General features: G+C 66.2%; 107 protein-coding genes, 1 tRNA gene and 3 pseudogenes (1 of these 111 running past the window's edge). 47 read left to right on the top strand and 64 right to left on the bottom strand.

The genetic code is table 11. The features are described from left to right. Positions 1-118 carry the 3' portion of a guanosine monophosphate reductase gene (locus tag C489_RS08295; RefSeq protein WP_006430762.1) on the top strand. The gene continues 1,010 nt to the left of window position 1, outside the view, so only the last 118 of its 1,128 coding nucleotides appear in the window; its start codon lies beyond the left edge, outside the window; its stop codon occupies positions 116-118. Positions 119-153: 35 nt separating this feature from the next. On the opposite strand, the gene C489_RS08290 is transcribed toward C489_RS08295, so the two are convergent. Next, entirely contained in the window at positions 154-705 is a 552-nt protein-coding gene (locus tag C489_RS08290) for an XTP/dITP diphosphatase (protein WP_006430761.1), read from the bottom strand. A gap of 96 nt (positions 706-801) precedes the next feature. Between C489_RS08290 and C489_RS08285 the strand changes: the two genes are divergently transcribed. Beyond that, on the top strand, positions 802-981 hold the full coding sequence (locus C489_RS08285) for a cupin domain-containing protein (RefSeq protein WP_049890703.1): 180 nt from the start codon (positions 802-804) through the stop codon (positions 979-981). 24 nt (positions 982-1,005) lie between these two features. On the opposite strand, the gene C489_RS08280 is transcribed toward C489_RS08285, so the two are convergent. Then, positions 1,006-1,656 (bottom strand): helix-turn-helix domain-containing protein, encoded by a 651-nt coding sequence (locus C489_RS08280; protein ID WP_006430759.1) that lies wholly within the window; start codon positions 1,654-1,656, stop codon positions 1,006-1,008. A gap of 82 nt (positions 1,657-1,738) precedes the next feature. Between C489_RS08280 and C489_RS08275 the strand changes: the two genes are divergently transcribed. Next, positions 1,739-3,409: an NADH-quinone oxidoreductase subunit D gene (locus C489_RS08275; protein ID WP_006430758.1), complete on the top strand. Its 1,671-nt coding sequence runs from the start codon at positions 1,739-1,741 to the stop codon at positions 3,407-3,409. Between the two features lie 138 nt (positions 3,410-3,547). Here C489_RS08275 and C489_RS08270 read toward each other — a convergent pair whose 3' ends face one another. The 4 genes from C489_RS08270 to C489_RS08255 form a co-directional block, all read right to left on the bottom strand. Beyond that, positions 3,548-3,832, bottom strand: coding sequence for a DUF5808 domain-containing protein (locus C489_RS08270; RefSeq protein WP_006430757.1), 285 nt, complete (start codon positions 3,830-3,832; stop codon positions 3,548-3,550). 90 nt (positions 3,833-3,922) lie between these two features. Beyond that, positions 3,923-5,665, bottom strand: a complete 1,743-nt coding sequence (locus C489_RS08265) for a bifunctional N(6)-L-threonylcarbamoyladenine synthase/serine/threonine protein kinase (RefSeq protein WP_006430756.1) — start codon at positions 5,663-5,665, stop codon at positions 3,923-3,925. A gap of 121 nt (positions 5,666-5,786) precedes the next feature. Continuing rightward, positions 5,787-5,921, bottom strand: coding sequence for a 30S ribosomal protein S27ae (locus tag C489_RS08260; RefSeq protein ID WP_006430755.1), 135 nt, complete (start codon positions 5,919-5,921; stop codon positions 5,787-5,789). After that, positions 5,922-6,236: a 30S ribosomal protein S24e gene (locus C489_RS08255; RefSeq protein ID WP_006430754.1), complete on the bottom strand. Its 315-nt coding sequence runs from the start codon at positions 6,234-6,236 to the stop codon at positions 5,922-5,924. A gap of 234 nt (positions 6,237-6,470) precedes the next feature. On the opposite strand from C489_RS08255, the gene C489_RS08250 reads away from it, so the two are divergent. Beyond that, positions 6,471-7,691 carry a PQQ-binding-like beta-propeller repeat protein gene (locus C489_RS08250; RefSeq protein WP_006430753.1) on the top strand — a complete coding sequence of 407 codons (1,221 nt, stop codon included), beginning with the start codon at positions 6,471-6,473 and terminating at the stop codon, positions 7,689-7,691. A 2-nt stretch (positions 7,692-7,693) separates the two neighbouring features. After that, positions 7,694-8,485, top strand: coding sequence for a hypothetical protein (locus tag C489_RS08245; protein ID WP_006430752.1), 792 nt, complete (start codon positions 7,694-7,696; stop codon positions 8,483-8,485). Here C489_RS08245 and C489_RS08240 read toward each other — a convergent pair. Then, positions 8,482-9,504, bottom strand: a complete 1,023-nt coding sequence (locus C489_RS08240) for a WD40/YVTN/BNR-like repeat-containing protein (RefSeq protein ID WP_006430751.1) — start codon at positions 9,502-9,504, stop codon at positions 8,482-8,484. The genes C489_RS08245 and C489_RS08240 overlap by 4 nt on opposite strands. Before the next feature lie 196 nt (positions 9,505-9,700). On the opposite strand from C489_RS08240, the gene C489_RS08235 reads away from it, so the two are divergent. Then, positions 9,701-11,227, top strand: a complete 1,527-nt coding sequence (locus C489_RS08235) for an ATP-binding protein (protein ID WP_049890700.1) — start codon at positions 9,701-9,703, stop codon at positions 11,225-11,227. Between the two features lie 84 nt (positions 11,228-11,311). Here the strand turns inward: C489_RS08235 and C489_RS08230 are convergent, their stop codons facing one another. Beyond that, positions 11,312-12,424, bottom strand: coding sequence for a lipid II:glycine glycyltransferase FemX (locus tag C489_RS08230; RefSeq protein ID WP_006430749.1), 1,113 nt, complete (start codon positions 12,422-12,424; stop codon positions 11,312-11,314). 387 nt (positions 12,425-12,811) lie between these two features. On the opposite strand from C489_RS08230, the gene C489_RS08225 reads away from it, so the two are divergent. Both C489_RS08225 and C489_RS08220 read left to right on the top strand, forming a co-directional pair. Further along, positions 12,812-13,288, top strand: a complete 477-nt coding sequence (locus tag C489_RS08225; protein WP_006430748.1) for an Lrp/AsnC family transcriptional regulator — start codon at positions 12,812-12,814, stop codon at positions 13,286-13,288. Next, the gene (locus C489_RS08220; protein ID WP_006430747.1) at positions 13,281-13,601 is read left to right on the top strand and encodes a HalOD1 output domain-containing protein; all 321 of its coding nucleotides are present in this window, start codon (positions 13,281-13,283) and stop codon (positions 13,599-13,601) included. Before C489_RS08225 ends, C489_RS08220 begins: the two co-directional genes overlap by 8 nt. A gap of 64 nt (positions 13,602-13,665) precedes the next feature. Here C489_RS08220 and C489_RS08215 read toward each other — a convergent pair. The 11 genes from C489_RS08215 to C489_RS08165 all read right to left on the bottom strand — a co-directional run bounded on the left by C489_RS08215 (position 13,666) and on the right by C489_RS08165 (position 22,346). Continuing rightward, positions 13,666-13,737 (bottom strand) — tRNA-Ala (locus tag C489_RS08215). A gap of 120 nt (positions 13,738-13,857) precedes the next feature. Continuing rightward, positions 13,858-14,562, bottom strand: coding sequence for a rhomboid family intramembrane serine protease (locus C489_RS08210; protein ID WP_006430746.1), 705 nt, complete (start codon positions 14,560-14,562; stop codon positions 13,858-13,860). Between the two features lie 189 nt (positions 14,563-14,751). Beyond that, positions 14,752-15,060, bottom strand: a complete 309-nt coding sequence (rpsJ, locus tag C489_RS08205; RefSeq protein ID WP_004215311.1) for a 30S ribosomal protein S10 — start codon at positions 15,058-15,060, stop codon at positions 14,752-14,754. Continuing rightward, complete coding sequence (gene tuf, locus C489_RS08200) at positions 15,061-16,326, bottom strand: translation elongation factor EF-1 subunit alpha (RefSeq protein ID WP_006430745.1); 1,266 nt, start codon at positions 16,324-16,326, stop codon at positions 15,061-15,063. Positions 16,327-16,512: 186 nt separating this feature from the next. Then, complete coding sequence (locus tag C489_RS08195; protein WP_006430744.1) at positions 16,513-17,460, bottom strand: homoserine dehydrogenase; 948 nt, start codon at positions 17,458-17,460, stop codon at positions 16,513-16,515. After that, positions 17,460-18,029 carry a hypothetical protein gene (locus tag C489_RS08190; protein WP_006430743.1) on the bottom strand — a complete coding sequence of 190 codons (570 nt, stop codon included), beginning with the start codon at positions 18,027-18,029 and terminating at the stop codon, positions 17,460-17,462. The genes C489_RS08195 and C489_RS08190 overlap by 1 nt, the downstream gene beginning before the upstream one ends. A 157-nt stretch (positions 18,030-18,186) precedes the next feature. Beyond that, positions 18,187-18,552 (bottom strand): NifU family protein, encoded by a 366-nt coding sequence (locus C489_RS08185; protein WP_006430742.1) that lies wholly within the window; start codon positions 18,550-18,552, stop codon positions 18,187-18,189. Between the two features lie 60 nt (positions 18,553-18,612). Further along, a complete protein-coding gene (locus C489_RS08180; protein ID WP_006430741.1) occupies positions 18,613-20,061 on the bottom strand; it encodes an LVIVD repeat-containing protein in 1,449 nt (482 codons plus the stop codon). Between the two features lie 114 nt (positions 20,062-20,175). Next, the gene (locus C489_RS08175) at positions 20,176-21,153 is read right to left on the bottom strand and encodes an ROK family protein (RefSeq protein ID WP_006430740.1); all 978 of its coding nucleotides are present in this window, start codon (positions 21,151-21,153) and stop codon (positions 20,176-20,178) included. A 132-nt stretch (positions 21,154-21,285) separates the two neighbouring features. After that, on the bottom strand, positions 21,286-21,750 hold the full coding sequence (locus tag C489_RS08170) for a universal stress protein (RefSeq protein ID WP_006430739.1): 465 nt from the start codon (positions 21,748-21,750) through the stop codon (positions 21,286-21,288). A gap of 143 nt (positions 21,751-21,893) precedes the next feature. Then, complete coding sequence (locus C489_RS08165) at positions 21,894-22,346, bottom strand: universal stress protein (protein ID WP_049890699.1); 453 nt, start codon at positions 22,344-22,346, stop codon at positions 21,894-21,896. A gap of 120 nt (positions 22,347-22,466) precedes the next feature. Between C489_RS08165 and C489_RS08160 the strand changes: the two genes are divergently transcribed. The 3 genes from C489_RS08160 (at position 22,467) to C489_RS08150 (ending at position 24,299) form a co-directional block, all read left to right on the top strand. Beyond that, entirely contained in the window at positions 22,467-23,207 is a 741-nt protein-coding gene (locus tag C489_RS08160; RefSeq protein ID WP_006430737.1) for an SDR family NAD(P)-dependent oxidoreductase, read from the top strand. Positions 23,208-23,255: 48 nt separating this feature from the next. Further along, complete coding sequence (locus C489_RS08155; RefSeq protein WP_006430736.1) at positions 23,256-23,714, top strand: MOSC domain-containing protein; 459 nt, start codon at positions 23,256-23,258, stop codon at positions 23,712-23,714. A gap of 117 nt (positions 23,715-23,831) precedes the next feature. Beyond that, positions 23,832-24,299: a phosphopantetheine adenylyltransferase gene (locus C489_RS08150; protein WP_006430735.1), complete on the top strand. Its 468-nt coding sequence runs from the start codon at positions 23,832-23,834 to the stop codon at positions 24,297-24,299. Between the two features lie 30 nt (positions 24,300-24,329). Here C489_RS08150 and C489_RS08145 read toward each other — a convergent pair whose 3' ends face one another. Further along, positions 24,330-25,127, bottom strand: a complete 798-nt coding sequence (locus C489_RS08145) for a ZIP family metal transporter (protein WP_006430734.1) — start codon at positions 25,125-25,127, stop codon at positions 24,330-24,332. A gap of 158 nt (positions 25,128-25,285) precedes the next feature. Between C489_RS08145 and C489_RS08140 the strand changes: the two genes are divergently transcribed. Continuing rightward, positions 25,286-26,926: a potassium channel family protein gene (locus C489_RS08140; protein WP_006430733.1), complete on the top strand. Its 1,641-nt coding sequence runs from the start codon at positions 25,286-25,288 to the stop codon at positions 26,924-26,926. A gap of 93 nt (positions 26,927-27,019) precedes the next feature. On the opposite strand, the gene C489_RS08135 is transcribed toward C489_RS08140, so the two are convergent. From C489_RS08135 to C489_RS22125, 3 genes are all read right to left on the bottom strand, one after another. Then, positions 27,020-28,264 (bottom strand): digeranylgeranylglycerophospholipid reductase, encoded by a 1,245-nt coding sequence (locus C489_RS08135; protein WP_006430732.1) that lies wholly within the window; start codon positions 28,262-28,264, stop codon positions 27,020-27,022. Positions 28,265-28,439: 175 nt separating this feature from the next. Continuing rightward, on the bottom strand, positions 28,440-28,856 hold the full coding sequence (locus tag C489_RS08130) for a universal stress protein (RefSeq protein WP_006430731.1): 417 nt from the start codon (positions 28,854-28,856) through the stop codon (positions 28,440-28,442). Positions 28,857-28,976: 120 nt separating this feature from the next. Further along, a complete protein-coding gene (locus C489_RS22125) occupies positions 28,977-29,126 on the bottom strand; it encodes a DUF7557 family protein (protein WP_006430730.1) in 150 nt (49 codons plus the stop codon). Positions 29,127-29,320: 194 nt separating this feature from the next. Here C489_RS22125 and C489_RS08125 point away from each other — a divergent pair, with 194 nt between their 5' ends. Further along, positions 29,321-29,560 carry a hypothetical protein gene (locus C489_RS08125; protein WP_006430729.1) on the top strand — a complete coding sequence of 80 codons (240 nt, stop codon included), beginning with the start codon at positions 29,321-29,323 and terminating at the stop codon, positions 29,558-29,560. A 24-nt stretch (positions 29,561-29,584) separates the two neighbouring features. Here C489_RS08125 and C489_RS08120 read toward each other — a convergent pair whose 3' ends face one another. Continuing rightward, the gene (locus tag C489_RS08120; RefSeq protein WP_006430728.1) at positions 29,585-30,376 is read right to left on the bottom strand and encodes a hypothetical protein; all 792 of its coding nucleotides are present in this window, start codon (positions 30,374-30,376) and stop codon (positions 29,585-29,587) included. Positions 30,377-30,674: 298 nt separating this feature from the next. Beyond that, positions 30,675-31,699 (bottom strand): annotated as a pseudogene (locus C489_RS23025) (hypothetical protein); the annotation flags it as partial. A gap of 673 nt (positions 31,700-32,372) precedes the next feature. Here C489_RS23025 and C489_RS08105 point away from each other — a divergent pair. Beyond that, positions 32,373-33,491 carry an aminotransferase class V-fold PLP-dependent enzyme gene (locus C489_RS08105; RefSeq protein ID WP_006430727.1) on the top strand — a complete coding sequence of 373 codons (1,119 nt, stop codon included), beginning with the start codon at positions 32,373-32,375 and terminating at the stop codon, positions 33,489-33,491. Positions 33,492-33,502: 11 nt separating this feature from the next. Here C489_RS08105 and C489_RS08100 read toward each other — a convergent pair. After that, a pseudogene (locus C489_RS08100) lies at positions 33,503-34,023 on the bottom strand (hypothetical protein). A 271-nt stretch (positions 34,024-34,294) separates the two neighbouring features. Here C489_RS08100 and uvrA point away from each other — a divergent pair. Then, the gene (gene uvrA, locus C489_RS08095; protein ID WP_006430725.1) at positions 34,295-37,258 is read left to right on the top strand and encodes an excinuclease ABC subunit UvrA; all 2,964 of its coding nucleotides are present in this window, start codon (positions 34,295-34,297) and stop codon (positions 37,256-37,258) included. 272 nt (positions 37,259-37,530) lie between these two features. On the opposite strand, the gene C489_RS08090 is transcribed toward uvrA, so the two are convergent. After that, the gene (locus tag C489_RS08090) at positions 37,531-37,935 is read right to left on the bottom strand and encodes a CBS domain-containing protein (RefSeq protein ID WP_006430724.1); all 405 of its coding nucleotides are present in this window, start codon (positions 37,933-37,935) and stop codon (positions 37,531-37,533) included. Positions 37,936-38,113: 178 nt separating this feature from the next. Between C489_RS08090 and C489_RS08085 the strand changes: the two genes are divergently transcribed. From C489_RS08085 to C489_RS08075, 3 genes are read left to right on the top strand one after another with little or no spacing between them, the layout of a single operon-like run. Beyond that, positions 38,114-40,396, top strand: a complete 2,283-nt coding sequence (locus C489_RS08085) for a PD-(D/E)XK nuclease family protein (RefSeq protein ID WP_049890698.1) — start codon at positions 38,114-38,116, stop codon at positions 40,394-40,396. Further along, positions 40,389-41,438 (top strand): PD-(D/E)XK nuclease family protein, encoded by a 1,050-nt coding sequence (locus C489_RS08080; RefSeq protein WP_006430722.1) that lies wholly within the window; start codon positions 40,389-40,391, stop codon positions 41,436-41,438. Before C489_RS08085 ends, C489_RS08080 begins: the two co-directional genes overlap by 8 nt. Further along, positions 41,431-45,192, top strand: a complete 3,762-nt coding sequence (locus C489_RS08075) for a UvrD-helicase domain-containing protein (RefSeq protein WP_006430721.1) — start codon at positions 41,431-41,433, stop codon at positions 45,190-45,192. The genes C489_RS08080 and C489_RS08075 overlap by 8 nt, the downstream gene beginning before the upstream one ends. A gap of 48 nt (positions 45,193-45,240) precedes the next feature. Here the strand turns inward: C489_RS08075 and C489_RS08070 are convergent, their stop codons facing one another. Both C489_RS08070 and folP read right to left on the bottom strand, forming a co-directional pair. Continuing rightward, positions 45,241-48,264, bottom strand: a complete 3,024-nt coding sequence (locus C489_RS08070; RefSeq protein ID WP_006430720.1) for a PAS domain-containing sensor histidine kinase — start codon at positions 48,262-48,264, stop codon at positions 45,241-45,243. Positions 48,265-48,424: 160 nt separating this feature from the next. Continuing rightward, on the bottom strand, positions 48,425-51,049 hold the full coding sequence (gene folP, locus C489_RS08065) for a dihydropteroate synthase (protein WP_006430719.1): 2,625 nt from the start codon (positions 51,047-51,049) through the stop codon (positions 48,425-48,427). A 193-nt stretch (positions 51,050-51,242) separates the two neighbouring features. On the opposite strand from folP, the gene C489_RS08060 reads away from it, so the two are divergent. Then, a complete protein-coding gene (locus C489_RS08060; protein ID WP_049890726.1) occupies positions 51,243-51,614 on the top strand; it encodes a cupin domain-containing protein in 372 nt (123 codons plus the stop codon). 142 nt (positions 51,615-51,756) lie between these two features. On the opposite strand, the gene C489_RS08055 is transcribed toward C489_RS08060, so the two are convergent. Then, a complete protein-coding gene (locus C489_RS08055) occupies positions 51,757-51,999 on the bottom strand; it encodes a hypothetical protein (protein ID WP_006430717.1) in 243 nt (80 codons plus the stop codon). 169 nt (positions 52,000-52,168) lie between these two features. Continuing rightward, on the bottom strand, positions 52,169-52,951 hold the full coding sequence (locus tag C489_RS08050; RefSeq protein WP_006430716.1) for an ABC transporter ATP-binding protein: 783 nt from the start codon (positions 52,949-52,951) through the stop codon (positions 52,169-52,171). Positions 52,952-53,153: 202 nt separating this feature from the next. Between C489_RS08050 and C489_RS08045 the strand changes: the two genes are divergently transcribed. Continuing rightward, entirely contained in the window at positions 53,154-54,821 is a 1,668-nt protein-coding gene (locus C489_RS08045) for a hypothetical protein (protein WP_006430715.1), read from the top strand. Between the two features lie 292 nt (positions 54,822-55,113). Here the strand turns inward: C489_RS08045 and C489_RS21545 are convergent, their stop codons facing one another. Further along, positions 55,114-55,893 (bottom strand): hypothetical protein, encoded by a 780-nt coding sequence (locus tag C489_RS21545; protein ID WP_152423127.1) that lies wholly within the window; start codon positions 55,891-55,893, stop codon positions 55,114-55,116. A gap of 532 nt (positions 55,894-56,425) precedes the next feature. Between C489_RS21545 and C489_RS08040 the strand changes: the two are divergent. The 6 genes and pseudogenes from C489_RS08040 to C489_RS08015 all read left to right on the top strand — a co-directional run. Further along, positions 56,426-56,830, top strand: a pseudogene (locus C489_RS08040) (hypothetical protein); the annotation flags it as partial. Positions 56,831-56,964: 134 nt separating this feature from the next. Continuing rightward, entirely contained in the window at positions 56,965-57,717 is a 753-nt protein-coding gene (locus C489_RS08035; RefSeq protein ID WP_006430713.1) for an SDR family NAD(P)-dependent oxidoreductase, read from the top strand. 115 nt (positions 57,718-57,832) lie between these two features. Further along, positions 57,833-58,399 carry a GNAT family N-acetyltransferase gene (locus C489_RS08030; protein ID WP_006430712.1) on the top strand — a complete coding sequence of 189 codons (567 nt, stop codon included), beginning with the start codon at positions 57,833-57,835 and terminating at the stop codon, positions 58,397-58,399. A 115-nt stretch (positions 58,400-58,514) separates the two neighbouring features. Next, entirely contained in the window at positions 58,515-59,213 is a 699-nt protein-coding gene (locus C489_RS08025) for a CDP-alcohol phosphatidyltransferase family protein (RefSeq protein WP_006430711.1), read from the top strand. Further along, the gene (locus C489_RS08020) at positions 59,210-59,917 is read left to right on the top strand and encodes a CehA/McbA family metallohydrolase (RefSeq protein ID WP_006430710.1); all 708 of its coding nucleotides are present in this window, start codon (positions 59,210-59,212) and stop codon (positions 59,915-59,917) included. The genes C489_RS08025 and C489_RS08020 overlap by 4 nt, the downstream gene beginning before the upstream one ends. A gap of 160 nt (positions 59,918-60,077) precedes the next feature. Beyond that, entirely contained in the window at positions 60,078-60,734 is a 657-nt protein-coding gene (locus C489_RS08015) for a metal-dependent hydrolase (RefSeq protein WP_239642042.1), read from the top strand. Between the two features lie 158 nt (positions 60,735-60,892). Here the strand turns inward: C489_RS08015 and carB are convergent, their stop codons facing one another. Continuing rightward, on the bottom strand, positions 60,893-64,069 hold the full coding sequence (gene carB / locus C489_RS08010; RefSeq protein WP_006430708.1) for a carbamoyl-phosphate synthase large subunit: 3,177 nt from the start codon (positions 64,067-64,069) through the stop codon (positions 60,893-60,895). 265 nt (positions 64,070-64,334) lie between these two features. Between carB and C489_RS08005 the strand changes: the two genes are divergently transcribed. Then, the gene (locus C489_RS08005) at positions 64,335-66,731 is read left to right on the top strand and encodes a hybrid sensor histidine kinase/response regulator (RefSeq protein WP_006430707.1); all 2,397 of its coding nucleotides are present in this window, start codon (positions 64,335-64,337) and stop codon (positions 66,729-66,731) included. A gap of 69 nt (positions 66,732-66,800) precedes the next feature. Here the strand turns inward: C489_RS08005 and C489_RS08000 are convergent, their stop codons facing one another. The 6 genes from C489_RS08000 to C489_RS07975 form a co-directional block, all read right to left on the bottom strand. Then, on the bottom strand, positions 66,801-67,337 hold the full coding sequence (locus C489_RS08000; RefSeq protein ID WP_006430706.1) for a DUF5815 family protein: 537 nt from the start codon (positions 67,335-67,337) through the stop codon (positions 66,801-66,803). A gap of 115 nt (positions 67,338-67,452) precedes the next feature. Beyond that, on the bottom strand, positions 67,453-68,214 hold the full coding sequence (locus C489_RS07995) for a class I SAM-dependent methyltransferase (protein ID WP_006430705.1): 762 nt from the start codon (positions 68,212-68,214) through the stop codon (positions 67,453-67,455). Between the two features lie 36 nt (positions 68,215-68,250). Beyond that, entirely contained in the window at positions 68,251-69,135 is an 885-nt protein-coding gene (locus tag C489_RS07990) for an aldo/keto reductase (protein ID WP_006430704.1), read from the bottom strand. Positions 69,136-69,320: 185 nt separating this feature from the next. Beyond that, entirely contained in the window at positions 69,321-69,731 is a 411-nt protein-coding gene (locus C489_RS07985) for a DUF7124 domain-containing protein (RefSeq protein WP_006430703.1), read from the bottom strand. An 86-nt stretch (positions 69,732-69,817) separates the two neighbouring features. Beyond that, the gene (locus tag C489_RS07980; RefSeq protein WP_049890696.1) at positions 69,818-70,045 is read right to left on the bottom strand and encodes a hypothetical protein; all 228 of its coding nucleotides are present in this window, start codon (positions 70,043-70,045) and stop codon (positions 69,818-69,820) included. A 154-nt stretch (positions 70,046-70,199) separates the two neighbouring features. Continuing rightward, positions 70,200-71,438 (bottom strand): NAD(P)/FAD-dependent oxidoreductase, encoded by a 1,239-nt coding sequence (locus tag C489_RS07975; protein WP_006430701.1) that lies wholly within the window; start codon positions 71,436-71,438, stop codon positions 70,200-70,202. Between the two features lie 298 nt (positions 71,439-71,736). On the opposite strand from C489_RS07975, the gene C489_RS07970 reads away from it, so the two are divergent. The 3 genes from C489_RS07970 to C489_RS07960 all read left to right on the top strand — a co-directional run bounded on the left by C489_RS07970 (position 71,737) and on the right by C489_RS07960 (position 75,067). Continuing rightward, entirely contained in the window at positions 71,737-72,324 is a 588-nt protein-coding gene (locus C489_RS07970) for a DUF6149 family protein (protein WP_006430700.1), read from the top strand. 115 nt (positions 72,325-72,439) lie between these two features. Continuing rightward, positions 72,440-73,714 carry a polysaccharide deacetylase family protein gene (locus C489_RS07965; RefSeq protein ID WP_006430699.1) on the top strand — a complete coding sequence of 425 codons (1,275 nt, stop codon included), beginning with the start codon at positions 72,440-72,442 and terminating at the stop codon, positions 73,712-73,714. A 75-nt stretch (positions 73,715-73,789) separates the two neighbouring features. Continuing rightward, positions 73,790-75,067: an MFS transporter gene (locus tag C489_RS07960; protein ID WP_006430698.1), complete on the top strand. Its 1,278-nt coding sequence runs from the start codon at positions 73,790-73,792 to the stop codon at positions 75,065-75,067. Between the two features lie 84 nt (positions 75,068-75,151). Here C489_RS07960 and C489_RS07955 read toward each other — a convergent pair whose 3' ends face one another. Continuing rightward, positions 75,152-76,489, bottom strand: coding sequence for an ABC transporter substrate-binding protein (locus tag C489_RS07955; protein ID WP_006430697.1), 1,338 nt, complete (start codon positions 76,487-76,489; stop codon positions 75,152-75,154). A gap of 274 nt (positions 76,490-76,763) precedes the next feature. Between C489_RS07955 and C489_RS07950 the strand changes: the two genes are divergently transcribed. The 3 genes from C489_RS07950 (at position 76,764) to C489_RS07940 (ending at position 81,314) form a co-directional block, all read left to right on the top strand. After that, on the top strand, positions 76,764-79,928 hold the full coding sequence (locus tag C489_RS07950) for a methyl-accepting chemotaxis protein (RefSeq protein WP_006430696.1): 3,165 nt from the start codon (positions 76,764-76,766) through the stop codon (positions 79,926-79,928). Positions 79,929-80,056: 128 nt separating this feature from the next. Then, complete coding sequence (locus C489_RS07945) at positions 80,057-80,944, top strand: homoserine kinase (RefSeq protein WP_006430695.1); 888 nt, start codon at positions 80,057-80,059, stop codon at positions 80,942-80,944. Between the two features lie 7 nt (positions 80,945-80,951). Beyond that, the gene (locus C489_RS07940) at positions 80,952-81,314 is read left to right on the top strand and encodes a hypothetical protein (protein WP_006430694.1); all 363 of its coding nucleotides are present in this window, start codon (positions 80,952-80,954) and stop codon (positions 81,312-81,314) included. Positions 81,315-81,421: 107 nt separating this feature from the next. Here the strand turns inward: C489_RS07940 and pdxS are convergent, their stop codons facing one another. Beyond that, a complete protein-coding gene (gene pdxS / locus C489_RS07935) occupies positions 81,422-82,330 on the bottom strand; it encodes a pyridoxal 5'-phosphate synthase lyase subunit PdxS (protein ID WP_006430693.1) in 909 nt (302 codons plus the stop codon). A gap of 118 nt (positions 82,331-82,448) precedes the next feature. Then, positions 82,449-83,216: an acetoacetate decarboxylase family protein gene (locus C489_RS07930; RefSeq protein WP_006430692.1), complete on the bottom strand. Its 768-nt coding sequence runs from the start codon at positions 83,214-83,216 to the stop codon at positions 82,449-82,451. A 94-nt stretch (positions 83,217-83,310) separates the two neighbouring features. On the opposite strand from C489_RS07930, the gene C489_RS07925 reads away from it, so the two are divergent. Next, a complete protein-coding gene (locus tag C489_RS07925) occupies positions 83,311-84,015 on the top strand; it encodes a DUF1405 domain-containing protein (protein WP_006430691.1) in 705 nt (234 codons plus the stop codon). A gap of 23 nt (positions 84,016-84,038) precedes the next feature. On the opposite strand, the gene C489_RS07920 is transcribed toward C489_RS07925, so the two are convergent. From C489_RS07920 to C489_RS07910, 3 genes are all read right to left on the bottom strand, one after another. Beyond that, the gene (locus tag C489_RS07920; RefSeq protein WP_006430690.1) at positions 84,039-84,392 is read right to left on the bottom strand and encodes a DUF7344 domain-containing protein; all 354 of its coding nucleotides are present in this window, start codon (positions 84,390-84,392) and stop codon (positions 84,039-84,041) included. A 206-nt stretch (positions 84,393-84,598) separates the two neighbouring features. Then, on the bottom strand, positions 84,599-87,259 hold the full coding sequence (locus C489_RS07915; RefSeq protein WP_049890725.1) for a valine--tRNA ligase: 2,661 nt from the start codon (positions 87,257-87,259) through the stop codon (positions 84,599-84,601). A gap of 294 nt (positions 87,260-87,553) precedes the next feature. Further along, on the bottom strand, positions 87,554-88,459 hold the full coding sequence (locus C489_RS07910) for an HFX_2341 family transcriptional regulator (RefSeq protein ID WP_006430688.1): 906 nt from the start codon (positions 88,457-88,459) through the stop codon (positions 87,554-87,556). A 79-nt stretch (positions 88,460-88,538) separates the two neighbouring features. Between C489_RS07910 and C489_RS21540 the strand changes: the two genes are divergently transcribed. Beyond that, on the top strand, positions 88,539-88,955 hold the full coding sequence (locus C489_RS21540; RefSeq protein WP_152423126.1) for a hypothetical protein: 417 nt from the start codon (positions 88,539-88,541) through the stop codon (positions 88,953-88,955). Positions 88,956-89,008: 53 nt separating this feature from the next. Here C489_RS21540 and C489_RS07905 read toward each other — a convergent pair whose 3' ends face one another. From C489_RS07905 to C489_RS07890, 4 genes are all read right to left on the bottom strand, one after another. Beyond that, positions 89,009-89,236 carry a DUF7860 family protein gene (locus C489_RS07905; protein WP_006430687.1) on the bottom strand — a complete coding sequence of 76 codons (228 nt, stop codon included), beginning with the start codon at positions 89,234-89,236 and terminating at the stop codon, positions 89,009-89,011. 67 nt (positions 89,237-89,303) lie between these two features. Continuing rightward, entirely contained in the window at positions 89,304-89,954 is a 651-nt protein-coding gene (locus C489_RS07900) for a hypothetical protein (RefSeq protein ID WP_006430686.1), read from the bottom strand. 128 nt (positions 89,955-90,082) lie between these two features. Beyond that, the gene (locus C489_RS07895) at positions 90,083-91,570 is read right to left on the bottom strand and encodes a sodium:solute symporter family protein (RefSeq protein WP_006430685.1); all 1,488 of its coding nucleotides are present in this window, start codon (positions 91,568-91,570) and stop codon (positions 90,083-90,085) included. Further along, positions 91,567-91,854, bottom strand: coding sequence for a DUF3311 domain-containing protein (locus C489_RS07890; protein ID WP_006430684.1), 288 nt, complete (start codon positions 91,852-91,854; stop codon positions 91,567-91,569). Before C489_RS07890 ends, C489_RS07895 begins: the two co-directional genes overlap by 4 nt. A gap of 176 nt (positions 91,855-92,030) precedes the next feature. On the opposite strand from C489_RS07890, the gene C489_RS07885 reads away from it, so the two are divergent. The 3 genes from C489_RS07885 (at position 92,031) to C489_RS07875 (ending at position 94,985) form a co-directional block, all read left to right on the top strand. Beyond that, a complete protein-coding gene (locus C489_RS07885; protein WP_006430683.1) occupies positions 92,031-92,888 on the top strand; it encodes an ArsR/SmtB family transcription factor in 858 nt (285 codons plus the stop codon). Between the two features lie 252 nt (positions 92,889-93,140). Beyond that, positions 93,141-94,628, top strand: a complete 1,488-nt coding sequence (gene dnaG, locus C489_RS07880; RefSeq protein ID WP_006430682.1) for a DNA primase DnaG — start codon at positions 93,141-93,143, stop codon at positions 94,626-94,628. A 153-nt stretch (positions 94,629-94,781) separates the two neighbouring features. Continuing rightward, positions 94,782-94,985 (top strand): hypothetical protein, encoded by a 204-nt coding sequence (locus tag C489_RS07875; protein WP_086009367.1) that lies wholly within the window; start codon positions 94,782-94,784, stop codon positions 94,983-94,985. Positions 94,986-95,060: 75 nt separating this feature from the next. Here the strand turns inward: C489_RS07875 and C489_RS07870 are convergent, their stop codons facing one another. After that, entirely contained in the window at positions 95,061-96,386 is a 1,326-nt protein-coding gene (locus C489_RS07870) for a DUF92 domain-containing protein (RefSeq protein ID WP_049890695.1), read from the bottom strand. Positions 96,387-96,546: 160 nt separating this feature from the next. Between C489_RS07870 and C489_RS07865 the strand changes: the two genes are divergently transcribed. Beyond that, on the top strand, positions 96,547-97,152 hold the full coding sequence (locus C489_RS07865) for an undecaprenyl diphosphate synthase family protein (protein ID WP_006430679.1): 606 nt from the start codon (positions 96,547-96,549) through the stop codon (positions 97,150-97,152). Here the strand turns inward: C489_RS07865 and C489_RS07860 are convergent. Further along, positions 97,149-97,538, bottom strand: coding sequence for a DUF7344 domain-containing protein (locus C489_RS07860; RefSeq protein WP_006430678.1), 390 nt, complete (start codon positions 97,536-97,538; stop codon positions 97,149-97,151). The genes C489_RS07865 and C489_RS07860 overlap by 4 nt on opposite strands. A 90-nt stretch (positions 97,539-97,628) precedes the next feature. Then, the gene (gene uppS / locus C489_RS07855; protein ID WP_006430677.1) at positions 97,629-98,561 is read right to left on the bottom strand and encodes a polyprenyl diphosphate synthase; all 933 of its coding nucleotides are present in this window, start codon (positions 98,559-98,561) and stop codon (positions 97,629-97,631) included. A gap of 136 nt (positions 98,562-98,697) precedes the next feature. On the opposite strand from uppS, the gene C489_RS07850 reads away from it, so the two are divergent. The 4 genes from C489_RS07850 (at position 98,698) to hemA (ending at position 102,421) form a co-directional block, all read left to right on the top strand. Continuing rightward, entirely contained in the window at positions 98,698-99,102 is a 405-nt protein-coding gene (locus C489_RS07850; RefSeq protein WP_006430676.1) for a DUF5778 family protein, read from the top strand. Between the two features lie 200 nt (positions 99,103-99,302). After that, on the top strand, positions 99,303-100,385 hold the full coding sequence (gene ahbB, locus C489_RS07845) for a siroheme decarboxylase subunit beta (RefSeq protein WP_006430675.1): 1,083 nt from the start codon (positions 99,303-99,305) through the stop codon (positions 100,383-100,385). Positions 100,386-100,412: 27 nt separating this feature from the next. Continuing rightward, the gene (locus C489_RS07840) at positions 100,413-101,069 is read left to right on the top strand and encodes a precorrin-2 dehydrogenase/sirohydrochlorin ferrochelatase family protein (protein WP_006430674.1); all 657 of its coding nucleotides are present in this window, start codon (positions 100,413-100,415) and stop codon (positions 101,067-101,069) included. Beyond that, on the top strand, positions 101,069-102,421 hold the full coding sequence (gene hemA / locus C489_RS07835; protein WP_006430673.1) for a glutamyl-tRNA reductase: 1,353 nt from the start codon (positions 101,069-101,071) through the stop codon (positions 102,419-102,421). Before C489_RS07840 ends, hemA begins: the two co-directional genes overlap by 1 nt. 156 nt (positions 102,422-102,577) lie before the next feature. Here the strand turns inward: hemA and C489_RS07830 are convergent, their stop codons facing one another. Further along, positions 102,578-102,910, bottom strand: coding sequence for a hypothetical protein (locus tag C489_RS07830; protein ID WP_049890694.1), 333 nt, complete (start codon positions 102,908-102,910; stop codon positions 102,578-102,580). Between the two features lie 145 nt (positions 102,911-103,055). Between C489_RS07830 and C489_RS07825 the strand changes: the two genes are divergently transcribed. After that, a complete protein-coding gene (locus C489_RS07825) occupies positions 103,056-103,319 on the top strand; it encodes a glutathione S-transferase N-terminal domain-containing protein (protein WP_049890724.1) in 264 nt (87 codons plus the stop codon). 37 nt (positions 103,320-103,356) lie between these two features. Here C489_RS07825 and C489_RS07820 read toward each other — a convergent pair whose 3' ends face one another. From C489_RS07820 to C489_RS07795, 8 genes are all read right to left on the bottom strand, one after another. Further along, entirely contained in the window at positions 103,357-103,554 is a 198-nt protein-coding gene (locus tag C489_RS07820) for a hypothetical protein (protein ID WP_006430670.1), read from the bottom strand. Further along, the gene (locus C489_RS07815; RefSeq protein ID WP_006430669.1) at positions 103,551-103,859 is read right to left on the bottom strand and encodes a HalOD1 output domain-containing protein; all 309 of its coding nucleotides are present in this window, start codon (positions 103,857-103,859) and stop codon (positions 103,551-103,553) included. The genes C489_RS07820 and C489_RS07815 overlap by 4 nt, the downstream gene beginning before the upstream one ends. Positions 103,860-104,005: 146 nt before the next feature. Further along, on the bottom strand, positions 104,006-104,152 hold the full coding sequence (locus C489_RS21880) for a hypothetical protein (RefSeq protein ID WP_006430668.1): 147 nt from the start codon (positions 104,150-104,152) through the stop codon (positions 104,006-104,008). A 164-nt stretch (positions 104,153-104,316) separates the two neighbouring features. Then, the gene (locus C489_RS21875; RefSeq protein WP_006430667.1) at positions 104,317-104,487 is read right to left on the bottom strand and encodes an Lrp/AsnC family transcriptional regulator; all 171 of its coding nucleotides are present in this window, start codon (positions 104,485-104,487) and stop codon (positions 104,317-104,319) included. A 112-nt stretch (positions 104,488-104,599) separates the two neighbouring features. Further along, positions 104,600-105,235: an HAD family hydrolase gene (locus C489_RS07810; RefSeq protein WP_006430666.1), complete on the bottom strand. Its 636-nt coding sequence runs from the start codon at positions 105,233-105,235 to the stop codon at positions 104,600-104,602. A gap of 102 nt (positions 105,236-105,337) precedes the next feature. After that, complete coding sequence (locus C489_RS07805; protein WP_006430665.1) at positions 105,338-106,318, bottom strand: ABC transporter substrate-binding protein; 981 nt, start codon at positions 106,316-106,318, stop codon at positions 105,338-105,340. Continuing rightward, the gene (locus C489_RS07800) at positions 106,315-107,331 is read right to left on the bottom strand and encodes an ABC transporter substrate-binding protein (RefSeq protein WP_006430664.1); all 1,017 of its coding nucleotides are present in this window, start codon (positions 107,329-107,331) and stop codon (positions 106,315-106,317) included. The genes C489_RS07805 and C489_RS07800 overlap by 4 nt, the downstream gene beginning before the upstream one ends. Before the next feature lie 44 nt (positions 107,332-107,375). Further along, on the bottom strand, positions 107,376-108,269 hold the full coding sequence (locus C489_RS07795; RefSeq protein ID WP_006430663.1) for an ABC transporter substrate-binding protein: 894 nt from the start codon (positions 108,267-108,269) through the stop codon (positions 107,376-107,378). 83 nt (positions 108,270-108,352) lie between these two features. Between C489_RS07795 and C489_RS07790 the strand changes: the two genes are divergently transcribed. Beyond that, positions 108,353-108,715 carry a cupin domain-containing protein gene (locus C489_RS07790; RefSeq protein ID WP_006430662.1) on the top strand — a complete coding sequence of 121 codons (363 nt, stop codon included), beginning with the start codon at positions 108,353-108,355 and terminating at the stop codon, positions 108,713-108,715. A gap of 120 nt (positions 108,716-108,835) precedes the next feature. Continuing rightward, the gene (locus C489_RS07785) at positions 108,836-109,264 is read left to right on the top strand and encodes a VOC family protein (protein ID WP_006430661.1); all 429 of its coding nucleotides are present in this window, start codon (positions 108,836-108,838) and stop codon (positions 109,262-109,264) included. Between the two features lie 345 nt (positions 109,265-109,609). Here the strand turns inward: C489_RS07785 and lwrS are convergent, their stop codons facing one another. From lwrS to C489_RS07770, 3 genes are all read right to left on the bottom strand, one after another. After that, positions 109,610-110,002, bottom strand: coding sequence for an LWR-salt protein (gene lwrS / locus C489_RS07780; RefSeq protein ID WP_006430660.1), 393 nt, complete (start codon positions 110,000-110,002; stop codon positions 109,610-109,612). A 56-nt stretch (positions 110,003-110,058) separates the two neighbouring features. Next, positions 110,059-110,340: a 4a-hydroxytetrahydrobiopterin dehydratase gene (locus tag C489_RS07775; protein WP_006430659.1), complete on the bottom strand. Its 282-nt coding sequence runs from the start codon at positions 110,338-110,340 to the stop codon at positions 110,059-110,061. Positions 110,341-110,421: 81 nt separating this feature from the next. After that, on the bottom strand, positions 110,422-111,081 hold the full coding sequence (locus C489_RS07770) for a helix-turn-helix domain-containing protein (protein WP_006430658.1): 660 nt from the start codon (positions 111,079-111,081) through the stop codon (positions 110,422-110,424). Between the two features lie 134 nt (positions 111,082-111,215). Here C489_RS07770 and C489_RS07765 point away from each other — a divergent pair, with 134 nt between their 5' ends. Beyond that, entirely contained in the window at positions 111,216-111,623 is a 408-nt protein-coding gene (locus C489_RS07765; protein WP_006430657.1) for a hypothetical protein, read from the top strand. Positions 111,624-111,767 lie beyond the last annotated feature (144 nt).

Genomic DNA, 111,767 nt, shown 5'->3' with positions numbered 1-111,767 from the left:
CTATCACACGGACCAGGACTGGGAGGGCGTCAGCGTCGATAGCGAGGCGAAAACGGGTACCGACTCACAGGTAGCCGAGGACGAGACCACGACGACCGCCGTCGAGAGCGACGACTGAGTTCCGCTCGAGTCGGCCGCCCTCCTCTCTACTCTCTACTCGTCGCAGCCGGCGTACCACTCCGCGAAGTCGGCCAGCGCGCGCCCGCGGTGGGAAATCGCGTTCTTTGCTTCCGTACTCATTTCGGCCATCGTCTGGCCGTTGTACTCGAAAATCGGGTCGTAGCCGAAGCCGCCCTCGCCGCGGGGCGCGACGAGCGTGCCGGCGACCGCACCCGCGAACGTCTCCGTGCCGGTTTCGTCCGCGTAGGCGAGGACGGTCCGGAACCGTGCCCGGCGGTTTTCCTCCTCGCTCGCGAGCCGCCAGAGTCGCTCGACGCCGACGGTGTCCTCGACGTACGCCGAGTACGGGCCCGGAAAGCCGCCCAGCGCGTCGACGAACAGCCCGGCGTCGTCGACCAGCACCGGTTCGTCGCTCCCCAGTTCCGCGTAGGCCTCGCGCGCCCCGTGGGCCGCGATTTCCTCGAGCGAGTCGCTCTGAATCTCGGTGTAGTCGTACTCGATCTGCTCGACGGGTTCGATGCCCTCGAGGTAGTCCCGCGCCTCGCGGACCTTCCCCTCGTTGCCGGTGACGAATCGAACGGTCATACTCGAGCGGGGGGCCGCGGGCGGAAAATAGGCGTCGGTTGCCCCCTCGACGGTTCGGGACCGGTCTTTCGGCCCCTAAAGAGCCATCATATTCTCATGATGACAAGAACGATGGGCATCACCGAGTGGGACGACTCCGAACGGATCGACGGCTTCGAGGGCGGACAGCGGCGCGTACTGGCGGCGACCGACGACCTCATGCTGGTTCACTACGCCCTCGAGCCGTGTCGCGTCATCGACGCGTTCACACCGCCGCTCGAGGCGTACACGGAGTAAGGATCGGGGCCGCGACGGGTCCGGCTACAGATCGAGGGCGTCCATCACGGTCGCCTCGGCCTTCCGGAGGTGTTCGGCGGCCGTCCCGGGCGCGCAGTCGAGTTCGGCGGCGACGTCCTCGACGCTCGCCGAGCGCGGGACCGCGAAGTAGCCCGCCTCGCGAGCGACCCGCAACGCCTCCCGCTGGCGGGCGGTCAGCGCGCCGACCGCCGCGTCGGCCCCGTCGTACTCGCCGACGCGGTCGACGGTCGCCTCGACCCCGTCGGGCACCCCCTCGAGCGCCCGCTGGAGGTCCGCCGACTCACCGACGACGGAGAACCGGACCGTCCAGTCCGACCGGTACTCGAGCGGCGGCAACACGACGAGGCTGCCCCCGGTGAAGGTCTCGAGGAGCCTCGTATCGACATCGGCCGGCAGATCGCGAACGTAGACGGTGAACGTCCGGTCGCCGGTCCGCACGAGGTCGTAGTCGTCGACCCGGTCGGTGTCCGCGAGCGCGGCCTCGTAGATATCGGGATCGCCCACGACGTGGAAGACGAAGGCGTTGTCGTCGCCGCCGGCGAAGTTGCCGTGGACCAGCCGATAGGACTCGAACGCGTCGCTCTCCGCGACGAACCGGTGCATCGGATGGATCGTCTCGGCGTCGTGCCGGAGCGTGAGTCGAACGGTCTTCACGGCCGACAGTCCGCGCCGCGTATATAAATAGCCTAGTCAGTGACGCAGAACCGACTCGGCTCGCGTCGCCGAACGATCGGCCATGACAGCGGAGTCGACGCTCGAGTCGCGAGGGAGCGAGAGCGGCGGTTCGGATGGGGACGAGGGGCTCGAGGACCTGCTCGGCGATGCGGTCCTCGGACGGGACGACCACGAGAACGCGGTGGCGGTCGTGATCCGGCCCGACGAGGTCCGGGCGGTGCTGTCGACGCTGCGGGACGACGCGGGGTTCGATCACTGTTCCTGCGTCACCGCCCAACAGTATCCGGATCGGTTCGAGACGATCTATCACCTGAAGTCCTACGCGGACCCGACCCGGGAGGTGAGCGTGGTGGTCCCGACGCCGGTCGACGACCCGAAAAGCGAGTCGGCCGCGCCGGTCTTCGAGACGGCCGACTGGCACGAGCGGGAGGCCTACGACCTCGTCGGGATCGAGTACGATGACCACCCGGACCTGCGACGGATACTGCTTCCCGAGACGTGGCAGGGCCATCCCCTCTCGCTGGGCTACGATCAGGAGCAATCACAGATCGTCACCCTCTCGGAACACGCGAACCCGATCGCGGGAAGCGAACGCGACGCTGCCTCGGAGACGATGTTCCTCAACATCGGCCCTCACCACCCCTCGACCCACGGCGTCCTCCACGTGAAGGCCGTGCTGGACGGCGAGACGGTCGTCGACGTCGATCCGGACATCGGTTACATCCACCGGTGCGAGGAGCAGATGTGCCAGGGGAGTACGTACCGCCATCAGATCATGCCGTACCCGGACCGCTGGGACTGGGTGTCCGCGGGCCTGTGCAACGAGTGGGCCTACGCCCGCGCGATCGAGGCCCTCGCGGATATCGACGTGCCGGAGTACGCACAAGTGATCCGGACGATGGGGGCCGAACTCTCGCGGCTGGCCTCCCACTTCATCGCCGTCGCGACCTACGCGCTGGACATCGTCGGCGAGTTCTGTGCCGCCTTCCAGTACGGCATCCGCGACCGCGAACTCATACTGGACTGTCTCGAGGCGCTGACCGGCCAGCGGATGATGTTCAACTACTTCCGGGTGGGCGGGGTCGCCTGGGACCTGCCCGAACCCCGCGAGGAGTTCGTCGCGGACGTTCGGGACGTCCTCGACGGCCTCCCGGCGAAACTCGAGGAGTACTACGACCTGCTCGTGACCAACGAGATCTTCCAGCGCCGCTGTGTCGACACCGGCGTTCTGGAACCCGAGGTAGCCAAAGAGTACGGCTGTACGGGGCCCGTCGCCCGCGGCTCCGGCATCGAGTACGACCTCCGTCGTGACGACCCCTACGGCTACTACGACAACCTCGAGTGGAACGTGGTCACCGAACCCGACGGCGACAACTTCGCTCGGCTGCTCGTCCGGCTAGGCGAGATCGAGGAGTCGGCCAAGATCGTCGATCAGTGTCTCGACCTGCTCGAGGAGTGGCCTGAGGACGACCGGACGGTCCAGGCGAACGTCCCGAGAACGCTCAAACCCGAGGCGGACGCCGAGAGCTACCGCGCCGTCGAAGGTGCGAAGGGCGAACTGGGGATCTACATCCGTTCGGACGGCACCGAGACGCCGGCGCGGTTCAAGATCCGCAGCCCGTGTTTCTCGAACCTCTCGGCGCTGCCCGAGATCGCCCGCGGCGAGTACGTCGCCGACCTCATCGCGGCGATCGGGAGCCTCGACTGCATCATGGGCGAAGTCGATCGCTAAAGGCGGCGCAGCGGCTCGTCGCTCACGGCGGCCGCGAAAAGGTGGTTTGCACCGGTCATACGGTCTGCTATACGTCATTTCCGGTGCGACCGCAGACCGTGTCGCGGTCGCACCGGTAAATCGGTACAGCAAACCGTATCAGTCGTCGCCGTCGTCGACGATGACCTCGACCGGTTCGTCGACTGCTTCCTCGTCGCCGTCGGACGCGCCCTGTTCTTGCTGCCAGAGCAACGCGCCGGCGACGGCGACGACGATCCACGAGCGCCAGTTGGCGAGATTCAGGGTGTAGCCGACCCCGAAGGGCTTCTCGACGAGCATCCCTTCACCGGGCTGCCAGTACGACGAGAGCATGCGACTGATGCTCGGTCGTTCGAAGTTGTACGGTACCCCGAGGATCTCACCGGACGTCGACTTGTCTGCCATGCTCGGTGATACGTCGTCCCCCGATAAAGGGATTGTGTGCCGGCGCTGTCACCGAGACCGACCGACGGCGTCGGACTCGCCGATCGACCGCTACGAATCCGACTGGTACCGGCCCCGGCCCTCGACGTCCTGCAACCGCTCGAGCACCCGTTCTTCGCCGACCTCGCGGTACCCCTCGCGGACCGCCTCGCGGAGCGGGGCGGGATCGTCGGCGGTCCCGACGAGACTCTGATCGAAGACGTGCAGATCCATCGCGTAGTCCTCGACGTGGTCGGTGTGATAGCCGAGGCCGAAGTCGATGAGGTAGGTTCGATCAGAGCCTTGCTCACGGACATCGTCCGTTCGCTCGTTCGGCGACGCTGCGCGCCGCTCGCGGTCGTCGACCGCTCGCTCGGGCTGGGACGCGTCGCGTCCCACACGCCCGACCCTGACGTTTCTGGTCGTCGGATCGCCGTGGACGAACCCGGCCCGGTGGAGCCGCGCGAGGTGTCGCCCGACATCGCGGACACCCGCGGGCGTCAGCCCGTTCCGGAGGTCCCGCTCGCCGACGTACTCGAGTTCGAGTCGCGACTCGTGGGGATCGACGTCTGAGAGTACGGGCGTCGGCACCCCCTCGCGGCGGGCCAGACTGGTCAGTCGCGCCTCGAGGGTCGTCCGCTCCTTGCGGAGCCGGTCGTCGAGAGCGGGGTGGCGGTAGGTCTTTTCCTCGCGGCGCTTGGTGACGCGGCCCGCCTCGGGCTCGAGGGAGACCAGCGCCTCGGCTCCGCGGACCTGCCGGTCACCCGTGTCAGCCGCGCCGTGACCGGCCGCGAGGTCCGGTTCGTCCGTCCTCCAGGATACCGACACCTGATCCGGACGGAAGTCCGGATCGACCCGCGAGTCCTCGAGCGCGAGGGTATCGCCCGCCGCGTACATCTTCGCGCCCAAGACGGCGATCATGCCGGCGTTGTCCCGCAGGAATCGCGGCTCGGGCGCGTGGAACTCGGCCCCGCGCTGTTCGCACATTTCGGTGAGCATCTCGCGCAGGCGGTCGTTCTGGCCGACGCCGCCGCCGAGGACGAGTTCGTCGCTGCCGGTCAGCGATAGGGCGCGCTCCGAGACCTCGGTGAGCATTCCGAAGATATTCTCCTGCAGGGAGTAGCAGATGTCCTCGACTGGCGTCCCATCGTCGTACGCTTGCTTCGCGGCGCTCATGATCCCCGAAAACGAGAAGTCCATCCCCTTGACGACGTAGGGGAGATCGACGTACTCGCCGTCCTCGGCAGCCGCCTCGACTTTCGGCCCGCCGGGATGCGACCAGCCGACGTGGCGGGTGAACTTGTCGATCGCGTTGCCGACCCCGGTGTCCATCGTCTCCCCGAGCACGCGGTAGCGCCCGTTGCGGTAGGCCAGTAAGTGCGCGTTCGCGCCGCTGGCGTTCAGACAGACCGGCGAGTCGAACCCGGAGGAGTGGCGGCCGATCTCGAGATGAGCCACCATGTGGTTGACGCCGACCAGCGGCACCGAAAGCGCCTGACTCAGCGCTCGAGCGGCCGTGCCGACGGTTCGGAGGCAGGGACCGAGCCCGGGCCCGCGCGAGAAGGCGACGGCGTCAACGGGCGGCTCCGTCGCCGGCCCGTCGTGGGTCTCCCGGGCGTGCTCGAGTGCGCGTTCGACGACGCGCGGGATCGCGTCGTGCATGTGTTCGGCCGCCTCGCGGGGGTGGATACCGCCGCTTTCGGGCTGGTAGGCGTCGCTCTCGATGAAGACGCCGTCGGTCTCGGCGTCGAAGACGGCTGCGCTGGCGGCCCACGCGGTGCCTTCGATCCCGAGGATACGTACGGTGTTACTCACGGGTAGAACGAATCTGCGGTGTTCGATACATCGCGTTAGGCCGGATGTATCGCCCGGTCTCGGGTCGGTTCAGGACCCGGTCGCGGTTCGGTGCGACTCGTCGCTGGTCGCCACATCGCGCCTACTCCCACTCGGTGTAGCTGCACTTCCCGCAGTGTTTGCGGTCGCCGTGGTCGGCGAGGAAGGCGTCGCCACAACGGGGGCACAGTTCGCCCTCGGTGCTGCCGTCGTCGCCGTAGAGTTCGTGTCGCGCCATTTAGGCTTCCTCCGGTTCCGCTTCGGCGTCTTCCTCTGCGCCGATCTTGTTTCGCTCGAGCATGTGGTCTTGCTCGACGTCGCGGGCGTAGTCGGCGGTGTCGTAGACCTTGGCCTGGCCGACGGTCTTGCGCATCCCGAACTTGGTGTCGAGCGTGCGGATGACGACCTCGTCGGCGTCCTTGTTCAGCTTCGCCGCGAGGCTGTCACGAACCTGCAGACGGGAAGGCGTGGCGTCCTCGTGGACGAGTTCGAAGGTCACGTCCGTTCGATGCAACATGGGGTTCTCCGTTTCGGAGATGATGTCGACGTCCATGATATCACTCAGTTACCTTACTATCCCCGTGTAGCGCCTAAAAGGATTTCGAAGCGACCGATGGACACACCTCGGCGAAACGCGACCTGGGCCTCGGATCCGAACGGCGGTCTCGTCTTCGGTTTGGCGCTCTCGAGGGCTGTTTACGAGTGGCTGGATGCACCGGCGTTCGGTTCCTACCCTACTGAGCGGTGGAAAAACATATGGGTCGACTGCCGAAACCGAACGATGGTAATGCCCTCCAGAAGACGCCTCCTCGTCGGCCTCAGTGGGACGGCCGTCGCCCTGACTGGGACTTACGCGACGCTCGGCGCGACGAACGCCGAGCGCCTCGAGTGGCCGATGGTGCGGTACGATCCGGCAGGAACCGGCTCCAACCCCGACGCGGCGGGACCGAAAGACGGTGTCGAGGTTGCGTGGCAGCGAGATACGGACTCGAGCATGTACGGGCAGACGGCACCGATCCTCGTCGGGGAGACGCTGTATGCCGTCGGCCAACAGTCACTGGTCGCGTTCGATCGCGAGACCGGTGAGATCCGATTCGTCCGAGACGGTCAGTACTGGTCGTCGCCGGCTCGAGCGGCGGCGAAAGCCTACCGGCGCGACACGCTCGCCGTCAACGGGCGGGAAGGCATCTACGGGCTGAGCGCCGGCGGCGGCTACGAGGTGTTCGGCCGGTCGATCGGCACCGAGCGCTGGCACAGCCACGGTCGGGAGAGTCAGCGGTGGACCAGTTCGTCACCGCGGGAGCCGTCGCCCGTCGCGGCCAACGGGTCGGTGTACGCGGTCGTCCCCGACAGCGACCGCGTCGTCGCGCTGGACGCGAGCAGCGGCCGGATCCGGTGGGAGCAGACGGTCGGCGAACCGCGGTCGATCGGGTCGAATCGACCGGCGGTCCGCGACGGGACCGTCTACGTCTCGAGTCGGCCCGGAGACGTCGTCGCGTTCGACGCCGAGACAGGCGACCGTCGATGGAGCGTCAGGCCCGAGCCCCACGCGGACAGCGCCTTGGAGTACCGCAATTTCAGTCCGCCGACGGTGACGGACGCGGGGCTCGTCGTTCCCGATCGGGAAGGCGTCGTCCTGCTCGATCGGACCGACGGCAGCGTTCGCTGGGAGTACGTCCACGACGGGAACGCTCCCGACGGCAGCGCCGCCGTCGCCGACGGGACGGTGTTCGTCACCGACGGTGAGGAGTCACTGCACGCGATAGACCTCGAGAACGGCACGCGGGAGTGGACCGCCGAGTACAGCCCCGATACAGACCCGGTCGTCGCCGACGGCGTCGTTTACCTCGGGTACCAGATCTCGGAACTGGTCGCGATCGACGCCGAGACGGGTGATCGTCGGTGGACCTACGAGGGGTCGACTTACTTCACACAGCCGATCGTCGGCGATGGCGTGATGTACGTCCTCGCCGACGAGGGACTGCTAGCCCTCGAGGAGGCGAGCTGACCGTGGCACGCGACCGAAGCGACGCGTACGACCGTCGAGCGTGGTCAGTCGTGCCTGTCCTCTCGGCGGCCATCGGCCGACTCCGTCGCAACCCCAGCCTGTTCGCCCCCTTCGCCGTCGCGGGGCTCGTCCTCGCCGTCGTCGACGCGCTCCGACTGCGCGATCCGATCCCCGCCCTCGAGTACGCCGGGATCGACAAAGCGACGCTCTCCCTCGAGTACGCCGGCTACCCGACCGCCGTGAATCGGACGGTGTTGCCACTCGAGTCGCTCGTCGGACTCGAGGTGCCGTCCCTCGCCTGGGCGCTCGGACTACACGTCCTCTCGTTGCTCGCGGTCGCGCTCGCGGGCGTCCTCACGCTGACCTGGCTGCTGGACGGCGAGGCGCACTTCGATCCGTTCCCGTCGTACCTCGGGTTCGTGGTCGCGATCGATCTCGTCACCCGGTTTCTCGACTGGATCGCACCCCACGACATGGGGCTGTTCGGGCTCGGTCCGCTGGCAGTACTGCTCGCCGCGATGGTGTGGCTCTTTCCCGCACCCGGACTCATCGCCGCCGGCGTGTCGCCTTGGACGGCGATTCGGGACGGCGGTGCCTGGATTCGCGGCGACAGCTGGTCGGCGTTCGGCCTGCTCGTCGTCCTCGGGGCCAGTGCGTGGCTCCTCGCCAGCGTTCCCATTGCAGGTGCGCTCCTGACCGGCGCGTTCGTCGCCCCGGTTCACGCCGTCGCGATCGTCTCGTTGTTCGAACACCGGCGTCGCGACGGCCCGTTCCAGTCGCCGATCGACCATTAGGTGTCGAGGACGGCCAGTCCTCGAGGTGCCTGCGTCTCGAGGCTCTCGTCCCAGTCGATATCGAGTCGCTCCCAGCGGCTCCCGAAGTCCTCGGAGACGAACAGTCCCCGATTGGTCACCGCGTAGACGACGCCGGCCTCGTCGGTCGTATCGAAGACGGCGCGAACGACGCCGTCTCCCATCGGGAGCCCCGGTGCCTCGAGTCGCTCCCACGCCCCGTCGCCCTCGCGCCGGTAGACGTACGACTCCGCGCGACTGCCCGTATGGGCCGTCGACGCACCGCTCGCACTCGAGACGAGTACCCGCTCCGGATCGCCGGGATCGGGGACGACGCTCCAGCAATAGGTGTGATCGAGGCCCTCCTGTGGCCGCCGCCACGACTGTCCGCCGTCGTCGCTCTCGGCGTAACCGTCGCTGGCCGCGGCGTAGAGTCGCCCCTTCCGATCCGGGTGGGTCGCCAGACTGTGGTTGTCCCGGCGCGATCCCGGCGGCCGTTCGTGCCAGGTCTCGCCGCCGTCGGAGGTGTAGACGAACGCGCCCGCTTCGATCCCGACGGACAGTCGCTCGGGATCGAACGGGTCCACCGCGAGCCAGCGGACGTGGTGGGTATGCGGGCGCGGGGGGAAGTACCACTCGTCCGCGGAGGGGAGGCCCGCGAGCCCCTCGAGGTGGGTCCAGGAATCGCCGCCGTCCCGCGACTGGTAGATCCGGCTGGGTTCGGTGCCGGCGTAGACGACCTGCGGATCGTGCGGGCTGATCGTCGCCGCCATCACGGCACCGCTCTCGAGGGCGTCGAACTCGGTCTCGATGGGAGCGAACGTCTCGCCGCCGTCGGTGCTTCGGAACAGGCCGTTATCGAACGTGCCGACGAAATACCGCTCGGGCGCGTCGGGAGCCGCCGCGACGCACTCGAGGGCGGCCCCCTCGAGTCGCGCCGTCGTCGTCCAGCCGTCGGCCGCGGGGCCGTCGCCCGTACAGACGAGCAATCGGTCGCGGAGCGCGACGAGTACCGTTACCATACGTGAGAGATGAGCCGAGCGGATATATCGTCCGACGACCGTCGACTGCCGACGGATCGGCCGGAAAGCCGGACCAACCGTCGACCTGATCGCTCGGTATTCTCGCGGCCCTCGAGGACCGAGTCGATCGGCCGGTCATGTCAGGGCCTGTGCCAATTCATTAATGAGACCCGTGAATAGATCCCTTACTAGTTCGATGGGGGCCCTCACCCGCTGCACGATCGACGGCGTTCGAGTGCGTGCAGTGTCACTGGTCGGCCTCGGCTTGCTCGCCATCGTCGCGGCCTACACACTGACCTTCGGCGGCCCCGCACTATTGCTCGGACTCGAGATGCTGGTCCCGACGGCAATCGGCGTCGGCCTCGTCGGGTACGGCCTGCGAACCGACGCCGCGACCGGAGCCGAGCAGGCGGCGATCGTCACCATCACCTCGTGTACCTGCGGCGCGTTGGTCGCGCTCTTCTGTCTCTGTAGCCTCGTTCTCCTCTCGGTCCGGACGGCGTTTTCCGGCGGGTTCGCCCAGCCGGTGATCAACGCCTCGAGTACCGGGCTCGCTTTCGGGGCAGCCATCGGACACGTCTACGCCGAGTTCTCGCAGCAGTATCGCGAGAACGAGCGCCTTTCGCGGGCCGTCGACGCCTCGATGGACGGTATCGCCGTCATCGTCGACGACCGCCACGTCTACGCCAACGAGGCCTACGCCGGGCTCTACGGGCTGTCGGACGGGGACGCCCTCGACGGTCAACAGTGGTGTACGCTGTACACGACCGAGTCACAGCGCCGAATCGAGCGGGAGGTCATCCCGGCACTGTCCGATCGGAACTACTGGCGTGGCACGCTGACCGGCACGCGGACGGACGGGACGACGTTTCCACAGGACGTGACAGTGAGCACTCTCGAGGACGGCTACGTCGTCGTCGCCCGCGACATCAGCGACCAGCGGGACCGCGAACAGCGGATTCAGGTCCTTAACCGAGTGCTCCGGCACAACCTCCGGAACGCCTTTACCGTTATCCGGGGCCACGCCAACATGATCGGCGAACGGAATCCCGAACTCAAGGCCCGACACATCCAGCCGATCCGTGCGGAGATCGACGACCTGCTCGCGACGGCCGACAAGGCCCGCGGCGTCGAGCGGACGCTCGACCGACACAGCAACGCCGAGCGGATCACCGCGACCGAGGCGGTCCGGCGGGTCACGGACCGGGCACTGTCGACTTATCCGGACGCCGACATCGTCTCGCGAGTGGAAGACGGCGGCGCGGAATCGTCGACGCCCACCGTCGACGACACGGTGGTCGACGCCTTGAACGAACTCGTCGATAACGCGATCGAACACAACACCGCGACTCGCTCGGGCGAAGCCGTGGCTACCGACGGGAACGGGCGACCCGACGCGTCCGCCCGGTCCGGCGAGCGACCGAGCGTCGAAATCGGCGCAACCACCGTCGAATCCGAGTTTCACACCCGACTTGAGTTTACGATCACCGACGACGGGCCGGGGATTCCGGCGACCGAACGCCGGGCGGTGCTCTCGGGCCACGAGACGGCGCTGGACCACGGCTCCGGGCTCGGGCTGTGGTTCGTCAACTGGATCGTCCAAACGACCGGCGGCGAACTCTCCTTTATCGACCGCCACGAGGGCGGAACGACCGTGCGGCTGTCGTTTCCGGACACGTCCGACGTGGCGGGGCACGATACCGATGCGGTGAGCGGGCACTAACGGTCCAATCGGCCGGCCGGTCACGCGCTGTGGCTCGTCGCGAGTCGACAGGCTGTCGCGGCTGCAATGGCCCGGCAAGCCGAATTACGTGTAATAGGGCCAGTACAGATCGCGGCCGGCTTTCACCAGCGGCCAGAGCGGGCTACACCCCCGCTCCCAGACGAGGACCGGGACGGCGCGCCCGCCGAAGCCTTCCTTGAACCGGAAGACGCCGTCCTCGAAGTCCGTGTTCGTACTGCCGAAATCGTAGGTCTCGTACCCGTGGTCGATCCCCCACTGGAAGACGTGATCGTAGAGGAGTTCCGACGCGTGATCGTCGAAGTACTCCCGAGGAACGGCGGCGAAAAAGCCGTGAATCGAATCGCGCTCATCGTCGAGCAACTCGAGCATCCCGCCGGCGTACTCGCCGTCGATCCGAATCGTCAGCAAGAGCAGACGGTCGTCCATCGACTGCAGCTGCTCGAAGAAAGAGAACGGATACACCTCCCCGTCGACGCGGTCCATGACGCGCTCGTAGCTCCGGTAGAAACGCCGCAGCGTCTCCCGCGAAATCTCTTCCTCGACGATCTCGTAGTCGACGTCTCGACCGCGTTCGATCCCCCGCCGCCGGGTCCGGCTCATGTCCGCGAGGATCCCGTCGTGACCCTTGGTGAGATCGAGCAGGAACCGACACTCCCGTCGGTAGGGCTGGTAGCCCTGTGACTGCAACGCGTCGTTGTACCGCAGGTAGCTCATATCGAGCCCGCGGATCTGGTGGACGATCGTCTTCCCCCGGCAGAGACGCGGAACGGCCGCGAGGACCTGCTCGAGCGACGCTTGCGTATCCGTCGGCAGCAACGGCCCGCCAAAGCCCGGATAGAGCGACGAGAGCCGATTGAACGGCGTCTTCTCGATTCCCACCACGAAGTTCGGCATTCCGCCGATCGTGTTTCCGTCCTTGGTGATCTCAAGGTGTTTGGGTGTGTATCCCAACCCCTGCTCGATCGCGTCGAGCCACTCGTAGCGGTGAAAGACGCTGCCGCGACTCGAGCGCTCGACGATGTCGTTCCACTGGGCTTTCCCCACGTCCTGGATGGAATCGACGACGCTCACCTCGAGATCCGACTCCTCAGTGGCGGATCGCCCGTACCGGTTCGAGAACAGCGACCCGAGTTGACTGACCCTCGATCGGGCGTTGCCGCCGGTCTTTTGTGCCATTGCCCGATGTCAAGAGGGGTTCCCTATTTGGTAGTCCGTCCATTCCGTCCCGGACCCGTGACGGTAACGGCCGCCAACCGGTCTCGACGCGCGGCTGTTGCAGGGGTAGGGGGCGGCTACCCGCCCTCGAATCACGGCTGTGGTCGGCCAGTTGGCCACTACGACTCGAGTACCCCGATCGCGAACGCGACGGCCAATGGAGTTGTGGCCGACAATTCGGGGACCACTTCGGTTCCCGGCCGGAACAGATCGCTCGCCATTGCTTATTCCACAACGCTGATGTCGAAACGTTACTTGTTTCGTAGTACAATGTGCGATATTTGTAGAAAAATATAGTTATGGTACGAAAAGGACAAGGGAGACGCAGACATCTGCGAAACCACGCAAATGGATCTCGATGAGACGAACAAGGCCGTCCTCTATCTGCTCCAACGCGACGCGCGGCGACTCACGACCAAAGAAATGGCCGACGAGATCGGCGTCTCGGCGAGTACGGTACAGAACCGAATCGACCAACTCGAGGCGGAGGGCATCATCCGCGGCTATCATCCGATCGTCGACTACGACAAAGCGGGCCTGCAGTTGCACGTTCTCTTCATCTGTACCGCACCGAACCCTGAACGCGAGCAGTTGGCAAAGGCGGCCCGCGAGGTAAGCGGCGTCGTCACGATTCAGGAGGTCCTCAACGGCCAGCAGAACATCCAGATCGAGGCCGTCGGCACCGAGACCGACGATATCGCTCGGATCAGCGACGAACTCACCGATCTCGGGCTCGAGGTGATCAACTCGAAGATCCTCAAGAGTTTCCACAAGCAGCCGTTCGACCACTTCGGTCAACAGCTCGTCGACGACACGGATGACTGACCCCGGCCCGATCGAATACGACATCGAGACGAACAGCTATCGCGCGCAGTTCGACTTCACCTCGATCGAACCCAGCGTCGCGGTGATCGACGCGCTCGAGGCGATCACCGACCGCGAGTCGACGGCGCTGCCCCCGCTCTACGAGGCCATCGATCCCGAGGGCCTCGATGCGGTCATCGAGAGCACACAGCGCACGCCTCACCCGGACCAGTCGTCGGTCTCCTTTCCCTATCAAGGGTTCCTCGTTACTGTATTTGGAGACGGCACGCTCGAAGTGGCGGTTGGTGGGGACGAAGGCTCGAGTGATAAGTGACGTTTCCAGTAGGGTTTCGATATTCGACGAGTCTACGACTGAACGAGCGAACGACGTGAAGAAGTGGACTCGCTGGGATTTGAACCCAGGGCCTCTTCCTTGCGAAGGAAGCGATCTACCACTGATCTACGAGCCCTCGCCCGTTTCTAACCCGGGTTTCTATTTGTAGCTTGTGTTTCGAGGACGGGTCGTGACCGACCACCACGGGAACGCTCCACTCGAGTACGCCCCCTCGAGCGAAGAGCCAAACAGACCCTCAGCGCCTCGCGGCGTCCGATTGAGTGCTCGAGTCGACCTGTAACACGCGAGCGCGGCCGGCGACCGCTCCGACGAGGAAGCCGGTGAAGTGGGCGATTAGGGCGACGCCGGGCGAGGCGGTGGCGAACGTGACCGCGATCGCGAGCCCGACGAAGACGAGGAGCGACAGCCACTGCGGGACCGCGACGAACGAGGCCAGCCCCGTCGCGAGCCGGTTCGAGGCGACGAGATAGCCAAGCAGGGCGAAGACGGCACCGCTGGCACCGAGCACGCCCGGGGTGGGCGCGACGGGGACGAAGGGCAGCGCCGCGAGCACGCCCGTGAGGACGATTTGGGAGACGCCCGCGATCGCACCCGTAATCGCGAAGAAGGTATGAAAGCGGAGTCGCGTCGTGGCCCGCGCGACCGGCCAGCCGAAGACCAGCAGCGCGATGGTGTTCGAGACGAGGTGGCCGAGCCCGCTGTGGGCGTAGACGCTCGTCACGATCGTCCACGGATCCGTCGTCAGCGGCGGCGCGAGGATGAAAAACGTCCCCATGAGGCCCGCGACCGTCGTGATTCCCTGCGCGACGAAGACGACGGCGAACACGACGAGCACCTCGAGGATCGGGCTGCTCGAGCCCGACGCCGACCCGTCGGTCCCGCCGGAGTCGGACCGCAGGTAGGTGGTTGACTGCGACCGTGACCGCGAGCGACTCGCCATACGGGGGGATGCGACGGCGAGCGACAAAAGTCCCATCGCTTAGGGTGAGCCGAGACGGGAGCAAGCTAGCGCGTCGATGCTCCTCGTGTCTCACTCACGAACGATTCGAATCGTATAGCCACGGCTGGAACCAGTGCTCGAGGCGCGTAAAAACGGTAAATAACGCCACTTCGAGTCGCGATCGGACCGTCAGTCTTCGAGGACGATCTCGATCGAAACGTCGTTTGGCACCTGAATGCGCATGAGCTGTCGGAGTGCGCGTTCGTCGGCGTCCAGGTCAATCAGGCGCTTGTGGACGCGCATCTCCCAGTGCTCCCACGTCGCAGTGCCCTCGCCGTCGGGCGACTTCCGGGTCGGCACCTCGAGCGTTTTCGTCGGCAGCGGGATCGGACCGCTCAGGTTGACGCCGGTGTTGTTCGCGATCTCGCGGACGTCGTCACAGATGTCGTCGAGGTCGTCTGGACTCGTGCCCGCGAGTCGAACGCGTGCTTGCTGCATTTATTCTTTCTCGTGAACTTCGAGGACCTTGCCGGCGGCGATGGTCTGACCCATGTCGCGGATGGCGAAGCTCCCGAGTTCCGGGATCTCGCTGGACGGCTCGATGCTGAGGGGCTTTTGCGGTCGGATGGTGACCACAGCAGCGTCGCCCGACTGGATGAAGTCGGGGTTCTCCTCGGCGACCTCGCCGCTCGAGGGGTCCATCTTCTTGTCGATGGACTCGATCGTACAGGCAACCTGTGCGGTGTGAGCGTGGAAGACCGGCGTGTAGCCGGCCGTGATCACGCTGGGGTGTTGCATGACGACGATCTGGGCCTGGAACGTCTCGGCGACGCTCGGCGGGTCGTCGGCGGGGCCACAGACGTCACCGCGTCGGATGTCGTCCTTGCCGATACCGCGGACGTTGAATCCGACGTTGTCACCGGGCTCTGCTTTGGGCACCTCTTCGTGGTGCATCTCGATCGTCTTCACTTCGCCGCCCACGTCGCTGGGCTGGAAGGAGACGTTGTCGCCGGTGTTGAGGAGACCGGTCTCGATACGTCCGACGGGGACGGTACCGATACCGGAGATGGTGTAGACGTCCTGAATCGGGAGTCGGAGTGGCGCGTCCGTCGGTGGCTCCGGCTCCGGCAGGCTGTTCAGGGCCTCGAGCAGGATTTCGCCGTCGTACCACGGCGTGTTGTCGGACTCCTCGGCGATGTTGTCGCCCTCGAAGGCCGAAATCGGGATGAACGAGGCGTCCTCGGTGTTGAACTGAACCTGCTTGAGCAGCTGGTTCACTTCCTCGACGACCTCGTCGTACGTCGACTCTTCGTAGTCGACGATGTCCATCTTGTTGATGCCGATGATGAGCTCGTCGATACCGAGGGTTCGAGCCAGGAAGACGTGCTCCTGGGTCTGGGGCGCGACACCGTCGTCAGCGGCGACGACGAGGACGGCGTTGTCCGCCTGGGATGCGCCCGTGATCATGTTCTTCACGAAGTCGCGGTGACCAGGACAGTCGACGATGGTGAAGTCGTACTCGTCGGTGGAGAACTCCTGGTGGGCGATGTCGATGGTGACACCACGCTCTCGCTCTTCTGCGAGGTTGTCCATGACGTAGGCGAACTCGAAGCCGCCCTTGCCCTTCTCTTCTGCTTCTTCGCGGTGCTGTTCGATGACGTGCTCGGGTACGCTCCCCGTCTCGTAGAGGAGTCGTCCCACGAGCGTACTCTTCCCGTGGTCAACGTGACCGATGATGGCCAGGTTCTGGTGTTGGTCGCTCATTGTTGTAGCTCACGCGCAGAGGCGCTTATATTGGTCTCTTTGGCTCGTTGCGGTTAAAACCATTTCGAAAGCGTATTCGGACTACCCCGACGCCTTCTTGCGGTTTGGCTAGCATTCACATGCCTGGGACGGTCCCAGCAGCCGACTCGAGTCGCGAATCGATCGGGGAGAAACGACAGTCGCGGATTACAGTGGCGGGAGTCGGCCGACGTCGGAGAGCACTGCCGTGGCCGTTTCCGGTCCGCCGGCACCGCGGCCGCTCGAGTGCAAGGAGCCGGCGTTACGCGTTTCGATCTGGACGATGTTGCGCGTGCCCGTGACTGCGAGGGCCCCGTTCTCGGGGACGAGTCGCGGGCCGACGCGGATTCCCTCGCGGGTCGCCTCGCCGATGAGCCGGATCGTCCGGCCGTCCTCGGCGGCGAGGTCGAGCGCGCTGCCGGGAATCGACTGAATGCCCTCGACGGTGGCGTCCTCGAGAGAGAACCCGCCGTCTCCCAGCACGTTCGCGAGGATGACGAACTTGAGCGCGGCGTCGGTGCCGTCGACATCGAAGGTGGGGTCGGCCTCGGCGACGCCCAGATCCTGGGCCTCCGCGAGGACGTGTTCGTAGTCTAGTCCCTCGGCGGCCATCCGGGTGAGGATGAAGTTCGCCGTGCCGTTGAGCACGCCCCGGACCGCGGTGACGGCCTGTGGCGTGCAGTCTTCGATCGTCGAGAGCACCGGAATCGCGCCGCCGACGGTCGCCTCGAACCGGATCGAGCCCGCGCTGTCGGCCTCGAGCGCGCGGAGTTCCTCGTAGCGTTCGGCCACCGGGCCCTTGTTCGCGAGGACGACGTGGCGGTCGGCCTCGAGCGCGCGTTTCACGTGCGAGAAGCCGGGTTCGGCGTCGCCGAGCGTCGTCGGCGTGGCCTCGACCAGCACGTCGTACTCCGTCTCGAAGACGTCCTCGGGATCGCTGGTACCGAGCGCTTCGTCGCCGACCTTCCGCTCGAGGGCGTCGGCGACGGCGATTCCGCTCGGATCGACTGTGGCCGACATCGAGTCGGCGAGCGCGACGACATCGTGATCGTATTCGGCGGCGAGATCGGCCACCGAGCGGCCGACGTCGCCGGCACCGAGGATTGCGAGTTTCATCAGGCGTCACCTCCGAGCAGGGGTTCGACGACGGTCAGGTCCTTGTCGGTCCCGATCGAGCGGATCGCTGCGAGCGCCTCGGACGATCGGCCGGAGTCGATCGCGAGCCGGGCGCGGGCGCTCGAGATCCCGTCGGTTCCTTCGGGCGCGGCAAGGGAGAGATCAAGCACGACGGCGTCGGCCTCGTCCTCGATGCGCGAGAGCGTATTCGAGAGATCGGTTTCGACGAGGTGGCCGACCAGTACGACGTTTACCTCCTCGCCGTAGTGTTCCGCGCCGGCCTGAATGACGTTGACGCCGGCTCCGCGGAGCCCTTCGACGACGTCGTCGAACCGGTCGGGGGGACACTCCAGATCGACCTCGACGGGGATGTGACCGCGCGGCGTGATGTTGCCGCGTTCGTGGTGGATACTCAACAGATTGCCGCCGTTGTCGGCGATCGGGGCGAGCGCGCGGAGCAACTCGCCGGGTTCGTCGACGAGCTCGAGCCGAACGGTATAGGCGCGGAGGCCGCCGTCGGTTTCGGCGTCGGGGTCGTCCTCGTCGCCGCCCTCGGGCGGGTTAGCCATCATCGACACCTCCGTGCTGCGGGCATCTACTCGTCATCATGATATCTGATGTCCGTAACGGGCGCGTAAAAGGATATAGGACTTGCCAAAACTCTCCGACCCTGTCAACGAGGGCCACGCGGCGTCCAACTGCGAACGGCGGATTCACAGCGGAGTCTCAGAGGTGGTCCTTTCCGGGGTTCGACGAGCCCCAGTCGCCGCGGCCGCCCTCGGTCCGGTCGACGCCCATGATGGACTCGGGCTGGTCGGGGCCGCCGAGGCTGTCGCGCGCGTCGGGCACGCGGACGGTGACTTCGTCGATCTCCGGCCACGTGATGAGTTCGGCCTCGATGTTGCCCGTGGTCACATCGCTGACCGAACAGCCCTTGCAGCCGCCGCCGAGTTCGATGATGACCTCGCCGGTCTCGGGGTCGGCCGCCCGCACCGCGCTGGTCCCGCCGTGCATCTGGATGATCGGCATCTCCCGAGCCATCCACTGCTCGACGCGTTCTTGCAGCGACGCCTCGTCCTCGGAGTCAGTCATGCCCCGTGCTAGGCACTCGAACGGTGTATAAGTTCGGTCATGCCGCCGAAATTCCGCGAATTAATCCTGAACGTTTCCGTGCCGGCGCAGCCACTCGAGTCCCATCCCACCGACGGCGAGGCCGGTAAGGCCGGTAAACCCGGGAATCGAGTCGTCGCCCCCGTCGGCTTCGGTTTCGTTGGCAGCCCCGGTCGTCTCGTTCGACCCGTTACTGTCGGCCCCCCAGCCGTCGGGCTCCTGCAGCGACGGCGGATCGGCCTGCTCGCCCGCTTCGATCGGGAAGGTATAGAGCGCCCCGTCGATCGACGTGTTCGGAATCGCCTCCGTGCTCGTCGCGACGAACGTTTCGCCGGGCTCGAGGACGCGGGCCGTCCAGAAGCCGGTCTCGGCGGGGTCGCGCCACCACGCGAGTTGCTCTGGGTCCGCGGGATCGCTCACGTCGTGGATCTTCACGCCGGCGCGATACCACGACGAGTAGAGTTGCCCGTCCCGCAGTTCGAAGTTATGCGATGTCGTCCACGCGCCCCCACCGTGTGACTCGTCGGTCGTCCGCGGGGGATCGATCGACCCACGGTGGACCGGCTCCGCGGGATCGCTCACGTCGTAGAGGTCGATCCCGCCCGGCCGGTCGGGAGCCTCACCGCCGGTCGCCCACGCCTCCCGCCCGACTGCCATGAGATCGCCGGTGTCGTCGACCGCGGCGTAGTGATCGTTACCCGGTAGCCCGTAGACGGCCTCCTTCCGGTTGTCGATCTCGCGTTGCTCCGCGAGCGTGGTGTCCGCGACGTGGGAGATGTACTCGGGCTCGGTCGGATCGCTCACGTCGACCAGATAGGTCCCCGCGTTCCAGTGAGCGAGGTAGGCGATCCCGTCTTGAACGTAGACGTCGTGAAGATAGCGGGCGAGCATGCCGATATCACGCCAGCCGGGCTCGCGATCCAGCAGCGACCATGTGCCGACGTGGGTGATCTCGTCACCGCCCAGATCGTAGATGGCGAGCGGGTTCTCCTGTTGGGTGTTCGCGGCCACGAACAGCAGTTCGTCCTCGAGGTAGCAGTTGTGGATGTGGTATCCGGTCTCGTACGCGCCGATCGAGACGGGGTCGGCGGGCTCGCTCACGTCGTAGCAGCGAAATCCCATGACCCCGAGGCCCGGGTTGGCCGGACCCGCGACGACCAGCCGGTCGCCGTCGACGGTCACGTCGAGGATCTCGGACAAGGTCTCGCCCTGGAGTTCGATGTCGCGTTCCTCCGCGAGGATCGTCGGCTCGGCGGGGTCGCTCACGTCGACAGTCACGAACCCGGTGGCGACGGCGATGGCAACCGTTTCGCCGTCGTCGGCGACGACGCCTTCCGCAGCGCCGGAGACGGGGATTCGACCGAGCGGGTCGTACCCACCTTCCTGCCGGACGGCGGGACTCGATCGAGACGACGCACCTGCTCCCGCGCTCGAGAGAGGCAGGGCGAGCCCGGCGGCACCACTCCTCGCGAGAAACGCTCTCCGCTCCATACCCACAGCAGAGGGCCGCAGGTACATAGAAGGTGGCTGCTCGCGGCCGTCCGTCCCGGGACTGGGCCCCGATCCGCGACTGCGATTCGAACTGAGTCGGCCTGCTCGAGCGGGTCAGCTCCGCAGCCGTCGCCGATCGCCGGTTCCCTGGGTCAGCGCACTCGCCAGCGCGCCCTCAACGACGACGTCGTCGCCGAGATCGGTGACCCGGATCTCGGGGACGTTCGTCATGACCATCTCGGAGACGCGCTCGCGGATGGGATCGACGACGAGTTCCTCGTTGTGCAAGGCGACCGCGCCGCCGAAGGAGACGACGATCGGCGCGAACGCGTGGACCACGTTGGTCACGCCGATCGCGTTCCAGTGGGCGAGCTGTTCGATGACGTAGTCGGCCAACTCGTCGTCGCCCGCCAGATCGAAGACGTCCTTCGCCGTAAACTCCGCCCCCTCGAGCGGGAGGGACGTCGAGATCGTCGGGTCGTCCTCGGCGAGCAGCCGGGCGTAGTCCGGGATGGCGTTGCCAGAACAGTAGGCCTCCCAGTGACCGTCGCGGCCGCAGCCACACGTCAGGCGGCCGCGGGGGTCGACGACGTAGTGGCCGACCTCGCCGACGTTGCCGTCCCAGCCGCTCATCACAGACCCGTCACAGCAGACGCCGGCACCGATCCCCGAGGAAATAGTGATGTAGGCCATGTCGTCCGGGTTACTGGCGGCGTGAAAGCGCTCGCCGATGACGCCCGCAGCGGTGTCGTTGTGGAGGTAGACGTCCTCGCTGTCGATCAGTTTCGCGATCGGTCCCGTCAGCGGGATCCGGTCGATCGAGCTCGGGAGGTTCGCGGGGTCGATCACCGCGCCCTCCGCGAGATCGAACGGCCCGATAGAGCCGATCCCGGCGGCGGCGATCCGCTCGGGATCGACCCCGGCGTCGCCACACGCCTCGCGAAGCGTTCGAAGCACACCTTCGGTCACGTCGATACCCGTCGGCCCGCGTGGTGTCGATCGGCGACTCACGCCGATCGTCGTCCCGTCGGCCTCGGCGACGATGGCCCGGACGTTGGTCGCGCCGAGATCGACGCCCGCATAGTAGACCATGTTGTCCTAACGACGACCGTCGCCGTACTTAACTACCCAGATTATACTCGGCGACGAGTAGCAATCTCGATACGTTACGGAGTCGATAGCGAGGCGGTAGCGAGCGGGATCGACGACAGTTCGCGAGAGGGGCTATTCCATTACGTCGAGATCTCGGAAGTAGGTAACCGGACAGGGGGCCTGCAGGATGATTTCCTGTGAGACGGAGCCGAGAACCGCCTTTTCGGCCGGCGAGCGCCGCCGTCCGCCGACGACCATTCGGTCCGCGCCGACATCGATCGCCATATCGACGACTTTCGTACTGACCTCCCCGAGCGCGCCCTTGATCTCGTAGTCGACGCCGGCCTCCTCGAACCGTTCGGCGAGTTCCGGCACCGGCGCGCGCTCAGCGGCGACCGCGTCGGGGTCGACATCGTCGACGCGGGCGTCGAAGCCGAGATCGTCGTGGACGTCTTCGTACTCGTCTGCCGTGAACGCGTGCCCGATCACGACGGTCGCATCGAGGGGGGCCGCGATCTCGAGGACCGTTTCGGCGAGTTCCGGCGCGCGCACTGTGTCCATGGGACCGACCGCGAGAAGCACCGTATCGATTGCCATACGCTGACAATGGTCTGGCCACCCGCTTAAGTATTCTCTTCGGGGCGGTATTACAGCATGGTCGTCATGTCGACGGCGTGACCACTACCCGAAACGGCGGCCCACTATCGGGCCGTCGTCGCCGCGGTTCGACGACCGGTCGGCTACTCGTCGTGGCGAACGAACGTGACCGGGCAGGGAGCCGACAGCATAACCTCCTGTGCCGTCGAGCCGAAGACGGCCTTCCCGGTCGGCGAGCGCCGGCGGCCGCCGACGATGACGCGATTGGCTGCGGTACTGTCCGCCAGATCGACGATCGTCGGCCCGTGTTCCCCGACGGCTCCCCGGACCTCGTAGTCGACGCCGTGTTCCTCGAGGATCGACTCCATGTCGTGGATCGTCGAGTGCCGGGCCGCGACGGCGTTGGGATCGACCGTGTCGAGGTCGGTATCGAAGTCGAGGCGATCGAGTACCTCGTCGTACTCGTTGCTCGTGAACACGTGTGCGAGGACGACGGTTGCGTCGGCGGGCTTCGCTACTTCGAGGACCGCTTCGGCAAGTTGGTCGCTGCGGTCGGCGTCGCCGGGACCGACTGCAAGCAATACTGTATCTAGCATAGCAGACGATTTCCCCGCGCACCGCCGTAAATCCGGGGGGTGCGATCCGGACGCCTCGAAACTGGACACGCACGCGTGGGTTCCGGGCGATTTTTCCACGCCGTCGCCGAGGACCGAGACATGGACGGACCGGATCTCGACGGGCAGACGGTACTCGTCACGGGCGCAGCGACCGGCGTCGGCCGCGAACTCCTGCTTTCGACGGCCGACTGCGGCGCGCAAACGGCGGTTCACTACCACACGAGCGCCGACGCCGCCCGCGAGGTAGCCGCGGAGGCCCGCGACCGCGGCGCGGCCGACGCGATGACGATCCAAGGGGACGTGACCGATCCCGAGAGCGTCGACGGCCTCTTCGCGGGCGTCGAGGCCGAGCTCGGGAGCGTCGACGTGCTGGTGAACAACGTCGGTGACTTCGCGCCCGCCCACTGGGCCGACCTCGAGTTCGGGACGTGGAACCGGGTCCTCGAGACGAACCTCAACGGGACCTACCTCTGTTCGAAGCGGGCACTGCCGGCGATGCGCGAAAACGGCTACGGCCGAATCGTCAACGTCGGCTACGCCTCGAGCGAGCAGGGCCTCGTCAGCCCGAAGAACTTCCCCTATTTCGTCGCCAAGAAGGGGGTCCTGATGTTTACGCGCATGCTCGCGGCCGACACGCAAGACGACGAGGTGACGGTCAACGCCATCTCGCCGTACGTCGTCGAGAACTCCGACGAGTTCCCCGACGACCTCCCGCGGGACCGGCCCGCGAGTTTCGACGACCTGATCGCGCCGCTGTACTTCTTCCTCGATCCGGACAGCGAGTACGTCAGCGGCGAAAACATCGAGGTCGACGGCGGCTGGTTGCCCGAGGACGTTTGATCGTCTCGGACCGACCGATATACCTCGGTCCCCGTCGTCGCTCGAGCCATGCCGGGAACGGTTCGAGCGATTCACGTCGCGCCGACACAGGGCGCACCGATGGAACGAGTCGACCGCGTCGAGGCGGTCGCTGGGCGGGGTCTCGAGGGGGACCGCTACTTCGCCAGCGAGGGCACGTTCGCCGACCGCGAGGGATGCGATCTGACCCTGATCGAATCGGAAGCGCTCGAGGCCGTCGAGCGCGACTACGATATCTCGCTCGAGCCGGGGGTTCATCGGCGAAATCTCACGACCGAGGGCGTCGCGCTGAACCGACTGGTCGGCGAACAGTTTCGGATCGGGGCGGTCGTCTGCGAGGGCACGGAACTCTGCGAGCCCTGCTCGTACCTCGAGTCCCACCTCAAGAAGCAGGGCGTCCGCGAGGCGCTGGTTCACCGCGGCGGACTTCGGGCGCGGATTCTCGAAGGCGGCGCGGTGACGGACGGAACGCCTGTCGAACGGCTCTAAGGCGGCGCGTTCGGTCCGGGAGTGCCAGTCTGCCGCGACCAACGACTGTGTCGGCAGTCGGCTCGCCGCCGGCCGAGTCGCACCACAGTTATGGGGGCTCTCGTACTCGGTTCGCCCATGCGAGTCGCAGTCGCCGGCACGTTCGGGCCGCTCCACGACGGCCATCGAACCCTCTTCGAGCACGCGCTCCGCTTCGGCGACGACGGCGTCGTCGTCGCGATCACGGGCGACGAACTAGCGGTCGAGACCCGCCACGAATCCCGACCGATTCCGTCGCTCGAGGAGCGCACCCGAGCCGTGACTGCGGAACTCGCCGCCCTCGACGAGTGGGATCGGGACATCGACCTGCGCACGCTCGAATCCGAGTACGGAATCGCGACCGACGAGCCGTCGATCGACGCGCTGGTGGTCTCCCCCGAGACGGCCCCCGAACTCGAGGCGATCAACGACCGCCGACGCGAGCGCGGGTTCGAGCCGCTGTCGGGGATCGTCGCACCGTACGTCTACGCTGCCGACGGCGAGCGGATCTCCTCGACGCGGATCGTCACGGGGGAAATCGACGAGCACGGGCGGGTGCTCGAGTGAAACGCAGTATCGAATTTTCCTGCGAGAAGCTCACACGAACGCGAGCGGCACCATCACGAGCACCCCGACGGCGATGCCGCCCGCGAGTTCGGGCTTCCCGCCGCGGGGCAGCCGCTCGCCGATCTCGAGGGCTTCGGGGAGGAACTCCGTGAGCACGAGGTAGATCATCGCGCCGGCGGCGAACCCGAAGCCGTAGGGAAGGAACTCGCGGGCGTAGCGGACGAAGCCGTACGCGAGGACGGCCCCGACCGGTTGCGGGAGACTCGAGAAGACGGCCCACCAGACTAGCTTCCAGTTGGCAACGTCCATCGAGCGCAGCGGGATCGAAATCGCCGTTCCCTCGGGCACGTTGTGAATCGAAATCGCGACCGTCATGAAGATCGCCAGCACCGGGACGGTAAAGCCGAGGAGTTCGGTGCCGCCCTCGAGCCCGAGGTCGGCGAAGGAGACGCCGACGGCGACCCCCTCGGGGAAGCTGTGAACGGTCAGAACGCCGAGGATGAGGACGAGTTTCTTGAAGTCCGCTTCCTCGTACTGCCGGGGATCGATGTCGGTGTCCATCAACACCTCGTGTGCGAGGACGACGAGCGCGACCCCGGCCGCCATCCCGATGCCGATCTCGAGGGGAGTCCCCTCGGCCAGCCCTTCCTCGACGAGGCCGAACAGCGACGCCGAGACCATGATCCCCGAGGAGAGCCCCCAGAGGATGACGTTTCGGCGGTCGCTGAGCCCCTCGAAGAAGAAAAACGGGAGCGCGCCGAGACCGGTCGCAAGCGCCGTGATCAGACCGGCGACGAACACCAACACGAGGTTCTCGAGAAGCGCCATTCGTCCGAACGTGGGACCGGAGGCATAAATCGGCGGCGGAGGCGGCCTCTCTGGCCGTTTCGATGGCGATTCATCCCTCGTATGGGGGGTCGTGGTCGAACGGTACGTCGACCGCATCAACCGGTACCGTCAACAGCCGTCCGTCGAATGGGACGCGTATGGCTCTGTGGAGGTCCCGCCGCGCCGGCTACTACCTCGCGCTCGTGGCCGCGACGACCGTCGTCTCCACGCTACTGTACAACTACGGGATGGCGACGTGGGAGAACGATCCCCAGCCGCTCTACCGGTCGCTCGAGATCGTCTTCCAGACGTACACGACGACCGGCTACGGCGAGGACGCGGGGTGGGCGACGCCCCAGATGAACCTGCTAATGATCGGACTGCAGCTCACCGGGATCGGGCTGATCCTGACCGGGGTCGACATCTTCGCCGTCCCGTGGCTGCGGGATGCGCTCGCGACGACGCCGCCAGCGGCCGTCCCCGATCTCGAGGACCACGTGATCATCTGCGCGTACACCTCCCGCGTCGAGGCGTTCATCGACGAACTCGAGTCCCGCGGGCAGGAGTACGTCGTCATCGAGCCCGACGAGGGGACGGCGACCGAACTGCACGAAACGGATCGGCGGGTCGTCCACGGCGACCCGGAGTCGACCGACGTCCTCGAGAACGCCGGCATCGAGCGGGCAACGGCGGTCGTGGCCGATTCGGCCGACGACACGAACGCGAGCATCGTCCTCTCGGCGCGCGAGGCGAACCCCGACGTGCGGATCGTGACGCTGGTCGAGGACCAGCGGCTGGGCGAGTACCACCGGATCGCGGGCGCGGACGAGGTGCTCTCGCCGCGCCAGTTGCTCGGCGAGAGCCTCGCCCACCGGGTGCCGACGGCCGTGACGACTGCGGTCGACGAGGGCGTCGAAATCGGAAACGGGCTGGAACTGGTCGAACTCTCGATCGCGGAGGGAAGCAATCTCTGTCAGCGGACCGCCGAGGAGATCCGGCTCCCCGAGCGGTTCGGCGTCGACGGCATCGGCGCGTGGCTCGACGGCGAGTTCGAGAGCCCGATTCCGCCGGACCGCGAACTCGATACGGGCACACGGCTCCTCGTCGCGGGCGAAGCGGACCGAATCGACGCCCTGCGATCCGAGGCGGCGTCGACGATCCAGCCCTTCTCGGCCCAACACGTCGTGATCGCCGGCTACGGCGAAGCGGGGGCGGCGGCGGGGGCAGCCCTCGCCGAGACGAACTCTCGCGTGACCGTTCTCGACAGCGCCGACAAGGAGGATGTCGACGTGATCGGCGATGCCCGCGATCCGGCGGCGATCCGCGAGGCCGGTATTGACGACGCGTCCGCGGTGATCGTCACCCTCGACGACGACACGACGGCGATCTTCGCGACGCTCGTCGCGCGGGATCTGAACCCGTCGGTCGACATCGTCGTGCGGGCGAACGACGCGGAAAGCGAGCAGAAACTGTACCGGGCCGGTGCCGACTACGTGCAGTCGCTAGCGACCGTCAGCGGGCGGATGCTCGCCTCGACCGTCTTCGAGGACGAGGACGTGCTCGCCGTCGACAGGCAGATCGACGTCGTGAAACTCCCCGCAGGCCGGCTGGCGGGACGGACCGTCACCGACGCTGATGTCCGCTCGCGGACGGGCTGTACCGTCCTCGCCGTCGTCCGGGACGGCGAGACGATCGTCGAGTTCGATCCCGCCTCGTTCGTCCTCGAGGACGACGACGCGGTCGTTCTCGCGGGCACGGACGAGAGCGTGCAGTCCTTCGAGTCACAGTTTCTCGCCTGACCGGCCGCCGGCGGCTCTCCGACGCTATCGCTACGTTTTCGGTTACAATCGTCCCGACGAGAAACGGCCGGCAACCGAGTTCGCTGCGACGGCTTACAGCAGAGAGCCGAGGTCCAGTCGCTGTTTCGCGAGGTCGACGAGCAGCGGCGCGTCCTCGAGTTCGAGCAGGCGTGCGATGGCGAGGGGGTCGCCATTGTTCGCCTTGGCCAGCGTGTCGTCGTCGAGTCGCTGGAGGTCCCGCATGAGCCTGTCGTAGCGGTCGTTCGGCGCGAGGTAGAGGAGTTGGGTCATCAGCAGTCTGTTCTTGGCGTTGGGCGCGACGTCGCGGTGCCAGAGGGTGTCGTAGACCTCGAGGTTCTCGGCGGTCGGCTCGACGCCGTCGTGTTTGAGGACGCTATCGGCGGTGGCGGCGGCCGCGCGACCCGACTGCATGCACTTGTTGATCCCCTCGCCCCAGAGCGGGTCGAGGCTCGGAACGGTGTCGCCGATCGCCATGAACCGATCGGTGTGGAGTTGTGTCGGTTCCTGAATATGGGCCGAGCCGCGGTGTTGTTTGCCCTCGATCCGCGTTGCGTCCTGGAACCGCGGATCGGTGTCGAGCCAGTGGGACATGTAGTCGTCGATAGTGAAATCGTCCCGGCTGTATTGGCTGTGGCTGCCGTTCTGAATGTAACAGAGGCCGACCTTGGCGGTGTCTTCGCCCGTGTGGAAGATCCAGGAGTAGCCGCCGGGCGCGATCTCGTGGTCGAGTCGCAACATCATGGCGTCGCGCAGGTCCGCGAAGCCGGGCCGATCGATATCGATCCCCTCGAACTCGTACTCGATGCCGATGGCCTGGTTCTCGCGTTCGAGGTCGACGACGCCGAGTTCCTTCGCGAGGGGCGCGTTCGGTCCCGTCGCGTCGATGACGATGTCGCCGTAGACCTCCTCGTCGCCGTTGTAGGTGACGCCGGCGATCTCGCCGTTCTCCATGATCGGCGCGGTGACGCGGGCGTCAAAGCGGTACTCGGCACCCTTCTCGCGGCTGTCGCGGACGAGGTAGCGCTTGAAGTCGGCGAACTCCAGGACCGCGCCGGTCTGGTCGCGGACGAAGTGTTCGGTCGGCGACTCGAGGACGACGCTGTCGGTGTACTGCATCACGACGTCGTCCGGGATGCCGAAGGCGGCCATCATGGAGTGGAACGTCCCCGCGGTGGACTTGTTACTCTGGCGGGGGAACCCGTCCTCGGCCTCGGTCTCGAGGACGACGACGTCGTACCCTCTGGCGGCGAGATCGCGGGCACACTGTGCGCCGGCGGGACCGGCACCGGCGATGACTACGTCGTAGCGGTCGTTCATGTAATCGAGACTGTGGTGGGCCTTAATTAGTCTGTCCTGTTGTGATCGTTTCGACGCCGCCGACTCGCTCGCGTGTCGGTCCGGCACCGACGAGCACGCGATTCCGGGCAGTTCCGGGCCGCTCGAGACGGGTACGGAGCCGAACGACCCCTGTTCGCAACAGCAGTCGAAACTGCTACCGGACGATCGTCACCGGAACGGGTGCCTGCCGGGCGATTTGCTCGGCGACGCTGCCGAGCAACACCCTCGAGAACCCGGTCCGGCCGTGGCTCCCGACGACGATCCGGTCGACGGCGTTGGCCGCGGCGTAGTCGACGATCGCGTCGGCTGGTTGGCCGATCACCAACTCCGTCTCGATCGGACAGCCGTCGTCGGCCGCGCGGTCCTCGGCCGTCGCGAGCAGTTCCTGGCCGGCCTCCTGCTGGCGCTCCATCAGGACATCGGGCCCGAGGTGTGCGACCTCGCCGTAGCCGCTATCGGTCGGGTCGACGGCGTGGACCGCCGTGACCTCGTCATCGGCGTGTTCATCACACGCAAACTCGAGGGCCGCCCACCCCGGCTCCGAGTCGTCGAGCGCGACCAGCAGGTGCATACGCCACCCTACGGGGACTACCTACTTGAGTGTCATCATCACTCACACCTGCCTGATCGGCGTCGATCATCCCGTCGGCAGTCTCGAAAGAACGAGGGGGCAGACTGCGAGACCCATCCGCTACTCCGAGTAGCCTTCCTGCAGGAACGCCCCTTCCGTCTCGTACATCGTCACCAGTTCCTCGATGAGCTCCTCGGGCGTCTCGCCCTCCTCGCAGTGGCTGTCGAGTCGATCCATCAGGTCGTCGCTGATCTCGAGTGTCTGTGTCATGGTGTGGAAACGGTCGCGGCAAATGGGGGTCCGCGCGGTCGGACGCCACCGCTAGCATCGAGTGCCATCGTCAAATAGCCACGGGGACAACCGGGTACGCACGCTCCTCGTTCCAGCTAACGCGGTCCCACGGAGTCCTGAACCGGCACGGGACGGCCGTTCGTTTACCCCGCTGGTCGTCGTAGCGACCGTCTATGACAGCCCCATTGACCGACGACGCGGTCGGGAAAACCGTCGTCGATGTCGACGGCAAGGAACTCGGAATCGTCGCGAAAGTCGAGGGTCAGCGGGCCTACGTCGACCCCGATCCGAGCGTCGCAGAACAGGTGCTTGCCTCCGTCGGCTGGGAGGGCGAAGACGACGAAGACTACGTCGTCACCGAAGACATGCTCCAGCGGGTCGACAACGAGGTCGTCCTGCGGGGCGAACTCTGAGCCCGGCTCGAGCCGGTCGATCGCTCAGTCGAACGACTGGTCGTCGAACGATTGCTCGCGCCACGTCGTCCAGTCGTAGAGCCGCTCGAGTTCGCCGCCCTGCTGGCGGATCGCCACGGCGGTGTCGAACAGGAACGCGGCGACGAGCGTCGTCCCGACAAGCCACGCGGCGTCGGCGAGCGCGCCGTAGCCGTTCAGATGGTTCGTGATCAGGTCGACGAAGACGACCGCGGTAACGCAGACGATCGCCGGCAGCAGGTGGCGGGTCAGCGCGGCGAACGTCGTCCCTTCGTGGACGCGAACGGCGCGGACGGCATAGAGCACCGCCCAGGCCGACGTGACGACCCAGCCGACCGCGACGACCAGCCGGCTCGAGGAGGTCTGAACCAAGAACGTGCCCCACCACGCGGCGATAAATCCGACGACGACGACGTAGTCCGCCCACGCGGGCAACAGCCGAGAGCGATCGTCCGCACCCGGCTGGTCGTGGTACATCGCGCGGATCGCCAGCGCGAGAAAGAGGATGAAAAAGAGGATCGCACCGTCGACAAAGCGGCCGATCCACGCGGGCTCGAGCAACAGCGAGCCGACGCCGGCGACGGCGTAGACGATCGCCGCACCGATGCCGAGCAGGAGGAACCACTGCTCGGTACCGGCGTCGACGGCGAGGACCTCTCGGACGTAGATCGTCGCGTAGTAGAGCAACACCGTCGCTGCGACACCCATCGCGAGATACGCGAACAGCCGTCCGATCGCAACCGTCGCGGCCGGATCGCCGGCATCGAACGTAATCGCCGAAATCGGGGCGAACACCATCGGGTGACAATGGCGGTCGAACTGCTATAAGTATACATCCCTGTTTCCGGCGATCGGGAAGCCGGTCTTCGCCATCGACCCCCAACGGACGGGCTGCGGAGACGCGATTAGCTCCCCGAACGAACTTGGCGGTACGGACTGATCTCTCTCACTCGCTCGCTCGAGGCAGGACCAAGACGGACTGAAAAGGAGCGGCTGTGTGCGGGCGGTGCCCGCTCACGGATCTTCGTCGTAGACGTCTCGAGTGGGTTCGCCGTCGACGCTGACGACGCCGAGTGCGCCGCGGCGGGCGGCGNGCTCACGGATCTTCGTCGTAGACGTCTCGAGTGGGTTCGCCGTCGACGCTGACGACGCCGAGTGCGCCGCGGCGGGCGGCGCGGGTCAGTGCGTGGTCGACGATTTTGACCGGGCCGGGGACGGGGAACTCCATCTCGGCCGCGGCGGTGGTGCCGGGTGCGACGGGCGCGGTTTCGATGTTCAGGTCGGGGTCGGTCAGGAGGTCGCCGTCGCGGTAGAAGCGACTCCAGACGTTGCCGATGGGGTGCCACGAGCTCAGCAGGTTCGGGCCGCCGTTGGCGAAGTACACCCGGGCGGTTTCGCCAGTGTTCGCCTGCATGGGCTGGCCGCCATCGGGGGCGAAACCGTAGGCCTGGCCGTTGAAGACCACGTAGGTGGGCTCTTCCTTGAGCATCGCGTCGAAGTCGAACTTGTGGTGGCCCTCCTCGCCGAGGTCGCCGTCCGTGTAGATCTCGTGCTGGCCGAGGTAGTACTCGGTGTCGACCTCGGGGAGGCCGTCCTCGGGTTCGACGAGGATCGAGCCGAACATCCCGCTGCTGATGTGCTGATCCATGTTCGGGATCGNGCGTCGAAGTCGAACTTGTGGTGGCCCTCCTCGCCGAGGTCGCCGTCCGTGTAGATCTCGTGCTGGCCGAGGTAGTACTCGGTGTCGACCTCGGGGAGACCGTCCTCGGGTTCGACGAGGATCGAGCCGAACATCCCGCTGCTGATGTGCTGATCCATGTTCGGGATCGCACAGTGGTAGATGAACACGCCCGCGTAGTCGGCGGTGAAGCTGATCTGGGTCGGGTCGTCGCCGGGCGTGATCGTCGTCGCGTCGGCCCCGCCACCGGGGCCGTAGACCGCGTGGAAGTCCATGTTNAAGCTGATCTGGGTCGGGTCGTCGCCGGGCGTGATCGTCGTCGCGTCGGCCCCGCCACCGGGGCCGTAGACCGCGTGGAAGTCCATGTTGTGCGCGGCCGTGTTCAGGTCCTCGGGCACGTCGAAGGTCAGGTTCACCCGGTCGCCCCGGCGGACCCGGACCATCGGCCCCGGCACCTGCCCCTCGAAAGTCATGTACTCGAACGTGACTCCCGGTTCGATCTCCGCCGTGACTCGTTCCGTTTGGATCGTGATGTCGTGTTCCCGGGGCTCGTTCCAATCGACCGGGTCCGGAATGTCCGTCGGATCCCGCGCGATCCGGTCGACATCGACGTCTTTCGCCGCCGGCAGCCCNGTCCGGAATGTCCGTCGGATCCCGCGCGATCCGGTCGACATCGACGTCTTTCGCCGCCGGCAGCCCCTCCTCGCTCGCCGACTGATCGCCTTCCGCGCCGTTCCCCTCCGCCTCGCCGCCGAGACAACCGGCCACCGCAGCGACGCCGGTCGCCCCAAGCGCTTGCACCATCTGCCGTCGGTTGAGTCGAGTATTGGTCATCGGTCTTCCTCCTCACTTGGTCGTAGGGAGGACATACATTCAGGTGTATCGACGATTCTCGAGAGATAGTAAGCGAGTTGACTGTTCCCGCTATATCGAGGGTGTTTAAATACTGTTTCCAAATAGCGGCGCAATTCGCTCGCGATAGCGGCCAATACGGGCTTTGTCGGAGAGGTAAGCGGCTCGGATACTGTCGAACTCTCTGGTTCTCGAGATGAAGACGACCGACCGACAGCGGAGTAACCGTCAGAACGAACACCGGTCGACGCGAACGACCGTCCGATGGATCCGATCGAGCTACGCGAGTCGATGCCGGCCCTCGAGTCGACCGTCTACTGCAACTGGGGTGCCGGGGGGCCGAGCCCGCGCCGCGTCGTCGACGCGGCCGAATCGGCCCTCGAGTACCACGAGTACGAGGCCCCCGCGGCCGAGGGGATGTACCCCGCAGCGTTCGACGCCTACGACGAGGCGCGAGCGGCCGTCGCCGACCTGCTCGGAGCCGCGGAGAGCGAGATCGCGCTCACCCAGAGCACGACCGACGGGATCAACCGGATCGCGAGCGCGTTCGACTGGGACGAGGACGACGTCGTCGTCCGCACCGACCTCGAGCACTCCGCGGGCATCCTGCCGTGGCAGCGTCTCAAGCGCGAGTACGGCGTCGAGGTGCGGGTGCTCGAAACAGAGGGCGGCCGGCTCGACCTCGAGGACGTGACAGCGGCGGCCGAAGAGGCGACGCTGTTCTGTATCAGTTCGCTCACGTGGACCCACGGGACGCGACTGCCGATCTCGGAGATCGTCGACATCACCCACGACGCCGGGGCATTGGTGCTGGTCGACGCCGTCCAGTCGCCCGGGCAGGTGCCCGTCGACGTGCGAGAGTGGGGTGCCGACTTCGTCGTCGCGGCGGGCCACAAGTGGCTGCTCGGTCCCTTCGGTGCCGGCTTCCTCTTCGTCCGCGACGGCGTCGAAACGGACCTCGTCCCCGCCGCGATCGGCTACCGAAGCGTCGCGGACGAGAACGCCGGGGACTACCAATACGCGGCGGGCGCGCGGCGGCTTGAGGTCGGCACTGAGAGCCCTGCGCCCTACGCCGGGCTGACGGAAGCGATCGGGGTGCTCGAGGCGGTCGGGATCGAGACGATCCAGCAGCGGATTGAGATGCTTACCGACCGTCTCAAAGCGGGCGTTCCGGACGAGCGCCTGTTGAGTCCCCGCGAGTACGAGTCCGGACTGGTGACCATCGATGTCGACGAGCCGGAGACGACAGTCGATCGCCTCGCCGATCGGGGGATCGTCGTCCGACCGTTACCGACGCCGGACGCGATCCGCACGTCGGTCCACGCGTTCAACAGCGAGGAGGACGTAGATGCGGTGCTCGAGGCGCTCGAGGACGAGTACTGACGCGGGACCGATTACTCGGACTGCGATTCCGATTCGGGTTCCGGTTCCGACTCGGCGTCCGCGGACGCGGCCGCGGCCTCGACCATCGTCTCCCGCTCGTCGAAGTACGCCGGCGCGTCGGCGTCGGCCTCGAACTCGATGATCCGGGTCAGCGCCTCCTGTTCGTCATCGATAGTTGACGACAACTCTTCTGCGAGTTCGGTGTAGCTAGCGGCGAGATCCTGAAACGCCTGCATGCGGGCCTGTTTCGCCTCGACGAGCAGCTGTTTCTCCTCGAGTTCCTGCTGTAGCTCCTCGATCGCCGCGACGTCGACCTCGCTCGCGTCCGGCACGTCCGCGGTCGACGGGGACTCGGTCGCCTCCACCTCGTCGGGTAGGGCCTCGAGGCGTGACCGGATCTCGNGATCTCGTCGAGCAGCTCGTCGGCTTCCTCGCCCATCGTCGTGACGCTGCCCGAGAGGAGCCCGGCCTGCGTGCGGCAGTACTCGACGAATTCGTCGACCGCGAGGTCGTCCGCGGCGTCGTCGCTCATACGCGTCCTTTGGGCTGCCGGCCGAAGTTACTTTGGTCCGGCCGCCGACCCGCGGCTGGCGGACCGAGATCGAGCGTGAAGACGGTCGCTATACTCCAGTCGCGTGCGTGTGACGGCCACCGAACCGCACTCTCGGCCTCGAGTGATCTTTGCTGACAAACACCACGACAGTGGCCTTTCAGACTCGTTAAGTCCTTGCAGCCACTGACACAGATACAATGAATCTGGAACTGCGTCGACAGAATGGACTGTCTCTCCGCGCGACCGAACGATGAGCAAGGACTTCATCGAAGTGCGCGGTGCGGAAGAGCACAACCTCAAGGACATCGACGTGACGATCCCCCGCGAGGCGTTTACCGTCGTCACCGGCCTCTCGGGGTCGGGGAAATCATCGCTCGCGTTCGAGACGGTCTACGCGGAAGGCCAGCGCCGGTACATCGAGAGCCTCTCGGCGTACGCCCGGAACTTCCTCGGCCAGATGGACAAACCGCAGGTCGAGACCGTCGAGGGTCTCTCGCCGGCGATCTCGATCGACCAGAAAAACGCCGCGAACAACCCCCGATCGACGGTCGGGACGGTCACGGAACTGCACGACTACCTGCGGCTGCTCTACGCCCGCGTCGGCACGCCACACTGTCCCGAGTGCGGTCGCGAGGTCGGCGAGCAGTCGGCCCAGAACATGGTCGAGCGCATCCTCGAGTTGCCCGAGGGAACCAAGGCCAAACTCGCGGCACCGGTCGTCCGCGACCAGAAGGGTGCCTTCGAGGACCTCTTCGAGGAACTCGTCTCCGAGGGGTACGCCCGCGTTGAGATCGACGGCGAGGAGTACGACCTCACGATGGACGACCCCGATCTCGACGAGAACTTCGATCACACCGTCGACGTGATCGTCGACCGCGTGAAGGTCTCGGCCGAGGCTCGCCCGCGGATCATCGACAGCGTCGAGACGGCGCTCGACGAGGCCGAGGGCGTCATGAAGGTCATCCTCCCGGACGCCTCCGAGGAGGTCGCCGCGGACCTCGGCGACGAGGCCCGCAGAACGGGCGCGCTCGGCGACGAGACCGAAGCCGATGACCGATTCGTCGTCGAGTTCTCGAAGGACCTCGCGTGTACCCACTGCGGGATCGACGTGCCCGAGATCGAGACCCGCTCCTTTTCCTTTAACTCGCCCCACGGTGCCTGTCCCGAGTGCGAGGGACTGGGCGAAACTAAGGAAGTCGACGAGGACCTCGTCCTGCAGGACGAGTCCAAGCCGCTCAAACACGTCTTCGAGCCCTGGAGCTACAACCGGTCGTACTACCAGACCCGGCTCGATGCCGTCGCGGAACACTTCGACGTGCCGCTCTCGACGCCGTTCGAGGAGCTAGACGAGGACATTCAGCAGGCGTTCCTCTACGGCACGGACGGCGAAGTGGTGTTCAAGCGCAGCACCAAGAACGGCACCCGTCGAAAGAAAAAACACTTCGAGGGCGTCATTCCGAACTTAGAGCGCCGGTACCTCGAGACCGACTCCGATTCGACCCGAGAACACATCGAGGACTACATGTCGGTCACGGAGTGCCCGGCCTGTGACGGCACCCGGCTCAAGCCCGCGAGCCGCGCCGTGCTCGTCGACGACAGTTCGATCACCGAGATCAACGCGATGAGCATCGGCGACGCCCGCGAGCACTTCGAGTCGATGGAAGCCGACCTCACCGAGCGCGAGAAGGTCATCGCCGAGGAGATCCTCAAGGAGATCCGGGCGCGACTCGGGTTCATGTGCGAGGTCGGCCTCGACTACATCACGCTCGACCGCGAGGCCTCGACGCTTTCCGGCGGCGAGAGCCAGCGCATCCGCCTCGCGACCCAAATCGGGTCCGGCCTCGTCGGGGTTCTCTACGTGCTCGACGAGCCCTCGATCGGGCTCCACCAGCGGGACAACGACCGGCTGCTCGACACGCTCGAGGAACTGCGCGATCTGGGCAACACCCTCCTCGTGGTCGAACACGACGAGGAGACCATGCGCCGCGCGGACAACGTCATCGACATGGGGCCCGGCCCCGGCAAGCGCGGCGGCGAAGTCGTCGCCAACGGCTCCGTCGAGGAGGTCAAAGCCACCGAGGGGTCCGTCACCGGCGACTACCTCTCGGGCCAGCGCCAGATTCCGGTGCCCGACGAGCGACGCGACCCCGACGGCGCGATAACGATCCGCGGGGCGCGCCAGCACAACCTCAAGGATCTCGACGTGGACATCCCGCTCGGCTGCTTCACCGCTATTACGGGCGTCTCCGGCTCCGGGAAGTCCACGCTGATGCACGAGGTGTTCTACAAGGGCCTCGCTCGCGAGATGAACGACAACACGAGCGTCATCCCCGGCGATCACGACGCCATCGAGGGCTTAGACCAGATCGAGACGGTCCGCCTGATCGACCAGTCGCCGATCGGCCGCACGCCGCGGTCGAACCCCGCGACCTACACCAGCGTCTTCGACTACATCCGGGAGCTGTTCGCCTCGACGAAGCTCGCGAAACAGCGCGGCTACGAGAAGGGGCGGTTCTCCTTTAACGTCAAAGAGGGCCGCTGCGAGGAGTGTGGCGGCCAGGGCACGGTGAAAATCGAGATGAACTTCCTCTCGGACGTGTACGTCCCCTGTGAGGAGTGTGGCGGCGATCGCTACAACGACGCCACGCTCGATGTCACCTACAAGGACAAGACCATCGCCGACGTCCTCGAGATGTCAGTCGAGGAGGCCTACGACTTCTTCGAGTCCTCGAGCCAGATCCGCCGCCGGCTCGAGCTGCTCAAAGACGTCGGACTCGATTACATGAAACTCGGCCAGCCCTCGACCACGCTGTCGGGCGGCGAGGCCCAGCGAATCAAGCTCGCCGAGGAACTGGGCAAGAAGGACTCGGGCGAGACGCTGTACCTGCTCGACGAGCCCACCACGGGGCTCCACAGCGAGGACGAGCGCAAACTCATCGACGTGCTCCACCGGCTGACCGACAACGGCAACACCATCGCCGTCATCGAGCACGAACTCGACCTCGTCAAGAACGCCGACCACGTCATCGACCTCGGCCCCGAGGGCGGCGAGAACGGCGGCGAAATCGTCGCCACAGGGACGCCGGAGGACGTCGCGCGACTCGAGGACTCACACACCGGCCGTTACCTGCGGGACCTGCTCCCCAAGATCGATCTCGAGGGCCCGCGCGGCGAGCGCGTCGAGCCCGTGAGCGCGCCGATGGACGACGACTGACCGCGGTGCGAGCGGGAGTGAGAACGCCTAACCGTGCGCCCAGCGAACCGGCCGAGCGATGAGCGGACTGAAGGTCGTCGTTCGGCGTGGATTCGCCGGCGAGTGCTGGACCGGCGGCCGCCGGTTGGACGAGGAACTATTCGCCGTCGAGTAAGGTGTCAGCGGCCGCGTTCAACTCCTTCGTTCCGCGGGCCTCGGGCTACTCGAACGACGTGGCCGCTCCGCATGTCACTGGACACGGCCTCGAGAGCCCGCATCCGAGCGAAACTCGATTACTCGGGGCTCGGCGACTGGACGCGAGAAAGGTAGCCCGCCAGATCCGACGTGGTGACCATCCCGATGACGCCCTCGTCCTCGTCGATGACGGGGATGTGGTGGAAGCCCCGTTCGACCATCGTGTCCGCGGCGTCGCGGATACTGTCCTGGGCCGTGACCGTCACGACATCGGCACTCATGTACTTCGAGACCGGCGTCTGGTCTTTCGGCTTCTGTTCGGCGACGATCTTGACGAAGTCCGTCGTCGTCAGGATCCCCTCGAGCCGGTTGTCGTCGTCGACGACGACGACCGACCCGATCTCGTTGGCGAGCATTTCCTGTGCGGCGTCCTCGACGAGCGTGTCCGGCGTCACCGTGTGCAGCGACGAGGACATGACTCGAGCGACGAAAATATCCTCCATACTGTACCGTATTCGGTATACAATATAAGGATTGTCGGACTGGAGTCGCTCCGGACGAGCGCGGGACGGGTCCCACGGGCGGCGATCGGCGGTCGATCGAGTACCGGAATGACAGCCGGCGAGCAGGTCGTGCCCACATTTAAGTATGGATTCGGCCATACACGGTGACGTACAACCGATGGCGTCCCCGCCGCCCACGCTCGACGGAACCTGCAAGCTCCTCCCGGGCCCCGCACCCGGTAGCGACGTGTTCGCGACCGTCGCCGCCGAATACGCCGCCCTCGCGGCGGAACACGGGCCGCGAAACGTTCTGGTCCTGAAACGGCATCCGACGGGCCTCGAGTCACTGACCGATGCGCTGGCCGCGATCGACCGCGAACAGGCTGCCGGTGATCCTCGCTCGCCCCGGGTCGAATCGCTACCGGAACACGCCTCGAAGACCATCGAGGAGTACGATCCGACACTCTCCCGCCTCGAGTACGAGGAACGTATCGAACTCATCTCGCTGGTAATCGACGGCGCGAGTCGCGCGGTGCCCGACTACCTCGAGCGCGCGGCCGCCCACGAGAGTTTCTCGCGCGACGTGGGACAACTGCTGCTGGCAGCGACCCGCCAGCGGCTCCGGCTCGACGACCTCGAGAGCGACGACCCCCACGACTGTCTCGCCTTCCTGTACGCGATGAATGACCGGTTCCACGCGGAACTCGACGACCGGGACTACGTCGAGCGGGCCGACGTGATCCCGCAGGCGGTCAACCTGCTCGAGGCGGACGCCGACGGCCTGCGTACTCGAGTCACCGACTCGTTCGACGCCGTCCTCGCCGTCGAATTCGAGGAGTACCGCCGGCTCGACCGCCGGTACCTCGCGGCGCTTACCCGCGACGCCGACCTCGTCTGTCTCGGCGAGCGCCACGCCAGCGTCGAGCGCACGCGGGTCGAACCGGGCCGCGTCGCGACCATCGCGGCCGAGGCCGGCCTCGAGGTCGAGTCGCTCGAGCCCGCGACCGCCGACGGAGACGGGACTGAGGGCTCACCCTCTCCCCCGCATCGCGCTATCACGCGATTCCTCGCGACCGGCGAACCGCCGGATCGAAGCCCACCCGACGCGGCGGCCAGAGCCGAACCCGAAGACGCCGACCCGGCCGGCGTCGCACGACGCGTTCGGACCGAGACGGCCCGCGAAGAGGTGCGGGCGGTCGCGACCGAAATCGAATCGCTGCGCGACCGGCACGGCTGGTCACACGACGAGTTCGCCGTCGCCGTCCCGCGGATCGAGCGCGTGCCGGAGACGAGACGACGGCTCCGAGACGCCGGCGTACCGACAGCGACGATCGGCACCCCCTCGCTGGTGGACGACCCCGCGGTGAACGAACTCTACGCGGTCGTCACGCTCCAGTGTGAACGCGAACGAGACGGCGATGGCGACCGATTCGCTCGAGCCGAGTCACCCGACCGCCGGCGGGACTCGAGCGACCCGCGAGACGTCTCGCTGGATCGACTCCGCGCCCGCGTCCCCGGGTTCTCGCCGGAGCTGCTGTCGACGACCGCCGGGGCGAGCGTGCGCCGCTCGCTCGAGCGCTGGATCCGGGAGACTGACCTGAAGGGGCGGATCGCCCGCGAGGAAGACTGGATCGATGCCCGCGAGCAGTACGAGGGCGTCCGGCGCGTCCTCGAGATCGCCCGGTTCGTCGAGGAGACGGACCTGGTGGGGCCGGACTGGCAGGGCCTGCGCCGGATGCTCCGCCGGACGATCCAGTACGACGCGCCGTACGTCCACGCGGTCGAGACGCGGCCACCGACCGGCGGCGTGACCGTCTGCGCCGTCGACGACCTCAAATACGACTCGCGGAAGGCAGTCTTCCTGCTGGATCTGATCGACGAGACCTATCCGGGCGAACAGTTCCTCACCCAACTGTTCCCGACGGCGTGGCTCCGGAACATGCCGGCCTATCCCGCGGTCACGGCCCCCTCGGACGCGGACATCGCGGAGACCTTCGAAACGGTCGACGCGGCTGATATCGGCGACCCCTTCGAGGCGTACCACGCCCAGCGGTCCCGCAGGCGACTCGCGCTCGGGGCTCGCGCCGCCGAACGCGCGCTCTACTGCTGTTCCTACGAGCGGGGTTCGGGAAGCCTGCAGCGGACCTACGACGAATCGCGCTACCTGAAACTGATCGAGTCGACGCCCGGCCTCGCCTTCGAGGAGATCGACGCCGCCGCGGACGCGGCGATCCACGGCGAGACGAACGCGCTCGAGGCGCTGCTGGCCCAGCCGCGGGGTGAACTCGAGCGGGTGCTCCGGGAGGCCAGCACCGGCGGCGAAGCGGATCTCGGCGAGACAGAGGCCCTATTCGAGGAGATCGCGGTCGTGCTCGAGGAGGGCGACATCGACGACGACCTCGCCGAGGCGGTCCGCTCGCAGTTCGAGTTCGCCGCGGGCGAGGTGGTCCGCGATGAGTGACGTCGACTCGAGCGCCGCCTCGCTCTCGGTCGACGGGCTCCGCACCGCGCTGCACTGCCCCCGCCGGTACGAGTTCGCCCACGTCCACGGACTCGAGGGAGGCGACGACGACGCCGTCGACGACCGCGTCGCCCTCCTGCGGACCGCCATCTGCGACGCGCTCCGGAGCGGCGAGACCGACCGCGAGGGACTCGAGGCCGTCGCCCGCGACCGGCTCTCGGCGCTGTGGGCAGACCACGACGAGCCGTTCCACTCCGTCGCCCAGCGCCGCCACGAACGGCGGGTGCTCGAGGCGACGCTTTCGGCGTACCTCGAGCGCGTCGGCGTCGACCACGCCGCGGGGCTCGAGGCCCTCGACGCCGAGGCGGCCCGCGGCGAACTGATCGGACCAGCGCTACCGCTCTCGAGTACGGTCGCGCTCCCCGACGCGCCGGGCGGCTCCGACCCGCCCGCGGCCGACGCAGTGACGATCGACGCGGCGGTCGATTACGTCTACGGCGACGGCTCGTCGATCGTCGGCGTCCGCTTTGTCCCGACGCTCGCGCCGCTCGGCCGCCTGCGCTACCGGTCGGACTGGGAGGGCGACGTGGCCGACCTGTTCACCGACCACTTCGACGACGAGCAGGACGCGTTCGACCCGGACCCGGTCGGCTCGCTCTTCGAGACCGCCGTCGTCATCGACGGGCTCCGCGCCCTCCGCGACCGGCTCGAGCTGGGCGATCGGACCTGCCGATACGTCCAGATTCCGCTGGCCGACCGATCGGGCACGGCGGTCAACTGGGTCCGGGATACCGTCGAGACGAGCCTCGAGGTCGTCGACCTCACCGACGTCTACGTCGATCACCACACCTACGGCATGACCCACGACCACCGAAACGAAACCGTCGATACTCGACTCGCGACCGTCGCATCGAACCTCGTTTCCGGACCGTTCGATCCGTCCGACCGCTGGGCCCAGATCGAGGAACACGCCTGTCCCGACTGCGAGTACACCGTCTGCTGTCAGGAATACATCGGTCAGGAGGTGCGCTTCGATGGGTGAGACGCCACAGCGGGATCGAGCGGACGATCGGAGCCTCGAGTCAGAGACCGACCGAGCCGTCAACGAATCCGGCGCGTCCGAGAGGGCCAGCACGCTCGATATCGCGGCCGAGGACATCCAGCCGAAGGGCAATCAGGAGGCGGTCATCGACAGCCGCGCGGCCTGTACCTCCGTCGACGCGGGCGCAGGCACCGGGAAGACGACGACGATGCTCGTCCGGATCGAGCGCGCCGTCGAGCGGGGCGATGTCGACCCCGACGACGTGCTCGTGTTGACCTTCGCCAACGAGGCGGCCGCGAGCATCCGCACGGCGGTCGCCGAGCGGCTCGATCCCGACGCCGCGGCGGCGATCGACGTCTACACCTACCACTCCTTCTGTTACCGGCTGGTCCGCGAATACGCCTACTACCTGGGCTACTCCCCCGAGTTCGATGTCGTCACCGAGCGCACGCGACGGCGGCTCATCGGCCGCCTGCTCGCGACCAACGACTACGATTTCGCGGCCGCGTCGACCCGCAACGACGGCTCGCCGGCCGATCTCGTCGACTCCGTCGACCGGTTCATCCAATCGATGAGTCAGGAGGACATCACGCCCGACGACCTGCAGTCGGGACTGCCGCCGGTTCGCACCCTCGAGCTGTGCAACGAGTTCGTCCTCTGGCTCGAGCGAACGGCCGGCGAGGACCTCTCGTTCGACAACGAGGCGTTCCGGTTCTTCAACGAGGAGGCGTACCTCGAGACGGCTCGGGAGTCGCTGGTCGACTACGGCAAACTCGTCTCCTACTGCCGGGAGAAGATCGCGGAAGCGCCCGACCCGTTCCGCGAGGACGACGTGGTTCGGGACATCGATCGCTATCTCCGAACGCTCCAGACGTGCGTGACGAACACGATCGAGACCCTGTCGCTCGACGACCGGACGACGAAACACCTGCCCCGGTCGCTGTTCGGCAACCGGATCTGGGGGCAGGCGACGAGCCGGATCGAACAGACTCCCTTCGGCCGCCTGAAACACTACGTCGAGTTCCTCCGGCTGGCCCGCCACTACGCCGACATCTACGCGGATTACCACGACGCGCTCGAGGCCGAGCGGACGATGGATTTCGACGAGCTGGTGCGGACGGCGACGGGGCTGCTGGATGATCCGGCAATCGCCAACGAGATCACCGGCCAGTGGACGCAGGTCTACTGCGACGAGTTCCAGGACACCGACGAGACTCAGTTCTCGCTGGTCACCGAACTCACGGACGGCCCCGACCGGCCGGACCTGCTCGCGATCGGCGACAAGGATCAGGCGATCTACGGCTGGCGCGGCACCGACCGCGAGGGCCTCGACCGGCTGGCCGACGCCTACGACGACCACGAGGCGATCGAACTCGAGCTCAACTTCCGCTCGAGACAGGAGATCCTGGACCTGACCAACGGCTGTGACTACGGCCCGCAGTCCTCGAAGACGCTGCGGGAGGACGGCCGAACGCGCGGGAGCTACGACGAGGCGGAGCCGCCGGACCGGGTCGTCAAGGTCGAGAGCGACGCGGTGCCCCAGTCGACGCCCGAACAGGTCGCGACGACGGTCTCGCGGCTGCTCAACGGCGAGGCCGCGAACGTCCCCCAGCGCTCGCTGGGCGATCTCGCGGTTATCGTCCGGACGAACCACCACGCACAGGCCGTCGCGGACGCACTGCGGGACCTGCAGATCCCCTACGAGATCTCCGGCTCGCCCCGCGGGGAGATCTCGCCCGGGATCCGGACGGTGCTCTCGTACCTGCGCGTCCTCGTCGAACCGGACGCGGACGCCCACCTCCGGCGCGTGCTGCTCTACCGGTACCGGCTCCCCGAGGGGGATCTCGCGGCGTTGCAACGGCAGGACGGCTCGCTGTATGACGCGGTGACGGCGGCCGATCCGGGGGCGCTCGACCTCGAGCACCCCGACGGACTCGCGACGGCGCGGGACCACCTCGCGGAACTCGAGCGGGTCCGGGACGTCTACCCCCTCTCGGGATTCGTCCGCCGGTTCCGGGAACTGACGCGGATCGAGTGGTTCTGTACGAGCGAGGAGCGGGCCCAGTTCGACCGCCTCGAGCGGTTCGTCGAGGCCTACGACGCCGACGGCGTCGTCCAGTCGCTCTCGACCGAGTTCGTGGACGCGCTCGCCCAGACCCTGCGAAGCGGCGGGAGCGACCGGACCCGCGGGACCCGATCCGACGACTGCGTCGACGTGATGACGGTCCATCAGGCGAAGGGCCTTGAGTTCGATACCGTCCTCGTGCCCTACCTCTCGGACGAGGAGTGGTGCGTCGACGGGGATTACGTCGAGCGAGCGCGATACCGGCTGCTGGCCGCGACGCTCGACGACGACGTCGACTCCCCGCTGCACGCCGATCTCGCCGCGGAGCGGGTCGGCGAGGAGTGGCGGGTGCTCCACGTCGCGCTCACGCGGGCCGAGAACCACCTGTTCGTGTTCGGCTCCGACTACGAGTACGACGGCGACGAGGACGAACTCGCCGCGTCGACGGCCGACGCCTGCCTCGCGACCGACATCGAGTGGTCCGTGACCGGCCAGCGAATGGATCTCTGGTCGTCGCTGACCGAGAGCTTCGAGCGGGTGCGCGAGGTCTACCCCGAAACGGTCGTCGACCGCACCGACGAAATCGCCGCCTCGGCCGGCGAGAGCCCGGGAACGATCACCTACTACGCCGACTACGGGGACCGCCCCGTCGAGCCCCTCGAGACCCGCGAGGCGGTCGAGACCGTCCACCGGTTGGGCCGGCAGCTTCGCGACGGGACCCTGCTGTCGGCCGCCGACGCCGCGGGTTACGGTCCGCTCGAGGCGGCGTCGGCCGACGCCACGGAGCCGACTGCTCGCGTTCCCAGCGGCCGCCGGCTCTCCGCGCTGACGACCGACACCGTCCGCTTCCCGGTCGAGACGCTGGCGACGGCGACCGACCTCCCGGTCGCGATGCGGCACAGCTACTCCGCGATGGACACCCACGAGACCTGTGCGCGGAAACACTACCTCGATCATGTCGTCCGAGCGATCGACGACCCCGATCCGCTCGAGGGGGCGGAACGGGCCGGAACCGGGACCGCGGCGGCCGCCGACCCGTCGGCGCGGATCGTCGGCACCGTCTTCCACGATGTCGCGGAGGAGGCCTTCCACCGCGAGTACCACAGCCCCGAGGCCTGGCGCGAGGCCGCCGTGAGACAGCTCACCGCGCGCGACCTGCTCGCACACCGCGAGGGCGTCCTCGCTTGTGTCGATCGCTACTTCGAGGCGACCGCGCCCGCGTACGACCAACCGGTCGCCGACTGGGAGCCGCTGGCCGCGGAGCTCCCCTTCTCGCTCGAGGACATCGACGGCGTGACCGGCGACGTAGTCGGCTACGTGGACTCGGTTCGGCGGCTGCCCGACGGCGGGCTCGCCATCCTCGACTACAAGGCCACCGCCGAGCGGCTCTCCCCTGACGAGGCCGTCCAGTTAGCGCTCTACCTGCGGGCCTGCGAGGAACGGTTCGACGAGCCGATTTCGGCCGTCGGCTACGTCTACGTCGGCGACGTCGACGGCCCCCGCGTCGACTGCTTCGAACCCGACGCACTGCCGGCATGGGACTCCGTCCTCGAGACGCTCGAGGCGGTCGATGAGCCCTCGTTCCGGGAGACGACGCCGGGCGAGCACTGCCGGCACTGTCCGCACCGGTCGCTGGGCTGCGGGCCCGACGAGTATTCGCCCGAAACCGACACGGTGGACGGCGACTGACGGTGCTCGCGGCGTTCGACGGACGCGATCGGTGCTCGAGGCGGCCGATTACGCCTCGTCCCCGCTCGCGGCGGGGAGCGTAAACGAGAACGTCGTCCCCTCGCCGGGCGTCGAGTCGACCCGGATCTCGCCGCCGTGGCGCTCGACGATGCGCTCGCACAGCGCGAGGCCGATCCCCGTGCCGTCGTGTTCCTCGCGGGTGTGAAGCCGCTGGAACACCTCGAAGATGCGCTCTCGGTCGTCGGGATCGATCCCGATCCCCTCGTCGCTGACCGAGATCTCCCAGTTCTCGCCGTCGCGCTCGGCACTGATCTGTACTCGGGGCCGCTCGCCGCCGCTGTACTCGATCCCGTTCGACAGCAGGTTCTGGAACACTTGCCGCAGCTGGTTCGCGTCGCCCTCGACGACGGGTAACGGCTCGGTCGTGATCTCGGCGTCGGTCTCGTCGATCCGGAGCTGGAGGTCGGTGCGCACGTCGGCGACCACCGTGTCCAGATCGACCGGTTCCAGCGGATCGCCCCGCGTCTCGATTCGCGAGTACTCGAGCAGCGCGTCGATCATCTCGCGCATGCGCTCGGCCCCGTCGACGGCGAACTCGAGGAACTCCTCGCTGTCCTCGTCGAAGGCGTCGCCGTACCGGTCCGCGAGGAGGTGGAGATAGCTCGTGACCATCCGCAGGGGCTCTTTGAGGTCGTGGGAGACAGCGTAGGCGAACTGCTCTAAGCGCTCGTTGGACTCCTCGAGCTTTCGCTGGTACTCCCGGCGTTCCGTGATGTCCTGAACCATGACCATGCCGGCGAACGCGTCGCCGCCGTCGTCCGTGACCGGCAGCGTGTACGCGATCCAGTGGCGGCCGTGGAAGTCGATCTCGAAGGCGTTGGTGTCGCCGTCGAGCGCGGCTCGAAAGTTCGGCTCGAGTTGCGCGGCCAGCGCGTCCGGGTACCGCTCCCAGAGGGTCTTCCCGACGATCTCGTCCTCCGAGGTGCCGACCGCCGCCAGAATCGCCCCGCCGGCGGCCGTATACCGAAGGTCCTCGTCGAACAACCCGACCGCACCGTTGGGGAAGTTCTCTACGATCGTCCGATAGCGCTGTTCTGACTCGGCGAGCTGTCGCTGGGCGTCTCTGCGCTCGGTGACGTCGCTCAGCGTGATCACCCCGCGGCTCACCTCGCCGGCCTCGTCGCGGATCGGCATGCCCGCCGCCTCGATGGTCCGGCGCTCGCCGTCGGCGGCGTCGATCTCGAAGACGTCCGGGTCCCGCACCTCCTCGCCGCGGAGCACCCGGGCCAGCGTCATCTCCTCGGGGTCGGCCCGCTCGCCCGAGTCGGCCCACCGCAGCGAATACCGCTCGTACTCGTCGACGGACTCGACGTCGAACACGTCCCCGCCCCAGATCTCGTGTGCGATGTCGTTGGCCGCGACGATCGCCCCGTCGGCCTCCGCGACGATGACTCCGACCGGCAGCACCTCGAACAGGGTCTCGAGTTGCTCCTTGTTCCGCTCGAGCCGGTGCTCGCGTTCGACGCGGTCCGTAACGTCGCGGACGACGCCGACGCGACCGACCTCGTCGTCCGTCTCGAAGGGGGTAAACCGAGTCACGACCGGGATCTCGCCGTCGGCAGTGGTGACGTGCTCGTCCAGTTCCGCGATGTCGGTCTCGCCCGCGATCATCTCCCGCTGGAGCCGCTCGGCTCGGTCGACCTTCGATTCCGGAAAGACCATCGACGCGTGCTCCCCGACCAGCGACGCGCGGTCGCGGCCCAGCATATCGGCGAAGGCCTCGTTCACCGTGAGGAACCGGCCGTCGCCGTCGAGCACGTAGACGCCGTCGTCGATCGTCTCAATGATCCGTTCGTACCGCCGTAGCTCCCGCTCGCGCTCCCTGCGATCGGTGACGTCGCGGTCCGAGACAATGATCGAGACCACCTCGCCGTCGTCGTTCGTCACCGGCCGGAAGTACCCGCTGATGGAGTACTGCTGGCCGTCCGGACCGACGAGGTCCGTCTCGAAGTCTACGTACTCGCCCCGCGCCGCCCGCTCGATCCACTCCCTGACGTCGTCCCGGACGCCGCCGCTCTCGCCCCACCACGGGGTCTCCCAGAACGGCTCACCGGTCACGTCCGCGAGGTCGGCGTCGACGTACTCCATCGCCGTCCGGTTGATGTCGATGACCGTCCCGTCAGGCTCGAGCAGGCCGACGAGGATGTTCGGGTCCTCGAAGACGGCCTCGTATCGCCGCTCCTTGCGCTCGAGTTCGCGCTCTCGCTCCCGGCGCTCGGTGACGTCCCGCGAGACCGCGAGGACGTACTCCCGGTCGAGTTCGACGGCGGCGGCGTTGACCTCCACGGGATAGGTCGTGCCGTCCTTCCGTCGGTGACGGCCCTCGAACGTGAGCGACCCCTCGGTCCGCAGATCGGCGACGAAGGAGTCCCACGCGTCTCGGTCCGAGAGTCCGGTCTCGACGTCGGGAACCGTCAGCGACAGCAGTTCCTCGCGAGTGTATCCGCGGCGTCGACAGGCGGTTTCGTTGACGTCCAGATACCGTCCCGTCTCCGGATCGATGACGAGCACGCTGTCGGTAGAGTGATCGAGGAGGGTTCGGAACAGTTGGAGTTCCTCCTCGAGTTCTCGGCGTTCGATGATGGCCTCGGCGCGTTTTCGCTCGGTGATGTCGCGAACGATACCGACGGTGCCCCGGAACTCGCCGTCGTCGGTCAGGAGACTCAACCGGAGTTCACAGGGAACCGTCTCTCCGTCGGCGGTCTGGGCCGCCAGTTCGAACGTTTGTCGCCGCCGGTCGCCCGTCGAGAGTCGCGTCGAAATCCCCCGTTCGATTCGGCGGTGATCGTCCTCGCCGAGGACGAGCGAGATGTGCTCGCCGAGGAGGTCGTCGCGTGCGTAGCCCGTCAGCTCGACGATGCGATCGTTGACCGCGACGAACCGTCCGTCGGGATCGAGCTGGTAGATGCCGTCGTCGACGATGTCGACGAGCGTTCGATATCGCTGGAGCGCCTCGGATTCGTCCGCGTCCGCCCAGAAGTCCCGCTCCGAGGCCGCCGCCCGTTCGCACATACCTGCGCACGTGGTCTTCGAGCGGGATAAGTCCAGTCCCGGACGGCTCGCGCCGCTCATCAGTGCGGGTACGCCTCGAGCGACGTCTCGCGTCGATCGTCGAACGGCTGCTGGCTAGCGGCTGTCGGGGACGGATGGAACCGGACCGCGGGAGCGGCGACTACGGCTCCCAGTCGAACTGCGCCGGATCGCGCGCGGCGAGCGCCGTGCGGACCGCGGCGACGTTCTCGGGAACGTCGTGGACGCGGATCAGGTCGGCCCCGCGGTCGGCCGCCAGCGCGCTCGCCGCGACGGTCGCCTCGAGTCGCTCGCCGGACTCGCGGCCGACCTGTGCGAACATGGATTTGTGGGAGTGGCCGAACAGCACCGGGCAGCCGAGCGCGTGGAACTCGTCGATCCGATCGAGGAGTTCGAAGTTCTCGGCGGCGGACTTGCCGAAGCCGATGCCGGGATCGACGATGATCTGACTGCGATCGAGTCCGGCCTTCTCGGCCAGCAGGATGCGTTCGGAGAGCTGGTCGATCACGTCCGCGACGACGTCGTCGTACTCGATGTCGCGGTCCGGCACGACCGGTGCGTCGATGCTGTGCATGACGACAAGTCCCGCGTCGTGATCTGCCGCCACGAAGCGCATCTCGGGGTCCTCGAGCCCCGAAACGTCGTTGATGATGTCCGCGCCGGCCTCGAGCGCGGCGTCGGCGACGGCGGCCCGGCGCGTGTCGACCGAGATCAGGGCGTCGAGGTCTGCGATCCGTTCGATCACGGGGACGACCCGCTCGAGTTCCTCCGCGACCGAGACGGGGGCCGCACCCGGCCGGGTGGATTCCCCGCCGATATCGATCACGTCGACATCGGCCTCGATCATCGCCTCGGCGCGAGCCACGGCGTCCTCGAGCGCGTCGTACTCGCCGCCGTCGTGGAAGCTGTCGGGCGTGACGTTCAGGATCCCCATCACGGCGGTTCGGTCCGCCCACGGGTAGTCCGGGCCGCTCGAGCCGTCGGTCGCCCAGCCGGGAGCGCGGACTCGACCCGTCCGGCGATCCGCCTCCGACGCGTCGGTCTCGACGGCTGTGGCGTCGCGTCCTTCGTCACCGACACCCGCACCCGTTTCGCCTTCGGCCCCGACGCCAGCACCGGTATCGGCGTCGATCTCGAGGGTCGCCCGCAACTCGCGGGCGACGTCGGCCAACCCGTGGGGGCGGGATCGGGTCTCGAGCGCCTCGACGAGCGCCTCGAACTGGGCGAGCGTGCCCATCAGCACGGCGTCGACGACCTCGTCGTCGCGCTCGAGGCCGGAGAGGGCGCACTCGCCCCCGACCCGGAGCAGTTCCTCCTTGAGGACGGTCGCCTGCCGGTCCCGCAGCGCCGTCCTGACGACCCGGTGGACGGCGTCGCCGTCCAGCCGTTCCACGTCGCCCCCGGCGACGTTCGCGGCTTCGAGCGCGTCGCGGGCGTCCGAGCGGTCGCGGACCCGCTTCGAAACGTCGGTTCGGGTCCACCGCGAGCGGGCCTCGGCGACCGCGAACAGCGAGCCGGTGACGAGCACGCAGTCGCCGCGCTCGGCGTCGGCGAGGGCGCTTGCGAGCGCGTCCGGCACCGCCGTCTCGGTGCGGACGGTGCCGGCACCGGCGTCCGCGAAGACGTCCGCGAGGACGGCCGAGTCCTCGGCGCGGTCGAGTGAGGGTTCGGCCACGGTGACGGTATCCGGCGTCGGCAGGAGGGCGGCCATCTCGCGGTGGTCTTTGTCGTGCATCGCGCCGAAGACGAGGTGGAGGTCGTCGTAGTCGTAGGTCCCGAGCGTCTCGGCGAGCCCCTCGCAGGCACCCGGATTGTGCGCGCCGTCGAGGACGACCAGCGGCTCGGTGTCGAGCACCTCGAACCGGCCCGGCCAGTGGGCGCTCCGCAGGCCGCGTGCGAGGTCCGTCGCCGAAACGTCGCCGACCTGCCGGGCGAGGGTCACGGCGATACCCGCGTTCTCGGCCTGATGTGCGCCCAGCAGCGGAATCCGCGTCTCGAGGTCCCAGTCGTCGGCGTCGATCGAGACGGCGGCTTCGGTGTGGTTGGTCCGCCCGCCGTAGGCGACGCGGACGGCCGGTCGCGAGCCCTCGTCGTCGCCATCGGTCTCGTCGGGTTCCGATCCGACAGTCACTACGTCGCCGGCGACCTCGCGGATCGCCTCGAGCGGGCTCCCGGTGACGCCCGTCACGAGCGGCGTGTTTGCCGGCGCGACGTGGGCCTTGTCGCGGGCGATCTCCTCGACAGTGTCGCCGAGGATGCCCGTGTGCTCCAAGGTCACGCTCGTCACCGCGCTCGCGACCGGGTTGACGACGCTCGTGGCGTCGTACTTGCCGCCGATACCGACCTCGAGGACGGCGATGTCGACATCCTCGCGGCCGAACTGCCACAGCGCCATCGCGGTCATCGTCTCGAAAAAGGTCGGCGAATCGCCGTCGGCACCGCGTGCCGTGATGTAGTCGTGGATGGTGTCGACGTACTCACAGACCGCGGCGCGGGGGATCTTCCGGCCGTCGATGCGGACGCGCTCGCGGAGGTCTTCGAGGTGGGGTGAGGTGTAGAGACCGACGGAATAGCCGGCCTCCCGCAGGGTCCGCTCGAGCATTCGGGCCGTGCTCCCCTTCCCGTTGGAGCCGGCGATCTGGACGAAGTCGACGTCGTCGTGTGGGTCCTCGAGGTGGGACAGCAGCCGGGCCGTCGACTCCGTGCCCGGCTTCGGGCGGAACCGCCGCAGATCGAAGAGGAAGTCCGCCGCCTCGTGATACTCCATGTGGATACCAGAGAGCCCGATCGTTTTAGAACATTCCGTTCGGGAACCGTCTGCCGTCCGCCGACCACTGACTCGGCGGCGGTCTCGAGCGACGGCGGTCCCCGAGATGTTCGGGAGAAAACCGACCCGGGTCGGGTGCGTCGACTCGAACGACGAGACAGGCGGGTCCCGATCGCCCGTCGGACACTCAGCTATGCCAGCGACAGATTTCGACACCGAACGAACGTACGACGAGCACCGATTCAGCACCCGCCCGGTCTTTCGGAGCGACCGGATGAAAACCGTCCTCGGCTACTTCGAGCCGGGACAGTTCATCCCGGTCCACGCGCCCGGCAGCGACGTGACGATCTGTGTCCGGTCGGGTACCGGCGTCGTCCGCGAGGGGGAGACCGAACACGTCGTCGGTCCCGGCGACGTGGTCGCCGTCGGAGCCGACGTCGATCGCGGCGTTCGAGCCGACGAGGACGGCCGACTCGAGGCCCTGCTCGTGACGAGTCCGCCGCCGACGGACGCCGAGCACGAGCCCGTCCGTGAGGGCCTCGAGCGCGGGGTCTTCAATCCCTAATCCGAGCGGCCGAATGGCCGCTCGTCGCTCGTCGCCGAATCGGCCCACAGCGCTGCTGAGGCGACCGACGTATCGACTCGAGAAACGACTTCGATGCTCGTATTCGTACTCGTGAGACTGCGACGCTACCGGCGAGCGAGAGTCACACGTCTCGTGGCCGCGACGGCGGCCGGACGAACAACCCGTCGACCAGCGCGATGGCGGCGACGGCGACGCCCCAGAGAAGGGTCGTTTCGACGGGGAGATCGAGGAGGCGACCGGCGAGGACAGCAGTCACGAAGCCCGTCGGAATCAGGCCGAGCAGGAGATCGTATCGGTCGATCGTCGCGACGTAGTCGGCGAGTCGGGACTCGAGATCGATGCCGGTGATATCTCTCTGCACCATGCCTTCTCACCACCGGGCGGTAGTACGGGAGCCGAATACTAAAATCATATGAGAATCTAACGTCACAGCAGACAGCTACGACCCGATTCGGGGTTCTCTGTCCGTCTCGTGAGTGGCTATCCGCCGACCGAACCCGACTCGAGGCGTCATCGCTCGAATTGGGCTCGTCTCACTCGAACGACGGCTCTGCCGCCATACCCTCCTGTCCGTGCTCGCGGGTGATCTCGAGGAAGGCGTCCTCCAAGCTGCGGGCATCGCCGGTCTCGGCACGGGACTTGAGCGTCTCGGGGTCGCCCTCCGCGACGAGTTCGCCATCGTGGAGCACGCCGATCTCGTCGGCCAGTTCGTCGACGACGGGGAGGATGTGCGTCGAGAGGAAGATCGTCATCTCCCGATCGGCCAGGTCGGCGATGGTATCCCGCATCGTCCGCGCGGCGCGGGGATCGAGCCCGCTCGTCGGCTCGTCGAGGAAGGCCACGTCCGGTTCGTGGAGGACCGCCTGAATGACGCCGACCTTCTGGCGCATCCCCTTCGAGTAGTCCTCGATGCGTTTGTTCGCGTCTTCGAGCAGGTCAAAGCGCTCGAGTAGCGACTCGATGCGCTCTGCGGCGTCGGCCTCGGGGATGTCCCGCAGTCCGGCAGCGTACTCGAGTTGCTCGCGGCCGGAGAGTTCGTCGTAGACCGGCGGCTCCTCGGGGAGGTACCCGATGTGTGGCGTGACTGACTCCCGATCCGCGATCGAGTGGCCGGCGACGCGGGCGGTCCCGTCGGTCGGCTTCGTCAGCGTCGTCAGCATCCGCATCGTGGTCGTCTTCCCCGCACCGTTGGGGCCGAGAAAGCCGTAGACGGTCCCGCGATCGACGTCCATCGTCAGCTCCGAGACGGCGGTCGTCTCGCCGTAGCGCTTGGTCAGTCCGTCGGTTTCGATAGCGAGGGCGTCGACAGGGCTCATAGGATTCCTTTCACCGCGGTATAATTAAATGTGTGTCATAGCTTGCAGCGATGCGAGCGCCGCCAGGTCGATCGGCACTCGAGAACGGGATCGGAACAAGCGGAATGACAAACATCCAAACAGTTTACTAAGCGCGCAACGGAGCATCGGTTGTGATTCACGCACGCCCGTACCCCGTCCACTCGAGCCGAGGTGGGAGCTGATGGGACGCGCCCCGATTTCGATGACCGTCGCCGAAACGGAAGTGCGGCGCACCGTGCGAGCGATGGTCGGTAATCGAACGAAACTGCTCATGATGGCGGCAGTCGCGCTGTTCGTCCTCGGGCCGGTTACGGCCCTTGGCTTGTTATTCCTCCCGGAACTCGGGGAACAGGCCGCCGCCGGAACGGTGTCGACGGAGGTCGCGACGACGGTCACAGAGATCGTGACCGGCGGTGTTGCAGTCCTGTGGGTGTCTCTGGTAGTGATGTCAATCCTACGTACCGTGACGACAGTTGCTAACGTCGACGAACCGGCTTTTCTCCTGTTGTCAACGACGGTCCGGAACATCATCATCGGTATCGTTGCCGCCGAAACTGCACTCTATGCGAGCGTTCTGATACCCCTCGCTGTGCTTTTCGCCGCCGCGTTCGCATACGGAACGGGGACGGTACTTCCAGTACTCGTCGCACCGTTGCTGGTCGCCCTTCTCCTGCTCACCGCCATCCCCGTCGGATTCGTCATCGGCGTCTGGGTTCGGCACCTGATCACCGTCTACGAGCCGGTCGCTCGGTATCGAACACTGCTGTTCGCCGCGTTCTGGCTCGTCTACTTCAGCGCGATTGCGACCGGCGGACTAAACGTAGTCATGTGGTCACTGTTCACGACGTTACAGACCAGCCCGCTCGGATGGCCCGGCCACCTGCTGCTGGTCGGAGTCCCCGGTATCGACCCGTCGATGGTCGGCATCGCCGGTGCGGTCGCCGGATCCTCTCTCCTCGTCGGGGTCGCCTTCATCGCCGGTATCCCCTCTGCACAGCGCCACTGGTTCGCTGATTCGGCCCGAACTGACGACGAGGAGATCGACGAAAAGACATCATCCGACCAACTCTCCGGCCTCCTCCCGGGAAGCGTCTCGCGACCGGTCCGGACGGTGGCGGTGACAGCGGTCCGTCGGACGAAGCGAGCGCCGATCCGCTTGGCGTACGCCGGCTATCCGCTGCTCGGCGTGCTCGGTTTCATCCAGCAGATTATTGAGACCGGCACAGTGCCGTCGTTCATGGCTGTCGTGTTCTGTCTGTACGTGGTCTGGACGACCGGGGTCCTGTTTACGCTCAACCCGCTCGGCGACCTCGGCCCGGCGCTGCCCGCCGTCGTCACGTCGACGCTCACCGGCCGGCAGGCGATCCGCGGCCGCATGCTCGCCGGTGCGCTCGTTGCCGTTCCGCTTGCCCTCCTCGTGTCGCTCGCATTCGGAATCGTCAGCCCGCTCTCGCTCAAGCAGGCCACTGCCCTAGCTGCCGGCACCGTCGTTGGAGCGGTCGTCACGCCGGCACTGGCATCGGGAATCGGGTCGGCATTTCCTCGCTTCGGCAGCGTCAATGTGACGAACAACCGCGAGGCCGTAATGCCGAGCAAGACGGCCTTCGTCGTCTACACGCTCGCGATCGTCCTCCCCACAATCGCCGCGCTCGTGATCTATCTTGAGGCTCCCGAGACGATCGCCGGGCTGATCGCGTCGGTCGCCGCATGGACGCCGGTTCCCGATATCTCAATCTCCGCACGCGCCATCACCGTCGGGGCGTGGATCGTGCTGATCGGCGGCCTGATCGCACCGGTCGTCTCCTACCGGTACGCGATCGAGCGCTTCGACTGGTACGCACTCGAATGAATCGATATTGAAAGACTGGACTCGAGTTCAGATTGGTGACCAAAGTCGATACCACGGGTCCCGATCTTATCATTCAATCGATCTCGGCGATCCAATACCTATCTAGAAGCTGAGAAGCTGTCGTCCACAGAGATCGACGAAAAACAAGTGATCCTTGTCTCAGAAAATGTCGTCCAGACCAGACCCAATAACTTTATTACCACAAAATAGCTACACTATTTGGTTGATATTCTCAACCAATCCCAGCAATTTAATCAGAGTAGAGAATAATAATGGCAGTCGTTACGGATCGTTAGCAGTATCCTAAATCATCACAGGCTTCCTCTGCTCCTAAATCACATGCATCTGAGTCATCTCCAATAAAATCACACATATCTTTTGTTATCTCCTTGCATGCACGCCGGGCAATTAAGCTTCCGGTGCATAGTACTCCGAAATAGACATCACAGCCTTTGTTACAGGCTAGATTAAATACTGATTTACATGTACTGCACTCAGCATCAGGTAACCAATCTTGTGCTGTAGCCCTTTGTTCACGTGTCGAAGGACTTCTTTCGTGTGACGACACTACATCTGTCTTAATTCGCCCGTTATTGACTGTAGCAGTGACAATAGTATCAGAACCACTTTTTGGTTCAACCACCCACGTTCCTTCAAGGAAGGTCTCGGCGTCCTCCCTAAATGTGGCGACGATTGTGGCTTTTTCAATTGGTTCATCGTCTATTTCAGCAGGGATCCCAAGAACACGACGATCCTTCTGGTTTGGCCCGGATATTTCCCATCCTCTGATGTCGTCAGAGTTAATGCGGAACCCTTCTTCGTTCATGTATCCAGCTAGAGTGTCAAATCCCGTTAATTCTTGAGCTTTTTCACGAATTTGGTTCACTTGTTTACTCTGTAATTCCCTAATAGCCGCGTTACTGCCATCATCTGAGCCACCCTCTGCCGCAGCAACCGAGCCAGTCGCCCCAATCATACCTACGGCACTAGTTTTTCCAACCGACTTTAATACAGATCTCCTATTAATTGATTCATTATCCCTATCATTATTATCGTCTGTGGTATCAACCATTATTCCAATAATGTTATTTATATTCCAATTATTTATATCTATCCCGGTTTATCTCGTATTGAAGTCAAATATAGTGGGCTGGTTATCTAATTATTAGGTAGATCGATCACCGAGAGCTGTAATCTACTCCTATATCTTAGAGAATCATACCTTCAAGATTTGAGTGCGCCAACTATGGCTGGTCGGGTTGTAGGGTATTATGACTATCAAAAGCATCTATCGGCGATTAGCGCGGCGCAGTGGCCTCGTGCCGACGAGACTGCGCGCTATCCCCTCTTCAATTCAGATTACCGAAACCGAGACCGACGAAATAATGGTAAACATCCGATTCAGACACAAATTCTGGCACTGAACAAACATAGTAACGCCAGGATAGCGGTCAACTTATACTGTCGGGATCGTGTTCGGTCACCATTCGCACGACATTATCCGCGTACCGTTCCCGGACGCCTGTTTTGTCGACGATCTCAGGAACCCGGAGAGATTTCCGTGCCAGCAATCGTCGGCGTCTTGAGCGCCTTCAGAATTGCTGCCTCTCTCACTCGAGCGAACCGCGGCTCTGGTCGCCGGGACCGCCGTCGGCGCGGTCGTCACGCCGGCGCTGGCGTCGGGAATCGGGTCGGCGTTCCCCCGCTTTGGCAGCGTCAACGTGACAAACAACCGTGAGGCCGTGATGCCGAGCAAGACCGCCTTCGTCGTCTACACCCTCGCGATCATCCTCCCAACGGTCGCTGCGCTCGTGCTCTATCTCGAGGCCCCCGAGACGATTGCCGGGCTGATCACGTCGGTCGCCGCGTGGACGCCGGCTCCGGACCTCTCGATCTCCGCACACGGCATCACCGTCGGGGCGTGGATCGTGCTGATCGGCGGCCTGCTCGCGCCGGTCGTCTCCTACCGGTACGCGGTCGAGCGCTTCGACTGGTACGCACTCGAGTAGGTGCCGTGGCGTTCTCTGAGAACCGCCATCGTGCGCTCGAACGCGGGGAAAGAGCGGGCGTCGACCCACTGCGTTTGCCCACGATCTGAGACTGCTCCCATCGTTTTTGCCAGGGGCCGGCCACAGTGGTGGGTATGGAAACCGACGAGCAGACGGCGGTCATCACGGGCGGCGGATCGGGGATCGGACGGGCGACCGCACTCGAGTTCGCGGACAGAGGGGCGAACGTCGTCGTCGCCGATCTCGACGTCGATGGCGGCGAGGCGACCGTCGACGAGATCGAAGACGCCGGCGGCGACGCGCTGTTCGTCGAGACGGACGTGTCCGATCCGGACGCCGCAGGTGCGATGATCGATACCGCGGTCGAGGAATACGGACGCCTCGACTGTGCGTTCAACAACGCCGGAATCGGCGGCGAACAGGCACCCATCGACGAGTACCCTGCCGAGAGCTGGCAGGGAGTCATCGACGTGAACCTGGTCGGCGTCTTCAACTCCATGAAAGCAGAACTCGAGTGCATGCAAGAACAGGAGTCGGGCGGCGTCATCGTGAACAACGCCTCGGTACTCGGTAAAGTCGGCTTCGCGACCTCGTCGGCGTACTCCGCGGCCAAGCACGGGGTCCTCGGGCTCACGAAAAGCGCCGCCCTCGAGAACGGTGAAACGGGCGTCCGCATCAACAGCGTCTGTCCCGGCTTCATCGAAACGCCGCTTCTCGAGGGTTCGATGGACGACGAGACGCGCACGCAGATCGAGAGCATGCACGCGATGAACCGCCTCGGAACGCCCGATGAGGTCGCCGGTGCGGTCGTCTGGCTCTGCAGCGACGAGGCGTCGTTCGTCACTGGGGAAGCGCTCGGCGTCGACGGCGGCTATCTCAGCCAGTAGCTGGCCGTCGACGCGGTCGCTTCGCTCGAATCGGTCTCCGTTTCGATCCGGAGCCGCGGGCCTGCCGTGTAGCGACCCCGAAACTTATTCGAGCGGCGACGAAATCACCCGCTCGATGCCACAGCTCTGGCGGCTGACCCGCAATCGGTACGGCCGAGCGGTCTACGATGCGCTCGCCCGAATCGGCGTCACGGCGACGGTGATGTACGAGTACGTCGCGACGCTCGAGGACGCCGCCGTCGAGGCGACCGATGGGTCGTACGAGGTCGCCGTCTGCGACCCGGAGCGGGTGACAGGGCTCGACGCCCCGGTGGGAGAGCTTCAGTCCGACGAAATGGTCGTCGCGGCCCTCGAGGACGGGACGCCGCGGGGCTACCTCTTTTGCTCCGTCGACGCGACCCACGAGATCCATCCCTTAGAGCAAACGCTCGCGTTCGAGGGAGCCTATCTCAGACGCGTCTTCGTCGATCCGGATCACCGAAACCGCGGCATCGCGACCGCGATGCTCGCCGAGGCGTGCCGGCAGGCCCGCGAGCGGGGTGCCCGACGGGCCACCGCGCTCGTCGCCCTCGATAACGCGCCCTCGCGTGCCCTGTTCGAGCGCCACGGCTTCGTCCCCCGCCGGACCCGACGCTACGTTCGAATCGGCCCGTTCACCCACCGGACGACGCGAGCTGCGTGACCTCCCTACCGGTCTCGAGCGGAACGTAGGCCTACAAACCTATATAGAATTCTCGTAAGTAAATAGTTCCCAGAGCAGATTTATACCGATTGCGGTGGACTCTCCACTCGAGTGGATGCCCAACGAACTGCGCGAGGCGATACGAGGGGTCTGGAACCGGTTCGATCTCGCCGATCGACGGGTCGGAAACGCGGCGGACAGAACGAACGTCCTCGAGCGACTCACGGGTGCCGACTACATCAGCCTCGGTGCGCTCTTCGTCGGATGGGCCAGCGCGCTCCTGTTCGCACGCGGGGAGCCGAACTGGGCGCTGCTGGCCATGTTTGGGGCCTTCCTGCTTGACAAAGCTGACGGGTGGTACGCCCGCCGAACGGGGACCTCGTCGCCCTTCGGTCGGCAGGTGGATTCGTTCATCGATATCTTCGCGTATCTGGTCCCGTCGGTGCTCCTGTATCACTTCGTCCTCGCGCCGAACGTATACGCGAGCCTCGTCGTGGGCTTTCTCGTCCTCGCGTTCGGCGGTCTGCGGTTGGTTCGGCACAACAGCGAGGGGTTCGGGTCCGACGGCGCTGCGAGCTTCTACCACGGGACGACCGTCGTCCACACGAACCTCGTCGTCGTCGCGAACTACTTCCTCGCCGTGCTCGTCGGGAGTTGGAACGGCTGGCTCGCGGGACTCACCATCGGCGTCGTCTGCCCACTGATGGTCTCGGATTACAAGGCCTACAAGACCGACACGACCCACGTACTGGCCGGGATCGCCGCGGTGGCCGCGATCGGACTGGCGATCGGCCTCGAGTTCGGCTACCTATGACCGGGCGCGCGGTGAGCGGGGACGAGCGGCGGCCGCGGACGGTGCGCATCGATCCCCACGTCCACACCGACGCCTCCTACGACGGTCGGACGACGCCGGCGGAACTGGTCCGAACGGCGCGGACCGTCGGCCTCGACGGGGTCGTCGTCACCGACCACGACACGATCGAGGGTGCGACGCGGGCCGCGGCGTTGGCACCGGACAATCTCGCCGTCATCGTCGGTTGTGAAGTCTCGACCGCCGACGGCCACCTGCTCGCGATCGGCATCGACGCCGCGCCGGCCCCCGATCGGCCCCTCGTCGAGACGGCGCGGTCGATCCGCGACGCGGGCGGTATCGCGGTCGTCCCCCACCCCTTCCAGCGATCCCGACACGGGGCCCGCGAGGCGGCGATCGACGGCGTCGACGGCATCGAAGTCTACAACGCCCACGCGGTCACGAACGTCCGCAACCGTCAGTCCGAACGCTTCGCGAGGCGCAACGACTATCCGCAGTTCGGCGGGAGCGACGCCCACCGGGCCGACCGCGTCGGCCGCGCCGTTACCGAGGTCCGACTGCCCGCAGCGACATCGCCAACCCCGGCGACGATCCTCGAGTCGATGCGAGCCGGGCGGACCGCCGCGGTCGGCGAGCGAACGACGGCGTGGCAGTACCTGACTAAGGAACTCCGGAACGCTAGACGAAAGACGCCGTCGCTGCGCTGAGGGAGCCGTATTCTCGAGCGGTGGCGTTCGAAACCGAGTGGCGACGCTGGTATCGACTCGAGCAGTGGTCGGTCTGTGATGCTCGAGCGCGGCGACACCTGTGGTCGAAGCCTCGTTGTTTATCGGCAGTGAGCACTATGTAGCGAACAGTATCGCTATGATGGCGCTCACACACGGATTTATGGCCCTCGCCGCCGCCGTCGTCGTCCTGCCGGTTCTGGGCGACCACGTCGGGGTGGCCCTCCTGCTCGCGGCCGCGTTCGTCGGCGGACTCGCGCCCGACGCCGACCTGCTCGCGAGCCACCGGAAGACGCTGCACTATCCGGTCGGCTATTCGGTCCTCGCCGCCGTTTTGCTCGGCGCGTTTCTCCTGACATCGTCGCCCGGAGTGTTGGTCCTGACAGTCGCAGTCGGTGCCGCCGCCCTGCACTCCGTCTCCGACGTGCTCGGCGGCAGCGCGGAGCGGGAACCGTGGAACCCGGTGACCGAGAACGGCGTCTACAACCACGCACTCGGACGGTGGCACCGCCCGCGCCGGTACGTCCGGTACTCGGGCGCACCGGAGGACTTCCTCGTCTGCGTCGCGTTCGCGGCCGTGGCGATACCGGCGGGAGCCACGTCGGCAACGGTCGACGCGGCGCTTCTCGGACTCGTCGCGTTCGCGGGCCTCTACTCGCTGTGTCGGAAGCGACTCGCAGGGATCGCGGCGACGCTCGGCCGCCTCGTCCCGAGGCGACTCCGCGCGGTCGTCCCCACAGTGCGAGTCACGGAGACCGAAACCGACGGCACGACGATCGATATCCGCTTCGGGCGCTAATCGGCCGTGGTCTCGAGTTCGAAGATCAGACACGGATGAGGACCACGTTTTCGACGCTCGACTCTCGACGGAGTTAGCACCGGTAGCCGACGCTTATCCACGAATAAAGAACGGAAACCGCGGGTAGAATTCACTCGAGCGAGCAGTCGCCGATACCGTTACTCCGACTTGCCCCAGCCGGACACCTGCTTCGGGCGGCTGGAGACCGACGAGACGTCCAATTCGCCGTCGAAGCCGTCGAGGGCTTCGACGTAGGCCTCGGCGCTGGCGACCGTCGAGAGGTACGGAATCTCTTCTTCGACGGCCATCTCCAGCGAGTCGCGGTCGCGGCTGACGACGAAGTCGACCTTGCCCTCACGGATGGCTTGGGGCACGTCGTCGAACTCCGCGAGATCGAAGTGGTTCTCGAAGCCGTCGACGTCGAGGTCGACGACGGCGGTCCCCTCGCTGACGGCGTTGTCGGCGGCCTGCTGGGCCTTCCAGTAGGCAGTGCCGAAGTCGCTTGCCGTCCCCATGACCTCGCCGGTGGACTTCATCTCCGGGCCGAGACGCGGGTCCGACCCCGGCAGGCGGTCGAACGGCAGGACGACCTCCTTGATCGAGGTCTGGTCGGGGATCTGCTCGTCGGCATCGAGGCTCTCGAGGGTCTCGCCGGCCATGACCTGCGCGGCGAGTTTGGCGATCGGGACGCCGGTCGCCTTCGAGACGAAGGGGACGGTACGCGAGGAACGCGGATTCGCCTCGAGCACGTAGACTTCGCCGTCGCGGACGGCCAGCTGGACGTTCAGCAGCCCCTTCGTCTTCAGGGCTGCGGCGATGTCCTCGGTGACCTCGCGGACGCGCTCGAGGGTGTCTTCCTCGAGCGAGCGGGGTGGGATCATACACGCGGAGTCGCCGGAGTGGACGCCGGCGCTCTCGACGTGTTCCATGATGCCGCCGATGAGCACGTTGCGGCCGTCCGAAACCGCGTCCACGTCGAGTTCGACCGCGTCCTCGAGGAAGTCGTCCACGAGGATCGGCTTATCGGGCGCGACGCGGACCGCTTCCTCGATGTAGGTCTGGAGTTCCTCGTCGGTGTAGACGACATCCATCGCGCGGCCGCCGAGCACGTAGGAGGGACGCACGAGGACGGGGTAGCCGATGTCGTGGGCCAGCTCCAGTGCCTCCTCCTCGGAGAAGGCGGTGCCGCCCTCGGGCTGGGCGATGCCCAGTTCGTCCATCAGGGCGTTGAAGCGGTCGCGGTCCTCGGCGAGGTCCATCGCCTCGACGGAGGTACCCATGACCTCGCAGTCGAGGTCGCGGCGCTGCAGTTCGTCCTCGAGGGGCTCGCCGATGTTGACGGAGGTCTGGCCGCCGAACTGGACCATCACGCCGTCGGCACCGGTCGCCTCGGCGACGTCGGCGACCTCCTCGGCCGTGATCGGCTCGAAGAAGAGGCCGTCGGAGGTGTCGTAGTCCGTCGAGACCGTCTCGGGGTTGTTGTTCACGACGTAGGCGTCGATGCCGAGTTCGCGCAGCGCGCGAACCGCGTGGACCGAACAGTAGTCGAACTCGACGCCCTGGCCGATGCGGATCGGGCCGCCGCCGACGACGATCACGCTCTCGATATCGCGGTCGACCTCGAGTTCGCCCGCGGCGGCGTTGCCCTTCAGCGGCCCGGTCTCGAACTCGTTCTTGCGCGCGGAGTAGTAGTACGGCGTCTCGGCTTCGAACTCGCCCGCACAGGTGTCGACCTGTTTGTAGGTGCGGCCGGGGACGTCCGTCTCGACAGTGTCGACGTCCGCGCCCGCGGTCGCTGCGATGCTGGCGTTGGTGTGGCCGGCGATCGCGGCCTCGGTAAAGTCGCCCGCTTGGGCGGCGAGCGTCGAGTCTGCGATGCGCTTGAAGCGCTCGGTGTACCACTCGAAGATGCCGGTGAGTTCCTGGACCTCGTCGACGGTGTACCCGCGTTCGAACGCCTCGAACATCGCGTAGGGACGGTCCGGCGATGGGCGCTCTAAGTACTGCTCCTCGAGTTCCGCGTCCGAGAGGTCGTCCCAGTCGACGTCGGGTTCGTATTCGCTCGAGCGAAGCGCCTTGAGCAGGGACTCCTCGAAGGAGCGGCCGATGGCCATCGCCTCGCCGGTCGACTTCATGGCCGTGGTCAGTTCGAAGTCGACATCGTCGAACTTGTCTTTGGGCCAGCGCGGGACCTTCGTGACCACGTAGTCGATCGCGGGCTCGAAGGCGGCCGTGGTTTCGCCCGTGATCTCGTTGGTGATCTCGTGGAGGCGCTTGCCGAGCGCGACCTTCGCGGTTACGCGGGCGATCGGGTAGCCGGTCGCCTTGGAGGCCAGCGCGGAAGAGCGGGAGACGCGGGGGTTGACCTCGACGACGCGGTACTCGCCGCCGGGGGTGCCGTCGTCGCGCCACGCGAACTGGATGTTACAGCCGCCCTGAATGCCGAGTTCGCGGATGACGTCGAGCGCGGCGGTGCGCATCTCCTGGTGGCCCTCGTCGGGGACGATCTGGGAGGGCGTGACGACCGTCGACTCGCCCGTGTGGATGCCCATCGGGTCGATGTTCTCCATGTTGCAGATGATGATGCACGAGTCGTCGGCGTCGCGCATCACTTCGTACTCGTACTCGACCCAGCCGGCGATGGACTCGGTGATGAGGACCTCGCTGTTTCGGGAGAGGCGCAGCCCCTTGCGGACGCGGCGCAGCAGTTCGTCCATCTCGTGGACGACGCCCGACCCCGAGCCGCCAAGCGTGTAGGTCGTGCGGGCGATGACCGGCAGCCCGCCGACCTCGTCGACGGCGGCCTGCACACGCTCTCTCAAGCTCTCCTCGGTCATCTCCGAAACCTCCTCGCCCTCGTCGAGCGAGATGGTCGTCGAGGCGGGAACCGGCTGGCCGATCTTCTCCATGCGCTGGCGGAACAGGTCGCGGTCTTCCGTCGCGTAGATCGTGTCCAGGGGCGTCCCCATGATCTCGACGTCGTACTCCTCGAGAACGCCTTCCTCGGCCAGTTCGGCCGTGACGTTCAGTCCGGTCTGGCCGCCCAGTCCGGCGATGACGCCGTCGGGTCGCTCCTTGCGGATGATCTCGGCGATGGCGTCGGTCGTGATCGGCTCGATGTAGACCTCGTCGGCCATCTCCGGGTCCGTCATGATCGTCGCCGGGTTCGAGTTCACGAGGACGACGCGAGCCCCCTCCTCCTGCAGCGCTCGGCAGGCCTGTGCGCCCGAATAGTCGAATTCGGCGGCCTGTCCGATCTGGATCGGGCCGCTGCCGATCAGTAAGATCGTGCGACCGTCACCCGTCTCGGCGTCCGTGGCGGTGTCCGTACTCATTTGTCTTGTCGAATTGGAGTTCGCACATCGTAATAAGCCCCACGATACAATACGATTCTCGAAACGCTTTTTCGAATTTCGAACTCGGGCCGGGAGCGGTGGGCCGAATCGGCCCGGTTACCACGATAGCACCCACTCTTTACCGGGTGGGTGGGAAGCCCACGCACGATCCCACACGAACGCGCTCGAACTCGAGCGATCGGTTATCACCGGATTCGGGCCGTACACCTTATCACGGCTCGTTCCGTCCGTCTGGACGAACTAGATGGCCACGTTCGGTCCCACCCGGTTCGAGCGACCCACCACCGTCGTCTACGCCGATCCGGCTCCCGACGATCGTCGTCGGGTCGCCGACGGACTCGAGTCGATCGCCGACGGGCTCACAGTGGTGCCAGTTGCCACGCTGGCCGAACTCCGCGACGCGGTTGCGGACGCGAGCGGGCGTACGTGTGTCGTGACCGAATATCAGTTCGCAGAGACCGACGCGCTGTCGCTGTACGACCGCATCCGAGCCGATGGCATCGGCGACGTGCCGATCGTCCTCTACACGGCAGACGGCGACGAACGGCTCGCCAGCGACGCCGTGACGGCCGGGTTTTCGGGGTACGTCCCGAAGGGGCTCGAAGACTCGCTCGAGCGGCTGGTCGCACAGCTTCGGGCGATCGTCAACCAGCCGGTGGCACCCAACGGCGGGCAAACGGCGGGGAGCCGGCTCCGACCGGATACGGAGCGAGGGTCGCTCCGGGCCGAGCGCGATCAGTTCGCCGCGCTGTTCGAGCACAGTCCGGACGCGGTCATCGTGACCCGCCGGGACGACCCGAATCGAATCATCGATGTCAACCCCGCCTTCGAGGCCATCTTCGGCCACGACCGCGGGGACATCGCCGGCGGCGCACTCGACGATATCCTCGTCCCGAACGACGCCGAACCGGTATCCATGGCTGATACGGTCGGACTCGGAACGATAGTCACGGAACCCGTCGAGCGGCTCACCGTCGACGGCCGCAGGGACTTCTTCCTGCGCGGGTTCGCGGCCGAAGTCGCCGGCGAGGTCTACGAGTACGCGATCTACACCGACATCTCCGACCAGAAACGCCGGGAACGCGAACTAGAGCGGTACCGCACGCTCGTCGATGCGGTCGGCGATTCGATGTACGTCCTCGACGAGACGGGACGAATCGAGATGGTCAACGACGCGATGGCAGACGCTCTCGGGACGACGCGTGCCGACCTCGTCGGACAGCCCCCCTCGCGGTACATGCCGGCCGAAGACGTCGAACGGGCCACGGAGTTGCTGCTCGACATCCTCGCGGACGACGACCGAACGTGGGGCACCTTCGAGATGGAGTTCCAGCCCGTCGACGGCGAGCCGTTCGTGGTCGAGAACAACGTCGCTCCGATAGTCGCCGAAGACGGCTCGCTCGCCGGCAGCGTCGGCGCGATCCGGGACATCAGCGATCGAATCGAACGCGAGCGCCAGATCCGCAAACTCCACGAGGGAACCCGCCGGCTGATGGCCGCAGAACGCACCGCGGAGGTCGCCCGCGTCGCGAGCGAGATCGCCCGCGACGCGCTGTCCCTCGAGATCAACTCGGTTCACCTGTACGAGGAACGAACGGCGTCTCGAACCGTGAGCGCCGACGGGCCGCCCGTCGCGGCCGACCCGAGTCTCGAGTCGCGCCGGGAGCGAGGCATCCTCGTCCCCGCCGCGGCGACCGATCGCACCGAAGCGCTGTTCGGCTCCGTGCCCGCTATCGGCCCGGGCGACGGGATCTCGTGGGACGCGTTCGAGGCCGGCGAGACCATCGTTCACGGCGACGTTCGCCGGGCCGAGAACGTGCGCAACCCCGAGACGGCGATCCGTAGCGAGGCCCACATTCCGCTCGGAACGATGGGGATTTTCATCGTCAGTTCGACGACGCCGAACGACTTCGATCCCGAGACGATCACGCTCGCACGCATCCTCGCGGCCAACGTCGAGGCCGCCCTCGAGCAGGCCCGCCGCGAGGCCGAACTCGCCGAACGCACGGCCGAGCTCGAGCGACAGAACGACCGACTGGAGGCCTTCGCCAGCACCGTCTCCCACGATCTGCGGAACCCGCTGACCCTCGCTGCGGGCCATCTCGAGAACCTCGAGGCCCACGTCGACGAGGAGGGCGAGCGCTACCGCAAGGAGATCGACTGGGCACTCGAACGGATGGACGACCTCATCGAGAACGTCCTCACGCTCGCCCGGAGCGGCCAGCGGCTGACGGCGACGGAGCCGGTCGCCCTCGACGAGGTCGTCGATCAGGCACGCAGAACCGTCGATCCGGACCTCGATCTCGTTCGGGAGGAGCCGCTACCGACGGTCGAAGCCGACGCGGACCGCCTGCTGGTCTGCTTCGAGAACGTGTTCCGCAACGCCCGAGACCACGTCGGCGATGACGTGACGATCACGATCGAGACCACCGACGACGGGTTCGCCATCGCCGACGACGGCCCCGGCGTTCCGCCCGGCGAGCGCGGCGACATCCTCGAGTCGGGGTACAGCACGTCCCCCGACGGCACCGGCTTCGGGCTGGCCATCGTCTCCGAAGTCGTCGAGGCCCACGGCTGGTCGGTCACCGTCGGCGAGAGCGACGCCGGCGGGCTTCGGCTGGCGGTCTCGCTCGAGGAGTAGGATCGTAGAACCGATTATTGCGCACTGGTTCTGAAAACAGCGGGCGACTCGTCGACGCTGAAAGTTGAGCTACAGCGGCTGGTCGTGTTCGGTCTCGAACTCGCGCTGTCGGCGGTACTGCTCGACGAACTCCGCGACATCGAACTCGAGCATCTGGGACTCGAACTCGCTGACGGCGGTGTCGTTCTCGGCGTGGCTGATCGCGTGTTCCATGAGTTCGACGACGAGTTCGACGACGACCTCGTGGAGCCGTCGGGCGTCGAAATCGGTCATCCACAGCATCGTGTAGCCGACCGCGCCGTCGTCGCTCGCGTCGTGGATGGCGACCGCCTCGGGGAACTCCTCCAAGACGACGCCCATCAGGTGGGGCGTGCCGAACTCCTCGAACTCGTCGTCGGTGTCGATCGTCTCCTGTAGTACAGCCACGAGCGATTCCGGGAAGAAACGCGACGGCGGGTGCACGTCGGTCACGACCGCGTGGGTCTCGCCGCAGGGACAGTTGTACTCGCGCATCCCCAGATCGATCTCGTGGGGATCGACGGACTCCCCGCAGGGAAGCTCGAGGTGATCGCCGTCGTCGGAACCCGGAACGCTGGGTCCTGGCATTGCCAGCGCTACGGCTGGGCCGGGCATAAGGGCGACGACTCGGGGTGATCGACGACGGCAGCGGTCGCCAACGGAGACGCGCGGACGACTGCGGTCATCGAGAGCCGCCGATGGCTTACTCCGGCCGGCGAAACGCGATGCTGTACATCTCGCCGGCCGACTCCGAGCCGATCGCGGCGACGAGGGCCTCGGCCCGCTCGAGCAACGCACCACCCAGTTCCGAGTCCGCGGGGAGTGCATCGATTTTCGAGCGGACCACATCGGCGTGGGCCTCGAGGTGGCTCTCGGTCCACGGGACCGGGTCCAACAGCGTTCGAGATCTATCGACCGTCCACCCGTGGCCGGCGAACAGCCAGGCGAGGGTCGCCGACGGGTAAAACGTCAACATCGGCTTTGCGTCGACTAACTGTGCGGCCGCGTTCTCGAGGGCGAAGAGGTCGCGAACAGCGGCGGTCTCGGGCAGCGGCTCGTAGTCGTCGACAACGAGGTGACAGCCCGACGCGGCGACGCGGGTCAGTTCGCCGATGATCGCGTCGAGATCGGCGGGCGGCACCACGTTGAACAGCCCGTGTGCGGTGATGACTTCGACGGTATCGTTGGGCAGCGGGACCCGGCGCAGGTCTGCCTCGAGGACGGCGAGATGCCGTTCGATCTGCTCTCCATCTCGGTTTCGATCGGCGAGGTTGTGGTTCGCCAGAACGCGCTCGAGCGTGGTCTCCGCGTGGGTCCGGTCGTCGGTTACGGCGTAGACGCATGCCGCGCCGTTCGCGAGCAGGCCAGCCGTCGTATTGCCGACGCCAGCCCCGGCTTCGAGACAGATCGCACCGTCGACGGGGCGGTCCTCGAGGGCGGTCGTGACGGTGCGTGGAACGTCCATGTAGTCTCGCGGGTTGGTGCTCGCTGTCGCAGGTCTTCAGTGGTGGAGCTGTTCGGGGACCGGACTGTCGTCGTGGCGCGCTTCCTCGATGAGCGAGCGCTGTTCGTGCTCGCTCATCCCGTCGTACCGGGTGGCCGCGTCGAGGACCATCGCGACGAGTTTCGGATCGCCGGGCGAGACGACTGTCGAGAGCCCCTGCGACGCGGCGAAGTCGAACCGCTCGCGGATCGCCTCGGGCGTCTCCACCGGCTCGTACCAGTTGGCGTACGGCCGGTCGGCTTCCGGCAACTCCTCGGTCGGGGGCCACGATCCCTTCGCGAAGGCCTTGATCCCGAGCGTGCCGATTCCAGCCTCTTCGGCGCGCTCGAGGACCGCCTCGTAATCGTGGCCGTCGTCACCCTTCGCGGCGACGACCGGATTCAGGGGAAACATCAGCGTCGCGAGGTCGTCGATCCGATCCATCGCGTCGAGGATGAGCTGCGGGTTGCCGTGGCTCGTCAGCCCGATGTCGCCGATCAGCCCCTCCGCCTTGGCGTCGCGAAACGCCGCGAGCGCGCCGTCCTCGCCCGTGATCGCTTCGAGTTCGTCCTCGTACTCGAGGCCGTGGACCTGATAGAGGTCGATGTGATCGACGCCGAGCCGATCGAGCGACCGCTCGAGTTTCCGGCGCGCGCCGTCGTAGTCCCGTTCCTGGGTCTTGCAGCCGAGGTAGATCTCCTCGCGGTGCTGGCGAAGTTTGGGCCCGAGTTTGAGTTCGGCGTCGCCGTAGGTCGGCGCGACATCGAAGTGGTTGACCCCGCGATCGAGGACGAGTTCGACCAGTTGATTCGCACCCTCCTGCTCGAGCCAGTTGAGCGCGATCGCACCGAAGGTCACGACAGTGCTTTCGTGGCCGGTCGAGCCCAAGTCACGCGTTTCCATACCGGCCCATCGGCGAGACCCTACATAAGTCACGGGCCACCGGCAGCCCGAGCGGTCGATCGGGTCCGAGGTGTCTGACTGACCGGGCGGAGCGGGCTGGCGTACAGCAGTCAGCACAATTGCGACTACGCATCTCGAGACGAGAGACAAAACGACCGTCGCTAACAGGTGTGGAGACGGTCAGCTCAGGGCCAGTCGTCGCGGACCTGCTCCGCGTCGTCATCCTCGTCATCGACCGAGGTCGCCAGAACCCAGTCGGCCGCCTCGGCGGCGTCCTCGACGGCGAGGTACTCCCAGCCGACCTCGTCGGCCAATTGCTCGTCTTCCTCGCTGGCACCGATGTAGACGTAGCGTTCGGTCTCGAACTGGTCTTTGACGCCCTCGAGGCTCTCGGCTTTCCCGCGGGGACCGGAGAAGAAGTCCTGTCGAATGCGGTTTTTCCGCGTGAAGTTGGTCACGACGTAGGTCGGTTTCTCGGAGACAACGCCGATGTACTCGGTCCAGCCTCTGGCGTCTTCGAACACGCGCTCGGGCGAGGCTACCTCTTTGAGCGCCTCGAGTTCGAACGCCAGGGTCATGTCGCTTTCGCCGTTCATGGGTCATCGAAGGCGCGCACGCGGGAAAACGACTTCGATACCACACACTCACGGCGGGTATCGACAGGCCGGACCGGCGGACCGACTCAGACGCGTTCGACGCGGTAGTAGTCCGTGAAGACGATCACCTCGCCCGGCTCGAGGTCGGTCTCGGCGGTCGTGACGGGTCGGCCGCCCGAAACGGCGCGATAAACGGCCCCCAGTGTCTCCGAATCGAGCTGATCGATGTGGCGAACGGTCGCGTCCGTCGCGACCGAGTCGACGCGCTCGAGGCGTAGCGACCGACGGCGGAGTGTACTGGCAGCCATGGTCATTGATACCAAATGACGTGGTATAACTTAACACTTATGCCGGGTGACCGACCGGTTGGTCCGGCACAGGTGGCCCTCGAAATCGGATCCGACGCTACGGGACAGAACGAAGGTCGAGTACCGGAAAAACAGCGTGAGCGACTACAAACGACTGCGACTACTGCTCTTGTGGCGGTGCGAGTTCGTCCAGATCGACGGACTGCTCGAGCAACACGTCGGCCTGATCGGCGACGACGCGCTGTTCGCGCATCAGCTGTTTGAACTTGCTCTGGGGCGAGAGGTCGCCGATGAGGACGCCGCCGACGATCTTGCCGTCCTTGAAGGCGATGCGTCGCCACTCGGTGTCGCTGTACTTTCGCTCGGCGTGTTCGTCGCCCAGTGTCGGGTGACCGAACGAGAGGAACGGGAAGTCGAAGTGGGTGATGGAGTACGAGGAGACCCACTGGAACCCTTCGGCTTCCTCGTCGGCGGCCATGTTGACTGCGGCGACGCGGCCCTGTTCCTTGGCCGAGCCCCACGAGCCGTTCTGGCCCCGCTCGCCGAGCAGGACGTCGTAGAACTGGGTGAGGTCGCCCGCGGCGTAGACGTCGTCGACGTTCGTCCGCATGTACTCGTCGACGACGATGCCGTTGTCCTGTTCGATGCCGGCACCGCGGAGGAACTCGGTGTTGAAGGTGAGTCCGATGGCGGCTCCGACGAAGTCACACTCGTAGCGGTCGCCGTTGGGGTCGACCGCGGCGGTGACGTGCCCGTCGTCGTCGGTCTCGAAGTGATCGACGCCGCTGTCGAAGACCGGTTCGACGCCGACCTCGCGCATGCCTTCGTGCATGATCTCCGCGCCGTCAGCCGAGAGGGCGTAGCGCCACCAGCGGTCGCCGCGCATCAGGTAGTCGGCTTCGATGCCCTGTGCGCCACAGACGGCCGCGAAGTCGATGCCGAGCAGGCCGGCACCGACGATGACGCCCTTATCGGCGTTTTCGGCGTGCTCGCGGATGCCACGGGCATCTTCGAACGTCCAGAAGTGGTGGACGCCGTCCGCGTCGCTGTTCTCGACGGGCAGCTGTGTCGGTGTGCCGCCGGTGGCAACGAGCAGTTTGTCGTACGGAATTTCGCCGCTCTCGTGGGTGTTGACCACCTTCGCGTCGGTGTCGACGCTCGTCACGTAGGTGTTCAACGAGAGCTCGATATCTCGTTCCGCGTACCAGTCCTCGTCGTGGATCGAAATGGGGGCTTCGGGGAGCTTTCCCTTCGCGTGTTCCTTGATGAGAATCCGGTTATACAGTGGCTCCCCCTCATCGGTGATGACGGTAATCTTCGCGTCCGGGTCTTCCTCCCGGAGGGTCTCGGCGGCCGAACTACCCGAGATCCCGTCACCGATGATGACGTACTGAGTCATATCCGGAACGTTCGTAATGAGGGTTAAAGTGGGTTGCTATCTCGTCTATTTTACCGGACCGGCCCGGCTGACACAACGATCGTAAACTGAACGCCGAATATGTTCACCCGAGTGGTATCGGGTCCGCCGGTTCGAGCCGCCCCTCGAGTGAGCAAGGCTTGCTGCCATCTCTGACAAGCGGCCCTGAACCGGCGACTGCCGGCCCGCGAGCACAGACCGGCGGCTGGGCCACCCGATCCGTCGGAAGCTAACATTGTTGTCCGAACCGTTCTTGAGGGCGTGCACCCAAAGCAGGACCATGAAACTCCGACAGAACGCGAAACACTTCGCCTATCGAAAGGCCCTCGAGACCCCCGGCGTCCGGTCGGTCGCCAACTCGGGACTGGTCCGTCTCCACACGAAGATCTTCACCGGGAAGGCCGATCCCGCCCACGCCGAGGAACGGAAGGACCACCTCGACGGCCTCTTCGACGCGACGATGGACGCCTACCTGCGGGCGCTCCAAGAGGGCTATTCCGAGGCCGAGGCCCGCGAAATCACCCACATCCAGTCCAACTTCGACTTCTACAACCACGGCTGGACCGAGATGATGGAGTTCCCCGCCGACGAACTCGAGGCCCACTACGATCGCTACCGGGAGTTCTTCGAGCGCTGGGACGTGACGATCGACGAGCCACTCGGCCAGTTCGCGCCGCCGGAGGGGATCCCCGAGGCCCCGTCGACGCCCGAGCGACTCGAGGACCCCGAACACCCCCACGCCGAGGGCGGCTTCGCCGACGACGTGTACATCGAAACGGACGACGGCGAACTCGTGATCGGCGGACAGGAGGAACCCGACGACGACGATATCTCGGAGGCAGTCAGCGTCGAGGACGGCGACGACTGAGTCACGCACGGGACGAATAACCGGTCCTCCAGTTCGGTATAGGACCCAATTACGTCCGAATAAGTGACGGTAACGAGATCGTAACAATAGCCGCGAGTGACGTGTCCGTCGGTAAATGCAACGGCGGCACTACCTCGCGCTGACATCGTCGCTCTGTCTGGCCGGCTGCCTCGCCGCGAGAGACGACTCGACGCCGGCGGAACCGGATTCGAACACGACCGCGGATCCCGGGCCGTCACCGAAGCCCGAATCCGACGACCGACCGCCGAACGGCCACCCGATGGCCGGCACGATCGACGATTTCGAAACCCTCGATTCGTGGGAGACCTTCGGCGGCACGCTGTCGCCCGACTCGAGCCGATCGGTCGTCGGCACGCAGAGCGCCCGCTTCGAGATACCGGCGAGCGAACGGACCGGCGGAATCGCGACCGCGTTCGCGGAGCCGCGGGATCTCACCGACGTCGTGCCCGGCCTCGCCGTCGCGTCGGACGGCCTCGTCGTCCCGTGGCTCCGGCTGGTCGACGACGCCGGCAACGAGATCGATTACCGCCGCGGGATCAAGGCCGACCTTCCCCTCGTGCGGTACAACTTCGGCGTCGAGGAGATCGCGGACGGCTTCGACCCCACCGCCGTTCGGGAGGTGTACGTCCTCGTCAGAACGGACGACGGCGAGTCACGAACGGTCTGGGTCGACGACCTCCACCTCGTCCCGCGGCCCGAGACCGGGGCGGTGATGATCCAGTTCGACGACGCCCACGTCACCGACTACACGCGCGCGCTGCCGATCCTCGAGGAGTACGGCTATCCCGCGATCGCCTTCGTCAACCCCGGCCGGATCGAAGCCGAGACCCGCGGTGCCGACGACCCTGGCGGCTTCCCCAGACTCACCGTCGATCAGGTCCACGAACTCGACGAGGCCGGCTGGGTCATCGCCAATCACTGCTACTCCCACCCGCACCTGTCGGAACTCGAGCGCGAGGCCCAACGAACCGAAATCGAACGGGGGAAGGCCTGGCTCGAGAAGGAAGGGTTCGAGGACGGAGCGCAGTACTTCGCCTATCCCCACGGGGATTACGACGAGCGGACGCTCAACCTCGTCGAACAGTGCCACGATATCGGCTTCGCTGGCGGCCGCCCCGTCCAAGGCTACGCCGTGAACCCGCGACAGACCTCCCGGATCGGCGAGCCCAGTGCCGAGAAAGCCCGTACCGCCATCGAGCGCACGGCGTCGATGCGGGGCATCACCTCGCTGTTCTTCCACCGGCTCGAGGGCGACCTGCTCGCCGACTTCGAGGCGACGATAGAAGCGATTCACGAGTACGAATCGGCCGGCGAACTCGAGGTGATCCTCCCGGCGGATCTCGAGCGCGAGTACTGGTACGACGTCTAGCGTTCGCGGACAGGCGACGCCGGTTTCCAAGCCGCTAAGTGGACGGGGCGTGCCGATTGAGACACTGACCCCCACATGGCCCTGAACGCGAACGATCGGTCGATCGCGGGTTTTACGATGGCCGGGCACGCTCTCGTTCACTGGTTCGAGACCTCGATTCCGATCTTTCTGGTCGTCTGGTTGGCCGAGTTCGACGTGGGCACGACGCTGTTGGGCCTCATCGTCGCGCTCGGCTACGCCCCGTTCGGGCTGGGTGCGCTCCCCGGCGGAATCCTCGCGGACCGGTACGGCACCAAGCGGCTCATCCTGTGTTGTCTCACCGGGATGAGCCTCTCCTTTCTCGTCCTCTCGCTTGCGACCTCGATCTACGCCATCGCCGTCGGATTGATCCTGTGGGGGATCGCCGCCAGCGTCTACCATCCCGCCGGACTCGCGCTCATCAGCACCGGCGTTGAGGATCGCGGCACGGTCTTTGCCTGGCACGGGATCGCCGGCAACGCCGGCATCGCGCTAGGGCCGTTCGTCGCCGCGACCCTCCTGATCTCCCTCGACTGGTCGCTGGTCGCCGCGTTGCTCGCCGTTCCCGGCGTCCTCGCCGTCATCTACGGGCTCAGCGTCGGGTTCGAACCGACCGCAGCTGTCGCGGACGAGGCCGACGCCGGCCCCGACGAGGCGCTGTCGGCGTCGGAACTCCTCGGGAACACGCGGACCCTGTTCGCGAGCGCCTTCGCCGTCGTCTTCGTCCTCGTCACGTTCGAGGGACTCTACTACCGGGGCACCCTGACCTACCTCCCCGAGATCCTCCACGGGCTCCCGGCGATGAACGGCCTCCCGTTGCCGGCCGGCCTCGAGGGGATCGAGCCCGCCGACTACATCTACGTCGGCCTGCTGGTCGTCGGGATCGGCGGCCAGTACGCCGGGGGGAAACTGACGGATCGCGTGACGCCGGCCCGCGGCCTGACGGGCATCTTCGCCGTCCTCGCGGTCCTCGCGCTCCTGTTTATCCCGGCGACAGCGGCGGGCATCGGGCTCGTCCCGGTCATCGTCCTCTGTGGCGTTCTCGGGTTCTTCCTCTTTGCCATCCAGCCGTTCTACCAGAACGCCGTCGCGATCTACACGCCCCCGGACGCCCGCGGGCTCTCCTACGGCTTTACCTACCTCGCGGAGTTCGGCTTCGGAGCGGCGAGCATCGCGCTCGGCGGCTTCGTGCTCGACGCGTTCTCCCGGACGGCGTTTTTCGCGCTGATCGCCGGATTCGCGGCCGTCGGCGGGCTCGTCGCGGGCGTGCTGCTGCTCGGCAGCGGTCGATTCACGGAGACACAGTCCGTCGCGGAGACGAACGCTGACGATTGATCTAAGTGGACTGTGAACGCGACACTGCAACGAATACCATCGCAAGAACAGATCCCGAACGCGGTCGCGGTCCGCTTGAGCGGCCTACAGCCAGTCGGGGGTCTCGTATTCGGCACCGTCGGCCGCGTGTTGGTCCGGCCAGATGACGGTCTGCTCGCCCTCGCCGGCGTCGTTTTCCTGCCACTGGAAGTAGACCGGATGGACCTTGTCCTCGCCGTAGATGACGTCGTGGGGGTGGTCGTCGTTCTGCCCGTGGAACTCGATGTTCCCGGTCGTCCCTTCGAAGGAGGTCTCCTCGAGGGGGGTGACTAACTGCTCGGACTCGAGGGTCTCGCCGCGCTCGGCCGCATCGGCGAATACATTGACCGCGTCGAAGGCGATATAGCCGGTATAAACCGGGCTGGTCCCATCGTATTCGTTCCGGTAGTCGGTGACGAATCCCGGTGTCTCGGTCGTGATTTCGGCGGTCGCCGTCGCGCTGGCGTAGCCGGCGGCGTACTCGCAGGCCCCGTCAGTCGCCTCGTAGTACCCCGGGTCCTGCATCGGGACGTGAATGCCGCCGAACTCGAACTCCCGCTCTTCCGGCCGCCAGTCCTGCAGCGCGGCGGTGCCGGTGTGGGCCGTCGAAATGAACGCCGCGTCCGCACCCGACTGCTCGATCTCGGTGTAGATATCGGAGAAGTCGTCGGTCGCCGGTGGATACCGCTCCCACATCTCGACATCGATGTCGGTTTCGGGGAACTGACTCTGGTAGAACGACCACAACCCGTCGGTCCACGCGTAGTCCTCGGCGAGGACGGCGATTGAATCCCACCCCATGTCCTCGCTCTTGTCGGTGAGAAAGTCGATTTGGGCCTGCGCGAGATTGGTTCCGTTGACCGGGCCGACGCGGAAGTGATACTTGTACTTCTCGTAGTCGTCGGCGACCCGCTGGCTCGCCGTCGTCGTCGCAGAGCCGGCCGTGAGATGGATCGTCTCCTGTTCGGCGATGTCGTCCATCAATGGAACGAGCGCCTCGGTCGTGGAGATGCCGACGGTGACGTCGGCACCCTCCTCGAGGACGAGTCGCTGGTACTGGCGGCGGGCCTCGAGCGGACTCGCGTTCGTGTCGCCCACGACCATCTCGACGTCGCGGCCGAGGATGCCGTCGTTCTCGTTGAGTTGGTTGACGGCGAGCCGTGCGCCCCGCACGATCGAGCGGCCGGTCGAATCGCTCCCCGGATCGGGCGCGAGCACGCCGATTGTGACCGGTTCGACCTCGTCGCTGCTGACCATCGAGCCGGCGGTTTCGAGACAGCCCGCTACCGAGAGTCCGGCCGCGCTCCCCGCCGTCGTTTTGAGTAGCTGACGGCGATCGAAACCGCGCTGCTGGTCGTCACTGGCGGGAGAGCCCACGTTCCCGCGTCCGTGATCATCATCCATATTGGACAGTCGTTTCGACCTATGTTTCTTAACGTTTGCGAATAATATCAGCTATAGGTCATGATACGATGACGAGCGGATTCGTGCTCGGTAATCCCACATATTTATCTAAAAATGCGTGAGAAGTTTTGTTTTTACAATATATTTCTATATAGTTTGTCTGTGCGAGGGAAATTCCATCCCGAGGACGACAGACGGGACCACGATCCAATTATCACCTCCGATAACCGTGGCTGACAATTTATGTAGTGACGAAATCACGCGTTCTCTATCCATGGATTTCGCTCGACGGTTGGTGCCGAAAGCTATCCGACGCAGGTACGCGGTCAAGTTCGGGATCGCGCTGCTCATACTCGGGCTGTCGGTCGGCCTGATCGGATACGGCGCAACGGGAGCAATCACGACGCAGATGGAGGATCGGGTTCAGGACGATCACGCATCCGCGGCCGGGCAAGAAGCCCAGAGCCTGCAGATGTGGAACGAACAGAACGAACATACGGTCGGGACGATCGCCCGGTCGGACGTCGTCGCCAGCGACGATCCGGCGGCGATCCAACATCGATTCCTCGACTGGGAGGAACACTTAGACGCTGATACGTTCGATATTACCTACGTCGATCTCAGCAATGAAACGGTGACCGCGAGTACCAACGAGGACGTTCGCGGCGCGTCGATCGACGACATCAGTAACGTCCCTCGAAGCGCGTACGACGACGCATCCGAGACCGTTCCGTGGGTCTCCGACGCCTATCTCGCCGACGGCGAGTTCGGACAGAACACGACCGTGATCACGTACGTCCAGCTCTCGCCCGAAAACAACGATCGAGCGGTCGTCTACACCGCCGATCTCGAGGCGTACGCGAATCAGCTACAGGACGAGGAGGGTGTCACGACGGTGGTCCTCAACGGCGAGAACAGGATCATGCTCGACAACGCCGGCTACGGCGAGAACCACGAGACGCTCGGCTACACCTACAGCGACGAGTCCGGCCTCGCCCAATCCGCGCGAACCGAGGGCGCGACCACCCGACAGCTCGCCGGTTCGGACCTCTCGTTCGATAACTACGCCTACGGCCTCGGTGAGGACAACGAAAACGACTACGTCGCCAGTTCCGCCCGCGTGTTCGGGACCGACTGGGTCGTCCTGACCGTCGAACCCGCCGATCAGGCGCTCGGGTTCGTCACCACGATCAACGAGTGGGGTATCTACGCGACGCTGCTCGGCGTGCTCATGATCGGCGTCGTCGGGGCCGTCCTCGGCCGGAACACGGCGGTCTCGATCGACCGGCTCACCGATAAGGCAAACCAGATGGAGGAAGGCAACCTCGATGTCGACCTCGAGACCCGGCGGATCGACAACATCGGCCGGCTCTACGACGGGTTCGACTCGATGCGGGTCGCCCTGCGCGAGCAGATCAAGCAGGCGGAAGCCGCCCGCGAGGACGCCGAGCGCGAACGCAAGCGCGTCCAGGAGATCAACGACGAACTCGAAAAGACGGCCGCCGATTACAGCGACGTGATGGAAGCGGCCGCCGATGGCAATCTGACGGCCCGGATGGAGGCCGACGGCGACAACGAGGCAATGGCCGAGATCGCCGAGGACTTCAACGAGATGCTCGACGAGATCGAGCAGACTATCGCGGAACTCAACCGGTTCGCGACTGATGTCGCGACCGCCTCCGAGCAGGTGACGGCCTCGAGCGAGGAGGTTCGCTCGGCCTCCCAGCAGGTCACCGAGTCGATTCAGGAGATTTCCGACGGCGCGGACCGACAGAACGAGTCGCTGCAGTCGGTCAACCAAGAGATGAGCGGCCTCTCGACGACGACCGAGGAGATCGCCGCCTCCTCGAACGAGGTGGCCGATATCGCCGAACGAACCGTCGACACCGGGAAGGAAGGGCAGGAAGCCGCCCAAGCGGCGATCACTGCCATGGACGAAATCGAGGACGAGGCCGGCAGCGCCGTCAGCGAGATCCGCCGGCTCGAGGAAGAGGTCCAACAGATCGACGAACTGATCAACACGATTTCCGAGATCGCCCGCCAGACCAACATGCTGGCGCTGAACGCCAACATCGAGGCCTCCCGCTCCGCGGGTGGCAGCAGCGACGACGAAGGGTTCTCCGTCGTCGCAAAGGAGGTCAAGGCCCTCTCCGAGGACGTCGCCGAGGCGGCCGACGAGGCCGAAGACCGGCTCGAGGCGATCCGCGAGCGAACCGAGGAGTCCGCCGTCGAGGTCGAGGGGACGAGCGCCGACATCGAAGACGCCAGCGAACAGGTTGAGGAAGCGGCCAACGCACTCGAGGAGATTGCCACCCTCGCACAGGAGACGAACGTGGGCGTCCAGGAGATTTCCGCGGCGACCGAAGAGCAAGCGGCCTCCACGCAGGAGGTCGTCGCGATGGTCGACGACGCGGCGACGATTTCCGACGAGACGACGGCCGAAGCCGAGAACGTCGCCGCCGCGGCCGAAGAGCAGACCACCGCACTGACCGAGGTTACGAAGTCCGCCTCGAGCCTCTCCGAACAGGCCTCGCAGCTCTCGGAGGCGCTCGACCGGTTCGACACCGATATCGACCGCGCCGAGGTCGACCTCGAGTCGACGTTCGACGTCGACGCGGACCTCGACGCAGCCGAGCAGAACTTCGACGTTGACGATGCCGGCGAGACGGACGACACGGAGCAGGGAATCACGTTCGATGCGGATGCCGATAGCGAGCAGACCGAGCCGGACGATACCCTCACGTTCGACGAGGGCGCGGACGACGACGCGATCGAGTTCGAAGCTGGGGACGACACGGACGCCGCCGACCAGTCCGAAACCGACGTCGAACTCGAGGGCGAACCGGCCGCCGAAGCGTTCGACGCCGACCAGTCGACCGAACCCAAGATCGACCTCGACGACGAATCAGCCGCCGAACTGTTCGACACCGACCAGTCGGCCGACGGCGATGCGGTTCCCGACGCCGGCAACACGTCGGCGACCGAGGAGCCCGCTGAGACGACCGAGATGGGTGCAGAGGAGATCCTTGGAATCGAGGAGAGCGACGGCGACGGGTTCGACCCGGCGACCACAGCGGAGTCGACCGATCCGCTCGCGGACCCTGATCTCGAGACGGCAACCGACGCCGAGGACGCCGACATCGACGCGGCCGAGGACGCGGCACACGCGGTTGAACCGGTGACCGAGTCCGACAACGAAACCGATGCGACGGCCGGCCAGCCGCTCGAGCCGGTCGACGACGGACTCGGCGATGCGGCTGGCGACGCCGAGTCGAACGCGGTGGACGACGACAGCGTTGACAGTGACGACTCGACGGCCGGAGACACCCTCGCGAGCGATGAGGAAAGCGAGGACAACGACACCGAAGCCGATGACGACGACAGCGAGGCCGAAAGCGACGACGTGTTCACCTTCGGCACCGCAGACGACGACGAGTAACGCCGCGACCGGTCTCGCGTAGACCGGCCGCTGCGGCGTCGATCCGATTCGGGTCGCCACCGCTCGTTTTTGCGCTATTGTCGGCGTCGTTCGCTACCTTTTTGACTGCCGTCTCGGAAGGAATCGGCATGCTCACCGTGCGGGCACCCGCGACGAGTGCGAACCTCGGGAGTGGCTTCGATGTCTTCGGTGTCGCTCTCGGAACGCCCGCCGACGTGATCCGGGTCGAACGCGCCCCAGAGACGACGATTTCGATCACCGGTGCCGGCAGCGAGTACATCCCGGAAGACCCCGCCAAGAACACCGTCGGCGCGGTCGCCGACGCGCTCGACGCGCCGGCCCGCATCCGGATCGACAAGGGCGTCAGACCGTCCTCGGGACTGGGGTCGTCGGCCGCAAGCGCGGCCGCCGCCGCTGTCGCGTTGAACGCGCTTTACGACCGCGGCCGGTCCCGGGAAGAACTCGTTCCCGTCGCGGCCGAGGGCGAGGCGCTCGTCTCCGGCGAGGCCCACGCGGACAACGTCGCACCCGCCCTACTCGGCGGCTTTACCGTCGTCACCGAGGACGGCGTCACACAGGTCGACGCGTCGGTCCCCGTCGTCGCCTGCCTGCCCGACATCTCCGTATCGACCCGCGACGCGCGCGGCGTCGTCCCCGACTCGGCCCTGATGGACGACGTCGTCACCACCGTCGGCAACGCCGCCACGCTGACCGTCGGCATGACGCGAGACGATCCGGACCTCGTCGGCAGCGGCATGAACGACGATATCGTCACGCCCGAACGCACCAAACTGATTACCGGTTACGACCAGGTCCGTGAGGCCGCCCTCGAGGCGGGAGCGACCGGCGTCACGGTCAGCGGGGCCGGGCCGGGGATCCTCGCGGTCTGTCGCCGGCGGGATCGGCGGGCCATCGCGTCGGCGATGGTCGACGCCTTCGACGCGGTCGGCGTCGAGAGCCGGGCCTACCAGACCGCGATCGGGCAGGGCGCGACGCTGTACCCGGACGACTCGTAGCTCGGCGATGGGAACGCGAACCGACGGCGTCCTCGCACTGATCGCGCTCGCCGCGTTCCTCGGCCTCGTTTTTCTCATCGATGCATCGCTCTCGATTTACTTCCTGCTCGTCGGCGGAGTGGCGACGATTACGTTCGAACTGCTCGCCGCTCGAGACCCGGCGCTCGTTCGGGACTACTGGGAACGGCGGCCGGTCCAGATTGCGTCGCTCGCGGTGGCGATCGGCGGAGCCGCCGTCGGCGCTCGAGTCGTGCCGGTGCCGATACTGTCACTGTGCTGTGGTGCGACGCTAACCTATCTGGTCTTTCTCGCGCTCCTCCGAACGGGCGTCATTCCGCCGCTCGAGACGTGGTGGGAGTCGGACGCGTAACGGTCGGATTCACACACTACGGACGGGAGAGCCACAAAACGAGCGTGCGTGCCGATCGATCGGCGGTTCGGAGTCAGCGAACGGGTCGGCATTCGGTCGGTCGCCGATCAGACGCCCCGACCCTGCAGCTTCTCCTCTTCGGGGAGGTCGACGTTCGCGTCACCTTTCATGCTCTTGCCGAGGTTCTTCGAGATCTCGGCGAGGGTTTCGGATTCGTCCCAGTTGTTGGTCGCCTCGACGATCGCTTCGGCCATCTCCGGCGGGTTCTCCGCACCGAAGATGCCGCTGCCGACGAAGATACCGTCGCACTCGTGGTGCATCATGAGCGCGGCGTCGGCGGGCGTCGCGATCCCGCCGGCGGCGAAGTTGACGACCGGGAGCCGGCCCATCTCGGCGGTCTCGTGGACCAGTTCCGCGGGCGCTTCGATCTCTCGAGCGTAGGCATCTCGCTCCTCGTGTTTCATGCCCTCGAGTTCGCGGATCGCGCCCTTGATCGTCCGCTGGTGGTGGACCGCCTGGTTCACGTCGCCGGTGCCGGCCTCGCCCTTGGTACGGATCATCGCCGCACCCTCGTCGATCCGGCGCAGCGCCTCGCCGAGGTTGCGCGCGCCGCAGACGAACGGGGCGGTGAAGTCGCGCTTGTCGATGTGGTATGCGTCGTCCGCCGGGGTGAGGACCTCGGACTCGTCGATCATGTCGACGCCGACGGCCTCGAGGATCTGGGCTTCCTTCGTGTGACCGATTCGGGATTTGCCCATGACGGGGATCGAGACCGACTCGACGATTTCCTCGACGTCGGCGGGGTCGGCCATCCGAGCGACGCCGCCGCGTTTGCGAATGTCGGCGGGGACGGCTTCCAGCGCCATCACGGCAACCGCGCCGGCTTCTTCGGCGATGCGGGCCTGCTCGGGGTCGACGACATCCATGATGACGCCGCCTTTCTGCATCCGTGCGAAGCCGCGCTTGACGAGATCGGTCCCGCGTCTGAGTTCCTCGAGATCGGTATTCTCGGCCATACGCCGCGGTTAGGAGCCCCGGCACTTACGCGTGTTCTTTGGGGATGATTCGGCCGCAGGAACCGAAATCGTCGGTAGCCGCTCGGTCTCGAATCGCGCTCAACCGGACAATCGCCGGTTAGCCTTCCACCCGTTCACCCTCGGACAGCCGCGCTCGCACCGTCGAGCCGTACAGTCGGGTAAGCGGCCGTTGCCACAGTCCGAGTTCCGCAGCCAGTTCCGGCGCGACCTCGAGTCGCGTGCCGACCGACGGGCCGGGAGCGATCGCGACCTCGCCCCGAATCTGGGCCGCCGTCCGCAAGAGCGCGCCGTCGTTCCGCGTGTAGCTGGCCATGGACCAGTCCCGCGCCCGAGCACCGGTCCGGGGGTGAGCAACCTCGAGTCGGACGGTCTCGCCGCCGCCGTAGCGGTCCCCGTCAGCATCGACGACGGTTCGAATAGCGTTCGGCCCGTCGCTCACCGTGATAGCGGCCCGCTCCTTGGGGAAACCCCAGAGTTCACGGCCGAGCGCGATCGACGGGTCGGTCGTCACCGGCAGCCAGTGGACGTAGCCGCCGATCTCGCTGTCGACGAGCTGTGCGCCGGGGAGGCTCGTCCGGCTCCCGCGGACCGCCGGGACGATGACGGCGAACTCGTCGTAGGGCTCGAGTCCGGTCCCGCCCCGATCGCCGCCGCCGACGCGATGGTACCGGATCCCGACGAGCGCGACGCAGCCGATACCGGGCGCGATCGCGAGCGACGAGAGTCCCTCGGGCAGGACCGCCTCGAGCCGGCTGCGTCGAGCGGGAACGGTAACGCCGCCCATCGCGAACGAGAGTTCGAGCGGGAGCGCGACCTCGTGGCCGGTCGAGAGTCGTTTTCGCGTTCGTTCGTCGACCGTGGTCATGGGCGAGGCTACGGCGGGGCCGGTCGTAGTAGTACGGGACCGTGCGCAGCGATAACCGCTACTGTTTTGCGGGTTCCGTCCGTCGCGCCGGACAATGACCGCGTCGACGCTGACGGCGGACCGCGAGCGGCCCGACGACGAGTCGCTGCCAGCGTATCTCGCGCCGGTCCCGACGACGCTCGAGGACCTGGGCCTGCGCTTTGCGTGGCTCGTGGTCGCGATCAACCTCGCGGGGACGGCCTTCGGCTTCTGGTACTACTCGGGGCAGTTCACCCAAACCGCGACCGCGCTGTGGCCGTGGGTGCCCGACAGCCCGCTCGCGACGCTGTTCGTCGCGCTGGCGATCGCCGCGTGGAAACTGGGCCGCGAGCAGCCGTGGCTCACCGCGCTGGCGTTTTTCGGTAACCTCGTACTCGGGCTGTGGACGCCGATGACGTTGCTCGCCTTCGCCGACTCCTACGCGTATCTCTCGCCGGTGATGTTTCACTTCCTCTTCTGGAGCCACCTCGCGATGGTCGTCCAGGCGCTTGTCCTTCACCGGATCTCCGACTTTCCGGTGTGGGCCGTCGGCGTCGCCGCCGTCTGGTACTGGAGTAATCTCATCGTCGACTACTTCGTTCCGATCGTGGGCGAGCCACACCACACGATCATCCCCGTGGCCCGGGACACCGCCATGTTCCTCGAGGCCGACGCGCTCGGCGTGATCGCTGCGGGCGAAGTCTCTTTCGTACTCCTCGCACTCTTTCTCGCGCTCGCGATCCGAGTCAAAAAGTGCGAAGCCGTCAGCCGTCGGGCGTAACCGACGGCGAACGGGGCCGGTGTCTACAGGTCATTGACGAACGCGAGTTCGAGGTACGGGTCGAGCGCGCTGGCGGCGGCCCGGCGCTCGACCGTGCCGGCGTCCGCGTCGTACCGCAGGACGTCCGCGTCGATCAGCTTCTGCAAGTGGTTGTGGTGGAACTCGGCGGTGATCCGCTCGATCCGCTCCCGGGTCGACCGTCCCTCCCGGTCGGCGATCCGCTCGACGAGATCCGCGAGGCTGACTGCCCCCAGGTTCCCGGAGAGGTAGTACAGCGCGTACCGGCGCTGCTCCTCGAGCAAGAGCTCGAAGATCGTATCCGAGGTGATCGAGGAGTCGGTTTCGGCGGTGGTGGCGTCTGAGATGTCTGTCTTCATGCGGTGCTCTGTACTCGGCTTACGCGACGGCCAGCGACGTATCGGCTCTTTCCAACGTCAGCAGAGCACGGGTACTGATTGAGCGAACCCGTCATAGCCTTTCTGCTACCGTACGTTATTCTGAACAATGCGGTGTCTTCTCCCGCGATCGTCCAAAGGAACGGGTTACACGAGGCCGAACCGATTGCGGGCGGATGAGGCCGGTTCTACTCGAGGATGACGACCGCCGACTCGGTCTCGACCATCTCGCCGTCGCCCGAGTAGGTCCGCTCGAGTTCGACCTCGAACAGTTCGTCCTCGAGTTCCTCGCCGGCGACTCGCAGCACGCCGGCGTCGTCGTCGATTTCGTACTCGCCGCTCTCGATGCCGGCGTCGATGTCGCCGACCTTCGAGCCGAACTTCGGCCCGAGCGTGGAGTAGTCGAGGTCGATCTCGGCGACCTCGGTCGTGATCTCCGGGGGCTCCGCGAGCACGTCGAGTTCCTGCACGTGCATCACGTGCTGGATCGCGTCTTCGAAGCCCTCGATGGGGCCGTAGACGGCGACCGACTCGAGGTCGGCGTTCAACGGGAGCTGGTGCTCGCTCTTGTAGCGACGCAGCGCCGAGATGACCTCCATGGCGGTCTCACCGGCCTCGAGGTCCGCGTCGTAACCCTGTGGGCTGGGCCAGTCGCGGGTGTGGATGCTCTCGAGGTCGCCGTCAGCGTCTGCATAGACGGCCTGCCAAATCTCCTCGGTCGCATGGGGCAGGAACGGGGCCCACAGCTCGAGAAAGGTCCGGTGAGCGGTCCGCAGCGCGTACTGCGTCGAGGGGTTGTCCTCGCGGGTCTTGGCAATCTCGAGGTAGTCGTCACAGAACGTGTTCCAGAAGAAGGTCCGCAGGCGGTCGCGGGCCTTCGCGAACTCGTAGTCCTCGAGGTGGGCGGTGAGATCCGCGACGGCGTCGTCTAGCTCGGCGAGGAGCCAGCGGTCGATCGCCTCGAGGTCGGCGGGCTCGTCGGGATGGGCGGGCGCGAGCGTGTCGGTGAGCTTCGAGGCGTTCCAGAGCTTGCGCAGGAGTTTCTCGCCGGCGCGGAGGTCTTTCTCCTGGTAGGGGAAGTCGTCGCCGACCGCGGCGCTTGCGGCCCAGAACCGGACGGCGTCCACGGGGTAGTCGGCGAGCACCTCATCGGGTTCGACCACGTTGCCCCGCGATTTGGACATCTTCTCGCGGTTCTCGTCTAACACGTGGCCGTTGATCATCGTCGCGTCGAAGGGCACCTCGCCGGTGTGCTCGTAGCACTTGACGATGGTGTGGAACAGCCAAAAGGAGATGATGTCGTGGCCCTGCGGGCGGAGATCGAACGGGTAGAGTTCGGGATTGTCCATCGTGAACGCCTCGCTCTCGGCGTCCCAGTCCCAGCCGGCGTTGATCAGCGGCGTCAGCGAGGAGGTCGCCCACGTGTCGAAGACGTCCTCTTCGGCCTCGAACTCGTCGTGGCCACACTCCGGACAGGCCGAGACGGGGGGCTCGTCCGAGAGCGGATCGACCGGCAGGTCCTCCCGGTCGGCCATGATCGGGTGATCGCAGTCCGCGCAGTACCAGACCGGGAACGGAATCCCCGAGTCGCGCTGGCGGGAAATGAGCCAGTCCCACTCGAGGCCCTCGATCCAGTGCTCGTAGCGGGCGAACATCTTCTCGGGGTACCAGTCCATCTCCCGGCCGGCCTCGAGGTACTCTTCCTTGTGATCGAGGATTTCGACGTACCACTGCTTGGAGACGCGGTACTCGACGGCGGTGTCACAGCGTTCGTGGACCTGCACGGCGTGGGTGATCTCCCACCGATCGCGCAGGGAGCCCTCCTCCTCTAAGTCCTCGACGATAGCCTCACGGGCTTCCTCGGTGGACATCCCCTCGTAGTCGCCGGCGAGGTCGGTCATCGTCGCGGACTCGTCGATGGCGACCCGCAGCGGGAGGTCGTGGGCCTGGTACCACTCGATGTCGTTCTGGTCGCCGAAGGTACAGCACATCACGACGCCGCTGCCTTTCTCCATGTCGACGCGCTCGTCTTCGATGATCGGCACCTCGTGGCCGAAGATCGGGATGCGAGCGGTCTCGCCGACGAGGTCCTGATTCTCCTCGTCGTCCGGGTGGACGAAGACGGAGACACAGGCCGGGATGAGTTCCGGTCGCGTCGTCGAGATGACGAACTCGTCCCGAGGGGCGTCCTCGCCGACGAGGTCGAACGCGATGTCGTTGAAGTGCGAGCCGCGCTCGTCGTCTTCCATCTCGACCTGCGAGATGGCCGTCTCGCAGTCGGGACACCAGATCGCGGGTGCCTTCTTCCGATATTCGCGTCCCTTCTCGTGGAGGTCGAGGAAGGAGAGCTGGGAGATCCGCTGGACGCGGGGTTCGATCGTCTTGTACGTGTTATTCCAGTCGATCGAGGTCCCGAGGTTCTGCATCTTCTCCGTGAACTCGGCCTCGTACTCCGTACAGACTTCGCGGCAGAGTTCCTGGAATTCCCGGCGCTCGTAGTCCTGATGGCGGATGTCCAGTTCCGACTCGGTCAGGCGCTCGCTGGCGATCCCGTTGTCGTCGTAGCCGAAGGGAAAGAGCACGTCGCCGTCGTGCATCCGCTGGAATCGCGCGGCGAAGTCCTGCAGGGTCGAGCCGTAGAGGTGGCCCATGTGCAGGCTGCCCGAGACCGTCGGCGGCGGCGTGTCGATCGAGTAGACGGTGTTCGGGTCCTCCTTTTCGTCGCCCTCGTAGGCGTAGACGTCCTCGTCGATCCAGCGCTGTTGCCAGCGGGATTCGACGGCGTCGGGGTCGTAGCCGCCCTCGAGGCTGGGCTCGTCGTCGGCGTGTTCTGGCGTGTCCGTGCTCATGTTCTCACTGCCCGTCGCGGGCGTCGTCGGTACGTCGATCGCCGAAAGTGCGGTTGACTGTCGTCCATAGAGCGGTCGTTGCTCGGTAAATACCGGTCGCCGACAATACATCCGTCGAAACGGGGTGGGGAATGCGGGGCTATCGGGCCCCTACGAAAACGCCATCGCGTGGGCCGTGGGCCGAATCGAAGGTGGCCGTGCCGGGCGTGGCCATATATCCGGTATTGGGTACCGACGTGTTAGGTATTTCGCGTCGCAGAACCCACAGCAGGCGGGCCGACGACTCGAGGGCAGTCACTCGTCGGTATCGTCGTCGGAGTGGGCTCGCACCCACAACTCGCCGATCCGGGAGAGCCGCGTTCGATAGGACTTGCCGTGTTCCTCGCGCTCGATGTAGCCCTTGCCGCCCGGGCCCAGCCGATCGACGTTGTAGATGACCTTCGACCGGAAGCTGTCGGTGTACTCCTCGTTCAACTCGCGGGCCAGCGATTCGGCGAGTTCGGAAACGGAGTCGAACTCGCCGTCCTCGCCGAGTTTGTACAGAATGAGTTCCTCGAACGGTTTGACGTTCGAGAATGAGGCGACGGGCAACTCGACGATGTGCTTGCCGTCGATTTCTTTCGCGCCGATCGTCGTCCCGCGCTCGTCGAACTCGGCTAAGAGGTCGCGGGCGCTCTCGAGTCGGGTCCCGACCCGGTCGTTCTCGATCCCCTCCTCCGTTGCCCGGAGATCCTCGAGCAGTGCGATTTGCTCTCTGAGTTCCTCGGCGAGTTCGGTCTCGAGGTACTTCTCGGGGGCGGTGTAGTAAGTGTGGATCCCCTCGCGGTCCTCCTGGCGTTCGACCATCAGGGAGTGGGCGGCGTTGGCGAAGGCGAAGCTCACGGTTCGGGGCATCGCGGCGACGTTGACCCAGACCTCGTTGCCCGAGTCGAGTTCCGCGGTGATGAGTTCGTAGGCCTGCTCGAAGGCGTCGTCGTAGTCGTAGACGTCCTCGAGGACAAACCGCTCGGTCTCGGCCCCCAGCAGGTTCTCGAAGTCCGTCTCGAGTTTCTTCGAGAGATGGCGAGAGTACTCGACGTTTGCCTCGCTGCCGACCGCCCCCTCGAGCAAGATGACGCTGTCGACGTCGATCTGATCGCGCACGAGCGGCGCGATCAGCCGGTCGTAGTCGAAGCCGACCGGAACGATGTGAGTTTGCATATGGAATGCGTGGGGTCGGTGTTTATAAAAAACACCAGTTCTTGTACCGTTCAATCAACAATCAACACTACGACATGTGATGGTAATTCGCAAAAATAATGGGAGAGCACTTCGGCTGTCATACATGGTGAATATTGATAAGTCAGATACAGTTAGAAAAGCAGATAATTTTCTCAATAGTGTCATTTCTGGTGTAGTGGGTGGAAGCATAGTAGCAGTTTATTCAGAGAACGGGATAAGGTCCTTTGCCGTCAATCATCCTATCGCAATTACAATATTTCTTATCATGTTAGGTTCTTCAGGCATATTTGCAATTAAAATGATAACAAAAGCGTCCCTAAGCGACGGAAGAGTTGAGGATACCAATAGCCGCCGTGGTGGTATTAATTCTGCAAATATAACTTGGCACGCTACTTCGAGTGATAATTCTAATTTGAAAGTACTATCCAACGATAGTGAGGAAGAAGTCAGCGTATATATAGAGATGAATGAATAGGAGGTGCTTTAGCCGTGTGAAGGATGCCAGAAAACCTCCGAGTCGTCGACCGGCTACTCCGTCAGCGGCATGATGATGCCGAAGACGAACGGCGAGGCGAAGCCGATGGCGAACCCGATCATCGTCATCGCGTAAAACAGCGTGTTCTCCCACTGGGGGAGCGATCCGAAGACGGCGTGTCCGACTAACTCGCTGCCCGCACCGATGACGAAGAGAGCGAGTCCGAGGAAGAACCCCCGCTTTGCGAGCCGCGAGTAATCTGGGCCACTGTAGTATCCCATACGTGGTGGTACACGGCCGTTCCATTAATTATTTCGACATTCCGACGCCGGTTGAAAGTCGAGCCCGTTACTCCTCGGTCGCACCGTCGTCCGCAGCCTCGAGGTCGAGCCCTCGGAACAGGTCGACGATCGCCTCTCGGTCGCGGGCCGGATCGACGTCGAGGGCGGCCCCGAGCAGGTCCGCGCCGTCGGGTGCCTCGATCGGGAGCACCCCGCCGGCCATCACGTACACGTCGGCGGCGGGCCAGACGGCGATGTGCGCTTCGGCATCGATCGTCGCGCTCCCGTCGCCGCCGTCGCCGTCGGCCGTGTTCTCGGCGTCGATCGGATACGCAGCTTCGAGCACGGTGAGGTGCCCGACAGCCCCGTCCGGCCGATCGATGTACTCGCTTGCGCGTTCCCCGGCGACGGCGATGGCGTCGTCCTCGAGGGTCTCGACGAACTGGTCGCGGACCGTCGGCGCGGCCGTCTCGAGCGCGTCGGCGGCGTCGAGGCCGATAGTAGACAGCGACGGTGACACGCTGAGATCGACGGTAAACAGCGACCGAGCCGGGATGTTGCCGCCGCTCCGGAGCGACTCGAGCGCGTCGGCGGTCGAGCGATGTTCGAAGATCGTCGTCTCGGCGGTCACCGTCGCGAGCGAGATGCTGGTCTGATCGGTTCGGGCTCCGAGACGGTCCCACGCGTCGGCGACCGCGGGCGGCAGATCGATGGCCATCGTCGGTGCGTACGCGGCCGGGGCCTTTCGGCGTGGCGGTTGCGACAGTGGCATACGGTTGCTGTGAGTCATTGCCAGCGCGCCCCCAACGGTCGAGGTTGCGCCGAGAAATCGTCACAGTAACCGTCTCAGTCCGCGCCCAGCCGATCGAAGTAGATCGCCCGCCGTTCGGCGGCCGCCGGCGAGGTCAGCAGCGAAACGACGACGGTGACGACGAGGCCGAGCCCCATCCCGACGAGGCCGGCCGACCAGCCGGCGTAGGAGCCGGGAACGACGGCGAAGAAGAGACTCGAGACGTAGAAACACTGGCTGGCCACGACGCCGGCGGTGATGCCGGCCCGCGTGATGCGTCGCCAGTAGAGCGCGAGCAGAATCGGCAACGCGAGCTGGGCGAAACCGCTGAAGGCCGCGTTGCCGATTTCGAACAGCGTCGCGGGCTGGAACAGGCTGACGACGAACGCAGCGGTGGCGAAGATCACGACGCCGGTGCGCGCGATCAAATCCTCGCCTCGCTCGGAGAGCGTCCAGCCGAGGAACGCGGCGATCGGCCGGAAGAGGTCCCGCGTGAAGTACGACGAGCCCGAGAGCAACATCGAGTCCGAGGAGGACATCATCGCGGCCATCGCGCCGGCGATGACGAGCGCGGCGAACCACGTCGGCGTGTACTCCGCGAGGACCAGCGGCAGGACGTTCGCGCCCTCGGGAACCGCAACCTCGAGCCCGGCGGCCCACGCGCCGAGCATGAACGAGGGAACAAAGAGGAGGACACACAGGATCGGCCAGAGGGCGAACGAGCGCTTGAGCACGGTTTCCGACCCGGCGGCGAAGAACCGCTGGTTGACCTGCGGGAACATCGCGACGCCGAAGCCGATCGTGATCGCCGTCGAGAGCATCCACGGGACCGTGTAGTAGTCGCCGCCGAGGGAGAGAAAGTCGGACGTGTCGGGGTTCGACGCGAGCGCGTCAGTCGCAGCCCCGGGACCGCCGACGGCCGCGAGCACCCACAGCACGGCGACCCACGTCATGACGAGCATGAACGCCCCCTGTAGCGTGTCGGTCCAGGCGATCCCGCGCATCCCCGCGATGACGACGTAGAGGATCATGAACGCGGTGATCAGTCCCGCACCGGCGGCGTAGGGGACCGCGCCCTCGGTAAGGGCCTCGAGTGCGGTGCCGGCCCCGACCTGCTGGAGCATGACGTAGGGGAAGAGCCACAGCAGGCTGACGCCGGCGACGAGACCGCGGAGCCACGGCGAGCCGAAGCGGTCGCCCAGCATCTCGCCGAGCGTGACGTAGCCGAACTGTCGGCCGAGCAGCCACTGCTTGTAGCCGACGACGTACCAGAGGATCGCGAAGATAATGCCGTCCATCAGGCCCATGACGAGCACCCATTCGGGACCCTGCGCGTAGGCGATGTTCGGCCCGGCGAAGAAGGTAAACGCCGATAACAGCGTCGCGAAGGTGGTAAACAGCAGGACGACCGTGCCGAGCGTTCGACTCGCGAGGTAGAAGTCCTCGGCGGTGCGGTCGGTCAGCCGGTAGGCGACCAGCCCGACAGCGAGGGCGATCAGCAGGTAGCCCACGATGATCGAGAGCTGGAGCGTAACCGCGTTCACGGCGAATCACCGCCGGGTCGGCCGTCTCGAGCGCGCTCTGTTCGGGTCCCGTTCCCGCCGATCGAGTCGTCACCGCGTCTACCGGTTTCGATGCCGATCCCCCACGCGCGCTGGGTGAATAGCCAGAAGACGAGCGATGCGAGCCCCATCCAGCCGACGTGCCACCAGAGCCAGATCGGGAGCCCGGCGACGATAGTCGCCGACCCCCAGAGGAACCACGGAATCGCGAGCGCGGCGAGGGCGATTCCGACGGCGATCCAGCCTCCCAGTTCGGTCCGACGCATGTGCGATGGTACGTCCCGACGTGGGTAATTCTTACTATTCGAACGGCGCTATCGAAGAGATATATTCATCGAATCGCCATCCCGGCTTCGTCGCGCGGTTTCCGGTAGCTGAAATCGCTCTTTCACCGAGGAAAAAGAGTATATGTGTTTGTCATCGAATAGGAATCGAACCTCGTATGGCCCGTCTCTTCCCCTTTCGCTCCGATACGGCCGCCGAAGAGGGCCAACCGCGCGTCGTCGACCTCGAGGGCGAGGACGGCGACGCGGTGTTCGGCGCGCTCTCCTCGACGACGGCCCGGCGGATCTACTCACAGCTCGACGACGAACCCGGCACCCCGAGCGACATCGCCGACGCGGTCGACTCCTCGATTCAGAACGTCCGCTACCACCTCGAGAACCTCGAGGACGCGGGGCTCGTCGAGGTCGTCGACACGTGGTACTCCTCCCGGGGCAACGAAATGAGCGTCTACGCGACGACCGACGGGCCGCTGATCGTGACCAGCGACGAGTCGCGAGCGTCGCAGCTAAAGGAGGCGCTGTCCCGGTTTATCGGCGGTGTCGGCGCGCTGGCGGGCGGTAGCCTGTTGGTCCAGTATGCGATGACCCAGTGGCTCGCCCCGTCCGGAACGAGGTCGACCGCGGACGGGGGGACACAGCCAGCCGGGACGACCGACGACTCGAGCGGTGAGAGGACGACCGACGAGACGGCGGGCGACGCTGGTACCGAGACGACGGATGGGGGCGATGCTGGTGCCGGAGCAGCGGACGAAGGCGACGGTCTCAGCGCCGCGGATGTCGGTACGTCCGATCAGAACGGGTCCGAAAGCGCCAGCAACGGCGACGCCGGGGGCGGGGGCGCAGATCCCGGCTTCGACGCCGACAACGAGACGCTCCAGAACGCGACCGACGGCGGCGCGGAGGCGATCGATACGGTATTCGGCTCCGTCCCGCCGGGGCTGCTCTTCTTCCTCGGCGGGTTAGTCGTTCTGCTCGCGATCACGGCGTACTGGTACTGGTACCGGCCGTCGTACTAACCTCGAGCGGCGGTTCGATTCAGGGTGGCCGAACGAAGCATCTGGGGATGTGCATGGCGCGTTTCTGTCGTCACGAGAGCGGGCCATTCGCTCGTCGCGGCACCCCGCCTCTCGAGGGTTGCCGGCAGCGGAACCACACTCGACAAACACCTGCGGAGGTCAACAGCTATTTGCACCCCACGGCCGAAATCGTATATAAATCGGTCTCTGTACGCTATCCGCGTCACCGCCCCTCCCGGGGACAGATCTCCAATGGAAGACACGTCGAAATACCTCATTCACGCCTCCGTCACGGCTGACGGGATCGTCGAGCGGAGCGATGTCGTCGGTGCGATCTTCGGTCAGACCGAAGGCCTGCTCGGCGACGACCTCGATCTCCGCGACCTCCGCCAGTCCGGTAAAGTCGGCCGCATAGACGTCGAAATCGCAAGCACCGGTGGCCAGTCCCACGGCCACGTCACGATCGCGACCAGCCTCGATAAAGTCGAAACGGCGACCCTCGCCGCCTCCCTCGAGACGATCACCCGGGTCGGTCCCTGCCGGGCCGACCTCGAGGTCGACGAGATCGAGGACGTCCGAGCGGCCAAACGCAAGGAAGTCGTCGACCGCGCGAAGGAACTCCTCCGGACGGGGTTCGACGACACGATCATGTCCTCGGACGAGATCCTCGCGGAGGTCCGCCAACAGGTCCGCGTCGAGGATATCACCGAATACGAAGGGCTGCCCGCAGGTCCCCGCGTCACCGACAGCGACGCCATCATCGTCGTCGAGGGGCGGTCCGACGTGCTCACGCTGCTGAAATACGGCATCAAAAACGCCATCGCCGTCGAGGGGACGAACGTCCCCGACGCGGTCGCCGAACTCACCCGCCACCGCACCGTCACGGCCTTCCTCGACGGCGATCGGGGCGGGGACCTGATTCTCGAGGAACTCGCCCAAGTCGGGGACATCGATTACGTCGCGTTCGCCCCCGCCGACAGCTCCGTCGAGGACTTAGACCACCACGAACTGTTCGCCGCGCTCCGGAACAAGGTCCCCTACGAGACCGTCTCGGAGCTGAACGAACCCCGGGAGGCCGTCGCCGCCACGGACGGCAGTACGACGCCGGCACCGCGGCCGTCGGAAGGCGAACCCGCCCCGCCGGCGATCGGCGACGAGGCGGACGGCGACCGCGACGACCGTTCGGCGTCCGCGGCCGCCTCGAGTGAAGCGAGTGACGCGGTGGCCGACTCGAGCGAGGCCGCGACGGGTCCCGATGCCGCCGACGGAACGCCGGCGAGAGCGAAGACCGAACGAACGGACGCGGAGCCGACGGGAACCTCGGCGCAGTCCACCGACGGGCGCGAAACGGGAGCCAGCGAGGCTGAGGATACCGGTGCAAGGGCTCAGGCCGAATCCGCATCCGTGGCCGACGAAGCGACCGAACCCGAAACCGTCTACGGCCACGCGACTGCGATCATCCGGTCGGAGACCGGCCGCGTTCGGTTCCTCGACGCCGACGGCGAGGCGATCGGTGAAGCCGACGCGGCCGATGTCTACGACGAGCTCGAGGGGCTCGAGGCGGTGCCGACGACGATCGTGCTCGATACGGTTCTCGACCAGCGGCTGCTGGATCTGGCCGCCGACCGCGGCGTCGAACGGATCGTCGCGCGCTCGCTCGGGCAGTTCACCAAGCGCCCGACCGGGGTTCAGATCCACGCGATCGACGACATCGCGAAACGGCCGCCGAACGGGCACTGATCGCGACATCCTCTCATACGGTCTACTGTACGTCATTGCCGATGGGACCGCGACTGCCCTGCGGCCCCACCGGTAAATCGGTACAGGAAACCGTCTCAGTCGCTGGGCCCGGTCCGAGGAGTTGATATACCGGCGGTCCCGAGCGACGCCACGATGACACCACCGCCGATGGCTGCGGTCGCGCTCCTCGGTGTCTGGGCGCTCATGACCCTTTGGGCGACCGGCACCGCCGCGGCCGGCCAGTCACGAATCGACGAGCAGTTCGGTCCGCCCGATCCCGACACGCGACGCGGGCGACCCGACGGAACACCGGATGACCGCTCCTCGGAGCCGTCGTTTTCCGCCGCCGACGACTGAGCCAGATTGCGGTCCCGAGTTCCCGGCACGACCGCTCGAGTTCGATTTTTGTGCCGTTCGCTCGTCGGGCCCTACTCAACCGAGCATCGCAAACGAGAGCACCAGCAGCGCACAGGCCAGCGCCCCGGACAGCGTCGCAAGGAAGTTCACGCTCTGGTTGCCGAGCAGTGACCCCTCGAGGGTCGCGCCGAGCAGGCTATCGACGGTCATGCCGACGATACCGGCGGCGACGATGACCACCGCGCCGAGCGGGCCGATCTCGGGGAAGAGCCCGTAGGTGATGCCGGCGACGACGCCCGCGCCGACGATACCGGCGAGTTCGCCCTGCCACGTGACGCCGCCGTCGGTGCCGGGGTCGACCGGCTCGAGGGTGGTGATCAGCCGCGGCGTCTCGAAGACGCTACCGATCTCGCTCGAGAGGGTGTCGCTCATCGCGGTCGCGATGGAGCCGGCAAAGGCGAAGAGGAACAGTTCGGGCTCGCGGGGCAGGAAGCCGGCGTCGCTGGCGGCGTAGCCGAGGACCGCCGCGAGCGCGACGGCGGCGTTGCCGAGGACGTTGCCGCTGCCCCGGGCCCCGTTGTTGTCCTCGGCGACGCCGAGGGCTTCCTTGCGGTCGTAGCGGAACTTCGTCGAGAGGCCGCCGATGGCGAAAAAGGAGATGAGGACGGCGAACCAGCCGTAGCCGCCGAGGACGACCGTCAGCAGCCCCAGCAACACGCCGGTGAGCATCCCCGCGATGGAGGCCGTCTCGAGGGCGTAGGAGGCGTAGCCGAACGCGACCGTGACCGCGAGCGCGACGGCGATTTCGCCGGTCCCGATCGCCGGCTCGAGTTCCGCGAGCAGCCAGAGCAGGAGGCCGACCGAGAGGACGACGATCGGATCGTCGGAGCGCAACAGGACGTCGCGCAGGAGGGCGGCGAGCAGAGCACCGCTGGCGGCCAGAAAGACGATCACCGGCAGCGCCGACGCGGCGGCGTTCGCGGTGACCGAGTGGGTGACGGTCTGGCCGACGACGGCGGCACCGGTCGCCGCGAGACAGAAGGTGGCGACGCGGGCGACCGCGTCGTCGGTCCGGAGGCGGACGAGTTGCTCGCCGAGGTTGCCGTAGCCGACGAGCAGGATCGTCCCGATGAAGACGGCGATCGGCATCGACGCTGCGGTCGCCATGAGGCCAAGCGCGACCCCCGCGAGGACGAACGTGATGAGGCCGTAGAGACGCGAATCATTGTAATCGCCCGGATACGCGAGGAGGTCGAACAGCGGTCCGTCGGTGATCACGTAGGCACCCAGCAAAACGACGCCGGCGACCGCGGCCCCGGGGCGAGGACCGAAGAGCGGAACGGCGAGCGAGAGCGTACAGAGGGCCGCGAACACGCCGGCTCGCCGAACGGGTGCTGTCACGATATCGGTCCCTTTCTGTGGCGTTCACTTGAAGCTTCGTGAACCCGGCTCGAGTCGGGTAGGACCCGCTCAGATGCGCGAAACGGGGAGAAGACTTCCCCGCCGGGATCGACGGCGACGACCCGTAACCCGTATGGCACCGGCCGGGAAAGTCACTGGCGTGGGACTGTACGAACGGTATCTGGCCCTTCGGATCCGCCGCCACGAGGCCGACCCGCCCGACCACGTCGCGCTCGTGATCACCGAACGCGACCTGTTAGAGCGGGGTGCCTACGAGACGCTCACCGACTTCTTCGAGTGGGCGATCGAGTACGCCTCGCAGATCACCGTCTACGTGAGCGTCCTCGACGCGGCGGCGGTGCCGGCCTTACAGCGCGAACTCGAGACGATCGACGCGCCGCGGCCGGTCGCCGTCCGCGGCCCGGAGGACAAAGCGCGAGCCGACGCGCCGATCCGGATCGGGATCGGGCTCGGCGGCAAACACGAGTTCACCAGCGCGGTCCGGACCCTCGCCGAGCGCGTCGACGCGGGCGACTTAGCGCCCGCCGAGATCGACGACGAGCGCGTCGAGGACCACCTCGTCTTTCCGTCGGAACCGGATCTGGTGATCAAGACCGGCGCGGAGCGACTCTCGGATTTCATGATCTGGCAGTCGGTCTACTCGGAGCTGTACTTCACGGACGTGAATTGGCGTGACTTCCGCAAGCGGGACTTTCTGCGGGCGGTCCGGGAGTACTGCAATCGGTCGCGGCGCTTCGGTCGCTAATCGGCCGAATCACGCGGCGGGTCGTTCGAACTCGAGTTGGGAACCCCAGCGAGCTCCGCGACCGGATCGGCGGCGGCGACGACCGGCTTGTCGAGTCGGACGGTATCTCCCTCACAGTCGTACTCGAGAACATCGTGAGACTCGAGTTTCGGGAGGACGACGTGGCTGAGCGAAACGCGAACGGCGTGTTCGTCGGCGTCGTCTCGACAGGCGACGGCGTTGGTGAGTCCGCCGAGCGAAAGCGGTGGTTCACACGCCGAGAGGACGTGGAGCGTGAGGCGGGTTCGGGGGTTCGCGAGAAGCGCGTACGCCTCGTCGAGCGGGACATCTGTGAACTGAACGAACCGCTCGACGTCGATGGCTGGGGCGCTGGTCGGTGCCGACATCGTACGTATCGTTGCTCGAATGACAGATAAAGCTCTTTGGGTGGGGTGGGAAAAAGTGATGGCGACGATAGCGGCGATGGTGCGGTCCGGTCAGTCCGCGATCCGACTGTTCGAGTCGTTGGCCTCGAGGTCCCCCGCGTCGGGTCGTTCCGAGGAGGGGAGCGAGTCGCGAAACCGGTCGACGACCGAGCGGGCCTCGGCGAGTTCGGGTTCGCTGACGGCCCCGAGCAGGGCTAGCGCGCGTCGAGCGCGGGTCCGTCGCCACGACTCCTGTCGGTGTTCGTAGGTCCGAATGCCCCGGAGGAAGTCGGCTTTCGAGAACTCCGGCCAGTAGGGCGTACAGAAGAAGACGGCGGCCTCGTTGCCGTTGGCGTGCCACGGCAGGAAATTCGAGGTCCGCTCTTCGCCGGCGGGCCGGATGATCAGGTCGACATCCCGGAGCGGCCGGTCGTACAGCCGGCGTTCGATGTCCTCGACGTCGATTTCGTCGGGCTCGAGGTCGCCGTTCTCGACGTCCGCAGCGACCCCGCGGGTGGCCTCGAGCAGTCGCGAGCGACCGCCGTAGGCGAGCGCGATGTTGAGGACGAACCGGTCGTAGTCCTGCGTGCGGCGTTCGGCGTAGTCGACGGCGTCTTGGACCCGATCGGGGAGCAGGTCCGTCTCGCCGATCGCGCGAATGCAGACCTCGTTGTCGTGGACGCGGTCGGCGTCCGCGAAGTCGTGGAGTTTCTCACAGAGCAGGTCGAACAGCGCCTCGTTTTGCTCGTCGGGGCGGTCGAAGTTCTCCGTCGAGAACGTATACAGCGTCAGTTCCTCGACGCCGATGTCCTGGCACCACTCGAGGACCCGTTCGGTCGTTTCGGCACCCGCACGGTGGCCCTCGTGGGCGTCGTCGCCCTGACTGCGGGCGTACCGTCGGTTCCCGTCCTGAATCACCGCGACATGGGTCGGCGCACCGGAGATTTCTCGAGAGAGCAGCCGCTCGTAGGCCGAGTCGACGCGCTGACGGAGCCACCGCTTCATTGCTCGTCAAAAGGTCATTGATCACTATGTGTCTTGCGTGTGACCCGTCCACAGTGAGAACCGATCCCGTCGTATGTCGGGACTGACGGACGGGGAATCGTGACGGCTATCCGTTCGGACTGCGAACGGCCGCCCAATGCCAGACGCGATCGACGACGACCTCTACCGGCGGACCAAGGCGCTGCTCGAGCCCGGGGACATCGCCCTCAACGGGGCGGTCGTCCGAACGGAGTACGACGGGCAGGAAGACGTCAAGATGATGCAGGCGACGATCGACGTCGGCGACATCATCGCCGAACACTCCGGGTACGATCCGAAAGACTGCTTCGTCCACTCGGGCAACGACGATCCCGACTTCTCCTCGAACCAGCATCAGGGACTGACCCTCGAGGACGAGGAGTTCGTCTGGGAGTGCCAGCAACTGCTGCGGGAGGGCAGTTTCGACATCGTCATCTACTACAAGGCAAGCGCCGACCACGAGGCGATCCTCGAGGACGTTCGCGAGCTGGGCTTCGACGTGATCGGCGTCGAAGGCGAGTGAACGCCCGTCGCTCTCGAAGCGATCGACACACCGATCGCAACGCTGTCCTGCGATCGGGTCTGCAGTGACGTTCAAGAGCGACGATAACGGGTCGAACGGGCGAGTGTTTTCTGGGGTGCGTGCGACTGGCGCGGACAGCACGGAGCCCCGGCGAGTACGGTTCCAATTCGCTTATACACCGTCAGTCCCGAGGATTTCGTATGAGTACGGACGTCGACCTCACCGAACGCGAACGGGCGGTCGTCAACGCCTTTCAGGGTGGATTCCCCGTCGTGGAACGGCCCTTCGAGGACGCCGCGGCGGCCATGCGTGACCACGGGGTCGACATCGATGCGACGGCACTGCTCGAGACGATTCGCGACCTTGACGAGCGCGGCGTGCTCTCGCGGTTCGGGGCCCTCGTCAACGCCCAGGAGATCGGCGGCGCGGCGACGCTGGTCGCCATGCACGCCCCCGAGGACCGGTTCGACGAGATCGTCGAGGCCGTCAACGACCGCCGCGAGGTGGCTCACAACTACGAGCGCGAGCACCCGCATCTGAACGTCTGGTTCGTCGTCTCGGTGGCCGAGGAAGACCGCGTCGCGGAGGTCCTGGCCGAGATCGAGGACGAAACTGGCCAAGAAACGTACAACCTACCGAAACGACGCGAGTTTCGCGTCGAAGCCAAGTTCTACGTCGACGGCCCGCTCGACGGCGGGGGCGATATCGAGGCCGCCGGTGTCGACTGTTCGGTGCTCGGTCCCGATGTCGAGCCGACCGACGCCACGACGCTGTCCCCGGCCGAGCGAGATCTCGTCCTCGAGATTCAGGACGGCTTTCCCCCGACCGAAACGCCGTATGCGGACATCGCAGACGCGATCGGACGGGAGGTCGAGTGGGTGCTCGAGACGGTCAAACGGTTCGAGCGCGAGGGGAAGATCCGCCGGATCGGCGTCGTGCCGAACCACTACGCGCTGGGGTATACGGAAAACGGGATGACGGTCTGGAACGTCCCGGACGAGGTCGTCCCCGAGGTGGGCCCCGAGATCGCCGCGTTGCCGTTCGTCACCCACTGTTACCAGCGGCCGCGCCACGAGGGGGTCTGGCCGTACAACTTCTTCGCGATGACCCACGGCCGCAGCGAGGAAGAGAGCCGCCAGCGGGTCGAACAAGTTCGGGAACGGATGGAGGAATACTGGAACGTAACTCCCGATGACTGGGACACCTTGCACTCGACGCAAATACTGAAGAAGACCGGCATCCGGATGGCAGCGCGAGCGGACGCGAACACCAGAGAGCAGTAGCGACGCCGTACGGACATACTATCTCCAATGATTCCACTTCTGCACGATTTCACGAACGAGACGGTGCTGATCTTCGGCGGCGGGCCCGTCGGGGCGCGGAAGGCCCGACGCTTCGCCCGCGAGGCGCGGGTGATCGTCGTCAGTCCGGCCTTCGCCGATCGGGGCTTCGGCGACGCCGACCTGATCCGAGCCGCGCCCGCCGCCGCCGACGTTCCGGCGTGGCTCGAGCGGACCGCGCCCGCCCTGGTCGTCGCCGCGACGGACGACGCGACAGTCAACGGGGCCGTCGCGGACGCGGCCCGTGATCGAGGGACGCTCGTCAACCGGGCGGACCGATCGGGAGACCGCGAGGTAGATAGCGTCGTCGTTCCCGCGACCGTACGCGAGGACCCCGTTACCGTCGCGGTCGCGACCGGCGGCACGGCACCCGCCCTAAGCAAGTATCTGCGACAGGAACTCGAGGAGACGGTCGACGGGGCCGGCGAGATGGCCCGCGCCTGCGCGGGACTGCGCGAGGAACTCAAATCGCGGGACGTGCCGGCCGCTCGACGACGAGAGATCGTTACAGATGTCGTCAATTCTCCGGATGTTTGGACAGCTTTACGTACGGGTGCTTCTAACTACCGTCAAGTGATCGAGGACGTGCTCGGCGAGGAACTATCGACTGGGGGTGATGGGGAGTGATGTCGACCGGAGTCGTCACTGCCGCGCGAGTGACCCACGAGAGCGGCAGCGTCGACCACCTGGCCGACGCCAGCCCGGAGAGTCAGGAAGCCGCCGTAGAGGAACTCCTGACCGTCCCCGCTATCGAGGAGGCGTACGTCCTCTCGACGTGTAACCGCGTCGAGGCGTACGTCGTCGCCGCCGACCACGCCGTCGGTCGGGCCGCCCTCGAGGAGTTTTTCGCCGGGATCGACGACGATGCCGTCGTCACGACAGACCACGACGCGAGCGTACAGCACCTGCTGCGGGTGGCCACCGGCCTCGAGTCGGTGATCCTCGGCGAGGACCAGGTCATCGGGCAGGTCCGAACCGCCTACGAGGACGCCCGCGACGCCGGCGGCATCGGCTCGATGCTCGAGGCCGCCGTCACGAAGGCGATCCACGTCGGCGAGCGCGCCCGCACCGAAACGGCGATCAACGAGGGCGTCGTCTCGCTGGGCTCGGCCGCGACGCGGCGGGCCGCCGCCGAAATCGGCCTCGAGGGGGCGACCGCGCTGGTCGTCGGTGCCGGCGAGATGGGACAGGTCGCCGCCCGCAGCCTCGCCTCGGCCGGCGTCGGCGAACTCGTCGTCGCCAACCGGACCGTCGCCCACGCCGAACATCTCGTCAGCGACATCGAAGACGAGACGGAGGAGACGGACGCGACGGCCACGCCGCTCGAGGCGCTCGATACCGTCGCGCCCCGTGCCGATGTCGTCGTCACGGCGACCGGCAGCGAGGAGCCGATCCTCGGCCCCCGGCAGCTCGAGGACGAAGCCGATGCGGCGACGCCCTCCGAGACCGAGCGGGTGGTCATCGACCTCGGCCAGCCGCGGGACGTCTCCCCGGCGGCCGACGCACTGCCGTCGGTTCGGGTCTTCGATCTGGACGACCTCGAGTCGATCACCGAGGAGACCCGCGAGCAGCGGGCTGACGCGGCCCGCGAGGTCGAGGCGATGATCGACGCGGAGTTCGACCTGTTGACCGAGCAGTACAAACGGGCCCGCGCCGACGAGGCGATCGCGGCGATGTACGAGTCCGCCGAGCGGATCAAGGAACGAGAGGTCGAGACCGCGCTCTCGAACCTCGGAGAGGACGTCTCCGACGAGCAACGTGAGGTCGTCGAAGCGATGGCCGACGCGCTGGTCAACCAGTTGCTCGCCCCGCCGACCAAGAGTCTGCGCGAGGCAGCGGCTGAGGACGACTGGAGCACCATCCACACTGCCCTCCAACTGTTCAATCCGGAGTTCGACGCCGACGACGGCCCGCTCGCGCCGCCGTCGGCCATCACCGCCAACGCTGACGCGGGGATCGGCGCGACCGACGACGACTGATCGGTCGGTGGGCGACCGCTCCGGCGAGCCGATTTTCGAATCGTCGTGACTCGAGCGCGCTACTCTCTACAGCGGTCGCACTGCTGGCGCTCTGGAGTGTGTAATCGAACTGTACGGAGCCGCAGAAACCCCTCCCCGGAGTCGACCGCTTCGAAGTTACCGATTCGGCGCGCCGTACTCGACGTGGACCGTCGGGACGCTCGCGGAGTCGGGCGCTTCGTTGCCGTTCCAGTCGACGAGTCGGACGTTCGCCATCTGGCCCGAAAAGCGGAAGCGCTGGACGCCGACGTCGATTGCACCCTCGGCGACGCTGCCAGCGATGACGGTGCCCTCGGCGATGGGATCGTCGGCGAGCATCTCGAGGTCGCCATCGACGGCGATCTCGTAGTTCGAAGGGACACCCCGTCCGACGATCGTCACGAGATTTGGAAGTGTACTGTCAGTTGCAGCCGCGGCGGTCCGGTTCTGTACCGGTTGATCGCGTGCCATGCTCCGATAACCCGAGTATCCCGGCATAAGCTTTCCTGTCGATAGAATGGTAAGAATGGGTGAATACCGCGAATCGGTTACCAATCGTGATCGCCGGACGGTGCGCGGCCAACGGTTATACGACCCGGCGTGGTCGGAAGCCCTGATGCTCGAACTCTATCAGGCCGAGGGCTGTCCACACAGCAGTACGGTCCGCGAGAAACTGACGGATCTCGGCGTCTCGTACGTGATTCACAACCCCCGGCGGCCCGGCCACGAGGGCGGCGACGTGCTCAACGAGTGGGCCCAGCGGGCGATGACGGACCTCGGCGGCGAGGACGCGATCCCGTTCCTCGTCGATACCGACCGCGGAGAACAACTCTACGAGAGCGAGGATATCGTCGACTACCTCGAGGAACACTACGAGTAGCGCGGCCGCGCGGGTCTGTTCTGGGACGATCGACCGCTCAGTCGCTCGAGGGGACCAGATCGCGAACGAGAACCGACCCGGGGACGTCGGGCGCGGTCGGGCGGACGATCGATTCGCTCGAGTCGATCGTGTGTCCCGTCTCGACGTGGTGATCGATGGCCGCCTGTGAGCGGTCGCGCTGGGACGGTTCGTCGGCCGCGTTCAGACTCCAGTCGCAGTCGAGGCAGTACTTCATCGTGACTCTGTCTCCGACCGAACTCCTGAATCCCTTTCGGTCTCGGAGTCGAACTCGATCCGGCCATCGCTCTCGACGCGAACGCCGTGTCCGCGATAGGTGAACGACACGGAGCCGGCGTCACGCGTCCCGGAGCGGGTCGGCGCGAAGAGATTATCGAGCGCGGTCGAATCGATCGCGTCGTGAAGCGGCGGCGAGACCTCGAGCGGGTCGATTCCGTCTCGTTTCGCGACCGCTTCGACGACGCGAATCGACACTGGCGTCTGTGCATCGTCGGCGACTCGATTGGAGTGCTGTGAATCCATTATCCGAGTAAAGCCGGTAATATGTATAAGTATAGTGGTATTTCTCATTGCAGTTGGCCAGCAGGAAAGATCGGTTCTGGTCGCAATCCACAAAAGGAACGATTGGTCCATTCCGAGCCATCTCCGCACGTATTAATTGGCCGTTCTCACTCCGAGTCCGGTTCGTCGACGAGTTCGTAGCCGAAGTGATCGGACGGGCGGCTGTACTCCCTTCTGAGGGTCGGGGAGTGTTCGCTCTCGAGGCCCAGAGCGTCCAATTCTTCGGCGGTCGTCTCGATGTCTCCGGCCTGCATACCGACGACTTCGACGTGTAGGTTCCGCGATCCGGTCAGCAGTTCGCGAACGTGGACGACGTTCGACAGGTCGATCGTCTGCTCACAGAGGGCCCTGCGGTCGGCGATCGGGGCCGTACAGACGAACAGAATGTGGTGGGGCGCACCCGCCTTCTCGTAGTCGATTACCGGATCGAACTCTCGAGGACCCCCTCGTCTTCCAGCCGTCGAATGCGATTACTGACGGTGCTCGAAGAAACGTCGACCCACTCGGCGATCTCGTCGTGGGTGAAATCCGCGCGACTCTCCGCCTGCAGGAGGTAGAGGATCGCATGGTCCGTGCCGTCGAGTTCCATACGGACGGTCCGCCATCGATCGAAAAGGGTACTGGCCTTGAAATATCGTCGGGGCGTCTTCGAGCGGGGTCCGATGCCGGTCCCGCTGCCGGCGCTCTCGAGTGTCGATCGCTCAGTACAGTTCCGCGAACGACTGGACACGGTAGTCGCCGAGGACGCACTGGCCCCGCCGCTCGTGGCCGACCCGTTCGACATGGATCGCGTCGAGGCCAGCGTTCCACGCCGCGCCGACGTCGCAGGCACCGTCGCCCGCGAGCACGCCCCGGTGGCCGTTGTGGCCGACGCCCAGGTCGGCCATGACCGACTGAACCGGCCCCGGATCGGGCTTCCAGCCCGTCTCCTCGGTACAGCACAGGCGCGCGTCGAACCAGTCGCCGATCCCGAGGTGGTCCAGGACGGGTTCGGCGAGGAACTCCTGACAGTGGGTAACCAGCCCGACCGGCACCTCGAGGTCGGCGACGAACGCCGCGTCCTCGTGGAGGTAGGTCTGTTCGGCTCGGACCATGGGGTCTTCCTCGTCGTGGAAGGCTTCCCAGAACTCGACGGGGTCGACACCCCACTCCTCGAGTTGGCGGTCGCGAGAGCCGGTCAGGCCGCTCCAGAGGATATCCGCCTCCCGGTCAGTGAACTCGCGGCCGACCCGGTCGCCGACCCGGTCGAACACGTCGCGAGTGTAGGACCACTCGACGTCGACGAGCGTGCCGTCGAGATCGAGCAGCCAGAAGTCGTAGTCGCGCTCGAGCACCATTCGGACGCAGGAATAGGGTGTTCTCGAGTAAATGGTTGTCGCCCGAACCGAGCCCGCGAAGCCGACCCGACCGACGAAACCGAGCCGCGACCGGCGGTCCGGTCAGTCCGCCGTCGGCCGAACGCGGTCGGCGTACTCCGCGACGAGCGGCTCGTCGGCGGGCCGGAACTCGTCGGTCCAGACCGCGTCCGGATCGATCTCGCCCTCGAGCAGCGCCGTTTCCGAGAGCGTCTCGCCCAACCGCCGCCAGCGCTCCCCGTCCTGTGCGCCCCAGCCGTGGGTCCCGACGTACGGCGTGAACTGGAGCTGGTGGGCAGCGGTCTCGAACTTCAGTCGTTCGATCTCCCGGTTGCGCTCGAGCGTAGCGTTGCGGTCGACCAGCACGTCGATCGCCCGCTCCGGATCGCGGGTCGCGGTGGCCCAGCCGCGGGCGGTCGCCCGGAGGAACGATCGGATCGTCTCGGGGCGCTCGGCGGCGAACTCGGGGCCGGTGACGAGGGTCATTCCGTAGATATCGAGGTGCTCGCCGATCGGGAGTTCGTCGGGCGTCCGGTCGTGCTCCCGCCCGATTTCGATCCCGTTGGTGACCACGCCGACCGCGGCGTCGACCGTCCCGTCGATCACCTTGTGCTGGACGCGGTGATGGGTGTGCGGATCGACCTCGAGGAGGTCGACCTCGTCGCGGATGCCCGCGTCCTCGAGCAACTGGGCGGTGAGAATCCGTGTCTTCGTCGCGGAGGGCGCGACGGTTCGGCCAGCGAGCTGTTCGGGGTCGGTAAGCGCCTCGCCGAAGACATCCCGCAGCGTGTAGACGGCCGCCGGCGTCTTCTGGGTCACCGCCGCGACCGCGAGCGGGTCGAACTCCTCGCTCTGTTTGGCCAAGACGGCGCTCGCGCCGGCGAGTGCGATATCCGCGTCGCCGCGAGCGGCGCGTTCGGCCGCGTACGGCGAGCCGTGGCCCTCGACGAACTCGATCTCGAGCCCTTCGTCCTCGTAGAACCCCGCCTCGCGGGCGAGGAAGTACGGCGACTGGAAGCCGTTCGGCTCCCAATTGAGCTGGAACGAGAGGGCCGCGTCGGTCATGCCTCCACCTCGAGTTCGGGGCGGAACAGCCCCTCGGGGAGTTCCGCGACGCCGAGTGCGTCCGCGCCGGCGACCGATTCGAGGTGATCGAACAGCCGTTCCATCCCCTCGACGGTGGACTCGTCCCAGTCGGCGACGACCATCTCGCGCCACCGATCGCGGACGGCCCGGACGACCGCGGGGTCGTCCTCGTACATGAGCCGCTCGCCGATCTCGTCCCAGAGGCCATCGTCGCGCTGTAATCGCTCGACGGCGTCCTGAAACGCGCCCGTGAACCCGCGCACTGCGTCGGGATGGGCGGCGAGGTAGTCCTCGCTCGTCAGGAACGTCGAAACGGGGATGGGACAATCGGCGTCGGATTCGGTGCCGGCGAGGCGATCGACCAGCGTCGACATTGGCAGCACCTCGCGGTACGGCCCGGTTTCGACGATTTCCGGAACGATCTGCCAGAACTGCAGGATGGCGTCGACCTCGCCGTCCTCGAGCAGCCGCGTGAGTTCGACCTTCGAGCCGGCCTCGACCGGCGTGGCCGTCTCGTCGGGATCGAAGCCGTGGGCCGCCCGGCAGGCCGCCCGGACGAGGATCCAGTTCTTGTCGAGGCGTCTGACGACGCCGATCCGGTGGCCGGTGAGGTCCGCGAGGCCCTCGATCTCGGAGTCGTCGGGGACGACGAGGCCGCCGACGGTCTGGCCGTAGGGGTGGAAGGCGACGATCGGCGCGCCGTCGGCGCGCTCGCGGGCCGTCGAGATGTAGTCGATGTCGATCAGGTCGGCGTCGCCCGCCTGCAGTTTCGCCTCGACGGTCTCCCGGCCCTCGTCTAACTCGTCGGAGACGAGTCGCAGGTCGAGATGGAAGCCGTGGTCGTGATCGTAGCCGAACCGCTTGATCGTATAGAGCATGTACCGCGGGCTGCCGTTGTGTTCGAATCGCGCCCGCAGGACGGGGCGGTCGCCGGAGTCGCCCTGATACTCGTCGATCGCGGCCTGTTGTGAACTGATGTCGATTTGGGTCATGAGTGGGAGTGGATCGGTCGGTGGGGGTGAAACGCCGGAACCGCTTACAACGGCGCGGCGATGTCGTCGATCGCCGCGTTCTCGTCGATCAGTCCGCGCTCGCGCATCCACTCGAGGTGATCGTCGAGTTCCTCGCGGTCGACGGGGTCGGGAACCTCGTACCGCGGGACGGTGATCTCCTCGCGGACGGCCGCGATGTCGACGTCCTCGAACAGGTCGGGCGCGACCGCGGCGTCGGCCTCGAGCATCTCGAGGTACGTCCCGCGGAAGGCGTCGGGGGTCGCGTTGATGTCTGCGACCGAGCGGCCGTAGGCGCGCAGGAACGCCTCGAGCAGGTCCCGGTCGATGTCCTCGCTCCCGACGATCCCCATGTGGTTGTCGTACTCGAGGAGTCGCCGAAATCCGAGGTGGTCCGCGAGGGTGCTGTGGGGGTCGATGAGCGTCACGGCGTCGACGCGGCCCTCGTAAAGCGCCCGCAGGCGGTCGGTCGGCATCCCGCAGCCGACGAGGGTGATCTCGTCGGGGGAAACGTGTTCCTCGAGCGCTTTGCGGGCGGTGTACTCCTGGCCGGTCCGCAGATTGACTCCGACCGGCACGTTCGCGAGGTCGGCCGGCGACTCGATTGCGGACTCGGGGCGAGTAAAGACCGTGTACGGGAGGTTCGCGAAGGTCCCGTTCGCGACGACCCGCCCGTCGTCCATGTCCCACGTCCGACGGATGCTCTCCCACTTGCAGATGGGGTAGAGATCCACGTCGTAGTCGCCCGTCAGCGTCTCCTCGGCGGGGATGTACTTGACCGAGACGTCGCGTCTCTCCCGCTCGACGAGCTCGACCGCGAGTCCCTCCTCGCGGTAGTAGCCCCGTTCGGCCGCCACCGTCTGTGGCAGCATAAACGAGAACGGCAGGTGGAACAGCCGGATCGATTGGTCTGCTAACATGGACCAATCCACACCGAAGAGCGGCTTAAAACGTTTTCATGGTACGTTTATGAGTGCAGGCGTGGTGAGTGAGCCCCGTTCCCATGAAACGGATATCGACGGGGCGCGCGGAGTTCGAGGCGGTCGCCGACGGGGTTGCCCTCGCGGACCTTCCCGCCGGGGAGCAAGCTGGCATGGTCTACTGGAAAATCGAGTCGGGGGCCACGCTGCCCGCTCACACGCACGCGAACGAACAGATCGGGTTCGTCCTCGAGGGGGAACTCACCGCGATCGTCGAGGGTGAGGAGTACCCGCTCACGGCCGGCGACGCGTACATGTTCTCGAGCAACGAGCGCCACGGGGCCGAAAATCGGACCGACGAGGACGCGGTCGGCATCGGCGTCCTCGCACCGCCGCGGGAGGAGCCCGACTGGCGGCGAACGCCGTCGGCGGTCGATCAGGACTGACGCAGCCGATACGCGTGTCGGCTGCGGAAGGCCAACTCGAGCGAGAGCGGTCGGTTCGCAGACTGACTCGGAGCGGCCGCCACGGATAGTATATTGGGGCCGCCCGTGGTGGATGTTCGCATGGACGCCGTCGATCACATCAACGTCGATGTCGACGCCCTCGAGCCCTGCTACGAGTTCTACCGCGACACCCTCGACCTCGAACTGGTCAGGCCGCCCGCGGACTTTCAAGGCGAACACGCGATGTTCCGGGCCGGCGAAACCGTCGTCACGCTCGCCGAAACCGGTCGCGCCGAGAACTGGGGGGAGCGCGGGCTCGAGCACCCGCTCGACAAGGCCCACCTCGCGTTCGAGACCGACCGCGGGACCTACGACTCGCTGGTGGCCGACCTCGACGGGCAGTTCCCGAAACAGGGGCCCTACGACTGGGCGGAGTTCGAGGGATTCTATTTCCTCGATCCGGACGGCAACCTCCTCGAGGTCGTCACGTACGAGGAGCCCAACAGTGAGCGAACGCGGCGGCTACTGACTCACGACGACATCGAGTGACGCGAGAACCCGGACTCGAGCCGAGTCTTGACACACTTACCAGTAGTTGGTAGCACGGTTTTCTTATTCGGAGTGGGACGTGAAAATCGCGTTCAGGATAGGCGGAGACGTTACCGCTAGCAGCCGCGAGCGAACGGCGTGAGCGAGCGGGCCAAGGAATCCTCGAAGCCGCGCCAGCGGCGCGGCTGAGGGGGTGACGCTGTGCTTTTCATCGAAGTTTTGCCGAGGGCGCGACTCCGTCGCGCCCGCAGCGCAAAAGTTCGGTTCGCACGTGTAGTGGCCGAACTGCGCCCGATTCAGTTCCGGAGTGGATTCCGAGTAACGAAATCGCGCTACGATCTACTGTTACGACGAATCGGTCACGCGGATGCTCGAGCCCAGATACTTCGAGAGCACCTCGGAGACGCTATCGGCCTTGAATAGCTCGAGATCCGCCGCGATTTCTGACTCGAGGGCCTCGAGATAGCCCTCGTCGGTCTGCAGTTCGCGGAAGTCGACGGCTTCGACGGTCCGCTCGGGGACGCCGAGCCACTCCGCGGCGAGTTGCCGGCCGTACTCCTCGTCGGACACCTCGCCGCGCCAGAGCGTGTTGCGGAAGAAGAGCCAGCCCTCGGTGCCCGGCTCCGGCGCGTCGCGAAAGAGCGTGACCGTCGTCTCGGCGCTGCCCGACTCGAGGGAGACGAACGGCACTGTGGGTTCGATGCGGAACCGAACGCGAAAGGTATAGTTTGCGTCCATCGTGGAGTCTACGCCCGTTGCAGATCGATTTCGGTGTTGTGTCTCTCGCGTCCGGATCAGGCGTCGTGCTCGGACTCGATCAGTTCCGCCATCTCGATGTCGTTTTCCGTGATCCCGCCCTCCTCGTGGGAGGTCAGCCGGATCTCGATACCGGCGTAGCGGATGATGATCTCGGGGTGGTGAAACTGCGCTTCGGCGATTTCGCCGACCATCTGGGCGAAGTTGACGCCGCGAAGGTAGTCGTCGAACTCGTAGACCCGGACGATCTCGTCGCCCTCGCGGTCCCAGTCGGCGGGGAGTTGCGCCTCGATCTCCTCGTCGGAAAGCAGGTCAGCCATGTGGGTCCGAACGCAAGCCACCCAAATAACGATTGGGTCGTCTTCCGTCTCCTCGCGGGCGATCGGCGGCCGAGCCGGCTGTCACTCGAACCGGGTACCCTCGCCCGCGGGTTGGAGTTCGGCGTCGACCAGCGTCTCGTAGGCCCGGCGGAACCGCTCGGAGAGCGCCTGATGGGAGATCCCCAGCTCTTCGGCCAGTTCCTCCATCGAGATACTCCGCGGGATCTCGAAGTACCCGTACTCGAGGGCCGCCTCGAGTGCTTCCTGCTGTTCCGGGGTGAGCCGCGTCTCGCGGTCGTCGGCGTCGGTCACGTCGGTCACCCGCCGGAGATCGGCGTTGACGCCGCGGTCGACCAGCCGATCGTAGGCGTCACAGAGCGTGTCGCGGTCGCGGTAGCGGACCGTCATCTGCCACCAGCCGTCGCTCGCTCGCGCCTCGAGCAGCGAGCCGCCGTCCGCGAGCAGGTCGTCCCAGAGCCGGTTCGTCCCCGCCCCCTCGGCGAAGGTCACGTCGTACAGCAGCCGCGATTCCGTTTCGACGAGGAGGTCGGCGGCCGCGACCGAGGGGTCGGCCGCGAAGGCGGCATCGGCTGTCTCGCGATCGACGCCGGACACCCACAGCGACGGGCGCGTCTTCGAAACCGACGACTCGAGTTCGAACGTGGCCGTCGACGCGCGCTCGAAGGTGGTCGCCAGCGCGCTTTCCGCCGCCGGAAGCCGGAGGTCGGCTATCGTCGACATCGGGCTTCGTACACCACCGGTGCGTAAAAACCGCTGTTGCGGTGGGAGTGACTGTCGGGTGCGGTGATACCGGAGACGGACCGCCGGAACTGGCCGGCCACACGCTAAAGCCCGGCGACCCCAGAGCACGACGCATGCCTCCGCGTCTCGACGCTGAAACCGACTTCGAGGAACTGACCGCCCGCATCCGCACGCAGTCACAGCAAGCGCCGGGGTCGGACACCGAACGGGTGACGATCCGCTCGTTCGAGGAAGTCTCTTCGGACACCCTCGAGAACTTGCTCGAGGCCGCCGAGAGCGAGCACCTCGAGCCGGGCGCACTCGTCTTCGTCCTCTCGCGGGCCAACGCCGAACTGCTCTGCGAGCGGGAGTTCGACATCGACGACATCGACGAACTCGAGACGGTACTCGACTGCCGCGTTCGCATCGAGGACGAGATGCCTGACGACACGATCCTCCTGTTGCACCCCGACGCGGTCGACGGCGAGGAACTCGTCGAGCCCGAGGCGATCGCCTGCGGAATCCTCGGGACCGACAACTGACGGGCACCCGTCCACTGCCGCCCGTGGGACTATCGGGCGGTCCCGTGTGACCCCAATATGCGGTATCTGGAAATTACGGTGCCGGCGGGAAAGCGCTCCACTGTTCTCGACCTGTCTCTTATCCACATCTCTGAGCGGGCTGGC

The sequence above is a fragment of the Natrinema versiforme JCM 10478 genome, assembly GCF_000337195.1.
In the GTDB taxonomy this organism is placed as follows: Archaea; Halobacteriota; Halobacteria; order Halobacteriales; family Natrialbaceae; genus Natrinema; species Natrinema versiforme.
The sequence above is the reverse complement of the archived record's forward strand: the minus strand, read 5'-3'. Positions and strand labels throughout refer to the sequence as shown.

What these genes read in the sequence shown, in the direction of transcription:
- C489_RS08020 (WP_006430710.1), top strand. Translation starts at nt 59,210, where the DNA reads ATGACCGGGCGCGCGGTGAGCGGGGACGAGCGGCGGCCGCGGACGGTG.
- C489_RS07980 (WP_049890696.1), bottom strand. Translation starts at nt 70,045, where the DNA reads ATGACCATGGCTGCCAGTACACTCCGCCGTCGGTCGCTACGCCTCGAG.
- carB (WP_006430708.1), bottom strand. Translation starts at nt 64,069, where the DNA reads ATGAGTACGGACACCGCCACGGACGCCGAGACGGGTGACGGTCGCACG.
- uvrA (WP_006430725.1), top strand. Translation starts at nt 34,295, where the DNA reads ATGAGCAAGGACTTCATCGAAGTGCGCGGTGCGGAAGAGCACAACCTC.
- C489_RS07885 (WP_006430683.1), top strand. Translation starts at nt 92,031, where the DNA reads ATGGCCCGTCTCTTCCCCTTTCGCTCCGATACGGCCGCCGAAGAGGGC.
- C489_RS07860 (WP_006430678.1), bottom strand. Translation starts at nt 97,538, where the DNA reads ATGTCGGCACCGACCAGCGCCCCAGCCATCGACGTCGAGCGGTTCGTT.
- C489_RS08075 (WP_006430721.1), top strand. Translation starts at nt 41,431, where the DNA reads ATGGGTGAGACGCCACAGCGGGATCGAGCGGACGATCGGAGCCTCGAG.
- C489_RS08105 (WP_006430727.1), top strand. Translation starts at nt 32,373, where the DNA reads ATGGATCCGATCGAGCTACGCGAGTCGATGCCGGCCCTCGAGTCGACC.
- folP (WP_006430719.1), bottom strand. Translation starts at nt 51,049, where the DNA reads ATGGAGTATCACGAGGCGGCGGACTTCCTCTTCGATCTGCGGCGGTTC.
- uppS (WP_006430677.1), bottom strand. Translation starts at nt 98,561, where the DNA reads ATGAAGCGGTGGCTCCGTCAGCGCGTCGACTCGGCCTACGAGCGGCTG.
- hemA (WP_006430673.1), top strand. Translation starts at nt 101,069, where the DNA reads ATGTCGACCGGAGTCGTCACTGCCGCGCGAGTGACCCACGAGAGCGGC.
- lwrS (WP_006430660.1), bottom strand. Translation starts at nt 110,002, where the DNA reads ATGGACGCAAACTATACCTTTCGCGTTCGGTTCCGCATCGAACCCACA.
- C489_RS07825 (WP_049890724.1), top strand. Translation starts at nt 103,056, where the DNA reads ATGCTCGAACTCTATCAGGCCGAGGGCTGTCCACACAGCAGTACGGTC.
- C489_RS07955 (WP_006430697.1), bottom strand. Translation starts at nt 76,489, where the DNA reads ATGGATGATGATCACGGACGCGGGAACGTGGGCTCTCCCGCCAGTGAC.
- C489_RS07850 (WP_006430676.1), top strand. Translation starts at nt 98,698, where the DNA reads ATGCCAGACGCGATCGACGACGACCTCTACCGGCGGACCAAGGCGCTG.
- C489_RS08175 (WP_006430740.1), bottom strand. Translation starts at nt 21,153, where the DNA reads ATGGTCTACTATGCGGGCGTCGATCTCGGCGCGACCAACGTCCGGGCC.
- C489_RS07975 (WP_006430701.1), bottom strand. Translation starts at nt 71,438, where the DNA reads ATGACTCAGTACGTCATCATCGGTGACGGGATCTCGGGTAGTTCGGCC.
- C489_RS08230 (WP_006430749.1), bottom strand. Translation starts at nt 12,424, where the DNA reads ATGGCACAAAAGACCGGCGGCAACGCCCGATCGAGGGTCAGTCAACTC.
- C489_RS08085 (WP_049890698.1), top strand. Translation starts at nt 38,114, where the DNA reads ATGGCGTCCCCGCCGCCCACGCTCGACGGAACCTGCAAGCTCCTCCCG.
- C489_RS07810 (WP_006430666.1), bottom strand. Translation starts at nt 105,235, where the DNA reads ATGGTGCTCGAGCGCGACTACGACTTCTGGCTGCTCGATCTCGACGGC.
- C489_RS07840 (WP_006430674.1), top strand. Translation starts at nt 100,413, where the DNA reads ATGATTCCACTTCTGCACGATTTCACGAACGAGACGGTGCTGATCTTC.
- C489_RS08180 (WP_006430741.1), bottom strand. Translation starts at nt 20,061, where the DNA reads ATGGAGCGGAGAGCGTTTCTCGCGAGGAGTGGTGCCGCCGGGCTCGCC.
- C489_RS08210 (WP_006430746.1), bottom strand. Translation starts at nt 14,562, where the DNA reads ATGGCGAGTCGCTCGCGGTCACGGTCGCAGTCAACCACCTACCTGCGG.
- C489_RS07910 (WP_006430688.1), bottom strand. Translation starts at nt 88,459, where the DNA reads ATGCAAACTCACATCGTTCCGGTCGGCTTCGACTACGACCGGCTGATC.
- C489_RS07960 (WP_006430698.1), top strand. Translation starts at nt 73,790, where the DNA reads ATGGCCCTGAACGCGAACGATCGGTCGATCGCGGGTTTTACGATGGCC.
- C489_RS07970 (WP_006430700.1), top strand. Translation starts at nt 71,737, where the DNA reads ATGAAACTCCGACAGAACGCGAAACACTTCGCCTATCGAAAGGCCCTC.
- dnaG (WP_006430682.1), top strand. Translation starts at nt 93,141, where the DNA reads ATGGAAGACACGTCGAAATACCTCATTCACGCCTCCGTCACGGCTGAC.
- C489_RS07795 (WP_006430663.1), bottom strand. Translation starts at nt 108,269, where the DNA reads ATGTTAGCAGACCAATCGATCCGGCTGTTCCACCTGCCGTTCTCGTTT.
- C489_RS08140 (WP_006430733.1), top strand. Translation starts at nt 25,286, where the DNA reads ATGGCTCTGTGGAGGTCCCGCCGCGCCGGCTACTACCTCGCGCTCGTG.
- pdxS (WP_006430693.1), bottom strand. Translation starts at nt 82,330, where the DNA reads ATGGCCGAGAATACCGATCTCGAGGAACTCAGACGCGGGACCGATCTC.
- C489_RS07770 (WP_006430658.1), bottom strand. Translation starts at nt 111,081, where the DNA reads ATGTCGACGATAGCCGACCTCCGGCTTCCGGCGGCGGAAAGCGCGCTG.
- C489_RS08080 (WP_006430722.1), top strand. Translation starts at nt 40,389, where the DNA reads ATGAGTGACGTCGACTCGAGCGCCGCCTCGCTCTCGGTCGACGGGCTC.
- C489_RS08035 (WP_006430713.1), top strand. Translation starts at nt 56,965, where the DNA reads ATGGAAACCGACGAGCAGACGGCGGTCATCACGGGCGGCGGATCGGGG.
- C489_RS07900 (WP_006430686.1), bottom strand. Translation starts at nt 89,954, where the DNA reads ATGGCCATCGATCTGCCGCCCGCGGTCGCCGACGCGTGGGACCGTCTC.
- C489_RS21540 (WP_152423126.1), top strand. Translation starts at nt 88,539, where the DNA reads ATGGTAATTCGCAAAAATAATGGGAGAGCACTTCGGCTGTCATACATG.
- C489_RS07905 (WP_006430687.1), bottom strand. Translation starts at nt 89,236, where the DNA reads ATGGGATACTACAGTGGCCCAGATTACTCGCGGCTCGCAAAGCGGGGG.
- C489_RS08160 (WP_006430737.1), top strand. Translation starts at nt 22,467, where the DNA reads ATGGACGGACCGGATCTCGACGGGCAGACGGTACTCGTCACGGGCGCA.
- C489_RS07830 (WP_049890694.1), bottom strand. Translation starts at nt 102,910, where the DNA reads ATGGCACGCGATCAACCGGTACAGAACCGGACCGCCGCGGCTGCAACT.
- ahbB (WP_006430675.1), top strand. Translation starts at nt 99,303, where the DNA reads ATGAGTACGGACGTCGACCTCACCGAACGCGAACGGGCGGTCGTCAAC.
- C489_RS08045 (WP_006430715.1), top strand. Translation starts at nt 53,154, where the DNA reads ATGGGACGCGCCCCGATTTCGATGACCGTCGCCGAAACGGAAGTGCGG.
- C489_RS07965 (WP_006430699.1), top strand. Translation starts at nt 72,440, where the DNA reads ATGCAACGGCGGCACTACCTCGCGCTGACATCGTCGCTCTGTCTGGCC.
- C489_RS07765 (WP_006430657.1), top strand. Translation starts at nt 111,216, where the DNA reads ATGCCTCCGCGTCTCGACGCTGAAACCGACTTCGAGGAACTGACCGCC.
- C489_RS08225 (WP_006430748.1), top strand. Translation starts at nt 12,812, where the DNA reads ATGGATCTCGATGAGACGAACAAGGCCGTCCTCTATCTGCTCCAACGC.
- C489_RS21875 (WP_006430667.1), bottom strand. Translation starts at nt 104,487, where the DNA reads ATGGAACTCGACGGCACGGACCATGCGATCCTCTACCTCCTGCAGGCG.
- C489_RS08060 (WP_049890726.1), top strand. Translation starts at nt 51,243, where the DNA reads ATGCCAGCGACAGATTTCGACACCGAACGAACGTACGACGAGCACCGA.
- rpsJ (WP_004215311.1), bottom strand. Translation starts at nt 15,060, where the DNA reads ATGCAGCAAGCACGCGTTCGACTCGCGGGCACGAGTCCAGACGACCTC.
- C489_RS08220 (WP_006430747.1), top strand. Translation starts at nt 13,281, where the DNA reads ATGACTGACCCCGGCCCGATCGAATACGACATCGAGACGAACAGCTAT.
- tuf (WP_006430745.1), bottom strand. Translation starts at nt 16,326, where the DNA reads ATGAGCGACCAACACCAGAACCTGGCCATCATCGGTCACGTTGACCAC.
- C489_RS07985 (WP_006430703.1), bottom strand. Translation starts at nt 69,731, where the DNA reads ATGAACGGCGAAAGCGACATGACCCTGGCGTTCGAACTCGAGGCGCTC.
- C489_RS08000 (WP_006430706.1), bottom strand. Translation starts at nt 67,337, where the DNA reads ATGCCAGGACCCAGCGTTCCGGGTTCCGACGACGGCGATCACCTCGAG.
- C489_RS07995 (WP_006430705.1), bottom strand. Translation starts at nt 68,214, where the DNA reads ATGGACGTTCCACGCACCGTCACGACCGCCCTCGAGGACCGCCCCGTC.
- C489_RS08235 (WP_049890700.1), top strand. Translation starts at nt 9,701, where the DNA reads ATGGGGGCCCTCACCCGCTGCACGATCGACGGCGTTCGAGTGCGTGCA.
- C489_RS07875 (WP_086009367.1), top strand. Translation starts at nt 94,782, where the DNA reads ATGACACCACCGCCGATGGCTGCGGTCGCGCTCCTCGGTGTCTGGGCG.
- C489_RS08015 (WP_239642042.1), top strand. Translation starts at nt 60,078, where the DNA reads ATGGCGCTCACACACGGATTTATGGCCCTCGCCGCCGCCGTCGTCGTC.
- C489_RS07920 (WP_006430690.1), bottom strand. Translation starts at nt 84,392, where the DNA reads ATGAAGACAGACATCTCAGACGCCACCACCGCCGAAACCGACTCCTCG.
- C489_RS08255 (WP_006430754.1), bottom strand. Translation starts at nt 6,236, where the DNA reads ATGGACGTCGACATCATCTCCGAAACGGAGAACCCCATGTTGCATCGA.
- C489_RS07950 (WP_006430696.1), top strand. Translation starts at nt 76,764, where the DNA reads ATGGATTTCGCTCGACGGTTGGTGCCGAAAGCTATCCGACGCAGGTAC.
- C489_RS22125 (WP_006430730.1), bottom strand. Translation starts at nt 29,126, where the DNA reads ATGACACAGACACTCGAGATCAGCGACGACCTGATGGATCGACTCGAC.
- C489_RS08150 (WP_006430735.1), top strand. Translation starts at nt 23,832, where the DNA reads ATGCGAGTCGCAGTCGCCGGCACGTTCGGGCCGCTCCACGACGGCCAT.
- C489_RS08165 (WP_049890699.1), bottom strand. Translation starts at nt 22,346, where the DNA reads ATGCTAGATACAGTATTGCTTGCAGTCGGTCCCGGCGACGCCGACCGC.
- C489_RS07815 (WP_006430669.1), bottom strand. Translation starts at nt 103,859, where the DNA reads ATGGATTCACAGCACTCCAATCGAGTCGCCGACGATGCACAGACGCCA.
- C489_RS21880 (WP_006430668.1), bottom strand. Translation starts at nt 104,152, where the DNA reads ATGCAGGCCGGAGACATCGAGACGACCGCCGAAGAATTGGACGCTCTG.
- C489_RS08155 (WP_006430736.1), top strand. Translation starts at nt 23,256, where the DNA reads ATGCCGGGAACGGTTCGAGCGATTCACGTCGCGCCGACACAGGGCGCA.
- C489_RS08270 (WP_006430757.1), bottom strand. Translation starts at nt 3,832, where the DNA reads ATGGCAGACAAGTCGACGTCCGGTGAGATCCTCGGGGTACCGTACAAC.
- C489_RS08120 (WP_006430728.1), bottom strand. Translation starts at nt 30,376, where the DNA reads ATGGTGTTCGCCCCGATTTCGGCGATTACGTTCGATGCCGGCGATCCG.
- C489_RS07945 (WP_006430695.1), top strand. Translation starts at nt 80,057, where the DNA reads ATGCTCACCGTGCGGGCACCCGCGACGAGTGCGAACCTCGGGAGTGGC.
- C489_RS08130 (WP_006430731.1), bottom strand. Translation starts at nt 28,856, where the DNA reads ATGCACCTGCTGGTCGCGCTCGACGACTCGGAGCCGGGGTGGGCGGCC.
- C489_RS08195 (WP_006430744.1), bottom strand. Translation starts at nt 17,460, where the DNA reads ATGAAACTCGCAATCCTCGGTGCCGGCGACGTCGGCCGCTCGGTGGCC.
- C489_RS07805 (WP_006430665.1), bottom strand. Translation starts at nt 106,318, where the DNA reads ATGACCGACGCGGCCCTCTCGTTCCAGCTCAATTGGGAGCCGAACGGC.
- C489_RS08260 (WP_006430755.1), bottom strand. Translation starts at nt 5,921, where the DNA reads ATGGCGCGACACGAACTCTACGGCGACGACGGCAGCACCGAGGGCGAA.
- C489_RS08025 (WP_006430711.1), top strand. Translation starts at nt 58,515, where the DNA reads ATGCCCAACGAACTGCGCGAGGCGATACGAGGGGTCTGGAACCGGTTC.
- C489_RS08240 (WP_006430751.1), bottom strand. Translation starts at nt 9,504, where the DNA reads ATGGTAACGGTACTCGTCGCGCTCCGCGACCGATTGCTCGTCTGTACG.
- C489_RS07890 (WP_006430684.1), bottom strand. Translation starts at nt 91,854, where the DNA reads ATGCGTCGGACCGAACTGGGAGGCTGGATCGCCGTCGGAATCGCCCTC.
- C489_RS08275 (WP_006430758.1), top strand. Translation starts at nt 1,739, where the DNA reads ATGACAGCGGAGTCGACGCTCGAGTCGCGAGGGAGCGAGAGCGGCGGT.
- C489_RS08185 (WP_006430742.1), bottom strand. Translation starts at nt 18,552, where the DNA reads ATGACTGACTCCGAGGACGAGGCGTCGCTGCAAGAACGCGTCGAGCAG.
- C489_RS08190 (WP_006430743.1), bottom strand. Translation starts at nt 18,029, where the DNA reads ATGGCTAACCCGCCCGAGGGCGGCGACGAGGACGACCCCGACGCCGAA.
- C489_RS07930 (WP_006430692.1), bottom strand. Translation starts at nt 83,216, where the DNA reads ATGACCACGGTCGACGAACGAACGCGAAAACGACTCTCGACCGGCCAC.
- C489_RS08145 (WP_006430734.1), bottom strand. Translation starts at nt 25,127, where the DNA reads ATGGCGCTTCTCGAGAACCTCGTGTTGGTGTTCGTCGCCGGTCTGATC.
- C489_RS08050 (WP_006430716.1), bottom strand. Translation starts at nt 52,951, where the DNA reads ATGAGCCCTGTCGACGCCCTCGCTATCGAAACCGACGGACTGACCAAG.
- C489_RS08030 (WP_006430712.1), top strand. Translation starts at nt 57,833, where the DNA reads ATGCCACAGCTCTGGCGGCTGACCCGCAATCGGTACGGCCGAGCGGTC.
- C489_RS08005 (WP_006430707.1), top strand. Translation starts at nt 64,335, where the DNA reads ATGGCCACGTTCGGTCCCACCCGGTTCGAGCGACCCACCACCGTCGTC.
- C489_RS07990 (WP_006430704.1), bottom strand. Translation starts at nt 69,135, where the DNA reads ATGGAAACGCGTGACTTGGGCTCGACCGGCCACGAAAGCACTGTCGTG.
- C489_RS07915 (WP_049890725.1), bottom strand. Translation starts at nt 87,259, where the DNA reads ATGAGCACGGACACGCCAGAACACGCCGACGACGAGCCCAGCCTCGAG.
- C489_RS08285 (WP_049890703.1), top strand. Translation starts at nt 802, where the DNA reads ATGATGACAAGAACGATGGGCATCACCGAGTGGGACGACTCCGAACGG.
- C489_RS08250 (WP_006430753.1), top strand. Translation starts at nt 6,471, where the DNA reads ATGCCCTCCAGAAGACGCCTCCTCGTCGGCCTCAGTGGGACGGCCGTC.
- C489_RS07790 (WP_006430662.1), top strand. Translation starts at nt 108,353, where the DNA reads ATGAAACGGATATCGACGGGGCGCGCGGAGTTCGAGGCGGTCGCCGAC.
- C489_RS07925 (WP_006430691.1), top strand. Translation starts at nt 83,311, where the DNA reads ATGACCGCGTCGACGCTGACGGCGGACCGCGAGCGGCCCGACGACGAG.
- C489_RS07940 (WP_006430694.1), top strand. Translation starts at nt 80,952, where the DNA reads ATGGGAACGCGAACCGACGGCGTCCTCGCACTGATCGCGCTCGCCGCG.
- C489_RS21545 (WP_152423127.1), bottom strand. Translation starts at nt 55,893, where the DNA reads ATGGTTGATACCACAGACGATAATAATGATAGGGATAATGAATCAATT.
- C489_RS08070 (WP_006430720.1), bottom strand. Translation starts at nt 48,264, where the DNA reads ATGTGCGAACGGGCGGCGGCCTCGGAGCGGGACTTCTGGGCGGACGCG.
- C489_RS08055 (WP_006430717.1), bottom strand. Translation starts at nt 51,999, where the DNA reads ATGGTGCAGAGAGATATCACCGGCATCGATCTCGAGTCCCGACTCGCC.
- C489_RS07820 (WP_006430670.1), bottom strand. Translation starts at nt 103,554, where the DNA reads ATGAAGTACTGCCTCGACTGCGACTGGAGTCTGAACGCGGCCGACGAA.
- C489_RS08125 (WP_006430729.1), top strand. Translation starts at nt 29,321, where the DNA reads ATGACAGCCCCATTGACCGACGACGCGGTCGGGAAAACCGTCGTCGAT.
- C489_RS08135 (WP_006430732.1), bottom strand. Translation starts at nt 28,264, where the DNA reads ATGAACGACCGCTACGACGTAGTCATCGCCGGTGCCGGTCCCGCCGGC.
- C489_RS08290 (WP_006430761.1), bottom strand. Translation starts at nt 705, where the DNA reads ATGACCGTTCGATTCGTCACCGGCAACGAGGGGAAGGTCCGCGAGGCG.
- C489_RS08090 (WP_006430724.1), bottom strand. Translation starts at nt 37,935, where the DNA reads ATGGAGGATATTTTCGTCGCTCGAGTCATGTCCTCGTCGCTGCACACG.
- C489_RS07800 (WP_006430664.1), bottom strand. Translation starts at nt 107,331, where the DNA reads ATGACCCAAATCGACATCAGTTCACAACAGGCCGCGATCGACGAGTAT.
- C489_RS08170 (WP_006430739.1), bottom strand. Translation starts at nt 21,750, where the DNA reads ATGGCAATCGATACGGTGCTTCTCGCGGTCGGTCCCATGGACACAGTG.
- C489_RS07775 (WP_006430659.1), bottom strand. Translation starts at nt 110,340, where the DNA reads ATGGCTGACCTGCTTTCCGACGAGGAGATCGAGGCGCAACTCCCCGCC.
- C489_RS07785 (WP_006430661.1), top strand. Translation starts at nt 108,836, where the DNA reads ATGGACGCCGTCGATCACATCAACGTCGATGTCGACGCCCTCGAGCCC.